Below are 115343 nucleotides of genomic sequence, written 5' to 3' on the forward strand. Positions count from 1 at the left end.
GGCCAGGTTGTTGGCGAACCCACCACCGGTGATGTGGCTGATCGCATGGATCCCGTCGCCGGGCTGGTCACCGCGGGCGGCCTCGATCATCGCGAGGATGTCGGTGGCGTAGACCTTGGTCGGCGTCAACAACGCCTCGCCCAGCGAGGTGCCCAACTCGTCGACCTGTCGGTCGAGCGACCAGCCCGCTTCGGTGAGCAGGACGTGGCGCACCAGCGAGTAACCGTTGGAGTGCAGACCCGACGAGGCCAGCGCGAGCACCACGTCGCCGGCGACGATGCGATCGGCACCCAGGATCTGGTCGCGCTCCACCACGCCCGTGGTGGCACCGGCGATGTCGTACTCGTCGGGCGACAACAGTCCCGGGTGCTCGGCGGTCTCCCCACCCAGCAGGGCCGCGCCAGCGACCTCACAGGCGGCGGCGATACCGCCGACGATGGCCGCGATCCGCTCGGGGACGACCTTGCCGCAGGCGATGTAGTCGGTCACGAAGAGGGGCTCGGCACCGGTGACGACGAGGTCGTCGACGAGCATGCCGATCAGGTCGAACCCGATGGTGTCGTGCTTGTCGAGGGCCTGCGCGATCGCGACCTTGGTGCCGACACCGTCGGTGGAGGTGGCCAGCACCGGCTGGCGGAAGTTCTTGAGCGCCGAGGCGTCGAAGAAGCCGGCGAACCCGCCCAAGCCACCCAGCACCTCGGGACGGCGGGTGCGCGCCACGTGGGCCTTCATGAGCTCGACCGCGCGATCACCGGCCTCGATGTCGACTCCCGCTCGGGCGTAGGCGGACTGGCTCATCAACACTCCTGGGGGTGGTATCCGGTGGGGACGGGCACGGGGTAGACCCCGTCGAAACAGGCCCGACACAGGTTCTCCATGGGCTGGTGGGTGGTCTTCACCAGACCCTCCAACGAGACGAATCCGAGCGAATCGGCGCCGATGGCGGCGCACATCTCGTCGATGGTCATCTGGGGCGCCAGCAGCTCCTCGCGGGTGGCGAAGTCGATGCCGTAGAAGCAGGGCCACTGCACCGGGGGCGCCGAGATGCGCACGTGCACCTCGGTGGCGCCGGCATGGCGCAACATGGCCACCACCTGGCGCTGGGTGTTGCCGCGGACGATGGTGTCGTCGACCACCACCAGGCGCTTGCCCTTCACCACGTCGCGCAACGGGTTCAGCTTCAGTCTGATGCCCATCTGCCGCATGGTCTGCGAGGGCTGGATGAAGGTTCGTCCGACGTAGGCGTTGCGCACCAGACCCTGCCCGTAGGGGATCTTCGACTCCGCCGCGAACCCGATCGCCGCGGGCGTTCCCGACTCGGGGGTGGGGATGACCAGGTCGGCCTCGACAGGGTGCTCCTTGGCCAGTGTCTTGCCGACCTTGACCCTCACGTTGTGGATGCGTCGGCCCTCGACGAGGGTGTCGGGTCGCGCGAGGTAGACGTACTCGAACAGGCAGTGCTTCGGGGCGGGCTCGGCGAACCTGACCGAGCGCAGGCCCTCCTGCTCGGTGATGATCACCAGTTCGCCGGGAGCGACGTCGCGGACGATCTCGGCCCCGACGATGTCGAGGGCTGCCGTCTCGCTGGCCACCACCCAGCCGCCGGAGGGCAGCTTGCCGAGTGCCAACGGACGGATGCCCTGCGGGTCACGCGCCGCGAACAGGGTGTTCTCGTCCATGAACGTGAGGCAGAAGGCGCCACGCAGCTGGGGCAGCACCTCGAGGGCGGCCTGTTCGACAGTGAGGTCTTCATAGGTGGCCAGCAGCGCCGTCAGGATGGAGGTGTCGTTGGTGGAGTCCATCCGATTCTTGTGCGGCACCTGGCTGGGTGGCATCCGGGTGGCGAGGATGGCCTCGAGTTCGTCGGTGTTGGTCAGGTTGCCGTTGTGGGCCAGCGCCAGCCCGCCACGCCCGGTGGGACGGAAGGTCGGCTGGGCATTGCCCCACACCGAGGCACCGGTGGTCGAGTAGCGGGTGTGACCGATGGCGAGGTGTCCCGGAAGGGAGTTGAGGGCCGCCTCGTCGAAGACCTGGCTGACCAGCCCCATGTCCTTGAAGACCATGATCCGTTCACCGTTGCTGACGGCGATGCCGGCGGACTCCTGCCCGCGGTGCTGCAGCGCGAACAGACCGAAGAAGGTCAGCTTGGCGACTTCCTCCTCGCGGGCCAACACCCCGAACACCCCGCAGTGGTCCTGCGGGCCGCGGTCGAGCGGATCGAGTTCATGGGTGAGCAGACCGTCGGGACGAGGCACACGGTCACCCTACAGGGGCACGACCGGACGGACCGGCTCGTCCGGGGCTGGCTCCGCTCGGGCGCGGAAGCCGCCCGTCACCACCCCAGCTGGGCCAGCAACCTGTCCACCATGGGCACCACGTGGTCACCGGGGGAATCCGGTCCCAGTGGCTCCCACAGCAGCGCCTCACGAACGGTGTAGCCGAGGGTCGACACCAGCAGGCGCTCGTCCGAGACCTGCCAGGCCGGCAGGGACCGTTGGACAGCGGGAACCAGGTGCTGGTGGCAGTCACGGCCATCGGCGACGTCGGCCAGTGCTCGCTCGTGGGATCGTCCGTAGTCGGCCCAGGGTTCGGCGAAACGCGCCCATTCCAGGTCGAACAGTCCGGTCACCCGACCGGAGACGCCGTCGAAGCGCTCGCCGGGGTCGTCCTGCCACCAGATGTTGCTGGCATGCAGGTCGCCGTGGATCACCGGCAACTCGGGGCTGTCGACCCGGGGTACCAGGTCGGGGTGGGCCACCAGTCCGTCGAGGATGCGCTGCTTCTGGTCGTCCCTCAGCACGGAGCGTGGGTCGGCGAGCAGTCCTCGCACGCGCGGGAGCGGCCAGCCGAGCATGGCACCGCCCAACAGGTCGCCGTGGCCCAGCAGGTCTTGGTAGTTGGGGACCGACAACACGGCGCGGGTGACCTCGGCGCTGGGGCGGTGTTCGTAGAGCTGGGCGACCAGGTCGGCGGTGGCCACGGCCGCGGCGTCACGTTGCTTGAGGGTCAGGTCGGGCCACACTGCAGCCAGGGTGCGCCCCGGCATGCGGCTCGAGACGGCCCAGGTGAGGCCGTCCAGTCGTCCGAAGGCGAGCACCGTGGGAGACCCCAGCGACACCGGCAGCTCACGTAGCAGGAGCGACTCGGCCAGCAGCCGGTCGGTGTTGCCCAACCAACACACTCGTAGCACCCGGTCATCGCCGACCATCACGGTGTGCTGCGACCAACTCGGCACGATCTCGCCGAGCTCGTCGGCTCCGATGCCGGCGGCCCGGGCGCAGCCGAGGATGCGTTCGCGGGTCGCGGGGTCGCGCGTGGCGAGCGTCATGACAGCCCTCGCCGCCGCATCCATTCGGCCAGGACTTCCTCGACGTCGAGTTCGCGGGTGAAGATCGGCACCCGCTCGGTCTGGCGCACGTTGGCGTCACGGATGCGGTCGTTCAGGTCGGCGATGATCTCGCGAGCGGCTTCGATGCCGCGGACGTCGGCCAGGGTCTGCTGGATGTCCTGCTTCTCGCGGCGCAGCGCCAAGGAGGTCGGCATCGCACCGCGCAGGTCTTCCTTCTCGAGCTTGCGGCGGATCCACCACTCGTCATCACCGGGTCGACCCAGGTCGACCGGCTTGCCCTCACCGGGCAGGTTCGAGAACTCCCCCCGCTCGGTGGCCTCCCGGATCTGGCGGTCGATCCAGTTCTCGAATCCCATGCCCCCACCCTTCCTTGCGGTCAGCGAGCCAGTCGGGCCAGCAGCAGGGTCTCGGCCAGGCAGGCCTTGCGCCAGTCGCCGAGGTGCAATGACTCATCAATGCCGTGGGCTCGGCTGTCGGGGTCACCGACGGCGGTCACCAGCACGTCCGCCTGGGGGAACTGCCGCTGGAAGTCAGCCACCATCGGGATCGAGCCTCCCTGGCCGACCTGGACCGGATCGACCCCCCAAGCCTCCCGGAAGGCGTCGGTGGCGGCCTCGGCGACGGCGCCCTCGAACGGGATCAGTCCCGGCTGGCCGGCGTCGCCGTCACGGACCGTGACGTGGGCGCCGAACGGTGCGTGGCTCTCGAGGTGGGCCCGCAGGGCCTGGGTGGCACGGTGGGCGTCGTCACCGGGCGCCACCCGCAACGAGACCTTGGCGCGCGCCTTCGGCTGCAGCGTGTTCGACGCGTTCGCGACCGAGGGGGCATCAATGGCGAGGACGGAGACCGATGGCTGGGCCCACAGCCGGCTCACCACCGAGCCGTCACCGATCCAGTCGACCCCGTCGAGCAGCCCGGTCTCCGACCGCAACCGGTCCTCCGGGTAGTCCAGGTCGGGCGCGTCGGTGCTGCCGAGGCCGGCGACGGCCACTCGTCCGCGGTCGTCGTGCAGGGTCGCGAGCAGGCGGCAGAGGGTGGTCAGTGCGTCGGGGACGACCCCACCGAACGACCCGGAGTGCAGAGCGTGGTCGAGGGTCTCGACCTCGACGACGCAGTCCGCGAGGCCCCGCAGGGTGGTGGTGAAGGCGGGCACCCCGACCTGCCAGTTGCCGGAGTCGGCGATCACGAACACGTCGGCCGCCAGCGCTTCGTGGTGGCGCTCGATGATGGTGGCGAGGCTCGGCGAGCCGATCTCCTCCTCACCCTCGATGAACAGGGTGACGCCGACGGGCGGCTGGCCCTCGTAGGCCCGCAGGGCTGCCAGGTGGACGGCCAGTCCACCCTTGTCGTCTGAGGTGCCGCGGCCGAACAGTCGGTCCTCCCCCACCGCGTCGGTGCGCTCGGTGGCGACGAACGGCTCACTCGTCCACAGGGACTCGTCGCCGGTGGGCTGCACGTCGTGGTGGGCGTAGAGGCAGACGGTGGGCTGACCCGAGGGGGCAGGGAAGTGGGCGATGACGGCGGGCTTGCCACCGTCCTCACTGACGATGCGCACGTCGGGGCAACCGAGGGCCTCGAGTTGGGCGACCACCCAGGCCGCCGACCGGTCGACCTGGTCGGCGTGGTCGGGCAGCGAACTCACCGACGCGATGGCGCAGTGTTCCTTGAGGGAGTCGAGGGTGGCGGGCAGCACCGCTTCAACGCGGGCCCGCAGCTCAGCATCGTCGAAAGCCATGGTTCGACCCTACGCAGTTCACCCGTGGGCCGCGAGCCGACCCCGACCGGTCAGGCCGGGTGCCTAGGATGCTCGGGTGACGTGCACCCCTCAGGCCCGCAGATGGGTCCTTCCCCTGCTCGTGGTCACCGGAGTGCTGGCGGCGTCGACCCCGCCGCTGCCCGCCGAGGCCGCACCTGGCCTGCCGGCGGGTTGGTCGAGCGAGGTCCTGGTGCGTTTCGCGCCCTCGGCCGACCGTGTCCACCGCACCCAGGTGCTGAAGGCGGCCCAGTCGACGAAGCGACTCACCAGGACCCCCGTGGAGAAGAGGCAACTGTTCACCGGAACCGTCGTGGTCGATGGCGCCGGCGATCCGCAGGCCGTGATCGCCGCCCTGCGAGCCCGCTCCGACGTGGAGTACGCCGTGCCCAACCGTCGGGTCACCGCGGTCAGCAACGATCCCGACTTCGCCAAGCAGTGGAACCTCAAGGGGCCCGCGAGCATCAACGTCGAGCCCGTCTGGCAGTGGACGGGGACCGGGGTCAACGTGGCGGTGCTCGACACCGGCCGGACCGCCCACCCCGATCTGGCGGGGCAGTACCTCGGGGGGTATGACTTCATCGCCGACCCGACGGCCGCCGGCGACGGCAACGGCCGCGACGGTGACCCCACCGACGTGGGTGACTTCTGCAGCTCGACGGGTGACTCGTCCTCGTGGCACGGCACCGCGGTGGCCGGCACCATCGCCGCCCTGCGTGACAACGGACGAAACATCGCCGGGGTGGCGCCCGGGGCGAAGATCGTGCCCCTGCGCGTGCTCGGCCGCTGCGGCGGGCTGGAGTCCGACGTGATCGACGCCATCGGCTGGGCCAGTGGCATCCCCGTGCCGGGAGTGCCCACCAACACCCATCCGGCGAAGGTGATCAACCTCTCCCTCAGCACCCTCGACCCTTCGAGCTGCACCGCTGACTGGCAGCAGGCCGTCCAGGCCGCCAGGGCCCAGGGGTCCCTGGTGGTGACGGCGGCCGGCAACGCCGGCGCGGCCGCCCAGAACTTCGCGCCCGGCAACTGCCCGGGAGTGCTCGACGTGGCCGCGAGCACCTCGACCCAGGCGCGTGCGGTCTATTCGAACTACGGCGGTCCGGTCGATCTCGCAGCGCCGGGCGGCGACCAGTCGGCCCCCCTCATGCTGCTGGGCGTGAATGCCGGCACCACGAACAATGGCTCCTACACCGACGTCCTGGGGGCGGGCACCTCGTTCGCAGCGCCACAGGTCGCCGGGGTGGCCGCGATGTTGTGGCAGCAGCAGCCGACGCTGACGGTCGCCCAGGTCGAGGCAGCACTCACGAGCAGGGCCCGCCCGGCAGCAACCTGCTCGGGTTGCGGCAGCGGCATCGTGGACGCCTCCCGCACCCTGACCCCGACCCTCAGCTCGCAGGTCTGGGCGGCCACCGGACTCGACGGTGGTACCCGGGTCTCGTTCCGCGGCACCGGGTTCACAGGCGTCACCGCGGTCACCGTGGGAGGGGTGCGACTGGCTGACCTGGTGGTCAGCTCCGACACCGAACTCAGCGGCGTCATGCCCGCCCACGTGTCGCCGGGCGCCTACCCGATCCGGATGGTCGGAGCGGCCGGGACCACCATGGTCGGACGAGCGACCTACGTCGCCCAACCCGTGATCTCGTCGCTGTCGACCACCAGGGGGTCCTCCGGCATCGTGATCCGGGTGACCGGACGAGGGTTCCTGCCCGGGATGACGGCCGATGTCGGTGGGGTGGCGGCCGTGGTCACCAAGGTCGAGTCGCCCACCTCGGCACTGGTCAGGATCCCGGCAGGGTCGTCCGGTCGTCGGGGGATCGTGCACGTGACCACCTCGCAGGGCACCAGTTCTGGACGCAAGGCTGCCGTCTTCACCTGGGCGTGAGGCGGCGAGGGGTTGCCTCCGGGGCAGGTGGCCCCGGGCTGGAACGGGGCAGCTTGGACGGGCCGCACGATGGGGGGTGCCCATCCTCGTCCTCACCTGACACAGTGACCTCATGACGCAGGACCCCACGAACCCTCGCCCCACGAGACACCGTGCGAGGGCCTTCGCACCCCTGGCCGTGCTGCTCCTGGGCCTGGTCGTGATCGCTGCCCTGGTCGCGATCCAGCCGCGGGGTACGGGCTCGTCCCCGTCGCCCACCAGCGCCACCAGCCCCAGCGGCGCCCGCACTCCGACCGGTCCGGCGCAGCCGGTCGGCGTCCAACTCTTCCAGTGGCCGTGGACCTCGATCGGCGCCGAGTGCCCCGCCCTGGCCAAGGACGGCTACGCGTTCGTCCAGACCTCTCCCCCACAGGAGTCGATCACCGGGGATCCTGCCTCGCTGGCTCCGTGGTGGATCGTCTACCAGCCCGTCTCGTACAAGCTCGAGTCAACCCTCGGCACCCGCGCCGAGTTCGCCGCGATGGTGAAGGCCTGCCACGCGGCAGGCGTCGAGGTGCTGGTCGATGCCGTCATCAACCACATGACGGGTCAGGACACGCCCGGGGTCGGCACCGCGGGCTCCCACTACGACCACTACGACTACCCGGGCCTCTACGGACGGGCGGATTTCCACCACTGCGGGCTCACGGCCGGCGACGAGATCGTCGACTACACCAACGCCACCGAGGTGCAGACCTGCGAACTGGTCAACCTCGCCGACCTCGACACCGGCTCCCCCAAGGTGCGACGCACCCTCACCGCCTATCTCGCCGACCTCCAGTCGCTGGGGGTGGACGGTTTCCGCGTCGACGCCGCGAAGCACATCTCGCCGGCCGACCTGGCCGCCATTCTCGACCCCTTGCCGAAGCGTCCGCGGTTGGTGCTCGAGGTGATCCGGGGCGGGGACGACGAACCGATCGCCCCCGAGCAGTACGCCGGCATCGGTCGGGTGCAGGAGTTCGGCTACGCCCGCGCCCTGCAGAACATCTTCGGCAACTATTCGTTCGACTCCCTCAACGACTTCAACACCGCCTCGTGGCTGCCCTCGGTCAACGCCATCACCTTCGTCGACAACCACGACACCGAGCGCAACGGCGAGACCCTCTCGATCCAACGACTGGACGAGTACCGGTTCGGGGAGGCCTTCCTGCTCGGCTACGGCTACGGCACCCCCGTGGTCTACTCCGGGTACCGATTCGAAGTGGGGGCCACCGACCAGGGGCCGGCCCGTGACTCGTCCGGTCAGGTACTTCCCGCCACCTGCACGGGCGTGACCCAGCCCCGGGACGAGGGGTTCAGCTGCAACCACCGCGACCGACTCGTGATCGGCATGATGGCCTTCCACCGAGCCGTCGGCGACGCGCCGGCCGAGGTGGCCGCCGACGGCAACCTGGCCACCATCGTCCGCAGGGCCGACGGGGCAGGCGCGGGTGGCGGGGTGGGCTTCGTGGCCATCAACGCCGGCGAGACCGCGGCCACCTCACAGCGACAGACCGGGCTGGCCGACGGTGACCACTGCAACCTGGCGGACGGGTGCGCGTCCACGGTGCAGGTGAAGGACGGACTGCTGGTCACCCCGGTCCCGGCCGGGTCGGTCGTGGCGATCACCGTCGGGCGATAGGCGACCTCAGCGAGCCGCTGGAGTCAGGCGGACAGGCCTTCCACCCGGACGGGTCCGGTGGTCTCGACCCGCAGCGGGCCGTCGACCGGGAAGGTCTGCAGGCTGGCGCTGACCAGCCCGTCGGCGGTGAAGACCTCGACCAGCCCGTGGTCCTCGATCACGACCAGGTCGACCGGGTCGCTGGTTGCCGAACCCGCACGCCCCAGAGGCACCACGATCGGCGCCTCGGGATGCACGGCGATGACCGACGCACGGGAGCGATCGATCTCGAGCCGGTCGCCGGGCCGCCTGATGACCAGTTCGCTGCTGGCCGGTTCGCCGCCAGCGCTGTCGCCCACCCGCCGCAGGGTGAGGGCTCCGCCGTCGTCCAGACCCGTCGTGATCCGGTAGGCGGCGGCCGTGGCCAGGGCCCCTCCGGGAGCGGGGTGGAGTTCTGTGAACAGGCTGGGCAGCAGGGGTAGGTGGGCCAGCGCCAACTCGTCCCCGTCACGTCGAAGGCGCAGTCGCCTGGGCAGGGTCATCGCCGACGCCCAAGGGCGGGTGGGGCTGTCGCGCGCGTAGAGCCAGTTGCTCATCCATCCGATCAGGGTGGTCTCGGACTCACCCGAGAAGGTCACGCCGGCGTACAGGTCGGGGCCGTGGTCGAGCCAGCGTGACTCCTGCTGGCTGGTGAAGACCTCGCCGTCGAAGCCCCCGACGAACCATTGCATGCCGGAGCCTCCGGCTGGTGCCCCGTCGCCGACGCTCACCAGCATCACCCAGCGGCTCTCGGACGTCCCCTCGACGGGCATCTCGAACAGGTCGGGGCATTCCCAGATGCCGAAGGTCGAACCCTCGGGCCCGAAGCTGCTGGCGAGCGTCCACTCGACCAAGTTGGTCGAGGTGTGCACCAGCACCTGCCGTTCGTGGGCCTCGACGGCGACCATCACCCAACGCTGGGTCGGCGTGTGCCAGAACACCTTCGGGTCGCGGAAGTTCTCCGAACCACGCATGAGAACGGGATTGCCCGCGAACCGCGTCCAGGTCTGGCCGTCATCGAGACTGAAGGCCAACGACTGGCCCTGCTGGTTGCCCCAGGTGGGGTCGGACTGGAAGGCGCTGGTGTGGATCGCCACCAGCGGTGGGTTCTCGGCGGTGCCGAATCCCGAGGTGTTCAGCTGGTCGAAGACGACGCTGCCCGAGAAGATGCCCTCGGTCGGGGTGCCCACGATCGCCACCGGTTTTTCGGTCCAGGAGAGGTAGTCGGACGAGGTGGCGTGCCCCCACGACATGTTCCCCCACTCACGCCCGTGCGGGTTGTTCTGGAAGAACAGGTGGTGCACACCGTGGTGGGTGATCAGCCCGTTGGGGTCGTTGAGCCACGTGTCGCGAGCCGTGAAGTGCAGACTCGGACGCCACTGCGCGGTCTGTGGCGCCTCGACCTCGGACGACGGGTCGTGGGTGTTGTCGGACATGGCCGCACCTCTCCTTGCTTCGCGGCCGGCTCAGCCGACCGGGGCCAGTTGGGCAGCCGGGGCGTTCATGGCGTCAGGGATGGGTGCCGTCCATGCGGTGCGGAGTTCGTCCAGCCCGATGTCGAACCGTCCGCCCTCGAAGCCGCCGATCACCTCGAGCGACCCCTCACCGGTGACCTCACCGATCCGCTCCCAGGCGACACCGTGTTCGGCGCACAGCTCCTGCAGACGACCCAGGGACGAACCGGGCAACGACACCAGGGCGCGGCCCGCGGACTCCGAGAACAACTGCACCGTCGCGTCACCACCGCCCTGGGGCAGGGTGACGGCCACACCGAGGTTGTGGTGCAGGGACGACTCGACCAGCGCCTGCGCCAGGCCCCCGTCGGCCAGGTCATGGGCCGAACTCAACAGTCCCTCGACGGCGGAGCTGATCAACACGCGTCCGAGTGCCTTCTCGGCCTCGAAGTCGACCACCGGCGGTCGTCCACCCAGGTGCCCGGCGTGGACGACCTCGGCCCACGCCGAACCCGACAGTTCCTCGCGGGTGGTTCCGAGCAGCACCACCGCGTCGCCCGCGTGACGGAATCCGCTGGGGTTGCGGGTGGAGACGTCATCGATCACACCCAGCATGCCCACGGTGGGGGTGGGCAGGATCGCGACGTCACCGGTCTGGTTGTAGAAGCTCACGTTGCCACCGGTGACCGGGGTCCCGAGGGCCTGGCAGCCGTCGACCAGTCCCTTGATGGCCTCCACGAAGGTCCACATCACGGCGGGGTCCTCGGGCGAACCGAAGTTCAGGCAGTCGGTGATGGCCACCGGTTCGGCACCCGAGGTGGCGACGTTGCGGTAGCTCTCGGCCAGCGCCAACTGGGCACCCTGGTAGGGGTCGAGGTAGCAGAAGCGTCCGTTGGCGTCGGTCGACAGCGCGATGCCCAGGCCCGACTCCTCATCGATGCGCAACATGCCCGAGTCCTCGGGCTGGGCCAGCACGGTGTTGCCGCGCACGTAGCGGTCGTACTGGTCGGTGACCCAAGACTTGTCACAGAGGTTCGGCGAGCCCACCAGCGCCAACACCTGCGCACGCAGGTCGTCGGACGAGGTGGCGCGCGGCAGTCGCTCCGCGGCGTCGGCCTGCACCTCGTCGAGCCACTCCGGACGGGCCAGGGGGCGCTCGTACACCGGTCCCTCGTGGGCGACGGTGCGCGGGTCGACGTCGACGATGGTCTCGCCGTGCCAGTCGATGATCAGGCGGTCACCCTCGATCACCTCTCCGACGACGGTCGCGAGCACGTCCCACTTGGCGCAGACCTCGAGGAAGCGTTCGACCTTGGCCGGTTCGACGACCGCCATCATGCGTTCCTGCGACTCCGACATCAGGATCTCCTCGGGGGCCAGGGTGTGGTCACGCAATGCCACCCGGTCGAGGTCGACGTGCATGCCTCCGTCGCCGGCGCTCGCCAACTCGCTGGTGGCGCACGAGATCCCGGCAGCCCCGAAGTCCTGGATGCCGTTGACGAGGCCCTCGGAGAACAACTCCAGGGTGCACTCGATCAGCAGTTTCTCCATGAACGGGTCGCCGACCTGGACGGCGGGACGCTTGGCGGGCTTGCCGTCGGCATCGGCGAAGGTCTCGCTGGCCAGGATCGAGGCACCACCGATGCCGTCACCACCGGTTGCGGCGCCGTACATGATCACCTGGTTGCCGACACCCGAGGCGTGGGCCGTGTGCAGGTCCTCGTGGCGCAGCAGGCCGACGCAGAGCGCGTTGACGAGGGGGTTGCCTGCGTAGGTGGCATCGAAGACCACCTCACCGCCGATGTTGGGCAGACCGAGACAGTTGCCGTAGCTGCTCACCCCCGACACCACTCCAGGCAGCACCCGTTGGGTGTCGGGGGCGTCGAGGGGCCCGAACCTGAGCGGGTCCATCACCCCGATCGGACGCGCACCCATCGCCAGGATGTCGCGGACGATGCCACCGACCCCGGTCGCCGCCCCCTGATGGGGTTCGACGTAGCTGGGGTGGTTGTGCGACTCCGCCTTGAACGTGACGGCGTAGCCCTGACCGATGTCGACCACACCGGCGTTCTCGCCGATCCCGGCCAGCAGCGGCCCGCGGGGGGTCGTCTGCTCGAGCACCCCGAACCGCTTCAGGTGCACCTTCGACGACTTGTAGGAGCAGTGCTCCGACCACATCACCGAGTACATGGCGAGTTCGGCGCCTGTCGGTCGGCGTCCGAGGATCTCGCGGATGCGGGTGTACTCGTCCGCCTTCAGGCCCAGTTCGGCCCAGGGCTGCTCGACGTCGGGGGTCTGGCTTGCATGCTCAACGGTGTCGGCCACGGGCTCAATCTACCGGAGCGGCGCCCCCGGCAGGGGTGGCCGCCCACCGCCGGCGGTCGGCCGGTGGCGCCGCTCGTCGGTCAGGCGGCCAGGACGCCGTCGATCTGGTTGATGGCGCTGATTGAGCCCTCCTCGACGCCCATGTCGATCACCTGCTGCAGCGCCTCGGCCGAGGCGAAGGTCGAGACGAAGACGGCTCTCGTCCGCTCCCCCTGGGGCTCGAAGGAGTAGGTGCTCATGCAGACCGGCAGGTCGGCGTTGACCCGGAACTGCTCGTCGGCGAAGGCGTCCTCGAACGAGAAGCTGTGGGGCTCGTCCACGGCGGTGATGGTCCACACGCCCGGGTACTTCTCCCCCTCAGGGGAGGTCATGTAGTACCTGGTCTCGGCCCCGACCGTGAGGTCGTGCTGGACGAAGGTGGCCGGGTGGGAGGGCGGGCCGAAGACGCGCTCCAGTTGGCGCGGGTCGGCGTAGAGGGCCCACACCCGCTCGACGGGAGCATCGAACTCGGCCGTGATGGTGATGGTGCGGGTGTCGGGGTTGGAGGTGAAATCGGTGACGGGCATGTCAGGTCTCCTTCAGTAGTGCGTCGATGCGGTCAATGCGTCCCCGCCAGACCTGCTCGATCTCCTCGAGCAGTGAGGTGACGGAACGGACGGCTTCCACATCACCGCTCGCGAGTTGCTCACGGCCGCTGCGACGTTTGGTCAACAGCCCCGCTCGCTCGAGCACGGCGACGTGCTTCTGAACCGCGGCGAAGGACATGTCGTAGTTCGCCGCCAGGGTCGAGACCGAGTGCTCCCCCGCCAGCACCCGGCGCAGGATGTCGCGCCTGGTGCGGTCGGAGAGCGCGTGGAACATCGCGTCCGCGCGGTCCTCGCTGGTCTCACCCATGTCCCCAACATACAACCGTTTGGTTGTACGTCGTCAAGACCTCGGGCCGAATTCGAGATCCTCGACGTCCATGCACATCGCCCGACTCGCCCCGATCAGGCGTTGGCGGACTGCACCCTCGCGCGCCGCTCGCAGAAGTCGACCTGTTCGAGCACGATCCGCCGCAGCGCCGCCGGGGCCTCGGCCCCCTCACCCGCGAGCCAGGCCCGACCCCGATCGGCGGTCTCGGCCGGGCGGGCGGTCGGGAACAGGCCGCGCACCAGACGCTGTGCGATCTCGATCGAGTGATCGGCCCAGATGGCGGTGGCCCTGGCGAACAGGTCGCCCACGGCCCCATCGGTGGCCTCCTCGCGCAGGGGGGTCCGCAGTCCGGCGATGACGGCATCGACGTGGTCGTTCGACAGGGCCCCGGGCGTGAGCAGTCCGTCGACGAGGGCCCGTGGGTCGGCCTCGGGACTGGACGCCAACACCTGACGGAGCCGAGTCCGTCCGTCCATGGAGTTGTCACGGACGAGTTCCTCCTCGGCGACCCCGGTCGTCTCGGAACCGGTGGCGACCAGGGCCGACACCAGCGACCAACGCAGGTCCTGCCCCACCTCCAGCGCCGGGACCACCACCTGCGGCACCTTGAGCAGGTCGCGCACGTCGTCGACCACCTCGGGGTCGGCAACCGTGGCCGCTGCCACGGCGAACGCACGCGCCAGGAGCAGCCGCTGGTCGTCGGAGATCGCATCGGAGCCGAGCAGGGAGCGCACCGCCGACACCCACTCGCGGCGGGCGGTGGGCACCCGGTCGGGATGCTCGAAGGACTCGATGGCCGACTGGGCCTGGCTGAGCAGGGAACCCAGGGTGGCGGCATCGTCCTCGGCGGCAGCATGGGTGGTGACAGCCCGCAGGTAGTCACGCACCAGCAGGTCACCGTCGCGGGTCATCGACCACAGTTGCGACCAGAGCAACGCCCTGGCCAGCGGATCGTCCACGTGCCCCACGTGGTCGACGGCAGCTCTCGCCGATCGCTCGTCCAGGCGCACCTTCGCGTAGGTCCAGTCGCCGTCATTGACGAGCACCAGTGCCGGCAGGAGTTGGCCCGAGGCGGCTTCGACCACGGCCCCTTCACCTGCCAGTTCCACCTCGATCGGCGCACCTCGGCGCACCAGACGGGGCTCGCCCCCGCCTTCGGACTCGACCAGGTCGTACAGGCCCACGGCGATCACGTGGGGACGGTGAACCCGCTGCCCACTGATGGCGTCGAGGGAGGTCTGCTCGATGCGAAGTTCGGCCATGGTCCCGTCGTCAGCGGTCGTGACCCGGGCCGCCAGCTCGTCGGGGCCGGCCGTCTCGAGCCACGCCTTCGTCCACGGCCCCAGGTCTCGACCGGACGACCGCTCGAGTTCGACCAGCAGATCGGCCAGGCTGGTCGACCCGTAGGCGTGGGCGGCGAAATAGCTGCGGGCGCCTGCGAAGAACGGCTGCAGCCCGACGTAGTGGACAAGTTGCTTGAGCACCGAGGCGCCCTTGGCGTAGGTGATCCCGTCGAAGTTCTGCCTGGCGGCCTCGACGTCGGGGATGTCCGCGACGATCGGGTGGGTGGTCGGCAACTGGTCCTGGCTGTAGGCCCACGCCTTGCGGCGCCCCGCGAAACCCACCCACGCCTCGGCGAACGCGTCGATCGCGATGCTGGCGTGGGTGCCCATGAACTCCGCGAACGACTCCTTGAGCCACAGGTCGTCCCACCAGCGCGGGGTGACCAGATCGCCGAACCACATGTGGCTCATCTCGTGCAGCAGCGTGTTGCACCGCCCGGCGTACTGCGACCGGGTGGCCGCCTCGCGGAAGAGGTACTGCTCGGTGAAGGTCACGCAGCCGGGGTTCTCCATGGCTCCGAGGTTGTACTCGGGCACGAAGATCTGGTCGTACTTCCCCCACGGATAGGGGTACCCGAACTCGCGGTTGAAGAACTCCAGCCCGCGCTTGGTCAGGTCGAACAGCACCTCGGCGTCGAGGTGCTTGGCACGGTCGGGACGACAGGCCAGGCCCAGGTCGACCGTGAGGGAGCCGTCCTCGGAGGTCCACTGGTCACTGACCCGGTGGTAGGGGCCCGCCATCACGGCGGACAGGTAGGTCGACAGCGGTGGCGTGGGGGCGAAGTGGTGCCAGCTCGTGCCCTCGACCGGACCCGGACCCGTGGCGACCTCGGGCTGGTTCGACCACACGAGCCAACCCTCGGGCGCCGCGATGTGGAAGGTGTGGTGCGCCTTCAGGTCGGGCTGGTCGAACTGCGCGTAGACCCGCCTCGAATCGGACGGCTCGTACTGGGTGTAGAGGTAGGTGTTGCCGTCGGCCGGGTCGGTGAACCGGTGCAAGCCCTGGCCCGAGGTCGAGTAGCGGCCTCGCCCGACGACGGTGACGGTGTTGATGGCCTCGGTCGACAGCTCGCCGAGCGCGACCCTGGCACCGTCGTAGGCGGCACTGGGCAGGTCGGCCCCGTTGACGACCACCCGCTGCACCTGGCCGTCGAGGAAGTCGAGGAAGGTGGTGGGTGCCGACGACGTGAAGGTGATGGTGGTCGTGGTGTCGAACCACGCATTCCCCGGCTCCTCGGCCCCGGTGACGTCGAGGGTGACGTCGTAGGTGTCGACGGTGAGGGCCGCGGTGCGGGAGCGCGCCTCGGCGCGGGTGAGGTTCGCTGTGGTCACGGTTCGATCCAAGCACAGCCCACTGCGCATCCGTTGACAGCCCCGGGGGCGGGCGGTTGGGTGGAGTGGTGACAGCCACCCCCTCCGCTCAACCTCTCGGGCCGACGAGCCGATTCGTGCTGACGAAAGCCTCGGTGGCCGACGGCCTCGGCAACCCGCTCGAGCTCCGTGACGTCGCGGTGGCCGACGGTCTCGTGGTGCCCCTCGAGCAGACGGACGACACCTGGCCCCGGGTCGACCTCTCGGGCCTGGTGCTCGCCCCCGGGTTCGTCGACATCCACACCCATTCCGACCTCACGCTGTTGTCGAGCCCGCTGGCCCATTCGGCCGTCAGACAGGGGGTGACCACCCAGGTGGTCGGCAACTGCGGGCTCGGGATGAGCCCCCAGTCAGCGGTGACCAGCCACGACGACCTGCGCGGTGTGAACTCCTATCTCGACCACGACCCCACCGTGGACACCCACTGGCAACGGCTGGCCGACGAACTGCAGGCCTGGCGCGCGGCCCGGACCTCGATCAACGTGGCGACGCTCGCGGCGCACATCCCGCTGCACGCCGCCACCGCCGGTCTGGCCGACCAGCCCGCTGATGCCGGCCAGGTCGAGGCGATGGCCGGACTCGCCCACCAGGCCATCGACGACGGCGCGGTCGGGCTCTCAACGGGTCTCGTGTACAGCCCGCTCTGTTTCGCGCTCGAGGACGAACTGCTGGCCCTGGGTCGGGTCGCCGCCGATCGTGGGGTGGTGTTCGCCTGGCACATCCGCGACTACATCGACGACCTGTTGCCGAGTCTGGAGCAGGCGCTGCGGGTGGCCAGGCTGACCGGTTGCCGCCTGCAGATCAGCCACCTGCAGGTGGTGGGTCGCCGCAACTGGTCGGCGTTCGGCGCTGCCATCGCCATGATCGACGAGGCCCGCGTCGCCGGGCTCGACGTTGCCTTCGACATGTATCCCTACCTGGCCGGCAATTCCATGCTCACCCAGGTGCTGCCGAGTTGGGTCCAGTCGGGAGGCGACGTGGGGGTGCGCAGGGCGCTGGTGCGCGCCGACTCGCGCGCCCGGGTGCGTGCGGAACTGCTGAGCGAGCCCGGCATGGCCTTCGGCTGGGACGAGGTCCTGATCGCGTCCGCACCCGACCCGTCCGTCGTGGGACGCACCGTCGACTGGATCGCCACCGACCGCGGACGAGAACCCGTCGACGCCGCCCTCGACCTGATCGCCGAGCACGGTACCGAGGTGCTGATGACCGCCTTCGGACGCTCCCCCGAGGTGCTGCGCGGCACGCTGGCGCACCCCGCCTGCATCGTGGCCTCCGACGGCCAGGCGATCGACCCGGACGGCCCGACCGGTCACCAGCAGCCTCATCCGCGCAGCTATGGCTGCTTCCCACACTTCCTCGCGGCATCATTCCTCGACGACCTGGGGTTGTCGCTGCCCGAGGCGATCCGACGCTGCACCTCGGCGCCGGCCGACCGGGTCGGCCTGGTCGACCGGGGCCGGATCGCCGCCGGGTTGCCTGCCGACCTGGTCGCCTTCGACCCACTGCTGATCGCCGATCGGGCCAGCTACACCGACCCGCAGGTCTTCCCCGCCGGCATCGAACGCGTGTGGGTCTCGGGGCAGGAGACGGTCCGTGGCGGCGAGCACCTGGGCACCCGGGCGGGAGCGGTGCTGACCCGCCCTGCCACCGACCGTCCGTAACAGGGCAGAACCGGTTCTGCTCCGATGCCACAGCCGATACCCTGAGCCGGAGACCTCAAGGAGCCTTCGATGATGAAGCTGTCACTGCCCGACTGGACCCTGCACCCCGCGCGACTCGCCAAGGGACCCCAGGGTGAGATCACGTTGCCCGACGAGATCCCGGCGACGGTGCCCGGGTCGGTGCACACCGACCTGCTGGCCGCCGACCTCATTCCCGACCCGATGGTCGGCCAGAACGAGCTGGGGCAGTTCTGGATCGGCGAGAGTGACTGGACCTATCGCAGCACCCTGCCCTCGTTCCCGCTCGACGCCGACGGCAACCCCCACGACCGGGTCGACCTCGTCTGTGACGGGCTCGACACCGTGGCCTCGCTCGCGGTGGGCGACCCCGCATCGGAGGGGGCAAGCCTTGGCCGGGTCGCCAACATGCACCGGCGCCACCGGTTCGACGTGACCGGCCACGAGGGCGAGGTCTTGTCGATCGCCTTCGAGTCGCCCGTGCGCGCCGCCAACCGGATGGCCCAACAGTTGCGCCCGCGCCACCACGACTACCCGCACCCGTACAACGCGATCCGCAAGATGGCCTGCAGCTTCGGCTGGGACTGGGGCATCGCCACGGCGACGTCCGGCATCTGGCGCGACATCAGGCTGGAGGCCTGGTCCACCGCTCGTCTGGCGCGGGTGCTCACCGACGCCCGCCCCGTGGGTGACCCGTCTGCCCCGGGTCGGCAGGGATGCCCGGGTGAGGTCACCGTGCGGGTCCAGGTGGAACGCGCCGGTGACGACACCGACCTGCTGGTGCGGGCCACCGTCGGCGCATTCACCAGTGAGGCCACCATCCCGGCCGGACACAACGAAGCCAGCCTGACCGTCACCCTCGACGAGGTCGCCCTGTGGTGGCCCGTGGGCCACGGCGATCCCGCCCTGTACGACTCCACCATCACCCTGCACCGCGCCGACACCGGGTCGGACGCCCGACCGGATCGAGAACTAGATCGGGACGAGCGCCGGCTCGGCTTCCGCACCGCCGAGTGGCGCATCACCCCTGATGAGCACGGCATCGGCATGGCCTTGCACGTCAACGGCCGACTGGTCGAGGTGCGGGGGGTCAACTGGATTCCCGACGACCCATTCCCGCACCGCACCACCCGCGGCCAACTGGCCGCCCAGTTCGGGCACGCCCTGGCGGCGAACCTCAACCTCGTCCGCATCTGGGGTGGTGGCGTCTACGAGTCCGAGGACTTCTACGACCTGGCCGACGAGTTGGGGCTGCTGGTCTGGCAGGACTTCACCTTCGCCTGCGCCGCCTACGCCGAGGAGGAGCCGCTGTTCTCGTCGATCATCGCCGAGGCCCGCGACAACGTCGCCCGGTTGGGCCACCGGGCCAGCCTGGTGCTGTTCAACGGCAACAACGAGAACCTGGAGGGAGCCCAGGACTGGGGCTGGTCGTCGACCCTTGACGGTCACACCTGGGGTGAGCGCTACTACTACACCGAGTTCCCCGCCATCGTCGCTGAACTCGCGCCCACCGTCGGCTACCTGCCGGGTTCGCCGTGGACCCCCAGCGGGGACGGGATCTCGTCCGACCTGAGCCTCTCCCCCAACGAACCCACCCGTGGCTCGATGCACTCCTGGGCCACCTGGAACCGCCTGCCGGCCACGGAGTACCGCCGCTTCCGCGCGCGGTTCGTCGCCGAGTACGGCTGGCAGGCACCCCCGGCCTGGACCACCATGCAGGTCTTCGACGACGAGATCACCCCCACCTCTCCTGGCACCTTCGTGCACCAGAAGGCGATGTCGGGCAACAACAACCTCACCCGTGGGCTGCTGCCGAACCTGGCGCTGCCGACGGACCTGGAGGCCTGGCACTGGGCGTTGCAGTGGAACCAGGCCGAGGCGATCCGGTTGGCCATCGGGTGGTTCCGTTCGCTGTACCCCATCTGCACGGGCAACATCGTGTGGCAGCTCAACGACTGCTGGCCGGTCATCTCCTGGTCCGCGGTCGACGGGCACGGACGGGCGAAGCCGCTCCTGCACGCCATGGCGCAGGCCAACTCCCCTCGCCTGCTCACCCTGCAGCCGATCGGCGGCACCGACCTCAGCCAAGGACTGCGCGCCACCCTCGTCAACGACACCGACAGTCCCGTCGAGGGGCCGCTGGTGGTGAGGCGTCTCTCGCTCTCGGGCGAGGTGCTGGACGACGCCGAGTACCCGCTGCGGGTCGAGGCCCGAGCCGCCGCCACGGTCGAACTGGGTCGTGCGTTCAGTGCGCCCTCGGAGGCATCCGCGTCGCGCGAGGGCGAGCACCCCGATCCTGCCAGCGACGAAATGCTGGTGGCCAGCATCGGACGACCGGACGACCGCGGGTACCTGCGCGCCCTGTGGTTCTTCGCCACCCCGCGGGCCAGCAACTTGCCCCGTGCCCGCTACCGCGTCGAGGTGGCGGCCGACGAGGTCGCCAGTCAGGTGATCGTCACCGCAGAGACACTGGTGCGAGACCTGACCCTGCTGGTCGACAAGGCCAACCCGACCGCCTCCGTCGACTCCGGAATGGTCACCCTGCTGCCCGGGGAGACCCACGCCTTCAAGGTGACGGGGGTGCTCGACACCGCTTCGGCCGAACGTGCGCTGGCCTGCCTGAACGACCTGGTCACCGATCCTCGTTGACCCCCGAACCACCCCGCCCGTACCAAACCCGAAGGTGTGACATGGCGACCCTGATGGCCCTGGACGCCGGCCAGTCCGGCATGCGTGCCTCGATCCGCGTCAACGGAACCGAGGTGCTGCAGACCGAGCACCGTGGCATGCTCACCGATCGCCCGGTGGTGCCCCAACTGGCTGCGGTCGCGCACGAGGCTGCTGCCCTCTGGGCAACGCCCGAATCGCCCATCGAGGTGATCGGGGTCGGGTCGACAGGTCTGGGCGCCGACGAGTCGGCCGAACAGTTCCTCGTCCAGGTCGCCGACCTCGGGGTGCGGCAGGTCAATCTGGCCCACGACTCGATCACCAGCTACCTGGGCGCGCTGGGGCACCGGCAGGGCGCGGTGACGGCGGCCGGCACGGGTGTCGTGACGCTGGCGGTCGGGCCGTCCGAGGTGTTGCGGGTCGACGGTTGGGGATACCTCATCGGTGACGCAGGGTCGGGCTTCTGGATCGGTCGGGCGGGGCTCGACGCGGTCATGCGCGCCTTCGACCGGCGGGGCCCCCAGACCTCCCTGACGGCTGTCGTGCTGGCCGACTTCCCCTCGCTGCCCGAGCTCTACCTCGACCTGCAACAGGACGAGGGCCGCGTGCGTCGCATCGCCTCGTACGCCCGCGTGGTCGCCGAGCACGCCGCCGCCAGTGACGCGGTGTCGCGGGAGATCGTGGTCCGGGCGGGTGCCGAGTTGGCGCACTCGGCCGTGTCGGGGCTGCGGGCGGTCGGTGTCGCCGCCGAGGATCCCGCCGTCAGCATGCTGGGCAATGTCTTCGGCTCGACGCTGGTGCGGGAGTCCTTCGTCCAGCACGTGCGCGCCCACTTGCCCCGGGCCGAGTTCCCTGCCCCCCGCGGCACGGGCCTCGACGGGGCTGCGCTGCTGGCCGAGGTCACCGCCGACGAAGCGCTGGCCAGCTCGATCCTGCGAGCGGGGGCTGGCACCGACCTGTCGTAGGGTCGAGAAGTGAGCGAGCGAGCCAAGTCCCCCGCAGCGACCGACCCCTTGGCGTACGCCGAGCAGCTGATGTCGCAGGCCCAGGCGATGTACGCCGACGCGCAGCGTCGCAGCGCCGCGTTGGCGGCACTGTCGGCCGAGGCCACCAGCGCCGCCGTGAGCGTGAAGGTCGGCCCCGGCGGACGACTGGTCGGATTCACCCTCGACCCGGACGAGCCCGTGCCCAGCCCAGCGCAGCTGTGCACGGCATTCCGCCAGGCCTACCACGAGGCGTGCGCCCTCATCACCCGCGCGCTCGCCCGGGACTCCGGTGGCCTCGACGCATCCATTGGCGAACTGGCCCCCACCCCCGAACAACCGACGATCGGGCGTCCGGTGGTCGGTTCCCTGCACGGCGTGGACGAGGGCGCTGCCGATGCGGGCAGCGAGGAGTCGTCATCAGGGGTACCCGGGCAGGTGCCCGTCGATCCGCCCGCGGGGCTGCCCGTCGACGACGATTTCGACCGGTTGCTCGCCACCTTGGACGAGGGTGAACCAGAGGACCTCTCGGCCTTCGTCAACGACCCCCTGTTCCAGCGGCTCGTGCCGACCAGTGACCCGGCCAGTTGGCAGCAGGAGCTCGAGCAGCAGGTGGCCGAGCTCACCGCGCACACCGCCGAGCTGACCGAGCTGGCCGCCACCATCGTCGGCGAGCACCGCGACAAGCTGGTGACCCTCGCGGTGTTCAACGGCGGCAAGGTCGATCGGGTGGTCTTCCATGCCCCGGCGGCAGATGCCACTCATGACGAACTCTCCCGGGCCGTGGTCGAGGGCTACCGGGCCGCCGCCGAGGACGCCCAGCAGCGGTTGCAGGTGGCGATCGCCGACTCGGGGTTGGCGGGGTCGTGGTCACCGGCGACCGATCCCGGTCTCTGGAGCGGGCGGGCCGGCCGCGATCGTCCCCGCTGGTGAACTGCCCGTTGCCTACGATGGACGCTCCACTGATCTCCGAAGGAGACCGCCATGCCTGACCTGAGCTTCTCCCTGCCCGAACTCGACCAGCACGTGCAGTCACTCGACGGTCTGGCGGCGCAGGTGCGGACCACGGTCAGTCAGGCCCAGACCCAACCCAGCCCGCTGATGTACGGCCTGATGATGGGTCCGGTGCTGGTGCCGGTGATGACGGGTGTGACGGCCGCAGCGGGCCGTTACCTCAACGGCGCTGCCCAGGCGATCGAGACCACCTCGCAGTCGATGCGCCAGACCGCCAGGCGGTATCGCGAGACCGAGCAGAAGAACGTGGACGCTGCCCGGCGCATCCTCGACTGAGTTCGGGCGGTGGCCTGTTCAGGCGGTGGCCTGTTCGGGCGGTGGGGGTCAGTTGATGCGCGGGGCCTCGCCCGGGTAGGGCTTGGCCGCCACCGCATGGCGTCGCTGCCAGTCGGCCAGCTCGGCGTCGAGCTCTGCCGAGGGTGACAGCCCGCGGACCGTCGTCAGTCCCGCATCCGTGGGCGGCCGGAGCGCTTGCTCCGCGTCGGCGGCGAACATCCACGACCCGGAGTTCATCGTCTGGGTGAGGCACTGGTGGCAGTAGTAGATCGCCCACGCCGAGGTCGGTGACTCCGTCGCGAAGATGAAGTGCTTGCGCCCGTTGCGCTCGGCGTCGGGCCCACGGGGGTCGAGCCCGCGCACCCAGGCCAGGTGCGAGTCGAGCGCGCCGAACAGGTCGTCGAAGGCGTTCATCAGTTGCTCCAAGGAGTGCTCTGCACGTGCCAGCGACCGGGATCGTCCAGGTCACCGGACGGGAACCCGCCTCGCTGCACGTAGATCTGTTCGCCGCCACCGGGAAGGTGGGTCGGGTTGAGGGGATCGTAACCGGTGGTGGGCTGGGCCCCCGCGGGTCCCACCCAGACATTGAGGTCCTGCGAGGGGGTGTAGGCGACCACCCCGTGGTTGCCGTTCCACTCGTTCAACACCGCGAGGTCGCCGCGCAGCACGTCGTCCGAAGCCGGGGGTTCACGCGTCCAGAACGAACCGGAGGGGTACTGGCCGTCACCGACCACGCGGTAACGGGTCTCACCCGCGGGCCACGTCTCGGGAGTGGGAGCTCCGTCGAAGGTGTTGAGGGCGCTCTGGTCGAGCGGGGGCCACCCGTCGGGGACGGGCACGTCGGCCGGCGTGACGGCGGTCGGCTGGGGGGCACCGGGCAGGGCCTGGGTCTCGGGGGTGGTGCCGTTGGGCTGCAGGTAGGGGTGGTCGGTCGCCGACAGGGGTTGGTCGGGACGAGTGCCCAGCGGCTCCGGGTCACCGAACGGCGGGTGCGGAGCCGGGTTGGGGGCGTCGGGGTCGTGGGTCCGTCGTCCCCCCGGAGGGGTGGTGCCGGCGGGCACGTCGAACCGGGCGGCCATGCGTGCGAAGGCGGCACCCGCCTGGTCGAACATGCGACTCAGCGGGCCGATCCTGGTGGTCAGGCGGGACAGCTTGGAGAAGACCTTGCTGATGCCCATCGAGATCTTGCCCATCACCATCGCCACCTTGCCGGAGGCCCAGGCGGTGTAGGCGCCGAGCGAGGCCCCGAACGAAGGGATGGCCGCCGCTGCGGCGATCACGGCGTTGGTGACGAGGCTGATCACCAGTTCCTTGACCAGGCCCCAGACGAGTTCGCGCAGGACGCCGACGATGGTGCCGGCGACCTGGACGGCGTTGCCCATGCTCTGGCACAGCTGGGCCGAGGAGGTGAAGGCCTTGTTGACGTTGACCTGCACCTTGATGAACGCCTCGTAGGCCTGCCCCGACCAGTGCTGCAGGTTGTTCTGCACGTCCTGCACCTGCTGCTGCGAGGCCAGGGTGAGCTGTTGGGCGGCAGCCTGCCACCGCTGGCTGTACTGCATGACCTCGCCGGGGTCGCCCAGCAGCAGGTCGAGCGGTTCCTTGACGAACGAGACGTTGGCGGCCACCCAGTCGAGCAGCGGGCCCAGGATCGCACCCACCAGGGCGCCGGCCGGGTCGAGGAAGGCGCCGAGGGCAGACATTCCCAGCCCCGCCACCGAGGTGGCGTCGTCGATGCCGAACTGGCCGTCGCTGAGCGCTGAGTAGGCGTCCATCGACTCCTGCAGCATGCGGTCTCCTCGTGTGGTCGGGGCGGGAGCGAGTCTAGGACGGGCGGGGGTCGCCACCCTCGGGACGGTGCTGCCGCTGCTGGGCCAGGATCACCACGGTGGCTCGACCAACCGCTGGTTTTCGAGGGTTGGTCGAGCCACGGTGGTGATCGTGGCGTCATCTTCGGCGGGCGCCGGGCTTGGCAACGGTTTTTGCGGCTCCCCCATTGGTTCTCCGGGGCCAAGAAGTGTTGTCCGGGTGTTGTCCGTCGCATCGGGGCGCCGTCCCCGCGGCACCGCAAGGTTCACCGTGATGGGCATGTCCTCCCATGCCTGGCACTTCGAGATCCAGCGGCTCCAGCCCAGCGGGGTGCTCACCCGTCGCGAACTGCACACTCTGGGCGCAACGGACCACGCGATCAAGCAGGCGGTGGTCACCGGTGCGTTGCGGCGGCTTCGTCCGGGATGGTTCGCCACGGCAGGTGCCGACCCCGCGGTGGTCCGGGCCGTCTCGAGCGGTGGCGTCCTGTCGTGCGTGTCGGCGCTGCGCCTCCATGGCATCTGGACGCCGCTGGATCGCACTCTCCACATCCGACGCTCGGAGCACCACAGGCGCAGGTGGAACAGCGGTGGACTGAAGGTGTGCAAGCCTTCGGGCCGACCGGGCTGGCCCAGACGGGCCCTTGACCCATGGCCAATCGCGGTCCGGTGCGCCGCCCACTGCTGCACCTCGGAGGAGTTCGTCGCCATCCTCGACAATGTTGTCCATCTCGGGCTCGCGGGATGGGACGACCTGGCCGACCTCCTGACCGACGAACCCGACCACGTCCGTGCACTGCTTCGGCGGTGCGCCCGCGCGGAGTCGGGCATCGAGTCACTGACGCGAGTGCGGCTGGTGGCTCTGGGACATCGAGTACGCAGTCAGGTCTTCATACCCGGGGTGGGTCGGATCGATCTGCTGGTGGGCGACTGCCTGGCCCTCGAGGTGGACGGGCGCGAGACCCATGCCACCCCCACGGGGCACAACAGCGATCGCCGCCGCGACAGGCGACTGGTGGCCCTCGGCTACACCCCGATGCGGCTGACGTGGGAGTCGGTCATGCTCGACTGGGACGAGGTCGTGCACGAGATCACCGCCGCCCTCAGGCTGGGCGTGCACCGTCGAGGTCCGGGACGAGTGAGCCGTCGTCGGCATCTGCCCCGATCAGCCTGATTTCGCCCAACGACCACGCCCGACGCCCGGCCTAGGAGCCCGGCCACGTCACGGCGACCTCCGATCACGCCAGGATCACCACGCGGGCTCGACCAACCGCCGGTTTCGGAGGGTTGGTCGAGCCACGGTGGTGATCCTGGCGGAGGTTCAGCGGGACGAGTCCGGAAGTGGCGTGAGACCACGCGGGGAAGCCAGCGAGCCCGATCCCGAGGGCAAGCGGACCAGGAGCGAGAGCCAGCGACGGTTCGCCGAGAGGGGGGTACCCAGCTGCGTCTGCACGCCGGGGGCACGGCGGCCCAGGGCTGTCGGGGGAACCGGGGGTCAGGCGGCGCGGGGGGCGTACATGATCACGGCCACCCCGACCAGACACACGATGGCACCGATCACGTCCCAGCGATCGGGACGGAACCCGTCGACGACCATCGCCCACAGCAGTGAGCCCGCCACGAAGACCCCGCCGTAGGCGGCCAGGATGCGTCCGAAGTGGGCGTCGGGCTGCAGGGTGGCCACGAACCCGTAGATGCCCAGGGCGATCACCCCGGCCCCGGCCCACAGCCAGCCCTTGTGCTCGCGCACTCCCTGCCAGACCAGCCAGGCCCCACCGATCTCGCAGATCGCCGCGGCCACGAACAGCAGCAGCGACTTCGCCGTGATCACCGGCGGCTCAGACGTGGGCGGCCAGGAAGCGCTGCACCGACGAGAAGAAGGGCCGCCCGTCCAGCGACGGTGAGGTCAACTCCTCCATGTTGTGCTCCGGGTGCGGCATCAGGCCGACCACGTTGCCGCGCTCGTTGGTGATGCCCGCGATGTCGTTGACCGAGCCGTTGGGGTTGTCGAGGTAGCGGAAGACGACCTGGTTGTTGCCCTCGAGTCGCTTCAGGGTCTCGGCATCGGCCTGGTAGTTGCCCTCGCCGTTCTTCAGCACGATGGTGATCTCCTGGCCGGACTCGAAGTCGCAGGTCCAGACGGTGTCGGCCGACTCCACGCGCAGGCGCTGGTCGCGGCAGATGAAGTGGCGCGATTCGTTGCGGATCATGGCCCCTGGCAGCAGATGGGTCTCGCAGAGCACCTGGAACCCGTTGCAGATGCCGAGCACCGGCATGCCGGCGTTGGCCGCGTCGATCACCGATCCCATGACGGGCGAGAACCGGGCGATGGCCCCGCACCTGAGGTAGTCGCCGTAGGAGAATCCACCGGGCAGGATGACGGCGTCGACACCCTCGAGCGAGTCCGACGCGTGCCACAGCGACACCGGCTCGGCACCCGACAGCCGCACGGCCCGGGAGGCGTCGTGGTCGTCCAGTGAACCGGGGAAGGTCACCACGCCGATGCGGGTGGCCATGCTCAGGCCTCCTCGACGCGCACGTCGAACTGCTCGATCACGGTGTTGGCGAGCAGCGTCTCGGCCGCTTGGCGCACCTCGTCGAGCCGGGCATCGGTGATCTCACCGTCGACCTCGATCTCGAAGCGCTTGCCCTGCCGAACGGTGAGCCCGGAGTGCCCCAGCCGTTGCAGCGCACCCGTCACCGCCTTGCCCTGGGGGTCGAGGATCTCGGGCTTGGGCATGACGTCCACCACGATCTTGGCCATGGGCGAGATCCTACCGGCTCCGGCGGGGACGAAGGCGCTCCCGGTGAGCCGCTGGTAGGCCTCGAGGTAGCGCTCCCGGGTGGCCGTCACCACGTCGTCGGGCAGCGGCGGCGGTGGCGCGTCAGAGCCCTTGTCCCAGCCCGATTCGCGGGTCAGCCAGTCGCGCAGGTACTGCTTGTCGAAGGACTCCAGGCTGCCCTCCTGCCAGGCGGTGGCGTCCCAGAACCGGGACGAGTCGGGGGTCAGCACCTCGTCGGCCAACACGATGGTGCCGTCGGGTCGGCGTCCGAACTCGACCTTGGTGTCGGCCAGGATGATGCCCCGCTCGCGGGCGATCTGCTCGGCGCGGGCGTAGATGGCCAGTGTCAGGGTGCGCAGCCGCTCAGCCGCCTCGGCACCGACGATGTCGACCATGCGCGCGAAGTCGATGTTCTCGTCGTGCTCGCCCAGTTCGGCCTTGGTGGCGGGGGTGAAGATCGGCTCCGGCAGCCGCGACCCGTCGTGCAGTCCCTCGGGCAGGTCGATACCGCAGACCGTGCGGGAGGCCTGGTACTCGGCCCAGCCCGAACCCGTCAGGTAGCCACGGGCGACGCACTCGACGGGGAACATCTCCAGCGCCTCGCAGATCACCGCCCGCCCTTCGACCACGGCAGGCACGTCGGTCGACAGCACATGGTTGTCGACCACCTCGTCCAGCTGGGCGAACCACCACTGCGACAACTGGGTGAGCACGGCACCCTTGTCGGGGATCGGCCGCGACAGCACGTGGTCGTAGGCGCTGACGGCATCGGTGGCGACCATCAGCAGACGGCCACGCCCGGATTCGTCCGCCGGCCATGCGTACAACCGCCGCACCTTGCCGGCGTGGATCTGGGGGACGTCGAGGGCGCCGAGGTCGGATTCGTCGAAGCTCACCCCCACACCCTACGGCCAGCGGTCATGCCCAACTGGTGGCGATCGGCGTCCGACCCCCAGACGTGGACGGCCCGAGCGTCCGTCGGTGGAATGATCGTGGGGCACGAGACCCGATGAAAGAGGCCTGACACGATGCCGGTTCACACCAAGCTCCGCCGCTGGACCCAGCGGCCCTCGACCCTGCGGCCCTCGACCCTGCGGACAGCCCTGGTCGGCGTGGGACTGCTCAGCCTCACCCTGACGGCCTGCGGGTCCACCCAGCTGCCCGGTGGCGAGCCCTCGAGCGCTGCCAGCACGGGATCGTCCGCCAGCGCCTCGGCGTCTGCCTCGTCCAAGCCGATCACCGGCACCCTCGACGATGCGCTGGCTGCGAAGGTTCCCGCCGCGATCAAGCAGAAGGGCACCCTGATCGACGGCAGCGACGCCTCGTACGCGCCCAACGAGTTCATGGACACCGACGGCAAGACCATCATCGGCATGGACGTCGACCTGATGAACGCTGTCGCCACCACCCTGGGCCTCAAGGTGCAGTACAACAACGCCGGTTTCGACACCATCATCCTGGGGGTGACGAGCGGCAAGTACGACATCGCCGTCAGCTCGTTCACCATCAACGACCAGCGCAAGAAGCAGGTCTCGATGGTGCAGTACTTCAACGCCGGCACCTCGTGGGCGGCCAAGCCCGGGTCGAACCTCAATCCCGACGACATGTGTGGCAAGACCGTCGCCGTGCAGAAGGGCACGGTGCAGGTGGACGACATCCAGGCCCGCGACAAGGCCTGCACCGGGGCCGGCAAGCCCAAGATCACCATCGTGGTCGAGGGGGAGCAGTCGAAGGCGACCGCTGACGTCATCTCGGGCAAGGCCGACGCCATGTTGGCCGACTCCCCCGTGGTGGCCTACGCGATCGGCCAGACCAATGGGCAACTCGAGCAGGTGGGCACGATGTACGACGCAGCCCCCTACGGCATCGTCGTCTCGAAGCAGAACGCCGAGTTCGCCGCGGTGATCGGTGAGGCACTGGCCAAGCTCAAGGCGGATGGCACCTACGAGGCGATCCTGTCGAAGTGGAACAACTCCGACGGAGCCGTGGCCGAGTTCCCCGTCAACCCCTGAGCGTCCTCTCCCCCGGCGCTACGATTCCGGAGCGCCGGGGGTTGACGCACCCCACGACCGGACCGGAAGGACAGCCGATGAGCAGTTCCCTGTTGGAGCGCTCCCGAGCGGAACGTCCGGGCGACCTGAGGGCCGCCCCGGTGCGTCACCCGTGGCGGTGGGTCCTGGTCTTCCTGATCCTCGTGGTGGCCGCGATGATGGTCCGTTCCTTCATCACGAACCCGCGCTGGGAGTGGAGCTACGTCTTCTCGGTGATGAACTACCGGCCCATCCTGCAGGGACTGCTGGTGGGCACCCTGTTGGGCACGCTGCTGGCGATGATCGTCGGCGTCACCCTCGGTGTTCTGCTCGCCGTGATGAGGTTGTCGTCCAACCCCGTGCTCAGCACTGTCGCCGCCGTGTACACGTGGTTCTTCCGGTCGGTGCCCCGCTACGTATTGCTGACCATCCTCGGCGTGGGGGTGATCTACCTGTACCCGCACCTCGACCTCGGTCTGCCGTTCGGGCAGCAGGTGTCACGGCTGCTGGGGCTCGACCTGAACACGTTGTCGCCCTGGCAGATCGACACCCGGCGGCTGAGCCAGGGCATCGTCATCGGCGCCGTCGGGCTGGGCCTGTCGGAGGCCGCCTACATGGCAGAGATTGCCCGCGCCGGCATCCTGAGCGTCGACACCGGCCAGCGTGAGGCAGCCTCAGCCCTCGGCATGAGCTCGTCGAGGACGATGCGCCGGATCGTCCTGCCACAGGCCATGCGCGTGATCGTGCCACCGACGGGCAACGAGACCATCGCGATGGTCAAGGACACCTCGCTGCTGATCGCCGTGCCCGTGGGGCTGGAGCTGTTCAACCAGGCCACCATCGTGGCCAACCGCACCTACAAGATCATGCCCGCCTACGTGGCGGCGACCCTGTGGTACATCATCGTCTGCTCGGTGTTGATGGTCTTCCAGAGCCTTCTCGAGCGCCATTTCGGACGAGGCTTCGGCACCGTCAACCCGAAGGCGCAACGGTTGCTGGACAAGGTCGGGGAACACTGATGAGCGAGATGGGCCAGTTGGATCGGCCGCCGGCACGGGCCGAGGGTGACTCCGCGCGCGATCCCCTGGTCGAGGCGATCAACGTGCACAAGTCCTTCCACCGGCACCACGTGCTGAAGGGGATCGACCTGGTGGTGCACCCCGGCGAGGTGGTGTGCCTGCTCGGACCCTCGGGGTCGGGCAAGACGACCTTCCTGCGGTGCATCAACATGTTGGAGAACCTCGACGGCGGGCGCATCTTCGTCGACGGCGAGCTGATGGGCCTCGAGGAGACCGCTCCTGGCAGGCTCCGCCATCTCGGTGACCAGCAGAAGGCCGCGCAACGCCGCGAGATCGGCATGGTCTTCCAGCGGTTCAACCTGTTCCCGCACAAGACTGCACTCGAGAACATCATCGAGGCACCGATGCAGGTGAAGCGGGTGTCGAAGGCGCAGGCCGTCGCCGAGGCCGAACAGTTGCTCGACCAGGTCGGACTGGCGGACAAGCCGCACCACTACCCCTCGCAACTGTCGGGGGGTCAGCAGCAGCGCGTGGCCATCGCCCGCGCCCTGGCGATGAAGCCCAAGCTCATGCTCTTCGACGAGCCCACCTCGGCCCTCGACCCCGAGCTGGTCGGGGAGGTGCTGCGCGTGATGCGCGAACTGGCCGAACAGGGCACCACCATGATCGTGGTCACCCACGAGATCGCCTTCGCCCGTGACGTCGCCGACCGGGTGGTCTTCATGGACGACGGTGTGGTCGTCGAGGAGGGCCCCGCTCGCGAGGTGATCAACAACCCTCGCCAGGAACGGACGAGGCAGTTCCTGCAGCGAGTGCTCGAGGAGGGCCCGGCCGCATCCTGAGTGGTTCCACGTATCGGCGCGAGCGGTCACGCCTCTTGTTGGGTGGGTAGCCCATCCGGGCACCCTCCTCCACGAAAGGTGACCAGCATGTCCACGAAGCTCGACCCCGAATTCGGGGAGAAGCTCAACCACGATTTCGACCTGCTCGACGAGCGGGCAGACACCCTGATCGGGGTGCTCTCCCGCCTCTCGGACCACCAGGAGTCCATCAAGGAGCTGATCCCGGTCTGGCGCCGCCCGGGCTGGACCACGCCTGCGGAGTTCTTCCTGGTCGAGTCCCACCTCCAGTTGCTGGCCAGGCAGGCAGCCGTGCTCGACCAGGGTCTCGCGCGGCTGACGAAGGGCGTCGGCATGGTCGGACGGTGAGGCCGGGGCGGAAACCGGTGCCACCGGTCGTCCCTGCAGCAAGGACCCGAGAACTCGTCGCCGGATCGTCCGGGTGATCCCGCCCAGGATTTCCTGGGCCTCCAGCGACGAGTTGTCGGTTACCGCGCCACAAGCGCGCCATCCGCGCCCGCTTGGGCTCCCCCCATTCGTGCCCGCTCCGTGCCTCCGGGCGGGACGTCTCCCATGCCATGGCCTCAGTGCGGGAAGGCGAACTCCCCCGCCACGAAGTAGATGGCGAACAACGCCGGGACGATGGCCAGGGCGACCAACAGCGAGCGTTCGCGCCGCTTCACCCAAGCGGCCAGTGCCATCACTCCCGCCGCTGCCATCGCCGTGAATGCGGTCACCGTGAACACGAACAACGGGATGCCGGGTCCCCTGCCGCCACGCGACGAGAGTCCCATCACCACGAACACGAGGACGCCGGCCACCATCAGACCGAGCGACCACCAGCCCAGCGACGTGACGGGAAGAAGCGTGGGCCGTTCCCGGCGCACGTGCAGCCGGTCGGCCAGGAGCACACCCAGACCGCCGAGGGCCACCCAGAAGGCGACCGTGTACACAGAGGCGCGCACCATCTCCGGCCCCGGGATCACCGACACGACCAGCAGCACCGCCGCCAGACCCAGCAACCACATCGCCGTGGTGGCCAGTCGGGACCTGCTCAACGCAGCCATCGTTCCCACCCCCTTCGGGGAACGCCAGCCCGGCCCGCCCGGGCCTGGTGTGACTCAATACTACCGCTCGTAGTAGATCTGCGCCGCGAAACGCGATCCTTCAGCCGGAGGGTCAGGTGTGGCGCCAGGAGCATCGAGCCAGTTGCCCTCGGCCGGCGCAGTTGCTCCCGTTACGAACCCGTTGCCCGCGTTACGAACCAGTTGCCCGCGTCCGGCGCAGTTGCCCCCGTCCAGGGACAGGGCAGGTGTGCGCAACGAGGGCAGCTGGATCGGTTCGAGGGCAGGCGTGCCCAACGAGGGCAACCTGGCAGGGACGAGGGCAGGCGCGCGAGGTGGGCAACCGATTCTGGACGAGGGCAGGTGTGATCAGCCGTCCCGGCGACCCCACTCCCAGACCTCACCAGCGGACAACGAGACCAGTTCGCGCAGGTCCGACCCGACGACCTCCACCTCGACGGGGCGCTCGGCGGTGAGGATCACCCGCGTGGGCACCCCCTCGTCCCAGACGAGGTCGACGCTGAGCCCGCCCCACGTGCGCACCCCGGCCACCGAGCCGGTCGGCCAGGCCGGCGGCAGCGCCGGCAGCAGCTCCAGCAGCACCCGTTCGGGTGAGTCCGGGGTCAGGGCGGGACCGAGGTCACTGCGCACGAGCATGCCGAGCACACCCGCGGTGGCGCCGAAGTTGCCGTCGATCTGGAAGGGAGGGTGGGTGTCCCAGAGATTCGGCAGGGTCGAGGAGCGCAACAGCTCACCCAGCAGTCGGTGGGCGCGGTCACCGTCACCCAGCCGCGACCAGAAGTTGATCTTCCACGCCATCGACCATCCGGTGGACCGGTCACCGCGCCGCTCGAGGGTCTCGCGAGCGGCGGTCAGCAACTCGTCCGCGCGTGGGCTGGTCGCCATCGCGCGCCCGGGGTGCAGGGCGTAGAGGTGCGAGGTGTGGCGATGGTGGGGTTCGGTGCCCGAGACGTGCTCGACCCGCCACTCGGCCACGGCACCATCGCGCACGTCCATCCCGTCCGCGAGCAGGGGCAGCGTCGCGCGGACCCGGGCGACCAGATCGTCCTCGATGCCCAGCACCGCGGCCGCCTCCAGGGTGGTCACGAACAATTCCGTGACGATCTGCTGACTCATGGCAGCCCCGGCGGTGAACCACCCCTGCTCGGGACTGAACGAGGGGTTCGCCAGCAGCTTCCCCTGGTCGGCCGCGACCTCGGAGGGCTGCAGGGTGTCGAGCCACAGCTCGCAGGCGCCCGACAGCACCGGCCAGCCCTGACGGCGCAGGACCTCGACGTCCGCGGTGTGGCGGTGGTGCCACCAGAAGGCCTGCGCCAGCCAGGCCCCCGCCTCGGGGAACCAAGCGGCCGTGGGCCAGTCGAAGACCCCCGTGAAGGCGTAGGGATTGGTCTCGTTGTTGACCATCCACCCGCGGGCACCGACCACGTTCGCCGCGGACTCCGTACCGGGAGCGACCAGACTGTGCACCCAGTCGAGGTAGGGAATGGCGCATTCGTCCAGACCGGCGACCCATGCCGGCCAGTAGTTCATCTGCACGTTGATGTTCGGGTGGTAGTCGGCACCCCACGGCGGGTTGTTGACGTTCGTCCAGACCCCCTGCAGGTTGGCAGGCAGCGACCCCGGACGAGACGACGCGATCAACAGGTAACGCCCGTACTGGGCGTGCAGCACCTCGAGGTGACGATCGGCGGACGCGTTGGTGCCGTACTGCTCAACCCAGTCAGAGGTGTCGCCCTGCCCGGGGGCACCCCCCAGTTCGAGGCTCACTCGGGAGAAGAGGGCGTCGTGGTCGGTGACGTGGCGCTCTCGCAGCTGTGCCCAACCCCGCTCGAGTGCGGAGGCCAGATCGGACTCCACCCTCCCGCGAGGATCCAGTCCGGAGCGGTAGTGGGGGTGCACGCTGGCATGGTCGGTGGCGCCGGACCAGACCAGCAGCACCTCCGAGGCCCCCTCGACCCGCAGCCGACCGCCCTCGGACGAGCCCACACGGGTGATCGTCCCCCCGGTGACCTGCACGCGCACCTGGCCGAAGTAGCGAAGGCCGTTGTCGACACCGGAGCCAGAACAGGTCAGCAGCCCGACGCCGCCGGCCCGTTCGGCCGTCAGCGTGGCGGCGCCCAACAGGTCGTCCGGCGCCGCGCAGGGGTCCCACCCGATCGTCACGGCGACGGGCGCGACCCCGGTCAGGCGGATCGCGACCACCCGGTCGGGGTGGGAGGCGAAGTACTCCCGGACAAAGCTGCCGCTCTCGCCGGCGACCTTGGCGATGCCGGTCGTCAGGTCGAGCGTGCGACGGTAGTCCCCGGCGGGCGGGAGTCCCGGAGCCGGCTCGACCGGGTCGAAGGAGAACTCCAGGCGCCCGAACGTCTGCATCGATCCGTAGCCGACCTTGGCCTGCCCCAGCTGGTCATGGGCCATCACCAGTTCGGGATCCAGTTCCTCGCCCCGGGCAAGTCTGGTGCGCAGTTCGGCCAGGCGCTGGTGTCGCCAGGCGACCTCGTCGTCCGGGTAGTTGCCGTGGGTCCAACCCTCGGTTCCGGGACCTCCCGACCACAGGGACTTCTCGTTGAGCACCACGTGGTCGTCGTTGATGCCTCCGAAGACGCTGGCTCCCAGTGCCCCGTTGCCGATCGGCAGGGAGTGGGTCTCCCAGGCATCGAGCGGAGCCGGCTGGGAGTAGGTCAACAGAAGCGGTTCCGGCGTCGTCGCCCGGGGATTCGCGCACATGCCGTGGAGCCTATTGCGAGACCGGGCACGCAGCACACCGCCAGCCGCCAAGATGGAAGGCGACCGCGGCATCGTCCCCCGATGCCAACGAACGAAAGGGAACGCGATCATGGAGTTTCGCAACCTCGGCAAGTCCGGAATGCTCATCTCTGAGGTCTGTTACGGCAACTGGCTGACCCACGGCTCCCAGATCGAGGCCGACCAGGCCACGGCGTGCGTGCGTGCCGCCCTGGACCTGGGCATCTCGACCTTCGACACCGCAGACGTCTATGCCAACACCGCAGCCGAGACCGTGCTGGGCGAGGCCCTCAAGGGTGAGCGGCGCGAGTCGCTCGAGATCTTCACGAAGGTCTTCGGTCCCACCGGACCCAAGGGCCACAACGACCGGGGTCTGAGCCGCAAGCACATCACCGAGGCCATCAACGGTTCGCTGAAGCGCCTGCAGACCGACCACGTCGATCTCTACCAGGCACACCGCTACGACCACTTCACTCCGCTGGAAGAGACGATGCAGGCCTTCGCTGACGTCGTCCGGGCCGGCAAGGCGCTCTACATCGGCGTCTCGGAGTGGACGGCCGACCAGCTCCGCGAGGCCCACGGACTGGCCGTGCAGTTGGGCATCCAGCTGATCTCGAACCAGCCGGAGTACTCGATCCTGCAGCGCGTCATCGAGGCAGAGGTGGTCCCCACCTCGACCGAGCTGGGCATCTCGCAGGTGGTCTGGTCGCCGATGGCCCAAGGTGTGCTCTCGGGCAAGTACCTGCCCGGCCAGGCTGCTCCGGAGGGGTCCCGCGCCACCGACGAGAAGGGTGGCAAGAACATGGTCGCCCGTTGGCTCGAGAACGAGGACCTGCTCACCCGGGTGCAGCAGCTCAAGCCGATCGCCTCCGACCTGGGCCTGTCGATGCCCACCCTGGCCATCGCCTGGGTGCTGCAGAACCCGAACGTCGGCTGCGCCATCGTCGGTGCCTCGCGCCCCGAGCAGTTGAAGGACAGCGCTGCCGCCGCAGGGGTCAAGATCCCGGCCGACGCGATGGCGAAGATCGACGAGATCGTCAAGCCGGTCGTGACCGACGATCCCTCGATCACCGCCACCCGCTCGCCCGACCGTCCCGAGTACGAGAAGTGATTCCGTCCTCGATGTCATGAACAGTGGTCCCCGGGGGTGGGGAGCGGTCGACGGGTGGAGCCCGAGGGTGAAGATTCCCTGAGGACGACAACCCACCCGGCGCAGCAGGCGTGAACTCCACGACCGCCCCCACTCCCCGAGGACACCATGACGAATCCGCACACCATGGCCAGCCCCCAGGCCGCCGCTGGTCCCCATGCCGGGACCGCAACCCTCGACCTGCCCACCCGCCTCCAGGTCGGTGCGCCCCTGAGCGAGCGCCATCCCTGGCTCTACCCGCTCGCGGTGAAGTACCACCAGACCCGCCGGTGGATCGCGTGGCAGAGCTCCGGCACCCCGTGGGCCGCCGAGAAGTCCGAGGACGACCTGCCCGTCAAGGTGAAGCACCACAAATCGCTTCTGCTCCGGAGCCTGGGTGAGTCCGAGATGTGGTTGCAGCACAACAAGGTGACCAACCTGCGGCTGGCGGCCCGTGAGGTGGACGGCCTCGTGATCCGCCCCGGGGAGTCGTTCTCGTTCAACAAGGTGGTGGGCAACTGCACCCGACGGCGAGGGTTCGTCGAGGGCATGCGCTTGTCGAACGGTGAGGCTCGCCCCGGGGTCGGCGGGGGCATCTGCCAGCTGGCCAACCTGCTGCACTGGATGGTGCTGCACTCGGCCCTCACCGTGGTCGAGCGCTCCGAGCACTCGTTCGACCCCTTCCCCGACAACGGTCGCGTGCTGCCGTGGGGGGTCGGCTGCTCCATCGTGTGGAACTACGTCGACCTCGTCGTGCGCAACGACACCGAATCGACGTTCCGCATGGGCGTCCGCGTCGGCGAGCGGCATCTCGAGGGCGAACTGCACGCCGACCGGGAGCAGGCCTTCAGCTACCGGGTCTCCGCCCGCCACGAGGAGTTCCTCAAGCGGGGGGACGAGTACTTCCGGCGCAACGAGATCTGGCGCGAACTCATCGATCGGCGCACCGGCGACCGAGTGGGCGAGGAACTCGTCAAGCGCAACTGCGCCCTGGTGAAGTACCTGCCCCAGGGCGTGCCCATCATCGACGCCGACGCCCTGACCTGACCCGGGCCGGCCGACCCCCCTGTCAGGTGAGGGGACGCAGCACCCCCGCCTGCTGCGGCACCAAGCGGAACGTGCTGCCCTGCTCACCCGAGACCAGGTCGAGACAGGGCACCGTGGTGGTGAGCTCGATCTCGTCGGCGTCGTGGTTCACCACGAAGGTGTGACCTCCTCGCACCATGATCTCGACACCCGGCACCTCGACACCGGACACCTCGACACTGGACACCTCGGAAATGGGCGAGGTCGCCAACACGCCGAGGTCGGGACGCAGACCCTTGCGCCCCAGCACCAGGCCGAACAGCGACGCCAGTTGCTCGCTCGCCAACGTGGCGCCGAGGTAGTAGAACTCATGCCCCGGTGACTTCACCACGGCCGGGCCGAGGTCCACCCCAGCGGGATCGGCCGGGTCGAAGGCTGCGACCACCTCGCCCGGGTGCTGATCGTCGAGCACCAACCGTTCGGCCCAGTGGTCGACGCGTCCATCGCCCAGGCTCGCCGACACCAGCCCCACGCCCGCGTCGGGCAGCGGCCACCACTGCTCACCCCGGGCACCCAGCAGGTCGGTGAACCCGCCCGGGAAGGGACCGGGGAAGAGCCGGGCGGTCTCGTCCTCGACGGCGCTGAACGGGCCCATCACCAGCGTCCCACCGGCGTCGACATGGGCTCGCAGGTTGGCGACGGAGTCCTGGTCGAGCAGGTGGGCGCACGGCGCCAGCACCACCGGATAGGAACTGAGGTCGTCCCACGGCGCGCGCACGTCGACCTGCCAACCCCGCTCCCACAGCACCCGATGCCACCGCTCCGCCTGTTCCAGCACCGTCCTCAGATTCGACGGCGAGTCGGGTTCCTCGGCCGACCACCGTGACTCCCAGTCGAGCACGAGCGCGAGCGGGGTGCTCACCCGCGTGCCCGCGACGGGACGGAGCTCCCGCAGCAGGGCACCGATGCGGCGCACGTCACGGTGCAACAAGGTGTCGGGGCCGGAGTTGGGCAACATCGCCGAGTGGAACCGTTCTGATCCCGAGGCGGCCTGCCGCCACTGGAAGCTGAGCACCCCGTCGGCACCATGGCCGATGGCTCGCACGGCGTCACCGATGCGCTGACGGGAGGTCTTGGGCACATTGTGCGGTCGCCAGTTGACGGCACCCATCGCCTGCTCCATCAGCAGCCACGGCTGCCCGCCGCGCAGTGAGCGGAGCTGGTCCTGCACCAGTGCGACCCGCGAGCGAGCCTGCGGGTCGGACGGGTCGGGATACTCGTCGTCGGCGATCACGTCGAGGTCGGGAGCCCATCGCTGCGCGTCCACGTGCTCGTAGAACCCCATCAGGTTCGTGGTGATGGGGGTGCCTCCCACCAGCGGGGTCAGCACCTCTCGCTGGTCGAGGTAGAGCCGGTGCAGTTGGGATGAGATGAAGCGTCGGTGGTCGAGGACAGCGCCGGGGTTCATGCCACGCAGGGGCAACACCACTTCGTCGAAGCTGGCATGGTGCTGGCTCCAGAACGCCGTTCCCCAGGCGTGGTTGAGCGCCTCGATGGTGCCGTGCCTGCGCTCGAGGAAGGCCTGGAACTCCGAGCGACACAGGTCACACCAGCAGCCGTGGCCGTACTCGTTGCCGATGTGCCAGAGCTTCACGGCCGGATGGTCGCCGTAGCGCTCCCCCAGTCGGGACGCCACCTCTCGGCAGGCCGCCCTGAACACCGGCGAGCTGGGGCAGAAGTGGGCGCGGCCACCGTGGCGGCTCCGCCTCCCCTCGGGGCTGACCGACAAGATCTCGGGGTGGGCGAGTCCCATCCATGGCGGGGGTGACGCGGTGGGGGTGGCCAGGTCGACGGCGATCCCGTTCGACCACAGCAGGTCGATCACCTCGTCGAGCCAGTCGACCTGCCAACTGTCGGCGGTCGGCTGCAGGCGGCTCCAGCTGAACACGCCGACGGTGGCGATGTTCACCCCCGCCTCGACCATCAGGGCGACGTCCTCACGCCAGACCGAGGGTTCCCACTGTTCGGGGTTGTAGTCGCCACCGAACAACAGGGCGCCACCGGCCATGGCCGCCAACGGGTTGGTCGGGTTGGCGACGGCTGGGCTGGCGCTGCCTTGCTGCAGGTCGAGCTGGTTCATGCTCATGCCCCTTCCTCGTCCGTCGTCCGAGCCGGCACGTCGCCACGGTCGGCGAGCGCGAGGCTGATCGTCACCCGGCCGCCACTCTCACGGACGGCCTCGTTGCATCCCAGGGCCGCGCCCCAACCCGCGGGAGCGTCGTCCGAGCTGATGGTGAGGGTGTCGCCATGGCGCTCGACGCGGTAGCCGACCTCGCTACCGTCGGGGCGGGCGAGGCTCAGGTCGCGCTGCAAACCGTCGCCGGGTTCGAAGACTCGCAGCACCACGCCCTCGGCCCAGTCGTAGTCGGGACGATCGTCCCGGCCGCCGACCGGGACCACCGAACCGGGGCGCACGTAGAGAGGAAGGGTGTCGAACCCGTGGGTCTCGCGGTGCCAGGTGCCACCCGGCAGGGTCGAACCGTCCCACCAGTTCGTCCAGCGGGCACCGCCGAGCGCCGCGGGCAGGTAGAACTCGGTGTCCCCCTCGGCCGAGAAGACCGGAGCGACCAGCAGGGCGTCGCCCAGCAGGTACTGGGTGTCGACGAGGGCGGCCGATCTGTCGTGGGCGAAGTCGACCACCAGTGGACGCATCACCGGCAGTCCGGTGCGGTGCGCCACCAGGCCCGACGACCCCAGGTAGGGCATCAGCGAGAGCTTCAGCCTGGTGAAGGCCCGGGTGATCTCGACGGCCTCGTCGTCGAAGGCCCAGGGCACCCGGTAGGAACTCGAACCATGCAGCCGCGAGTGCGAACTGAGCAGCCCGAAGGCCACCCAACGCTTGAACACGGCGGGGTCGGGAGTGCCCTCGAACCCGCCGATGTCGTGGCTCCAGAACCCGAAACCGGACGAGGCCAGCGACAGCCCACCGCGCAGCGACTCGGCCATCGACACGAAGGTGGACTCGCAGTCACCGCCCCAGTGCACCGGGTACTGCTGCCCGCCCAGCGAGGCGGACCGTGCGAACAACACCGCCTCGCCCTGGCCGCGCTCGCGCACGAGCAGGTCGTGCACACTGCGGTTGTAGAGGGTGGCGTACCAGTTGTGCATCAGCTGGGGGTCGGTGCCGTCGTGCCAGACCACCTCGGTGGGGATGCGCTCGCCGAAGTCCGTCTTGAAACAGTCGACCCCGTCGTCGAGCAGGGCCTTCAGCTTCCCCGAGAACCAGGCGGCAGCCGAGGGGTTGGTGAAGTCGACCAGACCCATCCCGGCCTGCCACTGGTCGGTCTGCCAGACGTCACCGGAAGGAGTGCGCACCAGGTACCCCAGCTCTGACCCCTCGGCGAAGAGTTCGGATCGCTGGGCGATGTAGGGGTTGATCCAGACGCAGACCTTGAGCCCACGCTCGTGCAGTTTAGCCAGCAGTCCGCGGGGGTCGGGGAAGGTGGCCGGGTCCCAGATGAAGTCGCTCCAGTGGAACGCGCGCATCCAGAAGCAGTCGAAGTGGAAGACGCTGAGGGGGATGCCCCGCTCGGCCATGCCGTCGACGAACGAGAGCACGGTCTGCTCGTCGTAGTTGGTGGTGAACGAGGTCGACAGCCACAACCCGTATGACCACGCCGGCACCTGCGACGGACGACCGGCCAGTCCCGTGTAGCGCACCAGCGCCTCGGCGGGGGTGGGACCGTCGACGAGCAGGTAGCGCAGTCGCTGCCCCGGCACGGAGAACTGCACCCGCGACACCGCCTCGCTGGCGACCTCCCACGAGACCCGGTCTGTGGACTCGACCAGGATCCCGTAGCCGCGGTCCGAGAGCAGGAAGGGCACGTTCTTGTAGGCCTGTTCGGACGAGGTGCCTCCGTCGGCGTTCCAGTTGTCGACCGATTGCCCGTTCTTGACCAGCGGGCCGAAGCGTTCACCCAACCCGTAGAAGTGCTCGCCCACCGCGATCGACAGCTGTTCCTTGACATGGCTGCCGTCGTCGTCTCCCCGGCCGGTCACCGTGTGCAGGGCGATCGAGCGCGCCGTCGACGAGGTGATCTGCTGCCACTGGTCTCCGACGGCCCGCTCGAAGACCAGGTGCCACTCGCCGGTGGTGGCGATCCGCGCTCGCAGGCTTCCCGAGGTGAGGACGAGGTGGGAGTCGGTGCGCTCCGTCACCGCCGTCGTGTCGCCGGACGAGAGGCCGAGGGCGGGCTCGCGCCTGGCACTGCCCGAGAAGTGCTCGATGGTGACGCCGATGATGCCCTCGGCCGGGGAGTCGAGCGCCACGCTGATGAGCGGGCGGTTCAGGGTGTCACCGCGGTGCCGCATGGGCTGGTCGGCGACATGGGCGACCACACGGGTCGGCTCCACCTCGGTGTCGACGACGACCCTGGCACGCAGGGCTTCGACGCCGGCCGGGAGCATCCAGTAGCCGTCTGAGAATTTCATCTGTGGTGACACCTTCCGAGGGTGAGTCTGGTCTGTCGAAGCGCTTCAACACTAGGCTGGGCGCATACCCGTTCTGCGGGATGGTTGGTGGGGTGGATTCGCGAGGATCACTGCACGGGGAGGTCGAGGGGGGCTGCCACATGGCTCGGATCGAGGACGTGGCCAAGCGGGCCGGAGTGTCGGCGAGCACGGTGTCGTACGTGCTCTCGGGTCGTCGTACCATCTCGGAACCGACCCGGCAGCGCGTGCACGAGGCGATCAACGCGCTCAACTACCGCCCCCATGCGGGGGCCCGGGCGCTGGCCTCCCAGCGCACCCATGTGATCGGGCTGATCGCACCCCTTCGTCCGGATGTCGACGTCAGCGTCATCATGCAGTTCGTGGCCGGGGTGGTCACCCGGTCGCGTTCCCACGGCCATGACGTGCTGATGCTCACCAATGACGATCCCGACGGTGTCGAGCGCGTGGCGGCGGGGCTGGTCGATGCCCTGATCGTGATGGACGTGGAGTCGTCGGACTGGCGTCTTCCCGCGATGAGCCGGATGGCCCAACCCTGCATCCTGATCGGGGTGCCGGATGACCCCCACGGTTTGTCGTGCATCGACTTCGACTTCGAGCAGGCCGGCCGGCTGGCCGTCCGCCATCTGGCTGCCACGGGTGCCCGGCGCCTGGCTCTGGTGGGATCGCCGTCCGCCGTTCTCGAGCGGCACACCAGCTATGCCGACCGGATGGTGCGGGGTGTGACCGACGAGGCCTCCGAGTTGGGCCTTGGGATGATCACCCGCAGCAGCGAGGCCTCGTTCGCGGCCGGCAGCGACCAGATGGCAGCACTGTTGGCAGAACACCCCGACCTCGACGGGGTGGTGGTGCACAACGAGGCAGCGACCGACGGGGTGCTCACCGCTCTCGCCCGGGCTGGCCGGAAGATTGGTGACGACACCCCCGTGGTGGTCGTGGGCCCCCGCGAGATGGTCGCTCGCCACGGTGTGGCGGTGGCCACCATCGACATCCCCGGACGACTGATCGGGTCGACCGCCGTCGACATGGCGATGGCAGCGCTCGGGTCGTCGGAGCACCCGGCCGAGGTGAGACTGATCGCACCCCGGCTCGAGTCCGACAGTTCCCAGCCCTGACGAGTCACCACGTCCCACGACGATCAGCCCTTCACGGCGCCGAAGATGACGCCCTTGGTGAAGTGCTTCTGCACGAAGGGGTAGACCACCAGGATCGGGATGATCGCCAGCACCACGACGGCCATCTTGATGGGAAGACCGGTGACCTGGCCCTCGCGCACGTCGATCTGGCCCGGGTCGGCACCCGGCAACGAGACCCCCTGCAACACGTAGGAGCGCAGCACCAGTTGCAGCGGCCACTTGGTGTTGTCGTTGATGTAGAGCATCGCGTTGAAGAAGGCGTTCCAGTAGCCGACCCCGTAGAACAGGGCGACCACCGCGATCACGGCGGCCGACAGCGGCAGCACGATCCTGGTGAGGATGCGCCACTCGCCCGCACCGTCGATCCGGGCAGCCTCGATGATCGCGGGCTCGATCGCCATGAAGAAGTTGCGCAGGATCAAGACGTTGAACGCCGACACACAGCCCGGCAGGATCAGCGACCAGAGGCTGTCCAGCAGTCCCAACTCGCTCACCAGCAGGTAGCTGGGGATCATGCCCGCCCCGAAGAACATGGTGATCAGGAAGACGAACAGCAAGGGACGATGACCGAAGGAGGTCGGCTTCGACAGCCCCCAGGCGGCCAGCACCGAGACCGTCGTCGAGATGGCCACGCCCACGACCGTGACGAAGACCGACACCAGGGCGGCACGGGTGACGATGCCCCCAGCCAGGATCTGCTTGTAGGCCGACAGGGTCAGACCTCGGGGCAGGGTGACCATGCCTCCCGACCGGGTGACGGAGTCGTTGGTCGAGAACGAGGTGACCAGGATCGACCACAACGGGAAGAGCACCGCCAGCGTGATCAACACCAGCACCAGCACCCTGAGGGTGGTGCCTAGGAAGGTCGGGGGCTCCTGGTAGACGGGCCGGTTGGGGTTGCGCCTCATGCGCCGGGGGGTCCCGGCACCTGCCTGGAGGGGGTTGGGCTGCAGGGTGATCGGCGCCTGGGCGGCGTCGAGGCCGGGAACGGCTGCTTGGGTACTCATGCTTTCTGGTACACCCCCGCCTCACCGACCATGTGGGCGATCTTGTTCGCACCGAGGACGAGCAACAGACTCACCACGCCTTTCATCAGGCCGGCAGCCGTGGCGAAGCCCCAGTCACCGGCGATCACGCCTTGGTAGTACACATAGGTGTCGATCACCTCGGAGACGTCGGTTCCCACGGCGGCCCGCTGCAGGATCAGCTGTTCGAAGCCGACGTTGAGGGCATCGCCCAGCCTCAGGATCAGCAGCAGCACCACCACCGAGCGCAGGGCCGGCAGCGTGACGTGCCACATGCGCCGCCACCCGTTGCCGCCGTCGATCGCGACCGCCTCGTAGAGCGCCGGGTCAACGGTCGACAGGGCGGCCAAGAAGATGATGATCCCCCACCCGGCGTCCTTCCAGATCGCCTGTGAGGTGATCAGCACCAGGAAGGTGTTGGGGTTGGTCATCAGGTCGAACGGCTGCATGCCATGGTCGATCAGCACCCGGTTCACCAGTCCGGCCCCGCCGAACATCTGCTGGAAGACGGTCACCACGATCACCCAACTGAAGAAGTGGGGCAGGTAGACCACCGACTGGATGAAGGTTCTCACCTTCACCGACAGCACGCTGTTCAGCAGCAGTGCCAACCCGACCGGCACGGGGAAGTAGAAGACCAACTGGAAGGCCGTGATCACCAGCGTGTTCTTCACCGCCAGGGCGAAGCTGGGGTTCTGGAAGACGCGGACGAAGTTGTCCCAGGCGACGAACGGGCTGTCGACGAAGCCCCGCACCGGGTTGTACTCCTGCCACGCGATGATGTTGCCCAGCATCGGCACGTAGGCGAACACGACCAGCAGGATCACCCCCGGCAGTGTCATCAGGATCAGCGGACGGTCCTTCCTGAGCCTCGTCCACACGCTGAGCTTGCGCACCGGCACGGGTGGCCGGGTCACCGTCGTCCCGCCAACGGGGCGCCGGCGGCGCGAGGCCGGCGAACCGGCCTCACGCTCACGGTCTGCAGTGACAGCGCTCACTTGGGCGTCGCCTCGTCCAGCACCTTCTTGTACATGGTGCGCAATTCCTCGCCCCCGGCCTTCTTCCAGGTCGCGATCGCCTTGTCGAGGTCGGCCATGGTCTTGCGGCCACGCACGATGTCCTTCTCGAGATCGGCGAAGGGTGCCCCGATCGAGGCCAGGCGGGTGGGCTCGGTGATGTTCATGCCGTAGAACAACGGCTCCTTGAAGAAGGTGGCCGTGGTGTTGACCCACTCGGAGTAGGCCTTGACATAGCCGGGGTACTGCACCTTGGCGACCGACGGTGCGGGTGAGGCCAGGAAGATGTAGGTGGGCTGGACCTCGGCGGCACCCAGGTCGGTGAGCTTGGGCATCCGGTTCTCGTCCAGGGTGTAGTGGGTGCCCTCGACGCCGTAGTTGACGAGGTTGTACTCCTCGGTGCCGAACGGAGCAGCCAGGAAGTCGGCGACCTTCAGGATCTCCTTGACCTTGGCCTCACCCAAGCCCTTCTTGATGGCCGAGAAGATGCCCATGGCGGGGCCCTTCCAGACCACGGGGTCACCCGAGCCGTTGCCGATCACCGGCATGGGCAACTGGCTGTAGTCAGGGTTCGAGGGCAGTTGCCGCTGCAGCGCCTCGGCCCAGCCACCGATGCCGTCGGAGAGCATCAGCGTCTTGCCCGACTCGAAGCGCTGCTTGGCGTCGCCACCGTTGCCCGCCACGGCATCGGGGTGCACGACCCCGGCCTTGAACAGCTTCGCGGTCCACTCCAGCGCCTGCCTGTACTCCTGGGTCTCGACCCGGTGCACGAGGTTGCCGGAGTCGTCCTTCTGCCACTTCGGCGGCACGTGGAAGAAGTTCACGGCCTGGTTCCACAGGTCGTCACAGCCGTAGCGGCCCGCCTTGGCGTCGGTGAGCTGCTTGGCGACCTCGATCACCTCATCAGGAGTGGTGGGCAGCTGGGTGACCCCGTACTTCTTGAACAGGTCGGCCCGGTAGAACAGCGGGTTCGGGATGCCGGCGTCGGGCATCGGGATGCCGACCAGGGTGCCGTTGTAGACGCAGTACCGCCACGAGTCGGTGGGCACCGAGGCGAGGTTCGGATAGTCCTTGACCTTGTCACCGGCGATGTAGGGGGACAGGTCCTCGAACAGGTCGGCCGCGGTGTCCGAGAACCGCGCCGGCAGGTTCCAGGTGGTGAGGCACAGCCAGTCGGGCAGGTCCTTCTTCGATGCCATCACCGTGGCCATCTTGTCGCCGTAGGTGTTGCCGTCGGAGATCGAGAACTTCAGCGTCGACCCGATGCGGGCGTTGAGCCCGTCGAAGTACTTGTTGCCGCTCGTGCGTGGGATGGCGCCCCACAGCGGGGTCATCACGGCGATGGTGCTGCCCGAACCCGGGGGCTTGTCGTAGGCCTTCACGAACGAGTCGGGGATCTTCTCGAAGCCGTTGGCCGGCGGCGGGTAGTCGGGCTTCGCGTACTGCTTGACGGCGTAGTCGGGGACGAGGGCGTTGGCCGCCTGCGAGGGGTCACCGGCAGGTGCACCCGCCCCTTGGGTACGGCAGCCAGCGAGCACGGTGGGGCCGACCACGGCGGCGGCGCCCAGACCGAGCGCACCCAGAAACCTTCGGCGGGACAGATCAATCGACATGAGCAGTGTCACTTCCTTGTGAGAGAGCCAGCTGAGGGGCCACCGGCATCGCGGCCGCCCACTGTCGAAGCGATTCGACAGGCTGACAGTAGACGACAGTCGGTCCAAAAGTGAAGCGCTTCGACACTTTTGTTTCTTCGACACCCAAAACATGGCGTGGACGTGCCCGGGCAGGCGAGGATGGGTCCTGTGACTGACCCCAGCCCCACCTTCGAGGCCATCGTCGACCGCCTGCTGGCAGAACTGACCGACGACGAACTCGTGACCCTGCTGCACCAGGACCAGCCCGCGATCCCCCGTCTGGGACTGGCCGGCTTCCACACCGGACAGGAGGCGGCCCACGGAGTTGCCTGGCGAGGGATCGCCACGGTGTTCCCCCAGCCCGTGGGTCTGGCCGCCAGCTTCGACCCGGAGCTGGTCACCGACATCGGCGCGGCCGTGGGCGTCGAACTGAGGGCCATGCACGTCCGCGACCCCGAGCAGAACTCGCTCAACGCGTGGGCTCCGGTGGTCAACCCCCTGCGCAACCCCTTGTGGGGCCGCAACGAGGAGGGCTGGTCCGAGGACCCCCACCTGACCGGTGCGATGGCGGCGGCCTACGCCTCAGGCATGCGCGGCCAGCATCCGACCCACTGGCGGGTCGTGCCGACGTTGAAGCACCTGCTCGCCTACAACAACGAGACCGATCGGTGCACCAGCTCGTCGTCCCTGTCACCGCGCGTGCTGCACGAGTACGACCTGCCCGCCTTCCAGCTGCCGTTGGCGGCCCGGGCCGTGGGGGCCGTGATGCCTGCCTACAACCTGGTCAACGGGCGGCCTTGCCACGTGCATGCCGAGCTGATGGACGAGGTGCGCCGGTTCGACCCCGAGGTGGTCACGGTCTCTGATGCCTGGGCACCCACCAACCTCAGTGGCGCCGAGCGCGCCTTCGACTCGCGGCCAGCCTCGCACGCCGCAGCTGTCAGGGCCGGCCTCGACTCCTTCACCGATGGCGACCGCAACCCGGCACCCATGGTCGACGCCCTGCGTACCGCCCTCGACGCCGGGCTGCTGGGTGTCGACCTGGTGCGGACGGCCGCCCGTCGGCTGCTGCTGCTCAGGGCGCGGACGGGTGAGTTCTCCCCCGACGACGACCCGTGGACCGGCATCGGCGCCGAGCAGGTCGACACCCCCGCACACCGCTCGCTCGCCCGCCGCGCGGCCGCCGGTCAGGTGGTGGTGCTCGAGAATCGGGGGGCGCTGCCCACGAATCCCTCGACCCCCGCGGCCGACGGGGGCCCACGCCGCCTGGCGGTGGTCGGTCCCCAGTCCGAGGTGGTCAAGCACGACTGGTACTCCGGCACCCCGCCCTACTCGGTCACCATCGCCGACGCCGCCCGGGAGGCGGGTTGGCTGGTCACCAGCGACGACGGCTCCGACCACGTCGCGTTCACCTCACTCGACCCCCGTTTCCCCGGCCAAGCCCTGACGCGCGACGAGGATGGGGCCCTCGTGCTGGCCGAACCACTGGGCGACCCAGCCGTGCACCGGGTGATCGGCTGGGGTGAGGACTCGGTCACGATCGCCGACCACGCCACCGGGCTGTTGTGGAGCGGCCAGGACAACGGCATGGTGATGATCGACTCGACCCGCCCAGGGGGATGGGTGGCCCGCGAGGAGTTCCGCGAACACCGCCACGACGACGGCAGCTGGTCACTGCAGCACGTCGGTTCGGGACGATGGCTGCGCCACGAGCACTTCGGTGGCCTGGTCAGTGCCACCGCCCCCACACTGGCCCAGGCCGACCGCTGGCACCGCCAGGTGGTCTCGTCGGGGGTCGACAGAGCCGCGCAGCTGGCCTCCGGACACGACGAGGTCTGGGTGGTGCTGGGCAATGACCCGCATCTGCAGGGGCGCGAGACGCAGGATCGTCCGGGCTTGTCACTGCCGGGTTCGCAGGTGGCGCTCTGGTCGGCCACCGCCAGCTCGTCCGGCCCCCGGGTGCTGGTCCTGGTCTCGAGCTACCCCTACGCGCTGGGCTCGATCGCCGAACAGGCCGACGCCGTCGTGTGGACCTCCCACGCCGGTCAGGAACTCGGCCATGGTGTGGTCGACGTGCTGACGGGCGCCGTGGGACCGAGGGCCCGCCTGGCCCAGACCTGGTGGGCCGACGAGGTCGACGCCGGTGGGCTGTTCGACTACGACGTGATCGGCTCCGGGCTGACCTACCAGTGGAGCCGGGCGACGCCCGAGTTCGCGTTCGGGCACGGACTGGGCTACTCCCGCACCGAGTTCTCGGACCTCGACCTGAAGAACCAGCGCGTCCGGGTGACCCAGCCGGGGGAACCGGCGCTGGGTCTGCCGCCGGACATCGAGCTGACCACCGCCACGGTGACGGTCACGAATGTGGGTGAGCGGGTCGTCGACGAACTCGTGCAGGTCTACGCCTCGGCGTTGGAACACCTGCTGTCGGCACCCCTGCGGGTGCTGGTCGCGCACCGATGGGTTCGGCTCCACCCCGGCGAATCGGTGCGCGTCAGCCTGCCGGTGTCGAGCCAGCGGCTGGCGACGTGGTCGGTGCGCAGCGGGTCGTGGCGCGTGGAACGGTCCCGGTGGCGCCTCTACGTGGGCCGCGACTGCCTCACCCCCGTGGTGTCGGCGGAGCTGGCCATCGAAGCCGACGACCCGCCACCGGTGACGTGGCCGTTGTTGGGCTGGACGGCGGATGACCACCAGGGCGTCGAGTTCGTGGCGGCACCGGCAGAGCGCGGCACGGCCGTCCGCGCGGTCGGCCCCGGGGTGGGCGGCATGTCCTGGCGTGAGGTCACCGTCAACGGCCCGGTACGACTCCACGTCGGACGAGGCCGAGGTCGAGCCCGGCTGTTCGTCAGCTTCGACGGCAGACGCGAGGTGCAGCTACCGACCGAGCCCGGGTGGCACACGATCGACCTGCCACTGCCCCCGGGATCGGGACCCCTCGAGGTCACGGTGGAGGGTTCGGCGATGCTGTGGAAGCTGGAGTCACTCGGCTGAGGCTGCCGGGATGACCGCCGAGCCCGGCAGCAGGGCCTCGATGATCTCGGGACGCCACCGACAGTTCTCGAGGCGGAAGGCCTCCAGAGCCTGGTCGAACAGCATCCGGGTCGTCTGCCGGTCTGGCACCGGGGCGCTGGGGCTGGTCTGGCTGGAGCTGGTCTGGCTGGTCACCGCGGAGAAGGTGGACACGATCTCGTCCCACCCCGGCGGGGCCGGAGCATCGGCGGGTGAGGTCTGGGTGGCGAGTTTCTTCCACGGCCAGAAGTTCCAGGAGATGCCCAGCTCGTCATAGCCGCCGAAGGCCTGCCGCAGCCACTCGGGGGTGTTCTCGCCTCCCTCGCCCATGTACAGCGGTAGGTCGAGCCTGGCTGCCGGCTGGCGGAACTTGTCGAGCCCGGCCAGGTCGGGCTCCTCCCAGTAGCGGTGGAACTGGAGGCAGGAGTTGTCGTCCCAGACCTCGTCGAAGATCGAGAAGTTCGTCGCCCAGTGCGAACCCTCGTACATCAGCAGGTGGTTCCGGTCGACGCTGCGAATGGCCGCCGTCAGGTCGCGGTAGAGGGAGACGAGGTCGCCGGCGTGCTGGTGCTGGAACTCGTCGCGGCACGGTTCGTTGAGCAGGTCATAACCCATCACGACGGGCTCGTCGGCGAAGCGGCGGGCGATCTCGGTCCACAACGCGATGCAACGGCTGCGGTGAGGCTCCTCGAACACCTCCGGGCGATCGTGCTCGGAGTCGTCGATGTTCGACCCCGTCTGACCGCCGGGGGCGCCGTGCAGGTCGAACAGCACCAGCAGTCCGTGGTGGCCGCACCAGGCAACGACCTGCTGCAGCCGCGTGAATCCTTCGTCGAGCCAGACTTCGGGATCGTCCAGTTGGCGCGATTCGTCCATGAACAACCGCCAGTTGAAGGGCACCCGCAGGTGGTCGAACCCTGCATCGGCGATCGCGGCGACGTCGGCCTCGGTGAAGAAGGCGTCACGGAAGCGGGGCCAGAACTCGCCCGCCCACCCCTCACCGGCCAGCGAGGCCAGCTCGGCCTCCATCAGCCGCGGTCTGGTCGCCCCCTCGAAGAAGCCCCACATGTAACCCTCGACCAGCAACCAGTTGCCGATCCCGACACCGCGGAAATGGCGGGGCCGACCGTCGGGGCCGAGCAACTGCTGGTGGTCACGACGCACGAACTGATGGGGAGTCATGACCCCATCCTCGCGGCTCCGCCGCGGAGTGTGCAGGTGGTGGACCTGAACGGCCGATCGCGTCCCGTTCGGGACGCGATCGGCCGTTCAGATGCACTGGCTGCAGCAACTCGCCGCTGACCCTGGAGGACAAGGAGGCCGAGCGACGATCACCCTGCACGAGCGGCACCCCTACACGAAGATCACTTGCGCGCCCTCGGAGATGACGATGAAGTCGGCTGCCGAGATCACTCCTTCGCAGGCCGGGTGGAGGTCGGCCTCGAGCATCTTGTACATGTCGAAGGTGAGCTTGCAGGCATACAGGTGGGCACCCGCAGCCGCGATCATGTCGAGGAACTCCGGTATCTCGGGGATGTCCTCGGCCTCCATCATCTTCTTCATGGTGCGGGTGGCGTAGGTCGTCATGCCGGGCAGCGATCCGAGCTGCTGAGGCAGCGAGAGGTGCTCGGCGCCCGGCCGCAGCCGCCCGAGCTCGGGCATGTGCATTGCCGTGTTCCCGGTCATGGTGTAGCGCAGCTTGTGGTTGAGCTTGGTGTTGAGGATGTCCAGGCCCCAGAAGGTGAAGAAGATGTGCACCTCGCAGCCCTCGCTGAGGGCGGCGTTGCCCATGATCAGCGCGGGGTAGGCCATGTCGAGGTTGCCCTTCGAGCAGATGAAGGCGATCTTGCGCGGACCGGCGTACGTGGGCACGCTGCCGACGACCCCTTCACCCGTAGCGGGGGCGGCAGCAGCACCACCGGGGCGAGGGCCGAAGTCGGGCATGATGAAGCCGTCGGGCACCCTCACGGCGGTGCGGGACCCGGTCGGGGCAGGTGCCTCAGTCGTGGCGTTCATGACAGTTCTCCTGGTTCACGGTTCTAGACGCAGCCGACGGGCTTGGGCAGCCCGGCCAGCCAGGCCATCTTCTTGGCGGGCTTGCCGGGGTAGAGGCGGTACAGCTCCTTGATGTCGAAGCCGCCCACGGTCTGCATCCGCCGGAGCGTGGGGGTGATGCCGCTGGTTGCCGAGTCCTCCCGCATGAACCGCAGCGGGGCCCAGTGGGCCTCGTCCAGTTCGACGCCGATGAGGGCGGCCAGGTCGAGGGCGAGGTCCTCGTCCCATTCGTCGCGACGGGTCAGGAACCCCTCGTCGTTGACCTGGAAGCTGCGGCCGTTCAGGGTGTTGGTGGGCACGTCATTCCTCCTCGTGCTTGCCGGCCATCGACATCAGCGTCGGGACGGGCAGTTTGTGCCCGGGCAGGAGCAGCCGCCAGTACATCTGCTCGAAGGCGAGCTTGCCCAGGTGGTTGAGCCGGGAGCGGCCCAACAGCTTCATCGGCCCCACGGCGGGCAGCGGATAGCTGCCGGTGAGGGGTTGGGTGTCGTAGTTGAAGTCGAGCAGCAGGGCCTGACCGCGGCCGGATTCGATGAAGCAGTTCGCGTGCCCGTCGAACGAGTGGGTCATCGGCTTGCCGTTGACGACCTCCAGGAAGTTGGGGACGAAGGTCTCGACGGAGAAGTGGGCCACCGACCCCGCCTTCGAGGTCGGGATGTTGCTGGCATCGCCCAGCACGAAGATGTTCTCGTGCGCGATCGAGCGCAGCGTCGCCTTGTCGACCGGGATGAAGCCGTTCTCGTCGCCCAGTCCGGAGTCGATGACGAACTGCTGCCCGGTGTTCAACGGGATCGTCACCAACAGGTCGAAGGGCAACTCCCGCCCGTCGTACGAGACGATCACCTGCCGCTCGTTGTCGATCCGCTCCAGGGCGAAGTCGGAGGCCAACCTGATGGACCGATCGGTCAGCAGGCTGCCGAGCTCGTGGGAGGCGACAGGCTTGGTGAACGCACCGTCGAGCGGGGTGACGTAGGTGATGTCGACCTTGTGCCTGATGCCCCGCTTGCGGAACCAGTCCTCGGCGAGGAAGACGAACTCGAGCGGTGCGACCGGGCACTTGATCGGCATGTCTGTCAGGTGGACGAGCAGCCTGCCGCCCGTGAACGCCTCGAGTGCCTCGTGCAGCCGGGTGGCTCCCTCGAGCGTGTAGAAGTCGAACACCTTGGTGTGCCACAGCTGTCCGTCGGCCATTCCCGGGGTGAGGTCGGGACGTGGTCGGGTACCGGAGGCCACCAGCAACCAGTCGTAGCCGAGCACCCGTCCGTTCTCGAGGTCGACCTCCGAATCGTCGGCCCGCACCCTGAGCACAGCACTCTCGATGAAGTCCACACCCGGCGGCAGGTAGCGCGTGCGTGGCTTGCGCACCCGGTCCGGCTGGTACATCCCGAACGGGATGAACAGGTAGCCGGGTTGGTAGTGGTGGTCATTGTCGCGGTCCACGACCGTGATGGACCACTCGTCGCCTGACAGCTCGCGCCGCAGGTGGTTCGCCAGCATGGTGCCAGCCGTCCCGGCACCCAGGATCAGAACCCGCTTCATGTCTTGACGATACCCCTGAGGGTATGCGACCACTAGCGTCGGATTCGGCATTCGGCTGTGAGAATCCTCATGTCGATCGGGCCACTGCCACGGCTCAGTTCGCTGCTCAGTCCCTCATGTCACGACCCGGCCCGAGGGCTCCCAGCCAGGGCAGGTCGTCGTCCACGCTGACCGTCTCGCCACGGTCAGCCGACTGCTCGATCGCCAGCGCGATGGCGTGGTCGTGGCAGGCCTGGGCCAGCGGATAGGGCGCGGGACCCTCGCCGCGAGCGTGGGCCCCAGCCGCAGCCAGCAGGTCGGCCACGGCGAGGTCATCGTCCGACAAATGACCTCCCTGCCACCGATTGCGCCAGAGCACCGAGCCGTCGAACGAGACGTGACGCAGGTCGAGCTGCTCAAGGTCAAGATCGGCACCCATCCGCTGGTACTCCAGTCTCGATGTGACCACCTCGCCGTCGACGAGGCGTGTGACCACGTCGTCACTGATCTCGCCGAGACTGCCACGCACCACGATCGGCCGCCCGCGCAGGCGGTTCCACCATTGGTTCTCGACGAAGTCGTAGAGGCCGACGCCCGCGCCGAAGTCGAGCATGGCAAGCGTGGTGCTGCGTGGCTCTGGCTGAAGGGGGCGCGCACCCTCGGGGCCCAACGGGTCGGCCAACGGTGCCCAGTGACGCAGGGCCGTCACACTGGGGCAGGCGTCCCCCGAGCCGAGCAGGCCCCGGATCATCGAGACGGCGTGGTACATGTGCGTGGACGAGACCTCAACCCCGGTGACCTGCCCGATGGCGCCGCTTCGGGCAATCGCCAGCCGTGCGGCGTGCCCCGGCATCAGCAGGTACTGCTCGGCAACCTGTACCCATGGCTCGTTGCCCACTGAGGCCCACAGGCCGCGCAGGCCATCGAGGTCGGGGGCGGGCGGTGTCTCGGCCAGCACGTGGTGCCCGAGCCCGAGGAGCTGCTCGATCATGGACGGCATGCTGGCCCAGTCGACGGCCGCCACGACGAACTCGCAGCCGAGATCGGCGAGGTCACCGACACCTGCCACGATGGGCACTCCCCAGCCGGTGAGCTGCTCGCGCTTCGCCGGGTTGCGTACCACCACCCCCACCGGCACCAGTCGGCCAGCGGATGCGGCGGCCACCCTCAACAGGAAGCGGGTGCGCCACCCCGATCCGACGATCCCGAACCGGGTCACGCCCATCAGGATCCCTGGCCTTCCTCGGAGGGCCCGATCTGCGTCGGGGTCGTCAGCACCCGATCATGCCCGACCACACGGACGGGTCCCTCGACCCGGAAACGAGCCTGCAGTGGCAGGTCGGTCGAGCTGGACCCGACCCACAGCGTGAACCATCCGGGCTCGACGATGCGCTCCATAGACACCCCGGTGAACGCCGTGCGATCGGCGTGGACGTGGAAGCTCACCCGCCTGCTCTCCCCCGCGGCCAGAGGCACGCGCGCGTAGCCGAGGAGCCTTCGCACGGGGCTGGTGACCTGGGCCACCTCGTCGCGCAGGTAGAGCTGCACGACGTGCGTGCCCGCCACCGGGCCGGGGTTGGTGACCCTGGCCGTGACCGTGAGGGTTCCGTCCGAGGCAATCACCTCACCCGACAGGTCCAACTGATCGAGCTCGAAGGTGGTGTACGACAGGCCGTGGCCGAACGGGAACATCGGCTCTGGCACCAGCCCGGTCGCCCCGTTGCCGGAGTGGCCCAGTGGCGGCAGCAGGTAGGTCCAGGGTTGGCCCCCGGCGACGGCGGGCACGCCGACCGGCAGGCGTCCCGACGGGTTCAGTCGTCCACTGAGCACCCCGGCCACCGCAGCCGCGCCCTCCTCCCCCGGGAAGAAGGCCTGGACGACCGCCGCGCAGCGCTCGGCCAACCCACCCAACGCGTAGGGCCTCCCACTGACGACGACCAGCACCACCTGGGTGCCGGTCTCGAGCACCCTTTCGACCAGGTCGTGCTGGACTCCCGGCAGCCTGAGATCGGTCACGTCGATGCCCTCGCCGGAGGTGCCGTGCCCGAACAGCCCTGCGATGTCACCGACGGTCACCACCGTCACCTCGCTCCGACCCGCCAGCTCGGCCGCCGCATCGAACCCCGAGGTGTCGTCCGACTCGATCAGGCACCCCCTCTCGTGCCCCACCACCTCGAACTCCCCGGCCAGGGCATCGAGAATGGAGGGAACCTCGATGCCCATGGGCAGGTCGGGATGGTGCTTCAGCACGTGGTTGGGGAAGGAATAGCAGCCCATCATGGTGAGCGGGTCGTGCGCCGACGGGCCGATCACCGCGATCGGACTGCGCGGAGGCAGTGGCAGTCGGCCCTGGTTGGTGAGGAGCACCACCGACTCCTCCGCGAGCTCGCGGGCGATGGCTCGGTTCTTGGGGCTGTCGAGGTCGATGCTGGCCACGTCGTCCAGCCGTGGCTGCCAGTCGGGCTCCAGCAGTCCCAGTTCCTCCTTCTGCTCCAGCACTCGACGCACCGCCGTGTCGAGCACCTCGACCGGGAACCTCCCGGAGGTGACGGCCTCCGCCAGCCCGCTGAAGGCGTGGGTCTGCGGGAGTTCGACGTCGAGCCCGGCCCTGAGGGCCATCATGGCCGCGTCAAGGGGGGTCTCGGCGACGTGGTGGGCCTGGTGCAGGAAGTTGACGGCGAAGTAGTCCGACACCACCGTGCCAGTGAACCCCCATTCCCCGCGCAGCAGGTCGGTGAGCAACCACCTGTCGGCCGCGCAGGGAACACCGTCGACATCGGTGTAGGAGTTCATCACCGAGCGCGCCCCACCGATGGTGAGCGCCATCTCGAAGGGGACGAGGACGACATCGCGCAGATGCCTGCGCCCGAGCCGGACGGGTCCGTGGTTCATGGCCGCCACCGAGGCCGAGTAGCCCGCGAAGTGCTTGAGGGTGGCCACGATGCCTGCCTGCTCGAGGCCGCGCACGTAGGCCGACCCGATCGTCCCCACCAGGTAGGGGTCCTCACCGATCGTCTCCTCCACCCTGCCCCAGCGGTAGTCGTGCACGACGTCGAGGACGGGTGACAGGGCTTGGTGCACGCCCACGGCAGCCATGTCGGAACCGATCGCCGCGGACATCCGCTCGACCAGGTCTGGGTCGAACGTCGCTCCCCACGCGAGGGCGGTGGGATACACCGTGGCCCCGAAGGCGGTGAAGCCGGTGAGGCACTCCTCGTGGGCAACCGCCGGGATGGCGAACCGCGAGGCTGCCACCACCGCCCGCTGCCGCTCCCTCATGGCGGCGATTCCCTCGTCGACCGAGAGGGGCACCGTGCCCCAAGTGCGGGTGAGTTGGCCGAGTCCGTTGACGATGGCGTCATCGAAGCCGGTGGCCGACCGGGCGAACTCGCCCGACATCGGCGCCACCTCGCCGCCGTCACCGGTCTGCAGCCAGACCGAGCCCAACTGGGCGACCTTCTCGTCGACCGTCATCAGGGCGAGCAGCTCGTCGGCCCGCGAGGTTTGTCGGGCTCGCGACGTCTCTTGGGCTCGTGGGGTCTCAGGGGGCAGTGACATGGGAGGTCCTTTCTCAGCCCTTGACGGCGCCGGTGAGCCCGCCGACGATGCGTCGTTCGAACAGGCTGAAGAAGATCGGGGAGGCAATCATGGGGTGGCAGCCACGACACCGAAGGGACTGATTGAGGCACCGCGCGCCGGACCACCTGCCCCCCTCCCGTCCATCATGCCCCCGTCCGGTGCACTTGCCCCCGGGGAGGCGTGGGGCAATTGCACACAACGGAGGCAACTGGCACGTAGTGGGGGCATCCAGGACTCCCGGGGGCGACTGGGGGGGTTGCCATCAGGCGCCCCCGGCGCCGACCGACGGCACCGAGATCCAGCTCGCGGGGTCGCGGAGCACGCCCTCGAGGGCAGCCAGGGCCGCCCCCGTCGCCGCGGGCGAACGGTCGATGACCAGCGGTTCGACCTGCGGCGGGTCGAAGGGGGAGGCCAGCACCCTCAGCTCCAGTTCCTGGGACAGCGTGGGCATCAACTGCGCCGACAGTTCCCCGAGGTGACCGCCCAGCACCACCACCGAGATGTCGAGCAGGTTCAGGGCACCCGAGAGCGCCAGCCCCAGGGCGTGTCCGGCCGCTTCGACGGCAGCGATCGCGGTTCGGTCCCCTGCCGCGAGACGAGCCAGCAGCTCCTCCCGGCTCTCGACCCCGGCTGCCGCATGGAGCGCCCGCTGACCCGCGACGGTCTCGAGGCAGCCTCGCGCCCCGCAGCCACAGGTGAGCCCGTCGGGGTCGACACAGATGTGGCCGACCTCGCCGGCCCAGCCGTGCCTGCCCGCCACCCATTCACTCCCCCGTACCAGGGCCGAACCGATGCCGACCTCACCCGAGACGTAGAGGAAGTCCGAGCGTTGGGAGGGACGCCCTGGCGCCAGCCTGGCCACGGTGAGGGCGGCGAAGTCGGCCTCGTTGCCGACGCGGACCGGGCGGTCGCCGCCGAAACTCGCCGACACGATCTGGGCGGCAGGAACCACCCCCCACCCGAGGTTCGGCGCGCGCAACAACTCACCCCGTTCGGTGTCGACCAGACCGGGGAGCGCCAGTCCCACTCCCGCCACCGCGGCCGTGGTCGAGGTGCCGGCGAGCAGGTCGCGGGCGAGTTCGCTCACCTCGGACAGCGTGCGGTGCGGGTCCGATCCGGTGTGGTCGGCCTGCACGACGTGTTCGGCGACGACGTCCCCGGCCAGGTCGATCAGCCGCACGGCACTGTGGCCGATGTTCACCTCCAGCCCCACGCCCACCCAGGTGCCCCGCGCGGGCACGATGGGTACCCCCGGACGACCACGGCCGCCGGTACCGGTCGGGGCCAGTTCGGCCACCAGCCCACCGGCGATGAGGTCGTCCACCAACCTCGACACCGTCGAACGGGTGAGACCGGTCCTGACCGCCACCTCGGCCCGGGACAGGGGCGATTCGGCGAACAGCGCGCGGACCACGGTGGCCAGGTTCAGTTCACGCAGCCTCGACTGGTGAGCCCCTTGGCCGGGGCTGGCGGGCTGGATCACGAGCGTGACGATACCCGAGCCCATCCGCCTTGACAGCGGACCTCGCGGTTCATAAGTTTTTCCACATAACAAATTCTCGACGAGGAGACCCCATGACGCTCACCCCCACCCGCGAAGACAAGTTCAGCTTCGGCCTCTGGACCGTCGGCTGGACGGGGACCGACCCCTTCGGCACCAGCACCCGACGCGCCCTCGACCCCTGGGAGTACGCCGACAAGCTGGCCGAGCTCGGGGCCTGGGGCATCACCTTCCACGACAACGACGTCTGGGACTTCGACGCCACCGACGAGGAGCGCAGCGACCGCGTCGCCAAGCTGAAGTCGGCGGCGGACGCCGCCGGCCTGGTGATCGAGATGGTCACCACCAACACCTTCAGCCACCCGGTGTTCAAGGACGGTGGCTTCACCTCGAACGACCGCTCCGTGCGCCGCTTCGGGCTGCGCAAGGTGCTGCGCAATGTCGACCTCGCCGCCGAACTGGGCGCCTCGACCTTCGTCATGTGGGGTGGCCGTGAGGGCGCCGAGTACGACTCGTCCAAGGACCTGTTCGCCGCCCACGAGCGCTACCGCGAGGGTCTCGACACGGTGGCCGGCTACATCAAGAGCCAGGGCTACGACCTGCGCATCGGGCTGGAACCCAAGCCGAACGAGCCCCGCGGCGACATCTTCCTGCCCACCATCGGGCACGCGCTGGCGATGATCTCGGTGCTCGAGCACGGCGACATCGTCGGGCTCAACCCCGAGGTGGGTCACGAGCAGATGGCCAACCTCAACTACACCCACGGTCTGGCCCAGGCGCTGCAGTGCGGCAAGCTCTTCCACATCGACCTGAACGGCCAGAAGGGCCTGAAGTACGACCAGGACCTGGTGTTCGGGCACGGCGACCTGCTGAGCGCCTTCTTCACCGTCGACCTGCTCGTGAACGGCTTCGCCGCCTCTCCCGACGCGCCGCGCTACGAGGGCCCGATCCACTTCGACTACAAGCCGAGCCGCACCGAGGGCATGGAGGGCATCTGGGACTCGGCGAAGGCCAACATGGAGACCTTCCTGATGCTCAAGAAGAAGGCCCAGGCCTTCCGAGCCGACCCCGAGGTGCAGGCGCTCATGCGTGAGGCCAGCATCTTCGAGTTGGCCGAGCCCACGTTGGGCAGTGACGAGGACGTGGCCACCTTCCTGGCCGCCGTTGAGCCGTTCGACGCTGCCGCCAAGGGCGAACGCGAGTACCACTACGTGCAGTTGCACCAGTTGGCCCTGCGCCACCTGATCGGCTGAACGTCGATGGCCGTCACGTCCCGTCACCCCGCTGTCCGCACGCTCGTGGCAGGGGTCGACTCCTCGACCCAGTCGTGCAAGGTGCTGGTCTGCGATGCCGCCACCGGTGAGGTCGTCCGGGAGGGTCGTGCCGACCATCCCGACGGCACGGCGGTGCACCCCGACGCCTGGTGGGCGGCACTCGAGCTGGCCGCGGCACGGGCCGGGGGGCTGGACGACGTGGCGGCCATCTCGGTCGGGGGGCAGCAGCACGGTCTGGTGGCCCTCGACGGGCACGGCGAGGTCGTCCGCGAGGCCCTCTTGTGGAACGACACCCGCTCCGCCGACGCTGCTCGTGACCTGGTGGACGATCTGGGCGGCGGGGCTGCCTGGGCCTCCGCGGTGGGCTCGGTCCCAGTGGCCAGCCTGACGATCTCGAAACTGCGCTGGCTGGCTGACGCGGAACCCGACAACGCTGCCCGCACGGCCGCGGTCTGCCTGCCCCATGACTGGCTCACCTGGAAGCTCCTGGGTGCCACCGTGCAGCACGAGGGCCCGTTCGACGCGTTGGTCACGGATCGCTCGGATGCCTCGGGCATGGGCTGGTTCGACCCGGTGACCAATGAGTACCGACGAGACCTGGTGGCGTTGGCCCTGCGCGACGAGGATGCCGCGCGGCGACTGGCCCTGCCGAGGGTGCTGGGCCCGCACGCATCCGCGGGACGCGCTCGCCTGGTGGCCCCGGGAGCGGTCGTGGGCCCGGGCTGCGGTGACAATGCCGGAGCCGCGCTGGGACTCGGCCTCGAGCCGGGAGCGACCAGCGTCTCACTGGGCACCTCGGGTGTGGTGGCCGCCGTGTCGGCCCGTCCCACCCACGATGCCAGCGGGCTCGTGACCGGCTTCGCCGACGCCTCGGGCGGGTTCCTCCCGCTCGCCTGCACCCTGAACGGTTCCCGGGTGCTCGACCACGTGTGCGGGCTGCTGGGGGTGACCCATGACGAGCTGTCAGACCTAGCCCTGGCGGCGTCCCCCGGAGCGGGTGGGTTGGTGCTGGTGCCGTGGTTCGACGGTGAGCGCACCCCCAACCTGCCCACGGCCACGGCGAGCCTGCACGGCATGACCCTCGCCTCGACGACGCGCGAGAACTACGCGCGCGCCGCCGTCGAAGGGGTGCTGTGCCTGATGGGTGCGGGCATCGAGGCCGTCCGCGCCCAGGGTGTCGACGTGGACCGGGTGAGCCTGATCGGCGGCGGCGCGAAGTCGCAGGCCGTCCGGCAGCTGGCACCCGAGGTGCTCGGGGTGCCGGTGGACCTGCCACCCACGGCCGAGTACGTGGCGCTGGGGGCGGCCAGACAGGCCGCCTGGGTGCTCTCCGCACAGGACCAACCGCCCCGCTGGACGATCCCGGGGACCACCACGCTGAGCCCCGACGACGAGGCGAGGGAGCGGGGCGCCACGATTCGCGCACGCTACGCCCGATTCGCCGATCAGCAGGCGGGTCTCGTCAGAGACTGAGGGAATCGCCCGACCGACAGGGCGGCGCCGCTCACGCCAGGTTGCGCACCAGCGTCCAGATGTTCTCGCCGTCGGCACGACGGTAGCTCATCTCGTCCAGCACCGCCCGGGAGAGCGCCAGCCCACGACCACTCTCGTCCAGCTGGTCGGCCGAGTCCTGGGAGAACTGCGGGATGGCGTCGCTCGCCTCCCGCATGTGGGCGACGATGCGGTCGGGGCGGACGCCCAGCGTGAAGCGGTAGACCACCTTGCCCTTCGGACGACCGTGCTCGACGACGTTGCCGGCGACCTCGATGACGGCGGTCTCGAACATCATCAGGTCGCCCGGGTCGAGGTGCGGGTGGTCCGCGGCCACGCGCTCGAGCAGGTCGTGCAACTCGTTGATGGACTCCGGGACCGCCAGTCCGGCCATCTCGTAGTCGTCAGGCATGTGACCAGCCATCCGTGGCCTCCTTGACCGTGGCGTACGGGCGCAGCACCCGGTTGAGGTTCGTGAGCTGCAGCACCGTGAGCACCTGCTGGGAGGGTCCGGCGATCCGCAGGTCGCCCCCGGCCTGTCGGGCGTCCTTGAGTCCACCGACGAGCGCACCCAGACCGGACGAGTCGATGAACGAGGTGTCAGCGAGGTCGATGACGACCCTGGTACCGCCCTCGGCGATGGTGGACTTCAATGCGGCCCGCAACGATGGCGCCGAGACCATGTTCAGTCGTCCGTCGCAGCCGATGACGGCAACTCCGTCGCGATGGTCCTTGTGGATGTCCATGTCAGTCCTCCTGTGAGTCGGGGGTGGATGGTTGGGGTCCGGATGATTGCGCTTACGATGACGACGTTGCGGGTGATGACGGTGCCGGGCGGTACAGCGCCGCCTTGAAGATGACACTCATGACGAGCAGGTCGTAGGCGACCCACGCGACGTTGACACCGGTGCCGACGATGCTCGAGGCCGAACCGGTCCACAGCCTCACGACGCCGATGACGCAGGCGACGACCAGCACCACGGTCGCGATCAGCTGAGGCAGCACCAGCCGCCACGGGAACGAGTCTCCACCCTGGCGGGTCTTCGGCGTCACGGCGAAGCCCAGCGGACGACCCCACAGCACGTTGGCTGTCGCGGTCCAGCAGGCGCGGATCCAGACGGGGAAGAGCGCAAAGCTGTACTGCTGCCCGCGCCAGGTCTTCACCCCGTAACCCACCACGGCGAAGAGCAACTGGTTGGCGATGATGTAGGGCAGGAAGCGCTGCAGGAACTCCATTCCGAACGCCTGCACCGGCAGCACCCCGGCGACCAGGTAGAGCACCGGCGCGAGCATGAAGACGACCGCCGCGAATCCCGACAGGTAGCTCCACATGGTCGCGAAGTACATCAGCCGCTGACCCAGCGACAGTCCGCGCTGCACCAGGGGGTTCTCGCGCACCATCACCTGGATGGTGCCCTGTGCCCACCGCAGGCGCTGGGTCAGCATGGTCCCCAGGTCCTCCGGTGCGAGCCCCCGGGCCAGCGTCTCGTGGTGGTACACCGACGACCAGCCGGCAGCGTGGAGCCGCATGCAGGTGGCCATGTCCTCGGTCACCGAGATGGTCGCCAGTGGCAGCAGGGGTTGGGCCTCGTGACCACGATCGACGTCGACCGCCCCGACGAGGGCCTTGACCGATTCCAGTGCGCCCAGTGGGGAGAACTCGCGCCTCGACAACTCGTCCAGGGCCACCTCGTCGACGATCACCCCACCCAGCTCGCCGTCCATCTCGACCGGCAGATCGGTCAGCGCCTTCAGGTCGGCCTCGATGGCGGCCAGGTCCTCCTGCACCACCGAACGCGAGGCGACGTCGACGGCCCGGTGGAAGTCCCAGGTGAGCGACGAGAGGTCATCCCCGTCGGAGAGCCGCTTGTGGGCGACGTTGAGGGCCGCGCTCACCGACTCGACGGCGCGTACCGTGGGCGCGCCGTAGCGGCCGGCAGTGCGCGCCGTGCGCCGGAGGATGCGCTGGGCGGCACGCATGGCCTGCCGCACCCCCGTCTCGACCTCCTTGACGTAGCCGACGATGCCGAGCTGCATCAGGGCCTCACGACGGATGACGGCATTCGAGCCGCAGAAGAAGGCGGCGTTCCAGCCGTCCTTGCCCTGCTGGATGGGGCCGTAGAACAACGGCGCCTGGCTGCCGAGTGGGTCGCAGTCGGTGACGTTGGAGAACCACTGCGGGGTCTGTACGAGCGCGACCTTGGGGTCGTCGAAGTAGCCGAGCGTGCGATCGAGGATCTGGGGGTCGGGCACCTGGTCGGCGTCGAGGATGAGCAGGAACTCGCCCTCGGTCACGAACAGCGCATTGTTGAGGTTTCCGGCCTTCGCGTGGCGCGGGCGGTCGATCCAGTCGTCACTGCGGGTGATGTAGCCGACCCCGGCCACCTCCGCGGCTCGCTGCATCTCGGGGCGGGCACCGTCGTCCAGCACCCAGGTCTGGTGCGGGTGGCTGATCTTCTGGGCGGCCCGAGCGGTCGCCATCACCATCTCGACGGGCTCGTTGTAGGTCGTGATCAGCACGTCGACCGTCGCCCCGGCCGGGGCCGGGTCGGGTTCCCCGCGCAGCCGGAGCCGCCAGACCGTGAGGCCGAACAGGTAGGCGTCGATCAGCGCATAGGTCTCGGCCAGCACCAGCGGTACCGCGATCCACCAGTTGTGCCAGTTGACCGAGAACAGCCACCTCCAGCCCACGTAGACGGTGCCGAAGGTGAGCGTGAGGACGACCATGATCCTGGTCAGCAGAAGGCGGGTCATGTGGGCTCCCGTCGGAGGACGACCACCGTGGCGTCATCGGTCATGGCGTGGGTGCTGGCGAAGGAACGGAATCGATCGACGATGACCTGGGCGCTGCCGCCCGCGTGGACGGCCTCCGCCGCACGTTCCATGGCCGCATCGACCGTGGCGAAGTGGTCGAGGAAACCGTCGCTGACGATGACCAGGGTCTCGCCGGGCGCCAGCGTGGTCTCGTGTGCGCGCCAGTGGGCGTCGCGAAGCACCCCCAAGGGCAGCCCCGAGGTCTTCAACGTGCGGTAGCTGCCCCCGGGGCCGGCGATGCCCCCCAGTCCGTGCCCGGCGTCGACGTAGCTGAGTCGTCCCGACTCCGGTTCGAGGCGGGCGCTGAAGACCGTCACGAACGCGTCCACGCTCGACAGGTCTGGCTCGAGTGCCCGGCCCGCCTTGTTGATGGTGGCCTCCTGGTCGTTGAACTGCGAGGCTCCGCGGAACATCGACCGCACCGAGGCCGCGATCAGGGCGGCCCCCACTCCCTTGCCCATGACATCGGCGACGTGGATCTGCAGACCGTGGTCGAGTGCGTACCAGTCGAAGAAGTCACCACCCACCTGTTGGGCCGGCAGGCACAGTGCTGCCAGGTCGTAGCCCTCGCAGGTCGGCGCCTGGTTCGGCATCAGGAGTTGCTGGATCTCGGCTGCCTTGGCGATGTCGCGCTGGAACGAGAGCTCACCCTCGACCCAGCGGGCCATCTCGACCAGCACCTCCTCCTCGTCCGGGGTGAGGTCACGGGGCTTGGTGTCGACGATGCACAACGCGCCGATGCGTGCGCCGTCGGGAGCGTGCAGGGGTTGGCCGGCGTAGAAACGCACTTGGGTGTCTCCGGTGACCGCCGGGTTGTCGGCGAACCGGGCGTCGTTCGTGGCGTCCTTGACCTTCATCACGGACGATCGCTGGATGGTGTGGTGGCAGAACGACTGCTCGCGTGGGCCCTCGGTGAATTCGCGGGCGAATCCGGCGTTGGCCTTGTGCCACTGGCGGTCTTCGTCGACGAGCGTGATGGCAGCCATCGGCACGTGGAAAAGGGTGCGGGCGAGGCGCACGACGCGATCGAATCGTTCCTCGCGGGGGGTGTCCAACACATTCATCGCGCGAAGCGCGCGCAAGCGTTCGGACTCGGGGGTGTCCATGGCGAGAACTATGCCTCAGGTGCGCATCAGAATTGAATCGCGGAACCCGTGTTGTTGCAGTCCGTCCGGTGGGTGAACAGAAGCGCGCGCCGCCCCCCGGCCCATGGCACTCCACCTCACCCCCAGGGGTAGGATGTGGCCAGGCCACAGGGGGCTCTGGCGCTAGGAGAAGGATTGTCAACACTGAAGGACGTCGCCCGGGAGGCGGGGGTGGCGGTGTCAACCGTGTCGCGCGCCTTCACCCATCCGGAGCGACTCAACCGTGACACCGTGGCTCGGGTGAGGGAAGTCGCCCTGCAACTCAACTACCAGGTCAATCCGCTCGCCAAGGCGCTCATCACCGGCAGGTCTCCCATCATCGGGATGCTCGTGACCAACATCACCGCGCCGTTCATGACTTCGGTGATCAAGGCGGCCCAGGCCGAGGCGTACGACCATGGCTTGTGGCTCGCGGTCGGTGACACCGACAACCAGCCCAGCCACGAGGATGAGTGGTCCCAGACCATGTCCGGCCTCGCGCAGGGCCTGATCCTGGTCGGAGCCGGCTCGGACGACGAAACCCTCCGACGCATCGCCGATCAGGCCCCGCTGGTGTTGCTCCAGCGTGAGGTCAGCGGCGTCGCCAGCCTGCGCCAGGAGTCGCGGCCGGGGCAGGTGCAGGTCGTCGAGCACCTGCTGCACCTGGGGCACGAACGACTGGCCTACCTGCCGGGCCCCGAGCAGTTCTGGATCTCCCGGCACCGACTGGCCACCCTCCGTGCGGTGTGTGCGGAGTTGGGTGCAGAGCTCGTGGTCATGCCTCACTCGCCACCCGAGTTGGCCGCCGCACGTGACCTGACGACAGCCGTGCTCGAGACCGGGGCGACGGCCGCACTCTGCTTCAACGACATGATGGCCCAGGGCGTGGTGGTGGGTTTGCACCAACTCGACCTTCGGGTCCCACGACATCTCTCGGTCGTCGGCCATGACAATGAGCTGACGCGCATGTCAGTACCGGCGCTGACCACCATCCACGGTCACGCCATCGAACTGGGCCAGCGGGCGATCCGAAGGCTCCTGGCCGACGAGGGGCTCACCCGGGCCAACGAGACGCTGGACTCGACGGCGGTCTTCCGTGAGTCCACCGGCCCGCGGCCCTCGACGCTCAGGGTTGCAGCCGCGGCCCGCTGAGCGCCGCCTGCCTGGCTCGACTCGAGGAACGGACGACCAAGGTGGGCGCCAGCAGCTCGCGCACCGGCGGGGCACCGCCGATCATCGCCCACAACACCTCGATGCTCCGCTCCCCCACCTCGGCGAAGGGTTGCCGGATGGTCGTCAGCGAGGGGGAGAAGTGGTCGGCCCCGTCGACGTCGTCAAACCCCACCACGGCGATGTCGTCCGGCACGCTGACCCCGGCATGGGCCAGACCCCTCATCAGCCCGAGCGCCACCTGGTCGTTGGCACAGAACACGGCGTCGGGTCGTGGGTGAGCCGCGAGCACCGCCGCGGCAGCGGCGTAGCCGTCACCAGCAGACCATCCCCCGGGCAGCAGGTCACCGCGGACTCCCAGTCGCGCTGTCTCCTCCTGCCAAGCAGCGGCACGCACGTCCGAGTCGAACCAGCCCTGGGGACCGGCCACGTGGGTCACCCGGCGCCGTCCCTCCGCGACCAACTCCTCGACCGCCATTCGTGCGCCGGCGGCGTGGTCGACGCCGATCACCGACACGCGTGGGTCGTCGAAGTGCGGGGCGATGACGCACACCGGCAGGTCGTCGGCGAGGGTCGAGGCCAGCGCAGCGGTGGGTGGTCCGACGGCGATGAAGACGACACCTTGCACGCCCATCACCCTGAACCGCTCCGAGGTGGCGTGGGCCGCCTCGAGGTCGGCCTCCGGCAGGGTGCCGATGACGGTGGCGAAGGAATGGGCGTGGGCGGCCCGGTCGATCGCTGCGAGCAGGTGGTTGGGGCCGAACAACGCATTGCCGGGTGAGACCGCGCCGATCAGGCTGGTCGTCGTACCCCGGACGAGGGCGCGCGCCGCAAGGTTGGGTCGGAACCCGAGCTCGCGGATCGCCTCCTGCACGCGCAGCCGGGTCGGTTCGCGCACCAGCTCGGGAGCGTTCAACACCCGCGAAACGGTCTGGTGCGAGACCCCCGCCCGCTGCGCCACCTGGGCCATCGACACGGCACGCCCGTTCCTCATGCGTGGCTCCTCCCTCACTGCCCGTCACGCGGCCCCGGACGGGCCCGGTCTCAGCCGGCGAGCCTCACCATCGTCCACGACACGGGGGGAAGCTCGATCGCCAGGGTGCCGTTCTCCCACTGGGCGGAGTCATTGGCGCTCGGCAGCACGCTCTGGTCGTCGGCACGGGCCGTCCAGTAGGGGTCGTCGGAGGTGTAGGTGAGCGCCTCCGACAGGGTCGCCGCCCCCGAGCGCACGGCCGCCTCGAGGTTCACCGTCTGGTCGACGGATCGATTGACGAGGAAGACGACCGTCGCCCCCGTGTCCGGGTCGTGGGTCGCGACGGCATCGACCATGTCGACCTCACCGAACTTCGCTGTCTTGACCCGGGGTGAGTCGAGCGCCACCCGCAGCACGTCACCCTTGGCGTGGCGCGCAGTCAGGGCGAACGGGTGGAAGGTCGTCTGCCGCCAGGCGGCGCCACCGGGTTCGGTCATGATCGGCGCGATCACGTTGACGAGTTGGGCCAGGTTCGCCGAGAACACCCGATCGGAGTGGCGCAGCAGCGAGATCAGCAGGTCTCCGACAACGACGGCGTCGGCCACGGTGTAGTGGTCCTCGAGCAGCACCGGTGCGATCGGCCACTCGTCACCCGTGGGCGGACGGGACTCCGCACGCTGCTGGTACCAGACATTCCACTCGTCGAAGCTGATCCCGACCACCTTGTCGCTCTTGCGCGCCGCCGCCACGGCGTCCGCCGTCGCCGCGACCGACTCGATGAACCGGTCCATGTCGACGGCACTGGCCAGGAAGCTGGCCAGGTCACCGGACTCGTCCTCGTAGTAGTAGGCGTGGGCCGAGACCATGTCGACCTGCTCCCAGCACTCCTCCAGGACGACCCGCTCCCACTCACCGAAGGTGGGCATCGCCCGCGACGAGGAGCCACAGGCCACCAGTTCCAGGTCCGGGTCGATCATGCGCATGGCCCGGCCGGCCTCCGCCGCGATCCGTCCGTACTCCTCGGCGGTCTTGTGGCCGATCTGCCAGGGGCCGTCCATCTCGTTGCCGAGACACCACAGCTTGATCCGGTACGGGTCGGCCACGCCGTTGGCCCGACGCTGCTCGGCGAAGTGCGAACCGGCAGGCACGTTGGTGTACTCCAGCAGGTCGAGCGCCTCCTGCACCCCCCGGGTACCGAGGTTGATGGCCATCTGGGGTTCGACGTGGGCCAGTTCGCACCACGCCATGAACTCATCGACGCCGACACGGTTGGGCTCCATCGAGTGCCAGGCGAGGTCGAGCCGGGAGGGACGTCGGTCGACCGGACCGACACCGTCCTCCCAGCGGTACCCCGAGACGAAATTGCCCCCGGGGTAGCGGATCAGGGTGACCCCCAGTTCACGCACCAGGTCGAGCACGTCGCCGCGCCACCCCCCGGCCACGGCAGTGGGGTGGTCGGGCTCATGGATGCCGGTGTAGACACAGCGACCCAGGTGCTCGACGAAGGAGCCGAAGGTGCGGCGGCGCACCGGGGCAACGGTGAACGCAGGGTCGATGACGAGGCTGGCGACCGCCATGGTCGTGCTCCTTCCGGATGGGCTGGATGCGTCCGCGTGGGGTGGTCCGCATCGGTGGCCCTTGGTGTGCATTCCTGTGCGACGACACTCCCCCGCTCGGACAGTGCTTGTCAAGGAGGACGGCCCATCGATGTGAACGCTCACAATTTTGCCCGGAATCCCTTGACACGGCCCGGGGGAAGATGTTTCGTTTTGGGTGCACCGAGACCCAAAGGAGGGTCAGAACCATGCACGTGCCCGATCCACAGCCACGTTTGATGAGTCCATCCGGTGGCTTCCCACACCTCAGTCGTCGCGGTCTGCTCGCAGGTGCCGCGACCGTCGGCCTGTCCGGCTCACTGGCCGGTTGCAGCACCTTGTCAGCCGGCCTCGCCGGCGGCGAGGTCGCCCCCGGCACCGTCCAGTTCTGGAACCTGTTCGGCGGCGGCGACGGCGCTCGCCTGCAGGGCATGCTCGACGTCTACCGCAAGGCCCACGGGCCCAACTCGCTCGAAGCGGCGACCTTCAGCTGGGGCAACCCGTACTACACGAAGGTCACCCTCGCCACGTTGGGCGGGCATCCGAGTGACGTGGCCATCTCGCACGCCACCCGCGCGGTCAACCTGGCCCGCGGCGGCCTGCTCGAGCCGATCACCGACGACATGCTCGCCCTGGCGGGGCTGAAGCCGACCGACTTCAGCGAGATCCCGTGGAAGGCGGGCCAGGTCGACGGCCAGCAGTACACGATCCCCCTCGACACGCACCCCTTCGTCCTCTACTACAACGTGGACGTCTGCCAGAAGGCGGGCCTGATGGACGGTGACAAGCTCAAGCCCATCGTCGGACTCGACCAGTGGGAGGCCGCGCTCACGGCCGCCAAGAAGGTGACCGGACAGTTCGGCTGCGCGGTGCCGACGATCGGCGACACCGCGAGCTGCTGGCGTTGGCTCACCACGCTCTACCACCAGCAGGAAGGCGCCACCCCCTTCCTCTCAGACGGGGGTCGCGACCTGTCGTGGAACGAGGACCTGGCGCTGAAGACCCTGACGCTCATGCAGAAGTGGACGAAGGCGGGGCTGATGCCCAAGAACACCGACTACCCGGGAGCGCAGACGCTGATGTTCACGGGCAAGGCTGGGTTCTACCTGATGGGCGTCTGGGAGATCACGACGGCGCAGTCCATCAAGGGACTGAAGTTCGGCATGACAGCCATCCCCACCCTGTTCGACAAGGCCGCCACCCAGGGCGACTCGCACACCTTCGTGCTGCCGAGGATGAACCGGGACGAGGCGCAGCTCAAGCGAGCGATGGGCTTCGTGAAGGCGATGCTCGACCAGTCCATCGCCTGGGCCAAGGGTGGCCACGTGCCCGCCTACGTGCCGGCCGTGCAGTCGAAGGAGTTCACCAGCCTCGAGCCGCAGAAGAACTACGCCGACGTGGTCAAGACGGTCACCTACGACGCACAGGCCTGGTACTCGGGTTCCGGCTCGACCTTCGAGAACATCATCGGCGCACAGATCGGACTGGTCGAACAGGGACTCACGAGCCCCCAACGGGCCCTCGACTCCGCCCGGAGTCAACTGTCCACCTACGCCAAGACCGCAGACCCGCTGGGCTGAGAGGAGGACCACCAATGAGCACCACCACCGCTGTTGCCCGGTCGGAGGAGACCGGTAGGGGGAAGACGGGCGAGGCCGCCCCCAGGGAGACCAGGATCGCCTGGGCCTTCCTGGCCCCGTTCGCCGTCCTGTACGTGCTGTTCCTGATCTGGCCCGTCATCTACATGGTCATCTCGAGCTTCTTCAACACCACTCTCGTGCACAAGGGTCTCGGCTCATTCGCCGGCGGCGCCAACTACGCCGAGATGCTCTCGAAGCACGAATTCTGGGTGGCCATGTGGAACACCATCTGGTTCACCATCCTGACCGTCGTCCCGTTGGTCCTGCTGGCGTTCGTGCTGGCCATTCTCGCCAATCGGGTGCGCCGGGGCCAGTGGTTCTTCCGGCTGGCCTTCTTCCTGCCGTTCATCCTGCCCAGCGCGGCGATCGGCATCATCTGGAACTTCATCTACACCCCCGACAGTGGGTTGTGGAACCAGGTGCAGAAGTGGTTCGGCAATGACTCACCGTCACCGGTCCTGGCCACCCCGCACCTGGCCATGATCGGCATCGCCATCGCCACCATCTGGTGGACGATCGGGTTCAACTTCGTGCTCTACCTCGCCGGTCTGCAGGACATCCCCCGAGAGCTCTACGAGGCCGCAGCCGTCGACGGGGCGACCCCGTGGCAGCAGATCCGCAGCATCACGGTGCCCATGTTGAGCCCGACCACCCAACTGGTGGTGCTGCTGCAGATCATCGCCAGCCTGAAGATCTTCGACCAAGTGTACCTGATGACCGGGGGCGGCCCGGGCATCTCGACAGAGGTGGTGCTGCAGCTGGTCACCAACACTGCCTTCACCGACTACCGCGTCGGTGCCGCATCGGCCGCCTCGGTGCTGTTGTTCCTCGTCATCCTGATCGTGGCCCTCGTCCGTGTCGCCATCGACCGGATCCGTTCGAGGAAGGAAGCCTGATGTCCACCACATCCGCACCCCGCCGGACCCGCGGTGTCTCGGCGGCAGCTCCCCCGGCTCGGCAACCCGGCTCGAAGGGCTCGGGACGAAGCTTCGGCATCATCGCCTGGACCGTGCTCATCATCTTCTCGATCATCTGGCTGATCCCCAGCTTCTGGGCGATCAAGACCTCTCTGACGGCGAACTCCACCGCATCGCTCGGCGCCATCCCCATCGTCAAGGACTGGCATCTCACCACCGCCTCGTACCAGACCCTGCTGAAGGGCGGCGACATCTGGCAGTGGTACCTCGCCAGCGCCGTGACCGGCGTCGTCACGGTCTTCCTGAGCATGCTCGTGTGCACCATGGCGGGTTATGCCCTGTCGCGCATGAAGTTCAAGGGGTCAGCGGTGATGATGGGCCTGATCGTGCTCGGCGTGATGATCCCCGGCCAGGTGCTGATCGTCCCGCTGTTCGCCCTGCTCAACCAGCTGGGCATCCTGGGCACCTACTGGTCGGTGATCCTCCCGCAGGTTCCGCAGGTGCTGGCCGTGTTCGTCTTCAAGCACTTCTTCGACTCCCTGCCCAAGGACTTCGAGGAGGCTGCCCGCATCGACGGTGCCGGCTACTGGCAGACCTACACCCGCATCCTGTTGCCGCTGTCACGGCCGGTGATCGCGGCCATGTCGATCGTCACCTTCGTCGGCGTCTGGAACAACCTGCTGCTGCCGCTGTTCGTGCTGACCAACCCGAAGCTGATGACCATCCCCGTGGGCCTGGCCACCGTGCAGGGATCCTTCGGTCAGCGCTACGCCGACATCCAGGCATCGTCCATCCTGGGCGCACTGCCGCTGATCATCCTGTTCCTGATCTTCCAGCGACAGGTCGTCGAAGGGGTGGCGGGCTCCGGCATCAAGGGCTGACCCGCCGGTGGGCCGTGACACACTGACGCCGTGCTGACCGTGACCGTCAAGGTGCCCAGTGACCTCACTGAGGTCGTGCTGGGACTGTGTGAGGGCGACGTCGCCATCTCGTCGGTGGCGGTCGCCCGCGGCCAGACCGTCATGCCACCCGGCGACGTGATCACCATCGACATCGCCCGCGAGGCTGGGGACGGACTGCTGCAGAGACTGCGGGAGGCGCAGGTGCCCCAACACGGCACCGTGCTCGTGCAGCCCGTGGCGACGTGGCTCTCGAGCCGGGGGCTGAGGTCTGAGCGGGCCGCCCCCGGCGACGGCACCGACGCGGTGCTGTGGGCCGAGGTGGTGCAGGGGCTGCGTGCCGACTCCCAGTTCACCTGGGTGTTCGCCACCACCATCTGCATGGCCACCCTGCTGGCCGCTGTCGCGATCGTGCTCGACTCCCCGATCCTGGTGGTCGGCGCGATGATCCTCGGCCCCGAGTTCGGGGCCATCGCCGGAACCGCGGTGGGGTTGCTGCGCGGTCGACGCGGCATGGTCGGACGAGCAGTGGCCACCCTGCTGGGCGGGTTCGGCCTGGCCATGGCCGTCACGGCGTTGTTCGGCGTGATCTGCCGCGGGTTGGGCTGGATCACCTCCGACCAGGTGACGGGTGCTCGTCCGGCGACCGCCTTCATCTACTCCCCCGACAAGTGGTCGATCATCGTGGGACTGATCGCGGCCTCGGCGGGTGTGCTCGCCATCACCTCGGGCAAGCGCGACGGCCTCTCGGGTGCGTTCGTGTCGGTGACGACCATCCCCGCGGCCGCCAACGTGGCGCTCGGTCTGGTCTTCGGCGCCTGGCCGGAGGTGATCGGCAGTGGTTTGCAGTTGGCGATCAACCTCACGGCCATGACCGTGGCGGGCTGGTTGACCCTGGTCGTGCAGCAACGCCTGTGGGCCCGCGTGCGTGCCACCTGGCACGCCCGGCGCCGCCCCTGACGTAGGTCCTCGCCGCGGTGACCAGTCTTGCCGAACACCTTGACAGGAGATTACTCCAAGACTTGGATTAAACGAGCACCGTTGCTCCCCTGCCCCGGCAGAAACAGGATTGGTTCCTCATGCACGACTTCGTCGCCCGCACCGAACACCGCCTCACCCGCTTCATCAACGAGCGTCTGCGCCAGCAGTTGTACCGGGACCGGGCCCGGGTCGAGGTCACCCACTGGGAGGCACCCGACGAACCGGTCAGTTTCGCCGAGGCCACTGCCCAGACGTTCGCCCCCTTCGAGGTGGGCACCCCCTGGGGGCCTCCGTGGGGAACCGTCTGGTTCCACGTCACCGGCACCGTGTCAGTCGGGTGGGGCAAGGAGGCCGACACGCGGCCCGAACTGCACGTCGACCTCGGTTTCGCCGGCGGGGGAACGGGGTTCACCTGCGAGGCCAACGCGTGGTCGGCCCAAGGCACCCTGATCAAGGCGCTCGAGCCGATGAACCGCTACGTCACCCTCGATGCCGGCCCCGGGGAGTCGTTCGAACTGTTCATCGAGGCTGCCGCCAACCCCGTCGTCCCCTCGTTCAACTGGTACCAACCCACCCCGGTCGGCGACAAGGCCACTGCTGGCACTGACCCCATCTACGTGGTGAACACCCTCGAGGTGGCCCTGCTCGACACCGGCGTGTGGGAGTTGTCGCAGGACGTCGACGCCCTGCGCGGGCTGATGCTGGTGCTGCCGGCCGAGTCGACCCGCCGCCACCAGATCCTGTCAGCCCTCGAAGACATGATGGACGCCGTCGACCCGCACGACCTGGCCGGCACCGCTGCCCGCGGGCGGGAGGTGCTCCGTCCCGCCCTCGAGTCACCGGCCGGGCGCAGTTCCCACGTCGTGCACGCCACCGGCCATGCGCACATCGACTCGGCCTGGTTGTGGCCGGTGCGCGAGACCATCCGCAAGTGTTCACGTACGTTCTCGAACGTCATCGCCCTGATGGACGAGGACCCCGACCTCACCTTCGCCTGCTCGTCCGCCCAGCAGTACGAGTGGGTGCGCGACCACTACCCCGAATTGTTCGAGCGCATCCGCGAGAAGGTGGCCGAGGGACGATTCGTGCCGGTCGGCGGCATGTGGGTCGAGTCCGACACCAACATGCCGGGTTCCGAGGCGATGGTCCGCCAGTTCGTGCTCGGCACCCGCTTCTTCATCGACGAGTTCGGGTTCGAGCCCAAGGACGTCTGGCTGCCAGACAGCTTCGGCTACTCCGGTGCGATGCCGCAGATCGCCCGGGCTGCCGGCAAGGACTCCTTCCTCACCCAGAAGATCAGCTGGAACGACACGAACACCTTCCCGCACCACACGTTCTGGTGGGAGGGGATCGACGGCTCGCGCATCTTCACCCACTTCCCGCCCTCCGACACCTACAACTCCCACCTCTCCGCCGAGGAACTGGCCCGCTCGGAGCGGCAGTTCCGTGAGAAGGGACGAGCCACCCACGCACTCGTCCCCTTCGGTTGGGGGGACGGGGGTGGTGGCCCCACCCGAGAGATGATGGCTGCCGCCCGGCGCAAGGCCGATCTGGAGGGGTCACCCAAGGTGGTGGTCGACACCCCCGCCGAGTTCTTCGCGGCCGCCAAGGCCGAGCACGGCCACCTCGACACGTGGACCGGGGAGATGTACCTCGAGTACCACCGCGGCACCTACACCTCGCAGCACCGCACCAAGGCCGGCAACCGGCGCTCGGAGCACCTGCTGCGCGAGGCCGAACTCTGGTGGACGACCGCTGTCGTCCGTGAGGGTGCGACGTGGCCCAAGGAACAGTTCGACCGGCTCTGGAAGCAGGTGCTGTTGCAGCAGTTCCATGACATCCTTCCCGGGTCGTCCATCGCCTGGGTGCACCACGAGGCCGAGCAGCACTACGGGGCGATCGCCGCCGAACTGGAGGAACTGATCGCCGAGGCCGGTCGCATCCTGCTGGGCGCCGGTGAGACCCCGTTCGTGCTGAACGCTCGCCCGTTCGCCGACCACGGTGTGCCGGCGCTCGGCGTCGCCGCGGCCACCGAACCGCGCATCGCGGAGGTCGCGTCGTCCGGTGACGGGTTCACGCTCAGCAACGAGGCGCTGCTGGTCGAACTGGACGCCAACGGATTGGTGACCCGGCTGTTCGACAGGCGTGCCGGCCGCGACCTGCTCCCCCCGGGCCAGGTCTCGAACCTGCTGCAGTTGCACCGCGACATCCCCAACGAGTGGGACGCCTGGGACATCAACTCCCACTACAAGCAGGTGACCCGCGACCTCACCGAGGTGGTGTCGATCGCGACGGTTCCGGGCGGTGTGGTGATCGAGCGGAGCACCGGAGCCTCGTCCATCACCGAGACGGTGACGCTGGACGAGGCAGGGTTGCACCTCGACTTCGACATCGACTGGCACGACCGGCAGAAGCTGCTCAAGCTCACCCTGCCGTTCGCCCTGCACGCACGCGAGGCCACCAGTGAGATCCAGTTCGGGCACCTGGCCCGTCCGACCTCGGTGAACACGTCGTGGGATGCGGCCCGCTTCGAGACCGTCGCCCACCGCTGGCTGCACGTGTCCGAGCCCGGGTACGGGGTGGCGCTCGCCAACTCCTGCACCTACGGCTACGACACCCTGCGCACGACCGATGGTGACGGCAACTCGGTCACCACCGTCCGTCCATCCCTGCTGCGGGCCCCGATGTTCCCCGATCCGGATGCCGACCAGGGTCATCACCAGCTGTCCTTCCTGCTGGTGCCCGGCGCCGAGGTGGGTGACGCGGTCGAGGCCGGTTACGCCGAGAACCTGCCCACGCGGGTACTGGCGGGTGCCCACGGGGTCGACCCGCTGGTCACCATCGACAATCCCGCCGTGGTGGTGGAGGCCGTGAAGCTCGCCGAGGACGGCTCCGGTGACGTGGTCGTGAGGCTCTACGAGTCGCGTGGGGGACGAGCGGCCGCCGTCCTCGGCGTCGGTTTCGAGCACGGCCCGGTCGTCGCCACCGACCTGCTGGAGCGACCGCTGGCCACCGGGACCCGGAGCCCGCTGGTGGGTCAGGACCGGCTGGAGCTGCGGCCGTTCGAGATCGTCACCCTGCGGATCGGCCGGGCCTGACTCAGAGCACCTCCCCGGGGCGGTACGACGCCGCCTCGGGGTGGGCGGCCGCCAACTCGCCGATGCGGGCCACGAGGTTGGCCACCTGGGACCGGGCGGCCCCCGACAGCTCCAGCGGATCGGTGACCATGGCCTCGAGCTGTTGCTTCGACAGACCCAGCCGCGAGTCTGCACCCAGCCGGTCGAGCAGGTCGTTCGTGCGGGCGCCCGACTCGCGCATGCCCAGCGCCACGGCCACCGCGTTCTCCTTGATGGCCTCGTGTGCGGTCTCTCGTCCCACGCCGGCGCGCACCGCTCCCATCAGGATCTTGGTGGTGGTGAGGAACGGCAGGTAACGAGCCAGCTCGGCCTCGATGACGGCAGGGAAGGCCCCGAAGTCGGTCAGCACGGTCAGGAAGGTCTCGAAGAGTCCGTCGAGGGCGAAGAAGGCATCGGGCAGCGCGACGCGGCGCACCACCGAGCACGAGACGTCACCCTCGTTCCACTGGTCGCCGGCCAACTCGCCGACCATGGACACATAACCGCGAACGACCACCGCCAGCCCGTTCACCCGCTCGCAGGAGCGCGTGTTCATCTTGTGGGGCATGGCGGACGAGCCCACCTGACCCGGCTTGAACCCCTCGGTGACCAGTTCGTGCCCGGCCATCAGGCGGATCGAGGTGGCCAGGTTCGAAGGCGCCGCGGCGACCTGGGCGAGAGCGGTGACCACGTCGTAGTCGAGGGAGCGGGGGTAGACCTGCCCGGTCGAGGTGAACACCTGCCGGAACCCCAGGTGGGTCGCGATCCGCTGCTCGAGGTCGGCGAGCTTCGCCTCGTCGCCCCCCAAGAGGTCGAGCATGTCCTGGCTGGTGCCGACCGGTCCCTTGATGCCGCGGGCGGGGTAGCGTTCGATCAGTTCGTCGATGCGGCGGTGCGCCACCAGCAACTCGTCCGCGACGGTGGCGAACCGCTTGCCCAGGGTGGTGATCTGGGCGGCGACGTTGTGGGAGCGACCGGCAATGGGCTGGTCGCTGTACCGCGCCGCCAGGTCGGCGAGCATTGCCAGCGCCGCCACGATCCGGTCGCGCACGATGCGCAGCGAGGCGAGCACCTGCAACTGCTCGACGTTCTCGGTGAGGTCACGGCTGGTCATGCCCTTGTGCACGTGTTCATGCCCGGCCAGGGCGTTGAACTCCTCGATGCGTGCCTTCACGTCGTGCTTGGTGACCCGCTCGCGGGCAGCGATGGAACCAAGATCGACTCGCTCGACGACCGCCCGGTAGTCGGCGAGCACCCGGTCGACGTCCTCGGCGGCACCCTTCTCGCCGGCGAAGGTGACCCCGAGGTCGCGTTGGGCCTCGATCACCGCCAGCCACAACCGCCGTTCGGCGATGATCTTGTGTTCGGGACTCCAGATGGTGCGCATCGAGGTGGACGCGTACCGATTGGCGAGCACGTTCGGAACGGGCGCGGGGTTTGCGGAAGCGGGGGTGACAGGCGGGCGGGTGACGGACATGGTGCCTCCTCAGGCGGGGTCGCCGGCGAGCACCCGCGCGGCGATGTCACGGCGGACGAATCCGGTCGGGAAGTCGATCTCGTCGACCAGGGCATAGGCCTGGTGACGGGCGGCGGCGAGGTCGGGCCCTCGTCCGACGACGGTGAGCACCCGACCACCGGCGGCCACGAGTTGATCATGGTCTGGGTCGAGGGCGGTGCCGGCGTGGATCACCCAGGCGTCCTCGCGGTCGGGGGGCAGCATGATCGCCCCGCCCTTCGCCGGGGTGCCGGGGTAACCGTCGGCGGCCATCACCACCACGACGGCGGCTCCCGGGTGCCAGCGGACCTCGCCGAAGTCGGCGAGGGTGCCGGTGGCGGCGGCCAGCAGGAGTTGGCCGACGGGGGTCTCCACCAGTCCCATCAGGGCTTGGGTCTCGGGGTCGCCGAATCGGGCGTTGAACTCGACCACCCTCAGTCCGCGGCTGGTCATCGCCAGACCGCAGTAGAGCAGGCCCGAGAACTCGATGCCCCGAAGGTTGAGCTCGTCGAGGGTCGGGCGCGCCACCGTGGCCAGCACCTGTTCGATGATGTCGTCGGGAGCCCAGGGCAGGGGTGAGTAGGCGCCCATGCCGCCGGTGTTGGGCCCGGTGTCACCCTCACCGACCCGTTTGAAGTCCTGGGCCGGCTGCAGTCCCACGCAGGTGGTTCCGTCGGTGATGACGAAGAGGCTGATCTCCTCACCGTCCAGGTACTCCTCGATGACCACCCGGTCGCAGCCGGCAGCGTGGTCGACCGCCGCCTGCCGGTCGTGGGTGACGATGACTCCCTTTCCGGCAGCAAGTCCGTCGGCCTTCACCACGTAGGGGGCACCGAACTCGTCCAGGGCGGCCGCGACCTCGTCGGCGGTGGTGCAGACCCGCGCGTCCGCCGTCGGCACCCCCGCGGAGGCCATCACGTCCTTCGCGAAGGACTTGGAGCCCTCGAGTCGGGCGGCCTCGGCGCTCGGACCGAAGCAGGGGATGCCCGCGGTGCGCACCGCGTCGGCGACCCCCGCGACCAAGGGCGCCTCCGGCCCCACGACCACCAGGCCGACGCCCAGCTCCACCGCGAGGGCGGCGACCGCAGCGCCGTCGAGCTGGTCAACGGGGTGGTTCGTGGCGATGGTGGCCGTGCCGGGATTGCCCGGGGCGACGTGCACCGCGATCACCTGCGGGTCCTGGGCGATGGCACGGGCGAGCGCATGCTCGCGTCCGCCGGCGCCCACGACCAGCACGCTGAAGGGGGGCACACCGGGTCGCTGGGGGTTCACGGGGCCAGCCTAGTTGCTGGTCCCGCCGCGGCCGTCCAGCGCCGGTGCGCGAACATCTCCCCGTGGCGTCAACGGTGGCGGCGGCGTCAGCGGTGGCGGTGGCGGCGACGTCCCCAGCCGAAGTAGGCGACCGGACCGATCGTGTTCACGAAGGACCCCAACACCCAGGCCCATTTCGGACCCCGGATCTGCTCGGCCGGGCGCTTCTTGAGATCGCGCCACATGGCGACCTTGGCACTGAACTCGACCCCGGCAGCGATGCCGAGGACCACCTTCTCCCCCGCGGTGAGCGGGCGCTTCTGCTTGCCCATGCATCCAGCCTAGATCCGGCCTTCGGGCCCCCGTTCAGAGGGGGACCACCACTCCGGTGCGCGCTGACCGGTAGAGCCCCAGCACCAACGCCAGAGAGCTGCGGTGCTCGACCAACGGCACCGGCGGACGAACCCCCTCCCCCACCCCGAGCCCGGTCAGGGCGTCGGCGATGGCTTCGTACTGGCGGGTGTGGCCCACTCCCAGGGGTTCCTCCCTGGTCACGGCCTCACGGAGGCCGGCGGGCAGGTCGTCCACCTGGTTGGTGCTCGACAAGGGGCGCTCGCGCACCTCGGAGTCGTCCTCGGCCGGGACCGAGCGGTGGAGGTAGCGGAGCCGGTGGTTCTCGATGAGCGCCGACCCTTCGGAGCCCATCACCGAGAGGCTGACGTTCAGTCCGGGGTTGGCGGCGGTGGTGGCGTGCAGCGCAGCGAGGGCACCACTCTCGAACCTCACCACGCCCACCGCTGTGTCCTCCACCTCGATGTGGTGGGCGAGAGTGGCCGTCCAGGCGAAGACCTCCACGGGTCGGCCGAGCAGGTGCACCAGTTCGTCGAGGGCGTGGATGCCCTGGTTGATCAGGGCCCCTCCGCCGTCGTGCTGCCAAGTGCCCCGCCAGTTGCTGCCCTCGAAGTAGGACTGGGGACGCCACCACGGCGTGGACGCGATGGCCGAGGTGATCCTCCCCAGCGAACCTGCCTCGATCAACTCGGCCACCAGGGAGGTCGCGGGGTCGAACCGGTGCTGGCTGATCACCGAGACCGTCCGGCCGGCGTCCGCCTCGGCGGCAAGCAGGGAGTCGATCCGCTCCAGGGTGATGTCGGCGGGCTTCTCGATCACCACGTGCTTGTCGAGGTCGAGCGCTTCGAGGGCGACCGCGACGTGGGCTCCCGTCGGCACGGTGACCGCGACCAGGTCGAAGGACACCACTCGGGCCGCCTCGGACAGGGTGCGGAAGGTCGGCACCCCGTAGCGGTCACCCCACGCAGGATGGCGGGGGGTGCGTTCGACGACGCAGGCCAGTTCGATTCCCCGGGCGGCCAAGATCGCCTCGGCGTGCACCGCGGCGATGAAACCCGTACCCACGAGCGCAACCCTGGTCATGGTCGCAGTCTGGCAGCGGGCCCACCCCCGCAGCAGGCGTTGCCAGGGCTTGCCCCGGGCCGGGCAGCCTCAGCCCGCCATCCGCGGGTGGAACGCAGGTGCCGTCAACTGGGGTACACACAGCACCCGCGGGGTTCGTCCGAGCAAGGCGGCGGCGTGACCGAGTGCCGACTCCACGTCGGGAGCGGTGCGCGCGCCCATCGCCCGGGCGAGGTCGGGGCGCTCGGCGCCGGCGATGACCACCGCCTGGGTCTGGTCGAGGGCGACCCCACCCATGTAGACCATCGAGAACGCGTGGAACGGGTGGTAGCCGTAGTCCTCACGGTACCGGGAGACCAGGCCCTCGTCGGTGGAGAGTTGATCATGGAACTGCACCATGTCGCGGGGGTGGTCGACGGCCTGCAGCAGGTCGAAGGCCGGCCGGTAGCTCGGGAAGTCGGCGTCGTTGAACCAGCCGTCGCAGATGCTGGCGGCGATCACGATGGGGGCGCGCACCAGAGCCGCCTTGGCCCGGACGATCGCAGCGCCACACGCCTGCATCATCAGGATCGGGTTCGAGCCCATCCCGGGCCCGTAGTGGAAGGTGCGCGGCATGCCCAGCAACAGGACGTCGAAGGGGTCACCGTCGAGCTCGACGTCGGTGCGCTGGGCCGCCAGTGGCCAACTGGCGCGCTCGACCTCGCTGATCGCCCCGGCTGCCACCGCCAGCTGTCGCGATCGGGAGTCGAGCACCGCGTCGACGGCCAGGAACCGACCGCCCAAGTGTTCCTCCATGCGCTCGCCGATGGCCCGCAGCTGTTCGCGGAAGCGTCCATGGGGGGTGGCGGGTACGAAGTCGGGGCGGTACATCGTCCGCGGGGCGTGGTGGGCCGCGATCGAGCGCCACGAGGTCAGTCCGGTGGCGGGCATCTTCCAGCCGCCCGAGTACCCGCCGTACGGGTTGCCCGAGGCGTGCCCCACCAGCACCGAGAGGTCGGCTTCGACCGCGGCCCGGTTGACCTGCACCGGGTCTCCCAGGGACGACTCCCCCAGGTCGATCATGCCCTCGGGGTCCTCGGCGTCATGGTTGACGACCCTCATGCCGGCACAGCGCTCGAGCAGGTCGGCACCCAGGTACTCGGCCCACTCCTCGGGACGGTTCTTGCGGTGCAGTCCGATGGCGCACACGAGGGTGATGTCGCGGTCGCGCACACCGGCGGCAGCCAGTTCGTCCAGCACCGCCGTGATCGCCAGCCTGCGGTGCGCGGTGACGTGTGAGCCCCCCTTCACCCGGTCGGGGAAGCTGATGGTGACCGTTCCCCCGGGGCCGACCAGGTCTCCGATCGGGGGCATGCCCAGCGGTCGGGCGATCGCCTCCCGGGTGGCCCGATCGGGGTCAGCCAGCGGGGTCGGTTCGTGCACGATCCCCTCCCGGATCACCACTGAGTCGTCGGGGATCTCGACGGCCACGTCACCGTCGCCGTACTGAAGGTTCACCTGCATGCGCTCGACTCTGGCACGCCCGGGGCCCACAGAGGAGAGACTCCAGGCATGAAGTGCACGATCGCTCGCGTCCAGGACGCGAAGAAGGCCGGGCCGGACGACGGGTTCCGAGTGCTGGTCGACCGCTTGTGGCCCCGCGGGGTGAGGAAGCACGACCTGGACCATGACCGGTGGGCCAAGGAGTTGGCTCCCAGCACCGAGCTGCGCCAGCGGTTCGGCCACGACCCCGACAAGTTCGCGGACTTCCGCACCGACTACCTCGCCGAACTGCAGCACTCGGACGAGGCCGGGCGCGTCGCCCGTGAACTGGTGGGCCTGCCCACGGTGATGCTGCTCTACTCTGCCCACGACACCGAGCACAACCAGGCGGTCGTGCTCAAGGAATGGCTGGAGGGTCTGTCATGAGTGCGACGAGTGTGGGCGTCATCGGTCTGGGCGCGATGGGGTGGCCCATCGCCCACCAGCTGCGCGAGGCCGGCCGCGAGGTGGTGGTCACCGATGCCTCCGCCGCCGCACGGGATCGAGCCGCCGCGGCGGGCTTCAGCGTGTCCGAGACCAATGCCGCCCTGGCCGCCCGCGTGGGCGCGGTGGTGCTCTCGCTGCCCAATGACGCGATCGTCCGGCAGGTCACCCGGGAACTGTGGGCGACCGACGGCGGCCTGCTGGTGTGTGACACCTCGACCATCGGGCCCGGCACCGCGCGGGAGCTCGCCGACCTCGGCCCACACCTCGACACCCCGATCCTGGGGCGGCCGGCGGGCGTCGGCTCGTGGACGATCCCGGTCGGAGGCACCGAGTCACTGTTCGGCGCGGCGCGCGAGGTGCTCGAACCGCTGGCGCGGCGGGTCGTGCGGGTGGGTGACCCCGGTGCGGCGGCGGCGCTCAAGGTGTGCAACAACCTGATGCTGTCGGCCATCAATGCGGTCACCGCCGAAGCGCTGGCGCTCGCCGGGGCCTCCGGTCTCGACCCGGCCACCTTCGTCGACGTGGTGCTCGACTCGGGGGCCGCCACGGTGTCGGGCCTGTTCCGTGATGTCGCACCCCGGGCGGTGGCAGGGGACTTCGTCCCCGTCTTCTCGGTCGCCCTGATGCGCAAGGATGCCCAGCTGGCGCTCGACCTGGCCGCCTCCGTCGGGGTCGACCTCGACGTGGTCGCGGCCAGTCAGCGCCTCAACGACGCCGCGATCGAGGCCGGCCTGGGTGGCGAGGACTCGATCGCGGTGTTGAAGACCCTGACCGGCTGAGGACCGGCTGGTCGCCACTGGCCGAGGCCGCCGACTGGCGACCCCGGGTGGAGGGCCTGCTCAGAGCAGGTCGTTGATCATCACCGACTGCTCACGCCCGGGGCCGACACCGATGCCAGAGATGCGGCACCCGATCTTCTGCTCGAGGAACTTCACGTAGGCCTGGCAGTTAGGGGGCAACTCGTCGAAGGATCGTGCCTCGGAGATGTCCTCGGACCACCCGTCGAGGTATTCGTAGACGGGCGTGGCGTGGTGCAGGTCGGACTGGGTCATGGGCATGGTCTCGTGCCGCACCCCATTCACGTCATAGGCGACGCACACGGGGATCTTCTCCCATCCCGACAGGATGTCGAGCTTGGTGAGGAAGACGTCGGTGAAGGCGTTCACCATCGAGGCGTGCTCGACGACCAGCGCATCGAACCAGCCACAGCGGCGCTTGCGTCCGGTGGTGGCGCCGTACTCGCCACCCTTCTCGCGCAGGGCGTCACCGTCGTCGTCGAACAGCTCGGTGGGGAACGGACCCTCGCCCACCCGGGTGGTGTAGGCCTTGGCGATACCGACCACGCGGTCGATGCGGGTGGGTCCCACCCCGGTCCCGGTGCAGGCGCCGGCGGCGGTGGGGTTCGAGGAGGTGACGTAGGGGTAGGTGCCGTGGTCGACGTCGAGGTGCGAGGCCTGCGCGCCCTCGAACAGCACCACCTTGTCGGCGTCGAGGGCCTCGTTGATGACCCGGGCCGCATCGATGACGTAGGGGCGCAGCTTGTCGGCGTGGCTGAGCAGCAGTTCGGTGATCTGCACCGGGTCGATCTCGCGGCGGTTGTAGACCTTCAGCAGCAGGTGGTTCTTCTGCTCCAGTGCTGCTTCGACCTTCTGCCTCAGGATCGACTCGTCGAACAGGTCCTGCACCCGGATGCCCAGGCGGTTGACCTTGTCGGAGTAGGCGGGTCCGACCCCGCGTCCGGTGGTGCCGATCCTGCGCTTGCCCAGGAACCGCTCGGTGACCTTGTCGAGGGTGGAGTGGTAAGGGGTGATGATGTGCGCGTTGGCGCTCAGCAGCGGGTGCGGCACATTCACGCCGCGACTCCACAGGGCGTCGAGTTCGGTGGCGAGCACGTCCAGGTCGATCACCACGCCGTTGCCGAGGATGGTGGTGGTCTCGGGGTTGAGGATGCCCGAGGGGAGCAGGTGGAGGACGAACTTCTCACCGCCGACGACGATGGTGTGCCCCGCGTTGTTGCCGCCTGAATAGCGGACGCAGTAGTCGACGCGCTCACCGAGTTGGTCGGTGGCCTTCCCCTTGCCCTCATCGCCCCACTGGGCTCCGACGACGATGATGCCCGGCATGGTGTCTCCTCCGGATTGGTTCTCGTGGCGCGTCCGGAACCGCTGTCGCGGTGCCCTGACACGGCTCGAGCCCCGGTCGTCGAGGCACGGGACTGGTCACCGTGTCGCGGGGGGCTCGTGCCACACGAGTCTAGGCCACCCACGGTCGTCGACCCCGTCCGCGACCATGATCGTGGCCCGACCGTTAGCGGACTGTGATCCACCATCCTCGTCCGAACCGGCCGACGACGCCGGGGTCAGAACTCCTGGGTGTTGAGCTCCTGCCAGGCCTCCTCGGAGGAGTCGCGCAGGAACTGCGAGCACCGTTCGGCCTCGTCCACGTCACCGATCCGGACGCTGGCAACGGCCAGGGCCCACAGTGCGCGCAGGAAGCCCTGGTTGGGTTCGTGGTCCCACGGGATCGGTCCTGAACCCTTCCACCCAGCCCGGCGCAGGGCGTCGAGCCCCCGGTGGTAGCCGGTGCGGGCGTAGGCGTAGGCGGCCACGTCACCGCCCTCGGTGTGGGCGAGCAATGACCCCTCCGCCAACAACGCCCAGACGATGGACGAGGACGGGTACTCCCGCACCACGGAGAGGAAGCCGTCTCGTCCACGCTCGGCGAGCGCGTCGAGGGCCGGGTCGTCGGGCAGCCGCGTCGGGATTCCGGAGGCGGCCATCAGGTTCGGATGGGTCTCGGGTGTGGCCATGGTCGGACTCTATCGCTCAGCGCTTCGGCTGCAGCGGGAGCACCGGTTGCTGGAGTGCCCCGACCTCGACCAGCGAGCGCTCCAGCAGCGGGGTCAGCGAGGTGACGTAGGTGTTGGTGAGGTGGCTGGACTGTCGATAGATGAACACGTTGCCCAGGGCCACGGGGCACAACTGCAGGGCGGGCGGGCAGATCCATGGGTTCATGCTGACCACGGGGGCGTCGAGTTGCCGGGCGGCGTAGCGCAGGTCCGCGGTTCCGTGGCCGTCGTTGGGGACGAATCGGCAGTTGTTCTGGCCGCTGTTGCGCTCCACGCACTGGTAGACCGATTCCTGGGTGGGCGGGGTGGGGTTGTCCTCGATGAACAGCACCTGACTGCCCTTGGCCTTCAGTTTCGACAGCAGGTCGACCATGCCGGGTCCTGTGGTGCCCTGGGTCTCGGCGTAGGTCGAGGTGATCACCAGGTCGGGCGGATCGGTCATCAATTGGGTGAGCAGGGCCGAGTTGTACTGGTTGCACCCCGGGTACTGGGGGGTGGACGCGAACGCGCAGCCCGACTTGGCCAGCGTCTGGATCCTCCAGCCGTGGCGGGCACCGATCACCCGCAGCGCAGGCTCCCACTGGTCCACCTTGGAGTCGCCCACCAGGGCCACCCGGACAGTGCCGTTCGGGTCACCGACGATGCACTGGTCGGGTCGTACCGGGGTGTCCTGGGTCTTGCCCCGCTGACAGCCCGAGGCATAGACCCACGGCACGTCCTTGGCGGCGACGGCCACCGCCGGTACCAGCGGCTTCGTCACTGCCATCGCCGCGTCGAGGTCGGTCCGCAGGGTGGGCATCCCCTCGACGGAGGAGTTGTGGACCAGCGACAGGGCGCCGGTGTAGTCGCCGGTCACCGGCAGCGGCGGGAGGGGCGCCGTCGGGGTCGGGGTGGGCGAGGAGGACGAGCTCGGCGAGGTGCTCGGTTCGGCGGCCGACGCCGAGGCGGTGGCCTGTCCACCCAACACGTCGACCTGCGCCACCGCCGGCACCTGGTGGCGGACGACCTGGGCCACGGCCACCGTCACCAGCAGCATGACCGCTGCCATGGCGAACACCCGGCGGGGGTGCTTCTGGAATCCACCGGCGAATCGGATCGGGTCCTCCACCAGCCGCAGGGTGAGCATCGACAACACCAGCGTCAGCAGCACGATCACCACCCTCGAGAACCATCCCGCGTCGGGGTGGCGCAGCGTCCAGATCGCGATCAGCGGCCAGTGCCACAGGTAGATCGCGTAGCTGAGCATGCCGATCTGGCGCATCACCGGGTTGCCGAGGGCACGCGCGACCCCCGTGGTGTCGTTGATGTTGCCGGCGACCAGGACCGCGGCACTGCCCGCCACCGGGAGCCACGCCATCACCCCGGGCCATGGGTCACTTCGTCCGATCACGAAGGCTGACGCCACTACGGCCGTCACCCCGGCGCCGGCGAGCGGCATCGCCAGCCAGCGAGGCAGCCGGCGCATCCCCGCGGCCCCGCAGGCGACCATGGCGCCGATCGAGAGTTCCCAGAGTCGGGTGAAGGTGGAGAAATAGGCCCGACTGGCATCGTGGGCGGTGTACCACCAGGAGTAGAGGGCCGAGCCGACCGTGATCAGTCCGAGGCCGACCGTGATGGTCGGGAGCGCTCGCCTGCCCCATTTCCGTGCGACCAGCAGGCACACGATGATGGTCAGCGGCCACAGGATGTAGAACTGCTCCTCGACACCCAGGCTCCAGTAGTGCTGGAAGGCCGACGGTGCGGCGTCCTCGGCGAGGTAGTCGACGGAGCGGGCCGTGAGGCCCCAGTTGAGCACGTAGACGGTGGCCAACTGGCCGTCGGTGCTGAGCCGGTCCCACTCGCTGGTGGGCAGCAGCCACCAACCGAGCAGCAGGGTGGAGAGGAGCACGAGGGTGGCCGCGGGCATCAGCCGCCGCAGCCGCCGTGACCAGAAGTCAGCCAGGTCGAGGCGACCTCGGCGTCGGACCATGCCGATCAGTTGCCCGGTGATCAGGAATCCCGAGATCACGAAGAAGACGTCGACCCCACTGAAGCCACCCCTGATCCCCGGGACACCCAGGTGGTACATGACCACCCAGATCACGGCGATGGCCCGCAGGCCCTCGATGTCGCCGCGCACGGTGGAGTACTTGGGTCGACGGTGCACCACCAGATCGAGCAACACCCGTCGCCAACTGCGCCGGGGTGCGGTGGTCATGGCGCGCCGTGCGGCAGGCCGGTGGGGGTCAACGGTGGGCGGTGCGTCGGTGCCGGGCGGCGTGCCAGCGGCCGGAGTGGCTGGGCTGGGCGGTGTCTGCTCGGGGGTCCTGGTCGGGAGCGACTCGGCTCCCACCTGCACGACCGTCCGTGGCCGATCTGCCACCGCCTGGGCGGCGCGGGAGTCGACCGTGGCATCCGGGAGATCGAGCGGGGCCGGGGCGGACAGGTCGAACGTGGTGGGCGGCAGCACGGTGGCGGCGATCTCGCCCCCACCGTTCGGGCCGGCACCGACCTGGCCCGAAACGCCCTGGGCTGCACTGGCCTGGCCTGGACTGATCTGCTCTGGACTGTTCTGTTCTGGACTGACGGGGGCGGGAGCGGTCCCGGACGGCACCGCCAGATAACCCACCACCTCGGACGCCGGCTCGCCGGTGACGAGGGTGGCTGCGGGTGAGGGCTGACGGTCAGCCTCCGGCTCCGGGATTGGATCAGGATCTGGATCCGGTTCCGGGACGAGGGTGAGCAGGTGCGCAGGCTCCGGCTCGGGATCCGGCACCACCTCAAGCTTGGGCCGGTCGCCGTCAACGGGCAGCGCACGACGGCTCGCCACCACCGGCACCATCCTCATCGGGGGCGGGGAGTCGTCCACCTCGGGCTCGATCGGATCACCCTCGGAGGCCAGGGCGCGTCGTGCCGCCAACTGGGCCCGCCGCGCCGAGAGCACCATCTCGTCGACGAACCTTCGGCCGGGCCCGGGCTCGTGGTCACTGGCGTGTCCCGGTTCACCCGAGCCACGTCTCGACGTCTCGTCGGAGGAACCACGGGCGGAGCCGGACTGCACAGCGATCCTTTCGTGAGAGATGCGACACCACAGCCTAAGCCAGACCCATCCCGCGTCCGCAGGCGGCAGCGTAGGCTGGGCGGCAGCCTCGTCCGGCGTTCCCGGACGGTGCTGAACACCACCCCCTCAACCCTGTCTGCACGCCCCATCGGGAGGATCACCATGTCCGGGACCGCCGAACTGCACCGCGCCACCTTGTCGCCCAGCAAGGCCGAGGTACTGGCTGACTGGCTGCCCCGTCAGGACTGGTTCGAGGGCGAGGATGCGGGCGACCTCGAGATCCTCGACACCTTCCGGTTCGTCGACCCCGAGGGTGAGGTGGGCATCGAGACCTTCCTGGTCCGCTCCCACGGTGCGATCTACCACGTGCCGTTCACCTATCGAGGTGCTCCGCTCAAGGGCGCGGACCGGTGGCTGGTCGGCACCATGCAGCACTCCGTGCTCGGCGAGCGCTTCATCTACGACGCTCCCGGCGACCCCGTCTACCAGGTGGAGTTGACCCGCGTGATCAGCGAGGGCGACAGCCAGGCCGAACTCGAACTCGACGGCGAACCGCTGGAACACCGGGCGACCGCCCAGGGCTCATGGGTCGACCCGACGGCCGAGTCGTCCGGTGTACTGCGGATCGCCCGCAACATCGACGAGATCTCCGCCGTCCGCGGACGAGGCACCCTGACCGTGGACTTCGCCGTTGACGGTGGACGCCGCGAAGCCGTGGTGGCCGTCCTGCGCTGAGTCTGCGGGTGCCCACCGCCGGGGCACGGCACCAGTTGCCCTCGTGCGGCCCAGTTGCCCTCGTGCGGCACCAGTTGCCCGCGCCCGGCGCAGTTGCCCTCGTCCAGGGGTAGGGCAGGTGCAGCGGAAGAGGGCAATTGGGGCCGGAATGGGGCAACGGGCGAGCGCCGACACTCTGGCGCCTGTTCCACCTGTGGGTAACTTCGTCAACCGGTCCCAAGTTGTCCACAGACTTGTCCACCGCTCCTGATTCGAGCCGCGGGCGAGTTTGGCTGTGCCCATGGATCCCATCACCACTGCCGAACTGACCTCCTCGGGCCACTCCCGACGCGACATCGCCCGTCTCTGCGAGAGCGGCCACCTCGTCCGCATCGCGCGGGGTGTCTACCTGCGGGGCGCCACTGACCGGACGACCCGACACCTGGCCCTGGCCTCGTCCCGGACCCACGCCCTGGCCTTGGAGAGTGCCGCACTCGCGCACGGACTGCCCGTGATCTCCACACCCGAGCAGGTGCACACGGTGCTCGCCGGCAGCGGACGTTCGCGCGGCCGACCTCGTGAACTTCAACTGAGTGGTCCGCTCCCGCCGCGGCATCTGGTGACCCTCGGGTCCCAACTCGTCACCAGTCGAGCGCGCACGGTCGTCGACCTCACCCGACTGCGCGGTCTGGAGCAGGGGCTGGTCACGTGGGACGCCGCCCGGTGGACGGCTCGGATCGAGGGGCGTCTCGAGACCTTCGACGCCGAGGTCGCCGACGTGATCGCGGTCATGTGTCGGCGCAAGGGCATCGGGCGTGCCCGGCAGGCGCAGGGACTGTCGTCCGCCTACTCCCAGAGCCCGGCCGAGACCCGCAGTCTGTTCGCGATCCGCACGCTCGCCCTGCCCGAGCCGCTGCAGCAGTTCGAGATCCGCGACCAGCACGGACGCATCATCGGCGCCAGCGACTTCGCCTGGGAGAGCGAGGGCGTGCTGGGCGAGTACGACGGCGAGGGCAAGTACTGCGAGCTGGCTCGACCCGGTGAGTCACCGGCCGATGTGGTGCGCCGGGAAAAGCGTCGCCAGGAGGCGATGGAGACCGAGGGCTGGGTGTTCGCACGCTGGGGCAAGGAGGAGTTGGCGCGCCCACACCTGCTGCGGGACCGGATCCTCGCCGCCTTCAGGATCGCTGCAGGGCGGGGGACGATGCTGCGCGCCGGTTGAGTGGGGGTCCAGCGTCTCGGCTTTGCCCTCGTTGGGTTCCACCTGCCCTCGTGCGTTGCAGTTGCCCCCGGTCAGGGGCAGGGCAACTGGACGGAACGCGGGCAACTGGCGCGTAACCGGGGCAGCTGCGACGGAATGCGGGCAGGTACGACTGAACGCGGGCAGCTGGGACGGAACGCGGGCACCTGGGACGTAACCGGGGCAGGTGCGACGGAAGGCGAGCAGGTGCACCAGAACGCGCACCCCTCCCCCCCCCCCCCCCCCCCCCCCCCCCCCAGCGCCGTTTTCGGGGCATCCACGCCGGGGCGTTACGATGGCTCGGCGCTTCCAGGCGCCATCACCCTGATTTGGAGCGCCCATGCCCTCACGCCAAGACCTGCGCAATGTCGCGATCGTCGCCCACGTCGACCATGGCAAGACCACCTTGGTCGACGCCATGCTCCAGCAGTCGGGCGCCTTCCGCGAAGGTGCAGATGTCACCGCACGCGTGATGGACTCGATGGACCTGGAGCGTGAGAAGGGGATCACGATCCTCGCCAAGAACACCGCGGTGCACCACGTGATCGACGGCCAGCCGATCACCATCAACATCATCGACACCCCTGGCCACGCCGACTTCGGTGGCGAGGTCGAGCGAGGCCTGTCGATGGTCGACGGCATCGTCCTGCTGGTCGACGCGTCCGAGGGCCCGCTGCCGCAGACCCGCTTCGTGCTGCGCAAGGCGCTCAACGCCGACATGCCCGTCGTCCTCGTGGTGAACAAGGTCGACCGCGCCGATGCCCGCATCAGCGAGGTGGTCGACGAGACCTACGAGCTGTTCATGGACCTGCTCGACGAGAACCACAGCCAGGAGGCCCTCGACTTCCCGGTGATCTTCGCGTCGGCCCGCGCCGGCCGCGCCTCGCTCGAGCAGCCGGCCGACGGCGGCATGCCCGACTCCCCCGATCTCGAGCCGCTGTTCCGCACCATCCTCGACACGATCCCGGCGCCGACCTACGACGAGGGCGCCCCCCTGCAGGCGCACGTCACCAACCTCGACGCGTCCCCCTTCCTGGGACGACTGGCCCTGCTGCGTGTGCGTCAGGGTCACCTCAACAAGGGGCAGACCGTCACCTGGATGAAGCGCGACGGTTCCACCCACAACGTCCGCATCACCGAACTGCTGGTGACCGAGGGCCTGCAGCGCAAGCCGGGTGAGACCGCCGGCCCCGGTGACATCGTGGCCGTCGCCGGCATCCCCGAGATCACCATCGGTGAGACCCTCGCCGACCCCGAGAACCCGATCGCGCTGCCGCTCATCCACGTGGACGAGCCGGCCATCTCGATGACCATCGGCACCAACACCTCGCCGTTGGTCGGCAAGGGCGGCAAGGGCCACAAGGTGACCGCCCGTCTGGTCAAGGAGCGCCTCGACTCCGAGCTGGTCGGCAACGTGTCGCTGCGCATCCTCAACACCGAGCGTCCCGACGCGTGGGAGGTGCAGGGACGAGGCGAGCTCGCCCTGGCCATCCTGGTCGAACAGATGCGCCGCGAAGGCTACGAGCTCACCGTCGGCAAGCCGCAGGTGGTCACCCGTGAGGTCGACGGCAAGGTGCACGAGCCCATCGAGCGCCTCACCATCGACGCCCCCGAGGAGTTCCTGGGCACCATCACCGAGCTGCTCGCCGTCCGCAAGGGTCGCATGGAGTCGATGACCAACCACGGCACCGGCTGGGTGCGCATGGAGTTCATCGTGCCTGCCCGTGGACTGATCGGGTTCCGCACCCAGTTCATGACCGAGACCCGCGGCACGGGCATCGCCCACCACGTCAGCGAGGGCTACGAGCCATGGGCCGGCGAGATTCGTTCGCGTGAGTCCGGGTCGCTGGTGAGCGACCGCGCCGGCAAGGCCTCGGCCTATGCCATGACCAACCTGCAGGAGCGCGGCACCCTCTTCATCGAGCCCACCACCGAGGTCTACGAGGGCATGATCGTCGGCGAGAACTCCCGCGCGGACGACATGGACGTCAACATCACCAAGGAGAAGCAGCAGACCAACGTGCGCTCCTCGACGTCCGACAACTTCGAGAAGTTGGTGCCGCCGCGCAAGCTGAGCCTTGAACAGTGCCTCGAGTTCTGCCGCGAGGACGAGTGCGTCGAGGTCACCCCCGAGTCGGTGCGCATCCGCAAGGTCGAGCTCGACGCCAACGCCCGCGCCAAGAACCGCAACCGCATCAAGAAGTCCTGATCCGCGCGGGCACTGACCCCGCAGGCCTCACGCCAACTGGTCCGCCAGTCGGGTGAGCGTCTGCGAGGTGCCCGCGTCGATGATCATGGTCGCCAGGTCGTCGGCGCGGGTTCGTCCGTGGTTGACGATCACCACGTCGCGACCGGCCTTGGCCGCCCACCGCACGAACCTCAGCCCGCTCATCACCGTCAGTGACGACCCGACCACCAGCAGTGCCTCGGCCTCGTGCACGCGCTGCCACGCGGCGTCGACCCGCTCGGGTGGCACGGACTCACCGAAGAAGACCACGTCGGGCTTCAGCACGCCGCCACAGTCGACGCACTCGGGGACGACGAAGCTGTCGGGTTCGGCCAGGTCGGCGTCCCCGTCGGGACGAAGTTCCGCCTCGCCCGCCGGGATGCGCCCGGTGACCCGCGGGTTGAGTTGTTCCAGCCTGAGCTGCAGGTCGTCGCGGTGGCTGAGCCGGCGGCAGTCCAGGCACACCACCCGACTGATCAGCCCGTGCAGGTCGATCACCTCGGCACTGCCGGCCTGGCTGTGCAGTCCGTCGACGTTCTGGGTGAGCACCGGAGCCCCCAACGCCACCAGCGCCCGGTGCCCCGGGTTGGGTCCGGAGTGGCTGAAGCTGCGGTAACCCATCATCGACCGGAACCAGTAGCGACGTCGGGCCGACTCGTCGCGAACGAAGGCCTGGTACTGGATCGGGTTGGTGGGACGGGCGTCGGGCCCCCGGTAGTCGGGGATGCCAGAGTCGGTGGAGATTCCGGCCCCCGTCAGTGCCAGCCAGTTCCGGCCGCGCAGCACCCCGGCGAGGCGCTCGACGGCCTCGGCGGTGGGCGGATGGGTGACCGGCACGCGCACCAGAATACGACCGGCACACAGCCGGCCCGCTCACACCAGGGCGGCCGCCACCCGGTCGACGACCGATCGGCGCACCTGCGTGACCCCCACCGGCTCACCGTGACCCAGCACCGGCAGCAGCGAGATCTCGGTGAGGGCCTCGGACCCGTGTCCGAGTGCCGTGAGCACCACCGCCGCGAGCTGGAAGACGCCGCGCATGTTGCCGTCGTCGGACTTGACGGCCACTCCGGTGCCGTCGGGCAGTCCGATGGCGAGGCACCCCTCGGCGCCGCCCTTGCAGATCAGCCCCGGCACGGCGCGATGCAGCGCCAGGTCGTCGCGGTGGGTGCCGGAGACGTACTCCGGGAACTGGCGGTAGGCGTCGGCCACCTGCCGCTCGGGCCCGTCGGTGGCACCCGCGATCCGGCCGAAGGCGCGCGCCAGACCCGTCAGGCTCATCCCGAACAGCGGCGCCCCGCAGCCGTCGATGGAGGCGTGGCTCGCCTCCCCGGCGAACTCGGTGACCGCCTCGGCGATCGCCTGCTGCAGGGGGTGCGAGGGATCGCGGTAGGTGCTCGTGGGCCAGCCCGCTCGTACGCAGGTGCGCAGCATCGCGGCGTGCTTGCCCGAGCAGTTCATGGCCAACGGTTCCTTGTCGTGACCCTCCCGGATCCAGGCCACGCGAGCATCCTCGTCGAGGGGGAAGTCGGGCGTGGTCTGCAGGTCGGTGACGTCGAGACCCGCGCCTGCCAGCACCTCGACCACCAGGTCGCGATGGAACGCCTCACCCGAGTGAGATGCCGCGGCGAGGGCCAGCGCGGCCCCGTCCAGGTCGAGACCGGCCCGCAGCATGGCGATCGCCTGCACCGGCTTGATCGACGACCGCGGGAACATCGAGGCGTCGACGGAGCCCAGCGAGAACGACACCTCGCCGCCCGGACGGGTGACCACCACCCGCCCCCGATGCACGCACTCCACCAGGTCGCCCCGCACCACCTCGGTCAGCACCGGGTCGGTGTCGAGGGCGTCGTCGAGGGCAGGGTTGTCGATGCGGCTGAGTGTCATGTCCGTCATTCTGGCAGCCGTCGGACGGCCCGGCTCAGCGCCCACCCAGGGCGGCGCGCACCCGCCGGTCGAGTTCGAGTCGACGGCGGCGGTAGTCCACGGGGTCGGGCCAGGCCGCCTCGTAGCCGCGCTCCCCGGCGAAGGAACCCTCGGGGTCCATGATCGCCAGGACAGCCTCTCGTCCGACCAACTGCTCGGCCCAGGCCATCACGCGGGCGTCATGGGTCATGGTGCCCAGCACGCGGTGTCGCAGGCTCGGCCAGCACTCCCCCTCGGGCCCGGGGTAGACGACGAAGGGGTCCCCGGAGGGGAACCGTCCGCCGGCGGAGGTCTCCCGGAACGGATCGATGGGACGCACTGCGTACTGGGCCCAGTAGAAGTTGTAGCCCCAGTGCAGGAAGGTGTCGGCGCCCTGGACGAACATCTGCGCCGCCAGGTGGCGGTGGCCGATCGCATGCTGGGCGATGAATCGGTTCGAGACGGCGCGCGCCTGTCCGACGCAGTAGTAGACATTGCGCACGGTCAGCCCCCGCTCGAGGAAGTCGTGCACGTGGTCGGTGGCCACGATGGGGTGGTCGACCACGTCGGCGAAGTCGGGGGACGAGAGCGCGTCGATGATCACCGCACCCTCGAGCAGGTCGGCCACCACCGCACGGGCGGCCGCGTAGGCCTCGAGGTGCTGCTCGCTGGGCTCGTCCGAGATGTGCCAGAGCACGTTCTCGACACCCCACTCCGGTTCGAGGTGGTCGCGCAGGAAGGGGATGGCCTCGGCGAGGAACTCACGCCACGCCGGATCGGTGGCGGCGACGTGCCAGCCGAAACGCATCTGGGGTCCCTCGGCCGTGTCGACCCACACCTGGGGGGTGCGGCGGGCACCCCACTGGGTGAACAGGTGGGCAATCTCGACCTGACGGATGCCGTGCTCGCGCAGCAGCCCCAGGAAGCGGTCGAGCAGGTCGGTGTTGAACTGGTAGCCGTCCTCATCGTGCCAGACGCCCAGCAACTGCACGTTCGGACGATAGGTGCCCACGGCCGTGTCGAGGCTGGGAGTCCACACCGGGGTGAGCACGGCCGTCACGCCCATGTCGGCTGCCGATGCGATGTGGGACCCGATCGCCTTCCAGTGCAGTTCGGAGTGCACGGGAGTCTCGTAGTAGGCAGCCAGTGAGTCACTGTGCAGCCAGGCGATGTGCCGGATCGGCGTGGACGGGGCCTCGACGGGGGTGACCTCCAACGGCAGGTCGGCCTCGAGCAGAAGCCTTCCCTCGCCGGCCTGCTCGTCACCCCAGGCGCGCGGTCGGTGCACCAGTCGGACGGCGACAGGACCGGCGCTGACACCGGACAGGCCGAGGTCCACCCAGAACGAGTTCCAGCCGGGGCTGCGCAGGTCCAGGGCCGATGTCGCCTGCCCCTCACCCGAGGCCAGCGGCACCAGCAGGTCGGGGTAGAGGCCCGGCACGTCATCGATGTAGTTGTCGTCGTGCACGGGGAAGATCGGCATGTCGGCGGGCACGAGCGCCGCCCGGTGCAACGTCACCGAGGTTCCGGCGCAGCTGACCGTCAGGTCGAACTCGTCGGCGGGCAGCCGGTCGAGGTCCGGATAGCGCACGGCCACCTGGAAGCTGATCCGTTCGCCGGCATGACCCGTCAAGGGCACCGAGGTGTCGAAGGGACGGGGATCGCGCTTGGGGAAGACCTTCTCGAGGTCGTCGACCAGGACGGCGGTGAAGTGCTCGCTCATGGCTCCACTCTTCCAGCGCCCGGGCATCGGTCCCAGCCCGACCGTGGATTCGCGCGCCCTCGGTGACCGCGCTCAGCCGGGTAGACTCACGGGGTGAACCTTGCGGGTGTGCTGGTGGTCATCCTGATCGTCGCGGTCGGCCTGATCGGCCTGGCCGCGATCGCTGGCGTGGTGCTGTTGATGTTGCGCAGCGGACGGGTCAGCTTCGAGGAACTGCCCGCCCGCAGGAGTCAACCGGACACGTCCGCCCGAACCGTCGAGGAGAACTGACCCATGGCCTTCGAGATCCCCCAGAACCTGTCCAACAACCTGATGGGCGTCGCCTGGATGATCGGTACCTGGCGGGGCAACGGCCACGGGGTGCACCCGGGCCTCGACGGCAAGCCCGGCGAGCAGTTCGAGTACGGCCAACAGATCGACATCGTCGAGAACGGTGGCGACTTCCTGCACTACCACTCGCAGCTCTACACCACCGACGCCGCCGGGGCACCGGAGCAACCCCTGTGGAGCGAGTCCGGCTACTGGCGTCCGGCCCCGGACGGTTCGGTCGAGGTCGTGATGAGCAACCCCGAGGGCTGGGCCGAGGTGTGGGCGGGCAGCATCGAGGGGGCCAAGATCGAACTGGTCACCGATGCCGTGATGCGCACCCAGGGGGCTGCCGTCGCCTACACCGGTGGCCAGCGGCTCTACGGCCAGGTCGAGGGCGACCTGCTGTGGACCTTCGACCGGGCCACCGCCGAGCAACCCCTGCAGCCGTACCTGTGGGCTCGACTGCAGCGGGCCTGAGCTGATGACCATCGTTCACGTCCTCGCCGGCCCCGATGCCGGTCTCGTCTGGCACCACGGCAGCCCCGTCGCCGAACAGCGCGCCCTCGAAGCGGGCACCGGTGTCGTCGACTGGTCGCCGAGCCCCGGCGTCGGGCGGGGTGTCCTGACGGTCACCGGGCCTGACCGGCTGACCTGGCTGCACTCGCTGACCACCCAGCACCTCGAAGGCCTGGGCGCGGGCGAGCCGTTCACCGCGCTGGTGCTGTCACCCACCGGGCACATCGAGCACGTGCTGCACGGGGTGGACGACGGTGGGACGGTCTGGGCCTGGACCGAGCCCGGCCGGGTGGCCGACCTGGTCTCCTGGCTCGACCGGATGCGGTTCATGACCCGCGTCGAGGTCGCCGACCGTTCCGACGAGGTCGGCCTGGTCTGGGTGGGCGATGGGGTCGACACCCCAGGGGACGCGAAGCCGCTGGCAATCCGCCGCTCCCCGCTGGGCGGCCGTGAACTGTTCTGGCCCCGCGAGGCCCCCTTGCCCGAAGGCGTGCCCGTGGGCGTGTGGGCCGCGGAGGCGATCCGCATCGCAGCCGGACAGCCCCGCATCGGCGTCGACACCGATCACCGCACCATCCCCAATGAGATCGGGCTGCTCGGCACCCACCTCGACAAGGGGTGCTACCGAGGGCAGGAGACGGTGGCCCGGGTCCACACCCTCGGACGACCGCCACGCCGGCTGGTGCAGCTGATGCTCGACGGATCGGTCGACGCGCTTCCCGAGACCGGGTCACCCGTGAGGGCCGACGGTCGTGAGGTGGGGTTCGTGGGTTCGTCCTCCCGGCACCACGAACTGGGCCCGATCGCCCTCGCCCTGGTGAAGCGGAACCTGCCGGTCGAGGCGACCGTCGTGGTCACGGGCGTGGGCACCGACGACCAGCCCGGTAGCGACATCACCGCTGCCCAGGAGCCCCTGGTCGACCCCGAGGTGGGTCTGCACGTTCGTCCTCGTCTGGGCTGAGGGACCCCGTCCCACCGACATCCTGGGTCGCACCCACACCCTGGGTCGCGCCCACACTCTTGGTCATCTGAGTGCACCAGGTCACGTAGCGGGTGCCGTCGTCCTGGGGCCAGCCGTCGAGCACCAGGCCCGAGTCGACGTAGCCGAGACGTGAGTACAACGCCCGGGCCCGTGGGTTGTCCCACTCCACGCCGAGACCGGCGTGGTCTCGGCCTCGCTCCACGATGCGGTGCTCGAGGGCCCCGATCAGGGCGGTGCCCACACCCAGGGACTGCCAGCGGGCGTCCACCGAGAGCATCCACAACTCACTGGGCAGTTTGCGATGGTCGACGGCCCCGCAAGCCACGAGCTGACCGGTCGGCAACTCCCCCACCAGCACGTCCACCTCGCCGGCCCAGGCCAGGTCGAGGGCCTCACCGATGGCCGCCAGGTGCACCTCACCACCCGACCACCCGAGCCGCTGCGGGTCGACGTCGTCGCGTTGCAGGTCGCGGAACGTGATCGGCACCTGCAGCACCACCGTGCGCTCCAGTCCCGTGTCCATGCGAGCCAGTGTGGCAGCCTGAGCCCCATGCGTGTCGTGCTGCAGCGAGCCACCCGGGCCCAGGTCACCGTCGACGGCGAGGTGGTCGGACGACTGTCGTGCCCCGGTCTGGTGGCCCTGGTCGGCATCACCCACGCCGACAGCCGCGAGACGGCGGTGAGGATGGCCGCCAAGACGTGGGGCCTGCGCATCCTGGAGGCACCAACGGGCGGCGACACCGTCCAAGCGGAGTGCAGTGCCTCCGACCTGCACGCGCCGATCCTGGTGATCAGCCAGTTCACCCTGTACGCCGACGTGCGCAAGGGCCGTCGCCCCTCATGGAGTGCCGCGGCACCGGGCCCCGTCTCCGAGCCCCTCGTCGAGGCCTACGTGCAGGCCCTGACCGATCTCGGCGCGCGGGTCGAGACGGGCCGGTTCGGTGCCCAGATGCAGGTCGAACTCGTCAACGACGGTCCGGTCACCATCATCCTGGACAGCGAGTCCTGGGGCTGATGCAGAGCCGGAGGAGCGCTGCGCCCCGCCCGCGTCAGACCTTGGTCTGGAACGAGACCGACGACAACAGAACGGCGTCGCGGGTCGCCTCCCCCACCCGTCCGGGGCGGGTCGAGGCCTCGATCGTCAGGGTGACCCGACCGGTCAGGGTGGTGGGCGGAATGAGCACCTGCTGCACCGACGGGTTGTTGTCCGAGAGGCTCTGCACGAACCAGGAGCCGTCGGCCATCGTCCACCTCACCCTGGTGACCTTGCGGTACTGGTCGTACAGCTGGTCCTTGCCCGCGGTCTTGACGTAGCCGTTCTGCAGCCCGACCCCGACCAGCACTGACCCGTTCGGGAAGGTGAAGGTCAGTGACTGGCCCAGACCGTCGCCGTTGCACCGCCAGGCCGTGTCAGGGTTGTCGTCCAGCACCGCTGCTGCCGGGTAGGTCACCCGCCGACCGTCGGCGTCGGTGGCATCGGGGGCGGTGCAGGACGCGCTCACGGTGTCCGCCTTCAGCGGGGCCGTCGGTCCCGCCCACGGGGCGACCACCGGCGAAGCGGAGGTGCTCGGAGTGCCCGGGCGCGAACCACCCGACGAACCACTGACCCCGGGCGAGGCCGGGTCACGCTGCTCGTCCCCCCGGATCAACTGCCCGGCGGACAACCCCACGGCCAGCGCCAGCACCACTGCGAGCAGGGTGACCCATCCCGGGTGGCGTCCGATGAACGAGGTGCGCGGTGGGTGCGCTCCGCCGACGCGGGTCTGGGCCCCGGTGTCGTGCTGGGACGCCGTCGCACCGGACGACCAGGTGGGCGCCGGGGTGGGTGGGATCGCAGGAGCGGTCGGCTCGGGAGCGGGCGGGACGACCTCAGCCCGCCCCGATGGTTGCGAGCGCGGGGCGTAGCCGGGTTTGAACTGGGTGGTGTAGCGCTCCTGGGTGAAGTCGAACTCAGCGGTGGCAGCACCGTCGTGCGGGCCGTCTGCTGGCTGACCCCCCAACCCGGGCTCCGGGTGCTGTTGGGGGGTGGCAGGACGACCCGCGCCACCGCCGGCGCCGCGCGGGGGCGCGTCGTCGGAGGGCGTGCGATCGGGGCTGGTCCGCGGGCGGAACCAGTCGTCTGGCATCTCGTCAGGCATCGTCGTCACTGTAGCCCGGCGTCCGTGACCGTCGCCCCGAGTGATGACGAGCGCGTGGACGTGGCACCATGAGACCACCCGTTCCGGCAGACCCGGGCGGGACGGCGCAGAGAAGGGAGTGCCCATGGCGGATCTCGTCGTGGTCACGACCCAGTCGTCGGCCGACGGTCTGCCGCCCGCGCTCACCCTGCTGCCGCACGCGGTCGAGTTGGTCACCGATGCGGCCGACCAGCTCAGCATGATCGATGCCGACGTCGTGGTGATCGATGCTCGCTCCGAGCTCTCCCGCGCCAGGGATGCCTGCGTGGCGGTGCGCACCCGCTCGTCGATGCCGATCCTGCTGCTGGCCAGTACCCAGACCCTGTCGGTGGTGCAACCCAACTGGGGTGCCGACGACTTCGTGCTCGAGACGGCCGAGGCGGCGGAGTTCGAGGCACGCATCCGGTTGCTGACCCAGTCGCGGCGCACCTCGTCACTGATCGAGGCTGGCCCCATCCAGATCGACGAGGAGGGCTACACCGTCACGGTGGGTGGCCATTCCCTGGACCTCACCTACACCGAGTTCGAACTGCTCAAGTACCTGGCCGTGCACCCCGGTCGGGTGCTGACCCGTGAGCACCTGCTCAGCGAGGTGTGGGGCTACGACTACTACGGGGGTACCCGCACCGTCGACGTGCACGTGCGCCGGCTTCGGGCCAAGCTCGGCCCGGAGTACGAGGGGCACGTCACCACGGTGCGCAACGTGGGTTACCGGTTCAGCCCCGTTCGCTGACGGGTTCGCCCTCCGAGGGCTTGAAGCCGCGCAGTCCGGCCAGCACCACCCCGCAGGCGCTGAGCACCAGGGCCAACCAGGTGAGCATGGTCGCCAACCCGCCCGCTGCCGGGGTCAGGGTGGCCCGCCAGCCGGCGAACGCCTCGACCAGTGCGGTCACCACCGACATCCAGCCGCCGAGCTTCGACAGCCCCAACCAGGGCGACAGGCGCGCGGAGCGCACCCCCCTCCACTCCAACCAGGCCAGCACCCACAGCCGCCACTGCAGCAGGCAGACCAACAACACCATGACGGCGCCGACGTTGGCCGCCGTCGACCACAGCCGGTCGGCCTGCCCGTCCACCCGGACCACCGAGGCCGCCACCATGGCGACCGCACCCAGCAGCGCCGCTCCCACCCCGATGCGGGTGATCCGCACCCGTTGCCTGGCCATGGCGGCCAGCTCGGGGTTGGGTGGTGGTGGCAGGTGGCGTGGTTGGGAACCGTGGTCGGGGCTGGCTTCCTGCGTGGTCACCTCGGGGCTGCCGTCCGGTGCCAGGGTCCGCAGCACCAGGGTGTCCTCGTCGTCGGTACGCACGGGCGGCGCGTCCACCGTCTCGTGGGTGGCCGTTGCCCTGCCGCGCAACCGCGACCAGCCGCCCGCACGCCAGCGGCGGAGGGGCCAGCGACGAGGGCCGGGGGTGCGCATGAGCACACACTAACGGCGCGATCCGACACTCGAAGCACTCTCGTCGCCGTCCGGCGACGTGCATGGTGTGATGGAGTCACGACCACCCGTGAAGCTGTCGAGGAACCCCATGAGCGAAGCCCCTCCCGCGCAGGTCCGTCGCCTGCCCCACACCGACGGCGAGGCCCTGCGCCCCTGGTCCCGGGCGGTGCACGAGATCGTCGAACGTGCGGTGCTGGTCGACGGTGTGGCGCCGGTCAACGAACTCGGACGGATGGCCCTGCACGGCAAGCGCGCGGGGGTGCACTGGCTGGCCAGTGACAGCACGGGCGGGGGCGGGGGCGGGCCGGACGACGGGGGTCACGCGGTGCTGGGCTGGGCCTGGCTCGACCCGGCCGACTCCTCGGTACAACTCGTCGTCCACCCCGACCACCGTGGGCGGGGGATAGGCACGGCGCTGGCCGAGGCGGTCGTCCGCGACGCCCACCCCCACCACTGGTGGTCGTTCGGCACCCTGCCGGCCGCCGCGGCCCTGGCCGCCCACCTCGGGCTCCACCTGGAGCGCCAGCTGTTGATCATGGTGCGCGACTTGATCGCACACCCCCAGGCCCCGCCCGAACCGCTGCCCGGTGTCGAGCTGGTCCCGTTCACCCCCGATCTCACCGCCGACCTGGTGCGCATCAACGCCGCCGCCTTCGCCCACCATCCGGAACAGGGCGCGATGACCGTTGACGACGTCGCCGCCCGGGTCGCCGAGCCGTGGTTCGACCCCGAGGGGCTGCTGTTCGCCCGGGACACCCGCACCGAGGAGTTCCTCGGGTTCCACTGGACCAAGCTCGAAGAGGTTCCCGGACGAGCCCCGGTGGGCGAGGTGTACGTGCTCGGGGTCCACCCCGACGTCCACTCCCGGGGTCTGGGTCGCCACCTGCTGGCGGCCGGCCTGGCCCACCTGCAGTCGCGTGGGGCGGAGCACGTGCACCTCTACGTCGAGGCCGACCAGACCCGGGTGGTGCAGCTGTACGACTCCGCTAGCTTTGAGGTGCACAACCGCGACAGCAGCTACGCGTGAACAAGCGCGGGCGAGAGGTGGATGAAGTGGCCCAGTCGAGTCAGATGGCGTCCAGCCCGAGCGGGGTCGCGGCCAGGCGCGCACTCGAGGCCGTACCCGAGGGTGCGCTGCCTGCCGACCGCTACTCCGACCGCGAACTGTCGTGGCTGGCCTTCAACAACCGGGTGCTCGACCTGGCCAAGGACCAGGGCCGGGTGCCGCTGCTGGAGCGGGCCAAGTTCCTGGCCATCTTCTCGTCCAACCTCGACGAGTTCTTCATGGTCAGGGTGGCGGGACTCAAGCGCCGCATCGCCGCAGGCGTGGCCGTGCCCTCGGTCACCGGCCAGATGCCGCGCGACCTGCACGATGCCATCCTCAACCGAGCCCAGGAACTGGTGGCCGACCAGTCGCGCACCTTCCACGAGGTGGTGCGCCCCGAACTCGCCGAGAATGGCATCGAGGTGCTGACCTGGCCAGAGCTGGAGGCCGCCGAGAAGGACCGGATGCGAGGTCTGTTCGCCGAGCGCATCTTCCCGGTGCTCACCCCCCTGGCCGTCGACCCCTCACACCCGTTCCCCTACATCTCGGGGCTGTCGATCAACCTGGCCGTGCAACTGCAGCACCCCCTGACAGGGGCGCACCAGTTCGCGCGCATCAAGGTGCCCTCGATCCTCAGTCGGTTCATCAACCTCGGTGGTGGCCGCTTCCTGCCGCTGGAGGAGGTGATCAGCCGCCACCTCGACCAGTTGTTCATCGGCATGCGAGTGGTGGAGTACACGACCTTCCGGGTGACCCGCAACGAAGACCTCGAGGTCGAGGAGGACGATGCCGAGAACCTGCTGTTCGCCCTCGAGAAGGAGTTGTTGCGCCGCAAGGTGGGTCGTCCGCCGGTGCGCCTCGAGGTGCAGGACGACATCTCCGAGCGGATGCTCGACCGGCTGATCACCGAGCTCGACATCAGCGAGAAGGAGGTCTTCCGCATGCCGGCCCCGCTCGACCTGACGGGACTGTTCTCGTTGGGCGGCATCGACCGGGAAGACCTCAGCTATCCGAACTTCCTGCCCATCACCCATCCCCACCTGGCTGAGGTCGAGACAGCGCAGCCCGCTGACATGTTCGCCGCGCTGCGGAAGCGCGACGTGCTGCTGCAGCACCCCTACGACTCGTTCGCCACCTCGGTGCAGCGGTTCATCGAGCAGGCGGCCGCCGACCCACAGGTGCTGGCGATCAAGCAGACCCTCTACCGCACCTCGGGCGACTCCCCCATCGTCGACGCCCTGATCGAGGCAGCGCTGGCCGGCAAGCAGGTGCTCGCCGTGGTCGAGATCAAGGCCCGGTTCGACGAGCAGAACAACATCGCGTGGGCACGCAAGCTCGAGAAGTACGGTGTGCACGTCGTCTACGGCATGGTCGGGTTGAAGACCCACTGCAAGTTGTCGCTGGTGGTGCGCGACGAGCAGGAGAGCCTGCGCCGCTACGCCCACATCGGCACCGGCAACTACAACCCCAAGACGGCCCGCCAGTACGAGGACATGGGGCTGCTCACCTCGAACCCGGTGGTCACCGAGGACGTCGCCCGGCTGTTCAACCACCTCTCGGGGGTCACCCACAACACCGACTACCGCCGCCTGCTGGTGGCCCCGCACGGCGTGCGCCAAGGGTTGCTCGAACGCATCCAGAACGAGATCGACAACCAGGAGGCCGGTCTGCCGGCCGGGATCCGGATCAAGGTCAACTCCCTGGTCGACGAGGCCATCACCGACGCCCTGTACCGGGCCTCGAACGCCGGGGTGCCGGTCGACCTGTGGGTCCGTGGCATCTGCACCATCCGTCCGGGCGTGGTGGGGCTCAGCGAGAACATGCGCGTGCGCAGCATCCTGGGTCGCTTCCTGGAGCACTCGCGACTGTTCTGGTTCGCCAACGGGGGACGACCGACCGTGGGGCTCGGGTCGTCCGATCTGATGCACCGCAACCTCGACCGGCGGGTCGAGGTGGTGGTCAGCATCACCCACCAGGCGCACATCGCCCAGATCGAACGACTCTTCGACCTCGCCTTCGCCGATGACACCGTCAGTTGGCAGTTGCACGACACCACCTGGGTCGAGCGCTCCCGCGATGACCGGGGTGAACCGTTGGTCGACATGCAGGCGCTGCTGGTGGCCGAGACGGCCAAGCGTCGCGCGTCGGCCAAGTGAGGCCTGGGTGACCAAGAAGACCAAGCTGCAGGCGGCCGGGGCCTGCGTCATCCGCGAGGGGGACGACGGGCAACCAGAAGTGCTCGTCGTGCACCGACCGGCCTACGACGACTGGAGCCTCCCCAAGGGGAAGCCCTCCCCCGACGAGGACCTGCCGGTGACGGCCGTGCGCGAGGTGCTCGAGGAGACCGGCTGTCTGGTCGCCATCGGCGCCCCGCTGGGGCATGAGTTCTACGAGACCTCGAAGGGGCGCAAGCGGGTCACCTGGTGGGCGGGGCGCCTGCTCAGCGAGGTGCCACGACCACCCGACGCCGAGGTCGACCGGGTGGAGTGGATGAGCCTCGCGCGGGCGCGTCGCAAGCTCAGCTACCCCGACGAGGTGAGGGTGCTGGAGCGGGCGGTGACGATGGTGCCGACCTCGGTGCTGGCGATCGTCCGGCACGGCAAGGCGATGGACCGCAAACACTGGTCGGGCGGCAAGGACTGGAAACGCCCCTTGTCCGGACGCGGACGACGGCAGGCCAAGCGGTTGGCGCCCCTGCTGCGGGCCTACGGGGTGGAACGCGCCGTCAGTTCGACGTCGACCCGTTGTGTGCAGACCTTGGAGCCCTTCACCCGCGGCGCCGGGATCGACCTCGAACTCGCCCCGGAACTGTCGGAGGAGGCCTTCGAGACCGACCCCCTGCCCGTGCGCACCACGATGCGCGCCCTGCTTGCCGATGCGCGGTCGGTGCCCGGGCGGGCCGTCGCGGTCTGCGGACACCGACCGGTGCTGCCCGAGATGCGCGAGGCCATCTTCGCCCCCACCGAGCCGATGCTCACCGGGGAGGTCGAGGTGCTGCACGTCACCGAGGGCGGCGAGATCCTCGCCGTGGAGCAGCACAAGTCCCGCTTCTGAACCACGTGCTCACGGGCATCGCCACTGGTCAGCGCGAGATCCAACGGTGCGCTCCGCAGATGTACCGGCCCCGTTCACGTTTTGTTCACGCGTTGAGCGGATTCCCGTCATCCGTGCTCCCTAGCGTGTCGCTCGACGCTGCCGCAGGAAACCTCCCGCCGGCGCGGACCACGATCGCTAACGAAGGAATGGACTGTGATCCTCACCCGCTTCGCCAAGGTGGCCGCCATCGCCGCCATCGGCACCCTGAGCCTGGCTGCCTGCGGTGGCACCACGACCACCAGCACCGACTCCGCCTCGTCGGCGGCCTCCTCGGCCGCCAGCTCGGCCTCCAGCACCGAGACCTCGGCATCGGCGAGCCAGTCGGCCGGTGGCACCGAGCTCACCTGCCCGGCCGGCAAGATCAACGGTGGCGGCTCGTCCGCCCAGGACATCGCCATGCAGGCGCTGACCAAGGAGTACAACTCGCTGTGCTCCGCCAACGGCTCCGAGGTGATCTACACCAAGTCGGGTTCGGGCCAGGGCATCAAGGACTTCTACAACAAGCAGCTGCAGTGGGCCGGTTCCGACTCCGCACTGAAGACCGAACCCAAGGACGGCGTCGTCGAGACCGAGAAGGTCAAGGCCCGCTGCGGTGGCAACGAGGGCTGGAACCTGCCGATGATCGTCGGCCCGGTCGCCTTCGCCTACAACCTCGACGGTGTCGACAAGCTCACCGTGACCCCGGCCATCGTCGCCGACATCTACGCGGGCAAGATCACCACCTGGAACGACAAGGCCCTGGCCGCCGCCAACCCCGGCGTCACCCTGCCTGCCGAGAAGATCGCCCCCTTCTTCCGCGCTGACGAGTCGGGCACCTCCGAGAACGTCACCAAGTACCTCAAGGCCGCCGCCCCCAAGAACTTCACCGCCGAGACCAGCAAGACCTTCCCGGCCAAGGTCGGCGAGGGCAAGCAGGGCACCCAGGGTGTGGCCGATGCCATCAAGTCCACCAAGGGTGGCTTCGGCTACGTCGAGTGGAAGTACGCGCAGGATGCCCAGCTGGGTGTCAGCTCGGTCGACAACGGCTCGGGAGCGGTCGAACTGACCGCCGAGAACGCCGGAAAGGCCATGGAGTCGGCGAAGATCGTCGGCACCGGCAACGACCTGGCCCTGAAGCTCAAGTACGACGGCACCCCCGCCGGGGTCTACCCGATGGTCATGGTGACCTACGAGATCGTCTGCTCGGCCGGTCTCGACCAGGCCCAGGGCGCGCTCATGAAGGACTTCCTGACCTACATGACCACCCCGGAGGCCGTCACCACCCTGCAGAGCGCCGGCTACGCCCCGCTCCCCGAGGCCGTGGCCACCAAGGTCTCGACCGCCATCCAGGCGCTCAAGTGACGATGACCCCCCAGGGTCACCTCGTGGATGCGCAAGACTGATCCACACTGAGACAACCACGGGAGGGCCCCCCGCTCATGAGCGGGGGGCCCTCCTTCGTCAGGGAGAACCATGAACCAGCCAGCTGAGCCGCTCAGGGCGGCCACGCTCGAACCGGAGGACCACGACACGCTCGCCCACCTGGCGGGCGCTGCGGACGAGTCCCCGGTCGGCAAGCACCTCACCCCCGAGACCCGTGGTCGGATCACCATCCCCCACGTCGAACTGGCCCCTCCCACCAAGGGTCCCGACCGCTTCTTCTCCGGCCTGACGGTGACCACGGGAGTGGTGATCGTGGCCATGATCGCCGCCATCGCCATCTTCCTGGTGGCGTCCGCGGTGGGGCCGCTGAGCCGCAACCAGGTCAACTTCCTGACCTCGACCCGCTGGGACATCTCCGACCAGAACCTCGCCTTCGGCATCGCAGCACTGCTGTGGACGACCGTGCTCAGCTCGATCGTGGCCATGGTGATCGCCGTCCCCGTCGCCATGGGCGTGGCGCTGCTGATCACCCACTACGCGCCGTCCCGGGTGGGCCGGGTGGTCGGCTTCCTGGTTGACCTGCTGGCCGCGGTCCCCTCGATCGTCTACGGCCTGTGGGGAGCCCGCGTGTTCGCGCCGTGGCTGAAGCCCTTCGGCGACTGGCTGTCGGACACCCTCGGTTTCATCCCCCTGTTCGAGCGGGGTGTCACTTCGGCGGGCACGGTCTTCGCGGCATCGCTGGTGCTGGCGATCATGATCCTGCCCATCATCACCGCCATCTCGCGCGACGTCTTCGACCAGACCCCCCGCGACCACATCGAGGCCGCCTGGGCTCTCGGCGCCACCAAATGGGAGATGATCCGGATCGCCGTCATCCCCTACGGGCGGTCGGGATCGATCGCCGCCGCCATGCTGGGTCTCGGACGTGCCCTGGGTGAGACCATCGCCGTCATGCTGATCCTGTCGACCGTGCCCGGTTTCAGCTGGTCGCTGTTCTCGGGCGGCCAGACCTTCGCCTCGCTGATCGCCCGCGGGGCCCCGGAGTTCGACAGCCCGACCAAGGCCGGCGCCTACATCGCGGCCGGTCTGGTGCTGTTCGTGCTGACGTTCGCAGTCAACGGCGTCGCCCGCGCCGTGGCCGCCGGCGGAAAGAAGGGCTGAGATGTCCCAGACCACGAACCAGTCACCCACCAGTGGGACCAGTTACTCCCCCAGTTCGACCGACCTGGGACGACCCAAGGGTTCGCGCCAGTTCGTCGACAACCTGATGCGCGTACTGATCTGGTTCGCCGCGGTGGTCGCGATCATCCCCCTGTTGTGGATCCTGGCGACGGTGTTCACCAAGGGAGCCGCCCTGCTGGTGACAGCCGAACCCGACTACACGCGCATCTGCGTGGTCGAGGCCAAGGCACCCGACGGCGCCCACCAGAACTACCGCCGGGTGCCCGAGTCCCAGTGCAACCAGACCGCCGGAACCGGCCAGGCCCAGGCCACACACATCTGGAGCGTCGGCGGTGCCTACCCGGCCGTCGGCCAGTACGTGGACTACAACGCCGTCCCCGCCTCGACGTCCGACCCCAACCAGCGCACGTCGACCATCCGCATCAAGGGCCAGACACAGTCGGAGCAGAAGGCCCAGGTGGTGGGTATCCCCGGTGGCGACAAGCAGGGCAAGGTGCGCACCTTCAGCCTGCAGTGGTGGACGACCGACCAGTCCCGCACCGACCAGACGAGCCCCAACGGCGGTGCGCTGCACGCCATCGTCGGCACGCTCGAGATCGGCCTGATCACCTCGATCGTCGCCGTCCCCCTCGGCATCCTGGGGGCCATCTACCTGGTGGAGTACGGCCGTGGCAAGCGGCTCGCCCGGCTGGTCAGCTTCATGGTCGACATCCTCACCGGGGTGCCCTCGATCGTGGCCGCGCTGTTCATCTACGCGCTGCTGATCACCGTGTTCGGCATGGGGCGGTCCACCTTCGCCTCGTCCATGGCCCTGGTCCTGCTGATGCTGCCGACGGTGCTGCGCTCGACCGAGGAGATGCTCAAACTGGTGCCCGACTCGTTGCGCGAGGCCTCCTACGCCCTGGGGGTGGCCAAGTGGCGCACCATCCTGCAGGTGGTGGTGCCCACCTCGTTCACCGGTATCGCCACGGGCGTCGTCCTGGGCATGGCCCGGGTGATGGGTGAGACGGCACCCCTGCTGATCCTGCTCAACTACGGCCCCCGGCTCGTCGGCAACCCGTTCGGGTCCAACATGGGCTCGCTGCCGACGATGATCACCGGCGCGGCCAACACCGCCGCCAACTACCCGGGCGCTGAACGCGGCTGGGGAGCAGCCCTCACCCTGATCCTGCTGGTGATGGGACTCAACCTGATCGCCAAGTTCATCGGTGCCCGCACCAAGAAGACCCGCTGAGGAAGACACAATGGCCAAGCGCATCGAGGTCAAGGACCTCAACATCTACTACGGCAGCCACCACGCCGTGCAGTCGGTCAACCTGACGGTCGAACCCAGGTCGGTGACCGCCTTCATCGGGCCGTCCGGGTGTGGCAAGTCCACCGTGCTGCGCACCCTCAACCGCATGCACGAGGTGATCCCCGGCGCCTACTGCGAGGGCGAGGTGCTGCTCGACGGCATCAACCTCTACGGCAAGGACGTGGACCCCGTCGCCGTCCGCCGGCAGGTGGGCATGGTCTTCCAGCGGCCCAACCCGTTCCCGTCGATGTCGATCTACGAGAACGTGGTCGCCGGCCTCAAGCTCAACGGTGTGAAGTCGAAGAAGGTGCTCGACGAGGCGGCCGAGAAGTCGCTGCGCGGGGCCAACCTGTGGAAGGAGGTCAAGGACCGGCTCGACAAGCCCGGGATCGGCCTGTCGGGGGGTCAGCAGCAGCGCCTCTGCATCGCCCGCGCCATCGCCGTCTCGCCCGACGTGCTGCTGATGGACGAACCCTGCTCGGCCCTCGACCCGATCTCGACCCTGGCCATCGAGGACCTGATCCACGAACTCAAGGACGAGTACACGGTGGTGATCGTGACCCACAACATGCAGCAGGCCTCGCGGGTGAGTGACCGCACCGCCTTCTTCAACCTGGCCGCGCAGGGCCAACCCGGCGAGCTGGTGGAGCTGGACGACACCGAGAAGATCTTCTCGAACCCGACCAAGCAGGCCACGGAGGACTACATCACGGGACGCTTCGGCTGAGCCGGGAGCTGGTGGATTCCTGAAGTTTTGGCGGCCCGTCGACGCTGGGTCAACGCCCCCCGGGGTGGGGGCGTTGACGGGGCACCAACACACCGAGGAGGAACCATGTTCCGCACCACCCTCCGCCGCAGCGCGGCAGCCCTTGCCCTGGGCGTCGCTGTGACGGCCGCACCCGTCGCCCTCGCGACCACGAGTGCCTCCGCCGCAACCCCGTACTGCGGCATCTACTGGGGGTCCCTGGCCAAGTCGTCGTCGAGGATGACCACCAGCACCGTCACCGGCCTGCGTGCCGGTGAACACCCCTGCTACGACCGTCTCGTCGTCGACATCAAGGGCCGGGTCACCGGCTACGACGTGCGCTACGTCTCGCAGATCACCATGGACGCCTCGGGCATGCCCGTCGCCGTCGCCGGTGGGGCCAAACTCCAGGTCATGGTCCGCGCGGCCTCCTGGACCCGTCCCGCCATGCCCAACGTCAGCGGCTACACGACCTTCCGACAGGTGGTCTGGGCCGGCTCCTTCGAGGGCCAGTCCTCCTTCGGTCTGGGTGTGCGGGCTCGGCTGCCGTTCCGAGTGTTCACCCTGTACGACGCCACCACCAACAAGACCCGTGTGGTGGTCGACGTCGCCCACCACTGGTGACCTGACCCCTTCGACCGGTTCCGGCCGAGCCCTGCTCAGCCACACCTGACCAGGCCGAGCGACTGTTTCAGCTCGACCACCCGGGTGGCGCTCTGGGCCAGGCGCTGCCGGAACCGGTACGAGGACTGTGCCCGGCCAACCAGCGCGTTCGACATCGTGCCGATGGTCTGGGGGTTGGCGTTGACCACCAGGTCTCCGCCGGCCTCGACGAAGCGGACGGCCCGCTGCCCGCTGGGCACACCCTGGACGGATGCGGCGGCCCCCAGGTCGTCCGAGATCACCACACCCCGGAAACCCAGGTCGCCCCGCAGCATGCCGGTGATGACGGTCGAGGAGAAGACCGCCTGGTTGTCGGGGTCGATGCGGGTGTAGAACGCGCTCGAGATCATCACCGAACTGGCCCCTGCCCGGATCCCCGCGCGGAAGACGGCCAGCCCGGCATCGTCGCGGGCGATGGTGGTGTCGGTGGCTGCGGCGATGTCGGTGTTGGAGGTGACCTGGCCCAACCCCGGGAAGTGCTTCAGGCTGCTGGCCACCCCCGCTCGGTCGAGACCGGTGACCACTCCGGCGACCAAGGGCGCCGCCTGGCTGCTGGTGGTGGCGTAGTTGCGACCCAGTCGTCCGATCGGTTCGTTGGTGGTCAGCTTGTCGGTCGGCACCACGTCGGCAACCGGTGCCAGGTCGTAGCGCACCCCCACCGCCGTCATCTGTCCTCCCCACTTCGTCCAGTTGGAGGTCAGCTGCGCGGGCGTCAGGGTGCCCTGGGCGCGGGCACTGGGGATCGGTGGCAGGCCGGGGCCCTGCAGTCGCTGGATGCTTCCGCCCTCCTGGTCAGCCGCGACCACCACGGGCACCGCCATGTTGAGACCCGTCAGCCGACTGGTCGAGGCGCGCACCTGGGAGGCGCCGTCCCAGCTGCCGAGCAGCACGGCCGAACCCACCTGGTAGCGCTCCATCACGGCCAGCTGGTCATCGCTGACCGGAGCGCCGTTGACCCCCATCATCAACACTTGCCCCGCCTGCTGCCTGGCCGTCATCTGGTCGACCACCTGCCGACAGGCCGACGGCGGGGTCGGTCGCTGCCCGGGCGCGGTGCTGGCCGGTGGCGTGGAGGCACCGCTGGAGTGCGCCGTCGAAGGGGAACTCGTCCTGCTGGCGGTCGCGCTTCCCGGTGGGCTCGACGCCGGGGTCGGGGTCTGGTGCCCCACCGACGTGGTGGACGACTGCGAGGTGGCGGGGGTCGGCACGGAGGGAGGTCGGCTGCCCCCGGTGGCGGTGACCCCGGTCGACGGCTCCGTGGTGGGCACCCCGCTGCAGGCCGCCAGGCCGAGGGCGAGGGAGCCTGCCAGCAGCAGCGAGGGAGCGAGTCGCAGCCGTCGGGTCATCACCCCTCCTGTGCCTGGTCGGTCCGAGGGCTCCGGCGGGGCAGTTGTTCGACCAGCCCGAGCAGGGCGTTCTCGATCACCTCGGTCAGCGCGGGATGGATCCAGTACTGGCCTCGCGCCATCGTCTCGATGTCGGTGCCCAGGCTCATGGCCTGCACGCACAACTGCACCAGCGAGGCGGCTTGGGGACCCATCACGTGCGCGCCCAACAGTTGGCCGGTGTGTGGGTCGGCCAGCAGTTTCACACAATGGGTGCGGTCCTCCAGTGCCCACCCGAAGGCGACGTCGCCGTACTCCTGCACCTTGACGATGTGGTCGATGCCGGCAGCCTCGAGTTGCGCCTGGGTCAGGCCCACCTGGCCGATCTGCGGGTCGGAGAAGACCGCGCAGGGCACGAAGCGGTGGTCGGCGCGCACCCACTCGTCCCTCGGGTGGGAGAGATTGTGCTGCACCACCCGCATCTCGTGGTTGGCCACGTGCTTGAGCTGCCAGCGCGAACAGATGTCACCCAGTGCCCAGATGTGGTCGACGGAGGTTCGCTGGTACTCGTCGACGACCACGTATCCGGCGGCGTCGACGTCGACACCCGCGCGGCCGACCTCGAGGCTGTCGGAGTTCGAGACCCGGCCAGTCGAGTTGAGCACCAGGTCGGCCTCGTGGCGCAGTTCGGTGCCATCGGCGGTGGTGGTCACGACGACGACGGTCCCGGCTTGCGTGGCGGAGGCGGCCACCCGCTCCAGACGCACCACCTGTTGGTTGAGCTGCAGGGTGACCCGCTCGCCGAGGGCGGCGGTGAACCGACGCGAGATGGTCTCGTCTGCCTTCTTCAGCAACCGGTCACCGCGGTGGACGAGGGTGACCTCCGCCCCGAAGGAGGCGAAGACGTGGGCGAACTCGGCGGCGACGAAGCCTGCGCCGAGGATCACGATCCGTCGAGGCAGGGCCGGGATGCGCATCACCGTGTTCGAGGTGTGCACCAGTCCCGCCTGCACGGCCTCGTCGAAGCCCGGCACCTCGAGTTGGTGGGGACGTGAACCGGCGGCGAGCACGAACTGCTCGGCCCGCACCTGGGTACCGTCGGCCAGCCGCAGGGTGTGCCCGTCGACGAAGGTGGCGTGCTGGCGGTACACGTCCACCCAGGGCTGCTGCTCGCGCCACTGCAGCCCGCCGGTCGAGATGGCGTCGATGCGACCGAAGATGCGATCGCGCACCTGGTCGAACCGCACTCTCCGCAGGTCGAGGTCGACCCCCAGCCGGTGCGCCTCGTGCGGGCTGGCGGCCAGGTCGGCGGGCAGCACGAACATCTTGGTGGGGATGCAGCCGACGTTGAGGCAGGTGCCACCGAACACCGGGGCCCCGAGTTCGGCGTTCACACCCTCGTCGACCAAGGCCACCCGCAAGCCCGAGAAACGCTCGTCGAGCAGGGAGTTGCCCGACCCCGAACCGATCACGCACAGGTCGTACGGGGCGGGCTGCTGCTGCGCCGGAACAGGAGTCATGGCGCCAGTCTTGCACGCCCTAGAATCGGCCCATGAACACCCCAGGAACCGGCAGCCGAGAACCCGGCGCACCAGAACCCGGCAGTTGGGCGTTGGTCACGGGCGCCTCCGGCGGACTCGGTGAGGCCTTCGTCGACCACTTGGCCACCAAGGGCGTCAACGTGGTCGTGACCGGCCGACGCGCCGACGCACTCGAGCGGACGGCCCAGCGGGCGCGGGCGAAGGGTGTCGAGGCGGTGGTGCTGACGTGCGACCTCGGCGTCAAGGAGGAACGCGACGAACTCGTCGCCGAGATCTCGCGGCGCGGGCTGCGGGTGCAGACGCTGGTGAACAACGCCGGCTTCGGCACCATCGGTGATTTCGCCGCCGGTGACCCGGCACGCCACCTCGAGAAGGTGCGCGTGAACTGTGAGGCGCTCACCGACCTCACCCAGCGCTACCTGCCGGGCATGCTGCAGCAGCATCGCGGCACCATCATCAACGTCTCGTCGACCGCCAGCTTCCAGCCCCTGCCGGGGATGGCCGTCTACGCCGCCACCAAGGCCTATGTGCGCTCCTTCTCGGAGGCACTGTGGCATGAGCTCAAGGGCACCGGGGTCAAGGTGGTGACCCTGTGCCCCGGCCCGACCGAGACCGGGTTCTTCGAGGTGGCCGGTGACTCGAAGGCGCTGGGGTGGCGCCGTACTCCCGAGCAGGTGGTCGAGACCTGTTTCCGTGGCCTCGGGCGTGGCCTGCCCACCGTGGTGGACGGCCCGCTCAACCTGGCCCAGGCCGTGGCGGGCCGGTTGGCCCCGACGAGGCTGGGGCTGGCCATCTCCCACCGGGTGATGCAGCAGCGCTGACGCCGGTCCGCGCCGGCAGGGCCCTCAGCGCACCAAGGACCTCAGCGCACCAGGAACAGTTTCACGACCTGCAACTGGCCGTCCTTGGGCGAGGTGTACTCCAGGTGCAGGGCGTACGATCCGGCCGCCAGGTCGGGACCCTGGATGGTGAACGGCGTGTAGCCACCCGCGGGTTTGCCGAAGGTCACCGCCTTCCATCCCGACGCGGAGGCACCCTTGGCGACGATCGACCACGACAGTCCGTCCGTGCCGGTCAGGGCCGTCGTCTTGACCTGACCGGTGATCGTCACCGGCGAGGTGATCGCCTCTCCGTACTCGAAGGAGTCGACGATGACGTCGGTGAGCGGCTCGACCCCGGAGCGGGTGAAGTCGGTACTGGGGGCACCGATCAGCGGCAGGTTGGGTGAACCGTCCACCAGGATGCGCACCACCTTCTGTCCGTTGCGATCGCCGACGGCGGCGGTGGCGGTGTAGGTCACCTGGTTGATGCCCTGCAGCACCTGCGCCCTGGTCTGCATCGACCCGAAAGCTGTCTTCGACAGGTCGAGCGTGATCCGGTTGCCCGCCACCTGGGCCGAGTTCACCTGTCCACCCGACCATCGCGAGCTGTAGCTGGGATCGAGCGGTGCCACGTTGAGCACGGCGGCGACGGCGGTGGTCAGCCGGTCGGTCTGGGTCGGCAGGTCACGGAACTCGCGGGCCAGTGAGCCGTGGGAGTCGACGTAGTAGACGGCCACCTCGCGGTTGATGGTGGGGATGGACGGGGGGCCGGTGGGGGCCTGCGAGGTCATCGACGGCGAGGACGCGGGTGAGGTCGCGCTGGACGCGGCCGGGTTGGGCAGCAACCCCGGCGCCAGCAGCGGCAGCGCCACCCCGACCGCCACGGC

General features: G+C 69.2%; 95 protein-coding genes (2 of these 95 cut by a window edge). 43 read left to right on the forward strand and 52 right to left on the reverse strand.

Features of this window, described 5'->3' with window-relative positions; genetic code table 11:
* From purM to H507_RS0112540, 5 genes are all read right to left on the reverse strand, one after another.
* Nucleotides 1–801 carry the 5' portion of a phosphoribosylformylglycinamidine cyclo-ligase gene (gene purM / locus H507_RS0112520; protein ID WP_026378176.1) on the reverse strand. 267 nt of this gene lie to the left of the window's left edge, so only the first 801 of its 1068 coding nucleotides appear in the window; it begins with the start codon at nucleotides 799–801; the stop codon falls past the left edge of the window.
* Nucleotides 798–2255 carry an amidophosphoribosyltransferase gene (purF, locus tag H507_RS0112525; RefSeq protein ID WP_022911041.1) on the reverse strand — a complete coding sequence of 486 codons (1458 nt, stop codon included), beginning with the start codon at nucleotides 2253–2255 and terminating at the stop codon, nucleotides 798–800. The genes purM and purF overlap by 4 nt, the downstream gene beginning before the upstream one ends.
* Before the next feature lie 77 nt (nucleotides 2256–2332).
* On the reverse strand, nucleotides 2333–3328 hold the full coding sequence (locus tag H507_RS0112530) for a phosphotransferase family protein (protein WP_022911042.1): 996 nt from the start codon (nucleotides 3326–3328) through the stop codon (nucleotides 2333–2335).
* Complete coding sequence (locus tag H507_RS0112535) at nucleotides 3325–3705, reverse strand: DnaJ family domain-containing protein (RefSeq protein ID WP_022911043.1); 381 nt, start codon at nucleotides 3703–3705, stop codon at nucleotides 3325–3327. Before H507_RS0112535 ends, H507_RS0112530 begins: the two co-directional genes overlap by 4 nt.
* A gap of 20 nt (nucleotides 3706–3725) precedes the next feature.
* Nucleotides 3726–5084 (reverse strand): dipeptidase, encoded by a 1359-nt coding sequence (locus tag H507_RS0112540; RefSeq protein ID WP_022911044.1) that lies wholly within the window; start codon nucleotides 5082–5084, stop codon nucleotides 3726–3728.
* Nucleotides 5085–5160: 76 nt separating this feature from the next.
* Between H507_RS0112540 and H507_RS16750 the strand changes: the two genes are divergently transcribed.
* Together H507_RS16750 and H507_RS0112550 are read left to right on the forward strand one after the other, a co-directional pair.
* Nucleotides 5161–6987 (forward strand): S8 family serine peptidase, encoded by a 1827-nt coding sequence (locus tag H507_RS16750; protein WP_051139821.1) that lies wholly within the window; start codon nucleotides 5161–5163, stop codon nucleotides 6985–6987.
* 112 nt (nucleotides 6988–7099) lie between these two features.
* Nucleotides 7100–8647, forward strand: a complete 1548-nt coding sequence (locus H507_RS0112550) for an alpha-amylase (RefSeq protein ID WP_026378178.1) — start codon at nucleotides 7100–7102, stop codon at nucleotides 8645–8647.
* A 23-nt stretch (nucleotides 8648–8670) separates the two neighbouring features.
* On the opposite strand, the gene H507_RS0112555 is transcribed toward H507_RS0112550, so the two are convergent.
* The 5 genes from H507_RS0112555 to pepN all read right to left on the reverse strand — a co-directional run bounded on the left by H507_RS0112555 (nucleotide 8671) and on the right by pepN (nucleotide 16034).
* Complete coding sequence (locus H507_RS0112555; RefSeq protein WP_022911047.1) at nucleotides 8671–10101, reverse strand: glycoside hydrolase family 32 protein; 1431 nt, start codon at nucleotides 10099–10101, stop codon at nucleotides 8671–8673.
* Nucleotides 10102–10131: 30 nt separating this feature from the next.
* Nucleotides 10132–12444, reverse strand: a complete 2313-nt coding sequence (gene purL, locus H507_RS16755; protein WP_022911048.1) for a phosphoribosylformylglycinamidine synthase subunit PurL — start codon at nucleotides 12442–12444, stop codon at nucleotides 10132–10134.
* A gap of 80 nt (nucleotides 12445–12524) precedes the next feature.
* The gene (locus H507_RS0112565) at nucleotides 12525–13010 is read right to left on the reverse strand and encodes an SRPBCC family protein (RefSeq protein WP_022911049.1); all 486 of its coding nucleotides are present in this window, start codon (nucleotides 13008–13010) and stop codon (nucleotides 12525–12527) included.
* A gap of 1 nt (nucleotide 13011) precedes the next feature.
* Nucleotides 13012–13338 (reverse strand): ArsR/SmtB family transcription factor, encoded by a 327-nt coding sequence (locus tag H507_RS0112570; RefSeq protein WP_022911050.1) that lies wholly within the window; start codon nucleotides 13336–13338, stop codon nucleotides 13012–13014.
* Between the two features lie 95 nt (nucleotides 13339–13433).
* Nucleotides 13434–16034 carry an aminopeptidase N gene (gene pepN / locus H507_RS0112575; RefSeq protein WP_022911051.1) on the reverse strand — a complete coding sequence of 867 codons (2601 nt, stop codon included), beginning with the start codon at nucleotides 16032–16034 and terminating at the stop codon, nucleotides 13434–13436.
* Between the two features lie 116 nt (nucleotides 16035–16150).
* On the opposite strand from pepN, the gene H507_RS0112580 reads away from it, so the two are divergent.
* The 5 genes from H507_RS0112580 (at nucleotide 16151) to H507_RS0112600 (ending at nucleotide 22692) form a co-directional block, all read left to right on the forward strand.
* Nucleotides 16151–17734: an N-acyl-D-amino-acid deacylase family protein gene (locus H507_RS0112580; RefSeq protein WP_022911052.1), complete on the forward strand. Its 1584-nt coding sequence runs from the start codon at nucleotides 16151–16153 to the stop codon at nucleotides 17732–17734.
* A 69-nt stretch (nucleotides 17735–17803) separates the two neighbouring features.
* Nucleotides 17804–20401 (forward strand): glycoside hydrolase family 2 protein, encoded by a 2598-nt coding sequence (locus tag H507_RS0112585; RefSeq protein ID WP_022911053.1) that lies wholly within the window; start codon nucleotides 17804–17806, stop codon nucleotides 20399–20401.
* A 41-nt stretch (nucleotides 20402–20442) separates the two neighbouring features.
* Nucleotides 20443–21384, forward strand: a complete 942-nt coding sequence (locus tag H507_RS16760; RefSeq protein ID WP_022911054.1) for an N-acetylglucosamine kinase — start codon at nucleotides 20443–20445, stop codon at nucleotides 21382–21384.
* 9 nt (nucleotides 21385–21393) lie between these two features.
* Entirely contained in the window at nucleotides 21394–22335 is a 942-nt protein-coding gene (locus tag H507_RS0112595) for a hypothetical protein (RefSeq protein WP_022911055.1), read from the forward strand.
* Between the two features lie 51 nt (nucleotides 22336–22386).
* Nucleotides 22387–22692, forward strand: a complete 306-nt coding sequence (locus H507_RS0112600) for a hypothetical protein (RefSeq protein ID WP_022911056.1) — start codon at nucleotides 22387–22389, stop codon at nucleotides 22690–22692.
* Between the two features lie 48 nt (nucleotides 22693–22740).
* Here the strand turns inward: H507_RS0112600 and H507_RS0112605 are convergent, their stop codons facing one another.
* Nucleotides 22741–23106 (reverse strand): hypothetical protein, encoded by a 366-nt coding sequence (locus H507_RS0112605; RefSeq protein ID WP_022911057.1) that lies wholly within the window; start codon nucleotides 23104–23106, stop codon nucleotides 22741–22743.
* On the reverse strand, nucleotides 23106–24482 hold the full coding sequence (locus H507_RS0112610) for a hypothetical protein (protein WP_022911058.1): 1377 nt from the start codon (nucleotides 24480–24482) through the stop codon (nucleotides 23106–23108). Before H507_RS0112610 ends, H507_RS0112605 begins: the two co-directional genes overlap by 1 nt.
* 298 nt (nucleotides 24483–24780) lie before the next feature.
* Between H507_RS0112610 and H507_RS16765 the strand changes: the two genes are divergently transcribed.
* On the forward strand, nucleotides 24781–25674 hold the full coding sequence (locus tag H507_RS16765) for a DUF559 domain-containing protein (protein ID WP_169512714.1): 894 nt from the start codon (nucleotides 24781–24783) through the stop codon (nucleotides 25672–25674).
* 321 nt (nucleotides 25675–25995) lie between these two features.
* Here H507_RS16765 and H507_RS0112620 read toward each other — a convergent pair whose 3' ends face one another.
* The 3 genes from H507_RS0112620 to H507_RS0112630 are packed head-to-tail and all read right to left on the reverse strand — an operon-like array spanning nucleotide 25996 to nucleotide 28179.
* Entirely contained in the window at nucleotides 25996–26331 is a 336-nt protein-coding gene (locus tag H507_RS0112620) for a YnfA family protein (protein ID WP_022911060.1), read from the reverse strand.
* Between the two features lie 7 nt (nucleotides 26332–26338).
* Nucleotides 26339–27016, reverse strand: coding sequence for a phosphoribosylformylglycinamidine synthase subunit PurQ (gene purQ, locus H507_RS0112625; RefSeq protein ID WP_022911061.1), 678 nt, complete (start codon nucleotides 27014–27016; stop codon nucleotides 26339–26341).
* 2 nt (nucleotides 27017–27018) lie between these two features.
* Nucleotides 27019–28179, reverse strand: a complete 1161-nt coding sequence (locus H507_RS0112630; protein ID WP_026378179.1) for a phosphoribosylaminoimidazolesuccinocarboxamide synthase — start codon at nucleotides 28177–28179, stop codon at nucleotides 27019–27021.
* Between the two features lie 132 nt (nucleotides 28180–28311).
* Here H507_RS0112630 and H507_RS0112635 point away from each other — a divergent pair, with 132 nt between their 5' ends.
* The 4 genes from H507_RS0112635 (at nucleotide 28312) to H507_RS0112650 (ending at nucleotide 31540) form a co-directional block, all read left to right on the forward strand.
* Nucleotides 28312–29295, forward strand: a complete 984-nt coding sequence (locus tag H507_RS0112635) for an ABC transporter substrate-binding protein (RefSeq protein ID WP_022911063.1) — start codon at nucleotides 28312–28314, stop codon at nucleotides 29293–29295.
* Between the two features lie 77 nt (nucleotides 29296–29372).
* Nucleotides 29373–30332 carry an amino acid ABC transporter permease gene (locus tag H507_RS0112640; protein WP_026378181.1) on the forward strand — a complete coding sequence of 320 codons (960 nt, stop codon included), beginning with the start codon at nucleotides 29373–29375 and terminating at the stop codon, nucleotides 30330–30332.
* A 65-nt stretch (nucleotides 30333–30397) separates the two neighbouring features.
* A complete protein-coding gene (locus H507_RS0112645; protein ID WP_425393316.1) occupies nucleotides 30398–31174 on the forward strand; it encodes an amino acid ABC transporter ATP-binding protein in 777 nt (258 codons plus the stop codon).
* 87 nt (nucleotides 31175–31261) lie between these two features.
* The gene (locus tag H507_RS0112650; RefSeq protein WP_157438983.1) at nucleotides 31262–31540 is read left to right on the forward strand and encodes a hypothetical protein; all 279 of its coding nucleotides are present in this window, start codon (nucleotides 31262–31264) and stop codon (nucleotides 31538–31540) included.
* Between the two features lie 215 nt (nucleotides 31541–31755).
* Here the strand turns inward: H507_RS0112650 and H507_RS0112655 are convergent, their stop codons facing one another.
* Together H507_RS0112655 and H507_RS0112660 are read right to left on the reverse strand one after the other, a co-directional pair.
* A complete protein-coding gene (locus H507_RS0112655) occupies nucleotides 31756–32238 on the reverse strand; it encodes a hypothetical protein (protein ID WP_022911067.1) in 483 nt (160 codons plus the stop codon).
* A gap of 366 nt (nucleotides 32239–32604) precedes the next feature.
* Nucleotides 32605–34983: a glycoside hydrolase family 95 protein gene (locus H507_RS0112660; RefSeq protein ID WP_022911068.1), complete on the reverse strand. Its 2379-nt coding sequence runs from the start codon at nucleotides 34981–34983 to the stop codon at nucleotides 32605–32607.
* A 109-nt stretch (nucleotides 34984–35092) separates the two neighbouring features.
* On the opposite strand from H507_RS0112660, the gene H507_RS0112665 reads away from it, so the two are divergent.
* Both H507_RS0112665 and H507_RS16770 read left to right on the forward strand, forming a co-directional pair.
* Entirely contained in the window at nucleotides 35093–36112 is a 1020-nt protein-coding gene (locus H507_RS0112665; RefSeq protein WP_022911069.1) for an aldo/keto reductase family protein, read from the forward strand.
* A gap of 147 nt (nucleotides 36113–36259) precedes the next feature.
* Nucleotides 36260–37177 (forward strand): VanW family protein, encoded by a 918-nt coding sequence (locus H507_RS16770; RefSeq protein WP_022911070.1) that lies wholly within the window; start codon nucleotides 36260–36262, stop codon nucleotides 37175–37177.
* 22 nt (nucleotides 37178–37199) lie between these two features.
* Here H507_RS16770 and H507_RS16775 read toward each other — a convergent pair whose 3' ends face one another.
* Nucleotides 37200–39302 (reverse strand): beta-galactosidase, encoded by a 2103-nt coding sequence (locus tag H507_RS16775; protein ID WP_022911071.1) that lies wholly within the window; start codon nucleotides 39300–39302, stop codon nucleotides 37200–37202.
* Nucleotides 39299–41647, reverse strand: a complete 2349-nt coding sequence (gene yicI, locus H507_RS0112680; protein WP_022911072.1) for an alpha-xylosidase — start codon at nucleotides 41645–41647, stop codon at nucleotides 39299–39301. The genes H507_RS16775 and yicI overlap by 4 nt, the downstream gene beginning before the upstream one ends.
* Before the next feature lie 140 nt (nucleotides 41648–41787).
* Here yicI and H507_RS0112685 point away from each other — a divergent pair, with 140 nt between their 5' ends.
* Nucleotides 41788–42780 (forward strand): LacI family DNA-binding transcriptional regulator, encoded by a 993-nt coding sequence (locus H507_RS0112685; protein WP_022911073.1) that lies wholly within the window; start codon nucleotides 41788–41790, stop codon nucleotides 42778–42780.
* A 23-nt stretch (nucleotides 42781–42803) separates the two neighbouring features.
* Here the strand turns inward: H507_RS0112685 and H507_RS0112690 are convergent, their stop codons facing one another.
* From H507_RS0112690 to H507_RS0112700, 3 genes are read right to left on the reverse strand one after another with little or no spacing between them, the layout of a single operon-like run.
* Nucleotides 42804–43808 (reverse strand): carbohydrate ABC transporter permease, encoded by a 1005-nt coding sequence (locus H507_RS0112690; protein ID WP_022911074.1) that lies wholly within the window; start codon nucleotides 43806–43808, stop codon nucleotides 42804–42806.
* Entirely contained in the window at nucleotides 43805–44824 is a 1020-nt protein-coding gene (locus H507_RS0112695; RefSeq protein ID WP_245558929.1) for an ABC transporter permease, read from the reverse strand. The genes H507_RS0112690 and H507_RS0112695 overlap by 4 nt, the downstream gene beginning before the upstream one ends.
* Nucleotides 44821–46455 (reverse strand): extracellular solute-binding protein, encoded by a 1635-nt coding sequence (locus tag H507_RS0112700; protein ID WP_022911076.1) that lies wholly within the window; start codon nucleotides 46453–46455, stop codon nucleotides 44821–44823. Before H507_RS0112700 ends, H507_RS0112695 begins: the two co-directional genes overlap by 4 nt.
* 189 nt (nucleotides 46456–46644) lie before the next feature.
* On the opposite strand from H507_RS0112700, the gene H507_RS16780 reads away from it, so the two are divergent.
* On the forward strand, nucleotides 46645–49467 hold the full coding sequence (locus tag H507_RS16780) for a glycoside hydrolase family 3 N-terminal domain-containing protein (protein WP_022911077.1): 2823 nt from the start codon (nucleotides 46645–46647) through the stop codon (nucleotides 49465–49467).
* Here H507_RS16780 and H507_RS16785 read toward each other — a convergent pair.
* The 7 genes from H507_RS16785 to H507_RS0112740 all read right to left on the reverse strand — a co-directional run bounded on the left by H507_RS16785 (nucleotide 49456) and on the right by H507_RS0112740 (nucleotide 58120).
* Nucleotides 49456–50667 carry a glycoside hydrolase family 5 protein gene (locus H507_RS16785; protein ID WP_022911078.1) on the reverse strand — a complete coding sequence of 404 codons (1212 nt, stop codon included), beginning with the start codon at nucleotides 50665–50667 and terminating at the stop codon, nucleotides 49456–49458. The two genes, H507_RS16780 and H507_RS16785, sit on opposite strands and share 12 nt — an antisense overlap.
* A 171-nt stretch (nucleotides 50668–50838) precedes the next feature.
* A complete protein-coding gene (locus tag H507_RS0112715) occupies nucleotides 50839–51501 on the reverse strand; it encodes a DsrE/DsrF/DrsH-like family protein (protein WP_022911079.1) in 663 nt (220 codons plus the stop codon).
* A 23-nt stretch (nucleotides 51502–51524) separates the two neighbouring features.
* Nucleotides 51525–51839 (reverse strand): TusE/DsrC/DsvC family sulfur relay protein, encoded by a 315-nt coding sequence (locus H507_RS0112720; protein ID WP_026378187.1) that lies wholly within the window; start codon nucleotides 51837–51839, stop codon nucleotides 51525–51527.
* Nucleotide 51840: 1 nt separating this feature from the next.
* Nucleotides 51841–53079 (reverse strand): type III sulfide quinone reductase, selenoprotein subtype, encoded by a 1239-nt coding sequence (gene sqr / locus H507_RS0112725; protein ID WP_026378188.1) that lies wholly within the window; start codon nucleotides 53077–53079, stop codon nucleotides 51841–51843.
* Between the two features lie 106 nt (nucleotides 53080–53185).
* Nucleotides 53186–54283: a Gfo/Idh/MocA family oxidoreductase gene (locus tag H507_RS16790; protein WP_022911080.1), complete on the reverse strand. Its 1098-nt coding sequence runs from the start codon at nucleotides 54281–54283 to the stop codon at nucleotides 53186–53188.
* Nucleotides 54283–56616, reverse strand: coding sequence for a glycoside hydrolase family 3 N-terminal domain-containing protein (locus tag H507_RS16795; RefSeq protein WP_022911081.1), 2334 nt, complete (start codon nucleotides 56614–56616; stop codon nucleotides 54283–54285). The genes H507_RS16790 and H507_RS16795 overlap by 1 nt, the downstream gene beginning before the upstream one ends.
* Nucleotides 56617–56899: 283 nt before the next feature.
* Nucleotides 56900–58120: an ROK family transcriptional regulator gene (locus H507_RS0112740; RefSeq protein ID WP_211217348.1), complete on the reverse strand. Its 1221-nt coding sequence runs from the start codon at nucleotides 58118–58120 to the stop codon at nucleotides 56900–56902.
* A 92-nt stretch (nucleotides 58121–58212) separates the two neighbouring features.
* Between H507_RS0112740 and xylA the strand changes: the two genes are divergently transcribed.
* Both xylA and xylB read left to right on the forward strand, forming a co-directional pair.
* On the forward strand, nucleotides 58213–59391 hold the full coding sequence (gene xylA / locus H507_RS0112745) for a xylose isomerase (protein ID WP_022911083.1): 1179 nt from the start codon (nucleotides 58213–58215) through the stop codon (nucleotides 59389–59391).
* Nucleotides 59392–59397: 6 nt separating this feature from the next.
* On the forward strand, nucleotides 59398–60885 hold the full coding sequence (gene xylB / locus H507_RS16800; RefSeq protein ID WP_022911084.1) for a xylulokinase: 1488 nt from the start codon (nucleotides 59398–59400) through the stop codon (nucleotides 60883–60885).
* Between the two features lie 31 nt (nucleotides 60886–60916).
* Here xylB and H507_RS0112755 read toward each other — a convergent pair whose 3' ends face one another.
* From H507_RS0112755 to H507_RS0112770, 4 genes are read right to left on the reverse strand one after another with little or no spacing between them, the layout of a single operon-like run.
* A complete protein-coding gene (locus H507_RS0112755) occupies nucleotides 60917–61315 on the reverse strand; it encodes an ATP-binding protein (protein WP_022911085.1) in 399 nt (132 codons plus the stop codon).
* Complete coding sequence (locus H507_RS0112760; RefSeq protein WP_022911086.1) at nucleotides 61308–61649, reverse strand: STAS domain-containing protein; 342 nt, start codon at nucleotides 61647–61649, stop codon at nucleotides 61308–61310. Before H507_RS0112760 ends, H507_RS0112755 begins: the two co-directional genes overlap by 8 nt.
* Nucleotides 61650–61701: 52 nt before the next feature.
* Entirely contained in the window at nucleotides 61702–63657 is a 1956-nt protein-coding gene (locus H507_RS0112765; protein WP_022911087.1) for a glycosyltransferase family 2 protein, read from the reverse strand.
* A complete protein-coding gene (locus tag H507_RS0112770) occupies nucleotides 63654–64823 on the reverse strand; it encodes a PP2C family protein-serine/threonine phosphatase (protein ID WP_022911088.1) in 1170 nt (389 codons plus the stop codon). The genes H507_RS0112765 and H507_RS0112770 overlap by 4 nt, the downstream gene beginning before the upstream one ends.
* 174 nt (nucleotides 64824–64997) lie before the next feature.
* Here H507_RS0112770 and H507_RS16805 point away from each other — a divergent pair, with 174 nt between their 5' ends.
* Complete coding sequence (locus H507_RS16805; protein WP_169512715.1) at nucleotides 64998–65993, forward strand: LacI family DNA-binding transcriptional regulator; 996 nt, start codon at nucleotides 64998–65000, stop codon at nucleotides 65991–65993.
* Here the strand turns inward: H507_RS16805 and H507_RS0112780 are convergent.
* Nucleotides 65968–67005, reverse strand: coding sequence for a LacI family DNA-binding transcriptional regulator (locus H507_RS0112780; protein WP_022911090.1), 1038 nt, complete (start codon nucleotides 67003–67005; stop codon nucleotides 65968–65970). The two genes, H507_RS16805 and H507_RS0112780, sit on opposite strands and share 26 nt — an antisense overlap.
* Before the next feature lie 50 nt (nucleotides 67006–67055).
* Nucleotides 67056–68561, reverse strand: a complete 1506-nt coding sequence (gene arfA, locus H507_RS0112785; RefSeq protein ID WP_022911091.1) for an arabinosylfuranosidase ArfA — start codon at nucleotides 68559–68561, stop codon at nucleotides 67056–67058.
* 257 nt (nucleotides 68562–68818) lie between these two features.
* Between arfA and H507_RS0112790 the strand changes: the two genes are divergently transcribed.
* From H507_RS0112790 to H507_RS0112810, 5 genes are all read left to right on the forward strand, one after another.
* Nucleotides 68819–70159, forward strand: coding sequence for an extracellular solute-binding protein (locus H507_RS0112790; protein ID WP_040438698.1), 1341 nt, complete (start codon nucleotides 68819–68821; stop codon nucleotides 70157–70159).
* A gap of 14 nt (nucleotides 70160–70173) precedes the next feature.
* Nucleotides 70174–71115 carry a carbohydrate ABC transporter permease gene (locus H507_RS0112795; protein ID WP_022911093.1) on the forward strand — a complete coding sequence of 314 codons (942 nt, stop codon included), beginning with the start codon at nucleotides 70174–70176 and terminating at the stop codon, nucleotides 71113–71115.
* Nucleotides 71115–72017 (forward strand): carbohydrate ABC transporter permease, encoded by a 903-nt coding sequence (locus H507_RS0112800; RefSeq protein ID WP_022911094.1) that lies wholly within the window; start codon nucleotides 71115–71117, stop codon nucleotides 72015–72017. The genes H507_RS0112795 and H507_RS0112800 overlap by 1 nt, the downstream gene beginning before the upstream one ends.
* Before the next feature lie 30 nt (nucleotides 72018–72047).
* A complete protein-coding gene (locus H507_RS16810; protein WP_022911095.1) occupies nucleotides 72048–72995 on the forward strand; it encodes a DUF389 domain-containing protein in 948 nt (315 codons plus the stop codon).
* 119 nt (nucleotides 72996–73114) lie between these two features.
* Nucleotides 73115–76114, forward strand: coding sequence for an alpha-mannosidase (locus H507_RS0112810; protein ID WP_022911096.1), 3000 nt, complete (start codon nucleotides 73115–73117; stop codon nucleotides 76112–76114).
* A gap of 1 nt (nucleotide 76115) precedes the next feature.
* Here H507_RS0112810 and purB read toward each other — a convergent pair whose 3' ends face one another.
* From purB to H507_RS16820, 5 genes are all read right to left on the reverse strand, one after another.
* Nucleotides 76116–77609, reverse strand: a complete 1494-nt coding sequence (gene purB / locus H507_RS0112815) for an adenylosuccinate lyase (RefSeq protein ID WP_022911097.1) — start codon at nucleotides 77607–77609, stop codon at nucleotides 76116–76118.
* A 9-nt stretch (nucleotides 77610–77618) separates the two neighbouring features.
* Entirely contained in the window at nucleotides 77619–78878 is a 1260-nt protein-coding gene (purD, locus tag H507_RS0112820; RefSeq protein ID WP_026378196.1) for a phosphoribosylamine--glycine ligase, read from the reverse strand.
* Between the two features lie 107 nt (nucleotides 78879–78985).
* The gene (locus H507_RS18100; protein ID WP_022911099.1) at nucleotides 78986–79210 is read right to left on the reverse strand and encodes a PLDc N-terminal domain-containing protein; all 225 of its coding nucleotides are present in this window, start codon (nucleotides 79208–79210) and stop codon (nucleotides 78986–78988) included.
* A 34-nt stretch (nucleotides 79211–79244) separates the two neighbouring features.
* On the reverse strand, nucleotides 79245–80312 hold the full coding sequence (locus tag H507_RS16815; RefSeq protein ID WP_022911100.1) for a Gfo/Idh/MocA family protein: 1068 nt from the start codon (nucleotides 80310–80312) through the stop codon (nucleotides 79245–79247).
* 69 nt (nucleotides 80313–80381) lie between these two features.
* Complete coding sequence (locus H507_RS16820) at nucleotides 80382–81794, reverse strand: lactate racemase domain-containing protein (protein ID WP_022911101.1); 1413 nt, start codon at nucleotides 81792–81794, stop codon at nucleotides 80382–80384.
* A gap of 48 nt (nucleotides 81795–81842) precedes the next feature.
* On the opposite strand from H507_RS16820, the gene H507_RS0112840 reads away from it, so the two are divergent.
* Together H507_RS0112840 and H507_RS16825 are read left to right on the forward strand one after the other, a co-directional pair.
* Nucleotides 81843–82199: a DUF488 domain-containing protein gene (locus tag H507_RS0112840; protein ID WP_022911102.1), complete on the forward strand. Its 357-nt coding sequence runs from the start codon at nucleotides 81843–81845 to the stop codon at nucleotides 82197–82199.
* Complete coding sequence (locus H507_RS16825; RefSeq protein ID WP_022911103.1) at nucleotides 82196–83038, forward strand: NAD(P)-dependent oxidoreductase; 843 nt, start codon at nucleotides 82196–82198, stop codon at nucleotides 83036–83038. The genes H507_RS0112840 and H507_RS16825 overlap by 4 nt, the downstream gene beginning before the upstream one ends.
* A gap of 60 nt (nucleotides 83039–83098) precedes the next feature.
* On the opposite strand, the gene H507_RS0112850 is transcribed toward H507_RS16825, so the two are convergent.
* The 3 genes from H507_RS0112850 to H507_RS0112860 all read right to left on the reverse strand — a co-directional run bounded on the left by H507_RS0112850 (nucleotide 83099) and on the right by H507_RS0112860 (nucleotide 88147).
* Nucleotides 83099–84382, reverse strand: a complete 1284-nt coding sequence (locus H507_RS0112850; RefSeq protein ID WP_022911104.1) for an adenylosuccinate synthase — start codon at nucleotides 84380–84382, stop codon at nucleotides 83099–83101.
* 236 nt (nucleotides 84383–84618) lie between these two features.
* Complete coding sequence (locus H507_RS0112855) at nucleotides 84619–85068, reverse strand: DUF3151 domain-containing protein (RefSeq protein ID WP_022911105.1); 450 nt, start codon at nucleotides 85066–85068, stop codon at nucleotides 84619–84621.
* A 16-nt stretch (nucleotides 85069–85084) separates the two neighbouring features.
* Nucleotides 85085–88147, reverse strand: coding sequence for an acyltransferase family protein (locus H507_RS0112860; protein ID WP_022911106.1), 3063 nt, complete (start codon nucleotides 88145–88147; stop codon nucleotides 85085–85087).
* A gap of 162 nt (nucleotides 88148–88309) precedes the next feature.
* Here H507_RS0112860 and H507_RS16830 point away from each other — a divergent pair, with 162 nt between their 5' ends.
* The 3 genes from H507_RS16830 to typA all read left to right on the forward strand — a co-directional run bounded on the left by H507_RS16830 (nucleotide 88310) and on the right by typA (nucleotide 92310).
* Nucleotides 88310–88882 carry a CG0192-related protein gene (locus H507_RS16830; RefSeq protein WP_022911107.1) on the forward strand — a complete coding sequence of 191 codons (573 nt, stop codon included), beginning with the start codon at nucleotides 88310–88312 and terminating at the stop codon, nucleotides 88880–88882.
* Nucleotides 88883–89162: 280 nt separating this feature from the next.
* Nucleotides 89163–90083 (forward strand): type IV toxin-antitoxin system AbiEi family antitoxin domain-containing protein, encoded by a 921-nt coding sequence (locus H507_RS0112870; RefSeq protein WP_022911108.1) that lies wholly within the window; start codon nucleotides 89163–89165, stop codon nucleotides 90081–90083.
* A 358-nt stretch (nucleotides 90084–90441) separates the two neighbouring features.
* Entirely contained in the window at nucleotides 90442–92310 is a 1869-nt protein-coding gene (gene typA / locus H507_RS0112875) for a translational GTPase TypA (RefSeq protein ID WP_022911109.1), read from the forward strand.
* Nucleotides 92311–92337: 27 nt separating this feature from the next.
* Here the strand turns inward: typA and H507_RS0112880 are convergent, their stop codons facing one another.
* Genes H507_RS0112880 through H507_RS0112890 form a run of 3 tightly spaced genes read right to left on the reverse strand, consistent with a single transcriptional unit; the run spans nucleotide 92338 to nucleotide 95956 of the window.
* Nucleotides 92338–93165: an NAD-dependent protein deacetylase gene (locus tag H507_RS0112880; protein WP_157438988.1), complete on the reverse strand. Its 828-nt coding sequence runs from the start codon at nucleotides 93163–93165 to the stop codon at nucleotides 92338–92340.
* 36 nt (nucleotides 93166–93201) lie between these two features.
* Nucleotides 93202–94215 carry an asparaginase gene (locus H507_RS16835; protein WP_022911111.1) on the reverse strand — a complete coding sequence of 338 codons (1014 nt, stop codon included), beginning with the start codon at nucleotides 94213–94215 and terminating at the stop codon, nucleotides 93202–93204.
* Nucleotides 94216–94249: 34 nt separating this feature from the next.
* Nucleotides 94250–95956, reverse strand: coding sequence for a DUF4091 domain-containing protein (locus tag H507_RS0112890; protein WP_022911112.1), 1707 nt, complete (start codon nucleotides 95954–95956; stop codon nucleotides 94250–94252).
* A gap of 93 nt (nucleotides 95957–96049) precedes the next feature.
* On the opposite strand from H507_RS0112890, the gene H507_RS17900 reads away from it, so the two are divergent.
* The 3 genes from H507_RS17900 to ygfZ are packed head-to-tail and all read left to right on the forward strand — an operon-like array spanning nucleotide 96050 to nucleotide 97742.
* Nucleotides 96050–96226, forward strand: coding sequence for a hypothetical protein (locus H507_RS17900; RefSeq protein WP_022911113.1), 177 nt, complete (start codon nucleotides 96050–96052; stop codon nucleotides 96224–96226).
* A gap of 3 nt (nucleotides 96227–96229) precedes the next feature.
* Nucleotides 96230–96742 (forward strand): heme-binding beta-barrel domain-containing protein, encoded by a 513-nt coding sequence (locus tag H507_RS0112900; protein ID WP_022911114.1) that lies wholly within the window; start codon nucleotides 96230–96232, stop codon nucleotides 96740–96742.
* A 4-nt stretch (nucleotides 96743–96746) separates the two neighbouring features.
* Nucleotides 96747–97742 carry a CAF17-like 4Fe-4S cluster assembly/insertion protein YgfZ gene (gene ygfZ, locus H507_RS0112905; protein ID WP_022911115.1) on the forward strand — a complete coding sequence of 332 codons (996 nt, stop codon included), beginning with the start codon at nucleotides 96747–96749 and terminating at the stop codon, nucleotides 97740–97742.
* Here ygfZ and H507_RS16840 read toward each other — a convergent pair.
* Entirely contained in the window at nucleotides 97675–98286 is a 612-nt protein-coding gene (locus tag H507_RS16840) for a GNAT family N-acetyltransferase (protein ID WP_022911116.1), read from the reverse strand. The two genes, ygfZ and H507_RS16840, sit on opposite strands and share 68 nt — an antisense overlap.
* A 27-nt stretch (nucleotides 98287–98313) precedes the next feature.
* Between H507_RS16840 and dtd the strand changes: the two genes are divergently transcribed.
* Nucleotides 98314–98778: a D-aminoacyl-tRNA deacylase gene (gene dtd, locus H507_RS0112915; protein WP_022911117.1), complete on the forward strand. Its 465-nt coding sequence runs from the start codon at nucleotides 98314–98316 to the stop codon at nucleotides 98776–98778.
* A 34-nt stretch (nucleotides 98779–98812) separates the two neighbouring features.
* Here the strand turns inward: dtd and H507_RS17480 are convergent, their stop codons facing one another.
* Complete coding sequence (locus tag H507_RS17480; protein WP_022911118.1) at nucleotides 98813–99901, reverse strand: NADase-type glycan-binding domain-containing protein; 1089 nt, start codon at nucleotides 99899–99901, stop codon at nucleotides 98813–98815.
* A gap of 124 nt (nucleotides 99902–100025) precedes the next feature.
* Here H507_RS17480 and H507_RS0112925 point away from each other — a divergent pair, with 124 nt between their 5' ends.
* Nucleotides 100026–100673 (forward strand): response regulator transcription factor, encoded by a 648-nt coding sequence (locus H507_RS0112925; protein WP_026378198.1) that lies wholly within the window; start codon nucleotides 100026–100028, stop codon nucleotides 100671–100673.
* On the opposite strand, the gene H507_RS0112930 is transcribed toward H507_RS0112925, so the two are convergent.
* Nucleotides 100657–101361 (reverse strand): hypothetical protein, encoded by a 705-nt coding sequence (locus tag H507_RS0112930; RefSeq protein WP_157438989.1) that lies wholly within the window; start codon nucleotides 101359–101361, stop codon nucleotides 100657–100659. The two genes, H507_RS0112925 and H507_RS0112930, sit on opposite strands and share 17 nt — an antisense overlap.
* Nucleotides 101362–101470: 109 nt before the next feature.
* On the opposite strand from H507_RS0112930, the gene mshD reads away from it, so the two are divergent.
* The 8 genes from mshD (at nucleotide 101471) to H507_RS0112970 (ending at nucleotide 110730) form a co-directional block, all read left to right on the forward strand.
* Nucleotides 101471–102409 (forward strand): mycothiol synthase, encoded by a 939-nt coding sequence (gene mshD / locus H507_RS16850; RefSeq protein ID WP_022911121.1) that lies wholly within the window; start codon nucleotides 101471–101473, stop codon nucleotides 102407–102409.
* A 44-nt stretch (nucleotides 102410–102453) separates the two neighbouring features.
* Nucleotides 102454–104583: an RNA degradosome polyphosphate kinase gene (locus H507_RS0112940; RefSeq protein WP_026378200.1), complete on the forward strand. Its 2130-nt coding sequence runs from the start codon at nucleotides 102454–102456 to the stop codon at nucleotides 104581–104583.
* Nucleotides 104584–104590: 7 nt separating this feature from the next.
* Nucleotides 104591–105481: an NUDIX hydrolase gene (locus H507_RS0112945; RefSeq protein ID WP_022911123.1), complete on the forward strand. Its 891-nt coding sequence runs from the start codon at nucleotides 104591–104593 to the stop codon at nucleotides 105479–105481.
* Nucleotides 105482–105676: 195 nt separating this feature from the next.
* A complete protein-coding gene (pstS, locus tag H507_RS0112950; RefSeq protein ID WP_022911124.1) occupies nucleotides 105677–106864 on the forward strand; it encodes a phosphate ABC transporter substrate-binding protein PstS in 1188 nt (395 codons plus the stop codon).
* Between the two features lie 264 nt (nucleotides 106865–107128).
* Nucleotides 107129–108046, forward strand: coding sequence for a phosphate ABC transporter permease subunit PstC (gene pstC, locus H507_RS0112955; RefSeq protein ID WP_040438723.1), 918 nt, complete (start codon nucleotides 107129–107131; stop codon nucleotides 108044–108046).
* 1 nt (nucleotide 108047) lies between these two features.
* Nucleotides 108048–109301, forward strand: coding sequence for a phosphate ABC transporter permease PstA (pstA, locus tag H507_RS17485; protein ID WP_022911126.1), 1254 nt, complete (start codon nucleotides 108048–108050; stop codon nucleotides 109299–109301).
* 10 nt (nucleotides 109302–109311) lie between these two features.
* A complete protein-coding gene (gene pstB / locus H507_RS0112965) occupies nucleotides 109312–110088 on the forward strand; it encodes a phosphate ABC transporter ATP-binding protein PstB (protein ID WP_022911127.1) in 777 nt (258 codons plus the stop codon).
* A 105-nt stretch (nucleotides 110089–110193) separates the two neighbouring features.
* Nucleotides 110194–110730: an AMIN-like domain-containing (lipo)protein gene (locus H507_RS0112970; protein WP_022911128.1), complete on the forward strand. Its 537-nt coding sequence runs from the start codon at nucleotides 110194–110196 to the stop codon at nucleotides 110728–110730.
* A gap of 35 nt (nucleotides 110731–110765) precedes the next feature.
* Here H507_RS0112970 and H507_RS16860 read toward each other — a convergent pair whose 3' ends face one another.
* Both H507_RS16860 and H507_RS16865 read right to left on the reverse strand, forming a co-directional pair.
* A complete protein-coding gene (locus H507_RS16860; RefSeq protein WP_026378202.1) occupies nucleotides 110766–112115 on the reverse strand; it encodes a glycoside hydrolase family 3 N-terminal domain-containing protein in 1350 nt (449 codons plus the stop codon).
* Nucleotides 112115–113614 (reverse strand): mycothione reductase, encoded by a 1500-nt coding sequence (locus tag H507_RS16865; RefSeq protein ID WP_022911130.1) that lies wholly within the window; start codon nucleotides 113612–113614, stop codon nucleotides 112115–112117. The genes H507_RS16860 and H507_RS16865 overlap by 1 nt, the downstream gene beginning before the upstream one ends.
* Nucleotides 113615–113646: 32 nt before the next feature.
* Between H507_RS16865 and H507_RS0112985 the strand changes: the two genes are divergently transcribed.
* Nucleotides 113647–114456, forward strand: coding sequence for an SDR family NAD(P)-dependent oxidoreductase (locus H507_RS0112985; protein WP_022911131.1), 810 nt, complete (start codon nucleotides 113647–113649; stop codon nucleotides 114454–114456).
* A gap of 41 nt (nucleotides 114457–114497) precedes the next feature.
* Here H507_RS0112985 and H507_RS0112990 read toward each other — a convergent pair whose 3' ends face one another.
* Nucleotides 114498–115343: the 3' portion of a GerMN domain-containing protein gene (locus tag H507_RS0112990; RefSeq protein ID WP_040438592.1), read on the reverse strand. The gene runs 201 nt beyond the window's last position; the window shows 846 of its 1047 coding nt (coding positions 202–1047); its start codon lies off the right edge, out of view; it ends in the stop codon at nucleotides 114498–114500.

This window comes from Aestuariimicrobium kwangyangense DSM 21549 (assembly GCF_000421525.1).
GTDB lineage: Bacteria > Actinomycetota > Actinomycetes > Propionibacteriales > Propionibacteriaceae > Aestuariimicrobium > Aestuariimicrobium kwangyangense.

What these genes read in the sequence shown, in the direction of transcription:
- H507_RS0112925 (WP_026378198.1), top strand. Translation starts at nt 100,026, where the DNA reads ATGGCGGATCTCGTCGTGGTCACGACCCAGTCGTCGGCCGACGGTCTG.
- H507_RS0112640 (WP_026378181.1), top strand. Translation starts at nt 29,373, where the DNA reads ATGAGCAGTTCCCTGTTGGAGCGCTCCCGAGCGGAACGTCCGGGCGAC.
- H507_RS0112800 (WP_022911094.1), top strand. Translation starts at nt 71,115, where the DNA reads ATGTCCACCACATCCGCACCCCGCCGGACCCGCGGTGTCTCGGCGGCA.
- H507_RS16770 (WP_022911070.1), top strand. Translation starts at nt 36,260, where the DNA reads ATGACGAATCCGCACACCATGGCCAGCCCCCAGGCCGCCGCTGGTCCC.
- pstB (WP_022911127.1), top strand. Translation starts at nt 109,312, where the DNA reads ATGGCCAAGCGCATCGAGGTCAAGGACCTCAACATCTACTACGGCAGC.
- H507_RS18100 (WP_022911099.1), bottom strand. Translation starts at nt 79,210, where the DNA reads ATGGGCAAGCAGAAGCGCCCGCTCACCGCGGGGGAGAAGGTGGTCCTC.
- H507_RS16795 (WP_022911081.1), bottom strand. Translation starts at nt 56,616, where the DNA reads ATGTCACTGCCCCCTGAGACCCCACGAGCCCAAGAGACGTCGCGAGCC.
- mshD (WP_022911121.1), top strand. Translation starts at nt 101,471, where the DNA reads ATGAGCGAAGCCCCTCCCGCGCAGGTCCGTCGCCTGCCCCACACCGAC.
- xylA (WP_022911083.1), top strand. Translation starts at nt 58,213, where the DNA reads ATGACGCTCACCCCCACCCGCGAAGACAAGTTCAGCTTCGGCCTCTGG.
- xylB (WP_022911084.1), top strand. Translation starts at nt 59,398, where the DNA reads ATGGCCGTCACGTCCCGTCACCCCGCTGTCCGCACGCTCGTGGCAGGG.
- H507_RS0112635 (WP_022911063.1), top strand. Translation starts at nt 28,312, where the DNA reads ATGCCGGTTCACACCAAGCTCCGCCGCTGGACCCAGCGGCCCTCGACC.
- H507_RS0112855 (WP_022911105.1), bottom strand. Translation starts at nt 85,068, where the DNA reads ATGGCCACACCCGAGACCCATCCGAACCTGATGGCCGCCTCCGGAATC.
- H507_RS0112795 (WP_022911093.1), top strand. Translation starts at nt 70,174, where the DNA reads ATGAGCACCACCACCGCTGTTGCCCGGTCGGAGGAGACCGGTAGGGGG.
- dtd (WP_022911117.1), top strand. Translation starts at nt 98,314, where the DNA reads ATGCGTGTCGTGCTGCAGCGAGCCACCCGGGCCCAGGTCACCGTCGAC.
- typA (WP_022911109.1), top strand. Translation starts at nt 90,442, where the DNA reads ATGCCCTCACGCCAAGACCTGCGCAATGTCGCGATCGTCGCCCACGTC.
- H507_RS0112555 (WP_022911047.1), bottom strand. Translation starts at nt 10,101, where the DNA reads ATGTCCGACAACACCCACGACCCGTCGTCCGAGGTCGAGGCGCCACAG.
- yicI (WP_022911072.1), bottom strand. Translation starts at nt 41,647, where the DNA reads ATGAAATTCTCAGACGGCTACTGGATGCTCCCGGCCGGCGTCGAAGCC.
- H507_RS16775 (WP_022911071.1), bottom strand. Translation starts at nt 39,302, where the DNA reads ATGAGCATGAACCAGCTCGACCTGCAGCAAGGCAGCGCCAGCCCAGCC.
- H507_RS0112985 (WP_022911131.1), top strand. Translation starts at nt 113,647, where the DNA reads ATGAACACCCCAGGAACCGGCAGCCGAGAACCCGGCGCACCAGAACCC.
- H507_RS0112940 (WP_026378200.1), top strand. Translation starts at nt 102,454, where the DNA reads ATGGCGTCCAGCCCGAGCGGGGTCGCGGCCAGGCGCGCACTCGAGGCC.
- H507_RS0112890 (WP_022911112.1), bottom strand. Translation starts at nt 95,956, where the DNA reads ATGAGCGAGCACTTCACCGCCGTCCTGGTCGACGACCTCGAGAAGGTC.
- H507_RS0112810 (WP_022911096.1), top strand. Translation starts at nt 73,115, where the DNA reads ATGCACGACTTCGTCGCCCGCACCGAACACCGCCTCACCCGCTTCATC.
- H507_RS16860 (WP_026378202.1), bottom strand. Translation starts at nt 112,115, where the DNA reads ATGACCCGACGGCTGCGACTCGCTCCCTCGCTGCTGCTGGCAGGCTCC.
- H507_RS16765 (WP_169512714.1), top strand. Translation starts at nt 24,781, where the DNA reads ATGTCCTCCCATGCCTGGCACTTCGAGATCCAGCGGCTCCAGCCCAGC.
- sqr (WP_026378188.1), bottom strand. Translation starts at nt 53,079, where the DNA reads ATGAAGCGGGTTCTGATCCTGGGTGCCGGGACGGCTGGCACCATGCTG.
- H507_RS16825 (WP_022911103.1), top strand. Translation starts at nt 82,196, where the DNA reads ATGAGTGCGACGAGTGTGGGCGTCATCGGTCTGGGCGCGATGGGGTGG.
- H507_RS0112655 (WP_022911067.1), bottom strand. Translation starts at nt 32,238, where the DNA reads ATGGCTGCGTTGAGCAGGTCCCGACTGGCCACCACGGCGATGTGGTTG.
- H507_RS16840 (WP_022911116.1), bottom strand. Translation starts at nt 98,286, where the DNA reads ATGGACACGGGACTGGAGCGCACGGTGGTGCTGCAGGTGCCGATCACG.
- H507_RS0112585 (WP_022911053.1), top strand. Translation starts at nt 17,804, where the DNA reads ATGATGAAGCTGTCACTGCCCGACTGGACCCTGCACCCCGCGCGACTC.
- H507_RS16830 (WP_022911107.1), top strand. Translation starts at nt 88,310, where the DNA reads ATGTCCGGGACCGCCGAACTGCACCGCGCCACCTTGTCGCCCAGCAAG.
- H507_RS0112930 (WP_157438989.1), bottom strand. Translation starts at nt 101,361, where the DNA reads ATGCGCACCCCCGGCCCTCGTCGCTGGCCCCTCCGCCGCTGGCGTGCG.
- H507_RS0112765 (WP_022911087.1), bottom strand. Translation starts at nt 63,657, where the DNA reads ATGACCCGCCTTCTGCTGACCAGGATCATGGTCGTCCTCACGCTCACC.
- H507_RS0112840 (WP_022911102.1), top strand. Translation starts at nt 81,843, where the DNA reads ATGAAGTGCACGATCGCTCGCGTCCAGGACGCGAAGAAGGCCGGGCCG.
- H507_RS0112535 (WP_022911043.1), bottom strand. Translation starts at nt 3,705, where the DNA reads ATGGGATTCGAGAACTGGATCGACCGCCAGATCCGGGAGGCCACCGAG.
- H507_RS0112565 (WP_022911049.1), bottom strand. Translation starts at nt 13,010, where the DNA reads ATGCCCGTCACCGATTTCACCTCCAACCCCGACACCCGCACCATCACC.
- H507_RS16790 (WP_022911080.1), bottom strand. Translation starts at nt 54,283, where the DNA reads ATGGGCGTGACCCGGTTCGGGATCGTCGGATCGGGGTGGCGCACCCGC.
- H507_RS0112550 (WP_026378178.1), top strand. Translation starts at nt 7,100, where the DNA reads ATGACGCAGGACCCCACGAACCCTCGCCCCACGAGACACCGTGCGAGG.
- purQ (WP_022911061.1), bottom strand. Translation starts at nt 27,016, where the DNA reads ATGGCCACCCGCATCGGCGTGGTGACCTTCCCCGGTTCACTGGACGAC.
- H507_RS16835 (WP_022911111.1), bottom strand. Translation starts at nt 94,215, where the DNA reads ATGACACTCAGCCGCATCGACAACCCTGCCCTCGACGACGCCCTCGAC.
- H507_RS0112755 (WP_022911085.1), bottom strand. Translation starts at nt 61,315, where the DNA reads ATGCCTGACGACTACGAGATGGCCGGACTGGCGGTCCCGGAGTCCATC.
- pstA (WP_022911126.1), top strand. Translation starts at nt 108,048, where the DNA reads ATGTCCCAGACCACGAACCAGTCACCCACCAGTGGGACCAGTTACTCC.
- H507_RS16865 (WP_022911130.1), bottom strand. Translation starts at nt 113,614, where the DNA reads ATGACTCCTGTTCCGGCGCAGCAGCAGCCCGCCCCGTACGACCTGTGC.
- H507_RS17480 (WP_022911118.1), bottom strand. Translation starts at nt 99,901, where the DNA reads ATGCCTGACGAGATGCCAGACGACTGGTTCCGCCCGCGGACCAGCCCC.
- H507_RS0112780 (WP_022911090.1), bottom strand. Translation starts at nt 67,005, where the DNA reads ATGAGGAACGGGCGTGCCGTGTCGATGGCCCAGGTGGCGCAGCGGGCG.
- H507_RS0112760 (WP_022911086.1), bottom strand. Translation starts at nt 61,649, where the DNA reads ATGGACATCCACAAGGACCATCGCGACGGAGTTGCCGTCATCGGCTGC.
- H507_RS0112540 (WP_022911044.1), bottom strand. Translation starts at nt 5,084, where the DNA reads ATGGCTTTCGACGATGCTGAGCTGCGGGCCCGCGTTGAAGCGGTGCTG.
- H507_RS0112605 (WP_022911057.1), bottom strand. Translation starts at nt 23,106, where the DNA reads ATGAACGCCTTCGACGACCTGTTCGGCGCGCTCGACTCGCACCTGGCC.
- H507_RS16785 (WP_022911078.1), bottom strand. Translation starts at nt 50,667, where the DNA reads ATGACTCCCCATCAGTTCGTGCGTCGTGACCACCAGCAGTTGCTCGGC.
- H507_RS0112570 (WP_022911050.1), bottom strand. Translation starts at nt 13,338, where the DNA reads ATGGGTGAGACCAGCGAGGACCGCGCGGACGCGATGTTCCACGCGCTC.
- H507_RS0112660 (WP_022911068.1), bottom strand. Translation starts at nt 34,983, where the DNA reads ATGTGCGCGAATCCCCGGGCGACGACGCCGGAACCGCTTCTGTTGACC.
- H507_RS0112665 (WP_022911069.1), top strand. Translation starts at nt 35,093, where the DNA reads ATGGAGTTTCGCAACCTCGGCAAGTCCGGAATGCTCATCTCTGAGGTC.
- H507_RS0112790 (WP_040438698.1), top strand. Translation starts at nt 68,819, where the DNA reads ATGAGTCCATCCGGTGGCTTCCCACACCTCAGTCGTCGCGGTCTGCTC.
- H507_RS16815 (WP_022911100.1), bottom strand. Translation starts at nt 80,312, where the DNA reads ATGACCAGGGTTGCGCTCGTGGGTACGGGTTTCATCGCCGCGGTGCAC.
- purB (WP_022911097.1), bottom strand. Translation starts at nt 77,609, where the DNA reads ATGTCCGTCACCCGCCCGCCTGTCACCCCCGCTTCCGCAAACCCCGCG.
- H507_RS0112530 (WP_022911042.1), bottom strand. Translation starts at nt 3,328, where the DNA reads ATGACGCTCGCCACGCGCGACCCCGCGACCCGCGAACGCATCCTCGGC.
- H507_RS0112700 (WP_022911076.1), bottom strand. Translation starts at nt 46,455, where the DNA reads ATGTCGATTGATCTGTCCCGCCGAAGGTTTCTGGGTGCGCTCGGTCTG.
- H507_RS0112970 (WP_022911128.1), top strand. Translation starts at nt 110,194, where the DNA reads ATGTTCCGCACCACCCTCCGCCGCAGCGCGGCAGCCCTTGCCCTGGGC.
- H507_RS0112850 (WP_022911104.1), bottom strand. Translation starts at nt 84,382, where the DNA reads ATGCCGGGCATCATCGTCGTCGGAGCCCAGTGGGGCGATGAGGGCAAG.
- arfA (WP_022911091.1), bottom strand. Translation starts at nt 68,561, where the DNA reads ATGGCGGTCGCCAGCCTCGTCATCGACCCTGCGTTCACCGTTGCCCCG.
- H507_RS16760 (WP_022911054.1), top strand. Translation starts at nt 20,443, where the DNA reads ATGGCGACCCTGATGGCCCTGGACGCCGGCCAGTCCGGCATGCGTGCC.
- H507_RS0112685 (WP_022911073.1), top strand. Translation starts at nt 41,788, where the DNA reads ATGGCTCGGATCGAGGACGTGGCCAAGCGGGCCGGAGTGTCGGCGAGC.
- H507_RS0112650 (WP_157438983.1), top strand. Translation starts at nt 31,262, where the DNA reads ATGTCCACGAAGCTCGACCCCGAATTCGGGGAGAAGCTCAACCACGAT.
- H507_RS0112690 (WP_022911074.1), bottom strand. Translation starts at nt 43,808, where the DNA reads ATGAGTACCCAAGCAGCCGTTCCCGGCCTCGACGCCGCCCAGGCGCCG.
- H507_RS0112870 (WP_022911108.1), top strand. Translation starts at nt 89,163, where the DNA reads ATGGATCCCATCACCACTGCCGAACTGACCTCCTCGGGCCACTCCCGA.
- H507_RS0112610 (WP_022911058.1), bottom strand. Translation starts at nt 24,482, where the DNA reads ATGCTGCAGGAGTCGATGGACGCCTACTCAGCGCTCAGCGACGGCCAG.
- ygfZ (WP_022911115.1), top strand. Translation starts at nt 96,747, where the DNA reads ATGACCATCGTTCACGTCCTCGCCGGCCCCGATGCCGGTCTCGTCTGG.
- H507_RS16820 (WP_022911101.1), bottom strand. Translation starts at nt 81,794, where the DNA reads ATGCAGGTGAACCTTCAGTACGGCGACGGTGACGTGGCCGTCGAGATC.
- H507_RS0112770 (WP_022911088.1), bottom strand. Translation starts at nt 64,823, where the DNA reads ATGGACACCCCCGAGTCCGAACGCTTGCGCGCGCTTCGCGCGATGAAT.
- H507_RS0112600 (WP_022911056.1), top strand. Translation starts at nt 22,387, where the DNA reads ATGCCTGACCTGAGCTTCTCCCTGCCCGAACTCGACCAGCACGTGCAG.
- H507_RS0112900 (WP_022911114.1), top strand. Translation starts at nt 96,230, where the DNA reads ATGGCCTTCGAGATCCCCCAGAACCTGTCCAACAACCTGATGGGCGTC.
- H507_RS0112715 (WP_022911079.1), bottom strand. Translation starts at nt 51,501, where the DNA reads ATGAACGCCACGACTGAGGCACCTGCCCCGACCGGGTCCCGCACCGCC.